This window comes from Paraburkholderia aspalathi, assembly GCF_905220735.1.
Lineage (GTDB): Bacteria > Pseudomonadota > Gammaproteobacteria > Burkholderiales > Burkholderiaceae > Paraburkholderia > Paraburkholderia aspalathi.
Genome location: NZ_CAJNBA010000011.1, coordinates 1 through 114,486 on the forward strand (window position 1 = coordinate 1; position 114,486 = coordinate 114,486).

The window sequence follows — 114,486 nt, forward strand, 5'->3', positions numbered from 1 at the left end:
CGCGTACTGATAGGGCTGCTCGGGCAACGGCCTGAGTGCCGGGCGATCGATTTCGTCGAAGACGCTACGGCGTGAGCCAGGCAGCTTCTTGAAGGGCCGGTTGTTCAGATCGCTCAGCAACGCGGCGATCGCCCGGTTAGCCTCGCCCAGGCTGAAGAAGCGCTGGTTGCGCAGGCGGGCGAGGACCCATCTCTGCACCAGGAGGACTGACAGCTCCGCTTTCGGCTTGTCCCTCGGTTTTTTACTACGAGCCGGGATGACGGCCACGGAGTAATGCCTAGCCATTTCCTGGTAGGTTGGATTGATGTCCGGATCGTAAAACCCCGACTTGTGCACGCCCGATTTTAGATTGTCAGGGACCAGTATCTCGACCAGACCGTTATAGAACGCGAAGGCGCGCACGTGCGAGCCGATCCAGTCTGGCAACTGCTGGGTCCACGTGAGTTCCGCGAAGGTGAAGCCGGACACGCCGAGCGCAGCGACAAACAACTCGGCCTCGCGGATTTCACCGGTGTCCGGGTTGATGATGCCCAGCTTCTTGCCCGAGTAGTCGACGAACAGCTTCTGGCCCGGCACGTGCGTTTGCCGCATCGTGACCGGAAGCCGCTGTGCCCATTCCTGGTAAGCCTTGCAGAACCAACTGTAGCCGCAGCCGTCTGGATGTTGCGCCTTGTATTCCTGCCACAGCAGATCGAGCGTGACGCCTTTCCTGCCGATCTCGCGATGCACCGCCGGCCAGTCCGGCATGCCGCGCGCTGGCTCGCGCCGCGCCGGCGGCGGATACAGCCTTGCCTCGAGCGCCGCGTCGTCTGTCAGCAGTTCCGGTGGCAGCGGCCAGCTCAACCCTGCCAGCCGCGTGCGGCGCAGGTAATGCCACACCGTCGTCGTCGAGGCACCGACCGCGTCGGCGATTTCCCTCTGATTGCGGTCACACTCGAAATGCAACCGCAGCACTTCCCTGATTTTGCGCATGGTCAACCTGACATTTGCCATTCGGCACTCCCGACAAAACTGTCGATCGTGCCACCGTTGACCCGCGTCGCTACCACCCGAAATTCTTGTTCGCGATGGCGTGGAAACCCTGTTCTTTTTGCCGTGGAATCGGCGTTAACTTTGCCGTGGAATTCGTGTTCTTTTTGCCGTGGAATCCCTGTTCACTTTGGCGTGGAATATTCAAGTAAGCCGGAGAACTCGACATGGGAGCGCAGCAGAAAACGCAACGCGTCCTTGGCGACGGAAGTCTGGGTGAAGCCCGGAGGACTGCCGCCCGAGGGGCTGAACCTATGGCGGCGAACCCCGAACCTGAAAGCCCGTCGGCTTGTGACCGACTGATGGAGGAAGTCTGCGAGCGGGGAAACCTGCGACAGGCGTTGAAACGTGTGAAGGCGAACAAGGGCGCGCCGGGCGTGGACGGCATGACGGTTCAGGCACTACCGGCGTACCTGCGTGAGCATTGGCCGTCGATAAGGGACACGCTGCTCAACAGCACGTACAAGCCCCAACCGGTGAGACGGGTCGAGATACCCAAGCCTGATGGCGGTGGCGTGCGCAAGCTCGGCATTCCTTCTGCGCTTGATCGATTCGTCCAGCAGGCGGTCTTGCAGGTGTTGCAAAGGCAGTGGGACCCGACGTTCTCGGATGCCAGTTACGGCTTCCGCCCGGGACGCTCGGCACATCAGGCAGTGGAGCGCGCGCAAGGCTACATTCAGGCGGGACATCGCTGGGTTGTAGACCTGGACCTCGAACAATTCTTCGATCGCGTGAGCCACGACATCCTGATGAGCCGGGTGGCAAAACGGGTCAGCGACAAACGGATGTTGAAGCTGATCCGTTCCTTCCTGACGGCGGGCGTGCTGGAGAACGGGATGGTTGGCGCAACGGACGAGGGTACGCCCCAGGGCGGCCCCCTCACGCCATGGACGCAAAAGATAACTTTGGTCGGCATGAGGGCTTTGCGAGGATCCGAGGGGCCGGGACGGTCCACCGCTTCCGCCGGCTGATCGTGCGGCGGTGGGAATCGAATGGCGAATGGTGATGCTGTCGTCGGCCACCACAACCTCCTTGACGAGCAGTCTCGTGATGCGCTGACGGTCCTGAACGTCGAGGGTCTCGGCATGGCTGCGCAAACGCTCCAGGAATGCCGTCAGCGTTTCCGCCAGCCGCAGATAGGCGGCCTGGTCGACCAACTGGGCGCTGAGCGAGCGAAGCTCGTCCTGCAGACGCTGCTCACGTTGTCGCATCGCAGGCATGCGCCGCCGTAACTCGTTCAGAGAAATCAAGTCCTCCTGGTACGCGGTGAGCACCCGGTCCATACGTTTTTGGACTTGTGCCAGATCCTGCGTGACGCTGTCCTGCTGACGCTTGGTCGGACTCGAATTGCGTGCCGTCTCAAGGCGCCGGTTCAATTCGGTCTGGATGAGGGCGGGATCTTCCAACAGGCGCACAATTTCTGACCATACGATGTGCTCCAGCAGATCCAGTCGGATGGGGCGTTGCTCACACTTAGCGTGGCCGTCGTAGCGCCAGGCGTCAGCACCCAGGCAGCGGTAGTAGAAGATCTTGCGTGCACTACTGCGTGTCGAGGTCCGGTATAGGGCGTAGCCGCACTCGCGGCAGTGCACAAGACCTTGGAGAATACTGGGTTCGATCGTCCGACGCGAGGCGTGCTTCTTGTTGCTTTCCAGGCGCTCCTGCGCCAGGGCGAACGTATCTGGATCGATCAAGGCGGGAACCGGAATCTCTATCCATTGATCACGCGGCAGTTCGTGATTAGCACTGTTGCGCGCGGGCAGGCCACCGCGCTGGCGCAACGTCCGGTTGTTGGTGCGTTCTCGCGCGGCCTGTTGTGTCTTGCCGAAGCAGGCCATTCCGTGATAGGCAGGATTGCGAAGGATTGCCCAAACCGTAGAACGCTCCCAGCGTACTGCGCCCTTCCTGGTCGGAATTCCCAGCTCGTTCAATCGGCGCGTGACAGCACCGATGCTCAGCCCCGCCACCGTGTACAGCTCGTAGATCTGGCGAACTACTTGCGCCTCGGCGTCGATCACCGCGTAACCCGCTGCCTGCTCGTCGCTCTTGCGTTCGTAGCGGTAACCGTAGGGTGCGCCACTTAACACGCTGATCTCGCCTTGCCTTGCACGGTGCAGCTTTCCTCGCCGCGAGCGTTCGAGGATCTGAGCACGTTCGTACTCAGCGTTTTGCAGAGAACCGCAAAACGCTGATGATGCGGAGCGCGGAATTATGCAGAGCCGCACCGCCAAAGTGGCGGCGCAGCTTGCATCTCTGCAGCACAGCGCTGTGCATTATCCCGGCTCGAACAATGAGGCGATCAGCGCGTCCGGCGCCTTGAATCGACTTAACGCGATCACTTCCGCAGAGGCCCGGTTTCATCGGCTGGGCCAACGGTGTTAAATCCGCATGCTGCAATACGGCCGGTTGTGCCGCCATCCCTCGATCGGCCTCACTTCTGAAGACTCAATGCGTTAATCAGTTATACGAAGGAAATGGTCTTGCACACAGGCGGCGCATACTTGTTCTGCCTTTTAACCAAGTGAGGCCATCATGCTGGAAACACACTTGAAGTCACCTGTAACGCGCGAGCGGCTCCGCGCGGGTCCCGCCGCAGATCACGTCGACGAGTTTGCCGACTGGCTCGAGCGCTGTGGGTATGCCCCCAGTAGCATCGACTGGATGCTGCGCTGCCTCGCCGGCTGGACAGATTGGATGCTCGCCAGCGGGTTTGGCGCGCAAGAACTGCTGCCCGGGTTCGAGGCGTGCAAGGTGGAACTCGACAAGAAGCGGCATGTTCCCTACAGTCGCGGAGCCAATCGCCAGTCGTTGACGGCAGCCTCGGTGTTCATTCGATTCCTTCGACACGAGGGCAAGCTTGCGCCCGCCGTGGCTCCGCCAGCTGCCTGTGACCTTTGGCCTGTGCTCGGAGAATTCCGGTTATGGATGTACAAGCACCGAGGGTTGACTGAAACGACGCTCGACATCTATCAGCGGACCCTGAAGGGGCTGTGCACCGCGCTCGGTGATGACGCGCACGCCTATTCCGTCGAAGCGCTACGGGCCTTTGTCCTTGACCGTGCGCGTCCTCACGGAATTGAAAGTGCCAAGAGCATCACTGTCGCCGTACGCTCTTTCCTTCGCTTTCTCGGTGCCACTGGACAGTGCCCTGAGGGCCTCGAGCAAGCCATCCCTGGTTTCGCATGCAGGCAACTCGCGGCAGTCCCCCGGTTTCTCCTTCCAGAGGATGTCGAGCGACTGATCTGCTCTTGTCCCGAGGATCCCAACGGGTTGCGCGATAAGGCAGTCCTCCTGCTCCTGGCCCGGCTCGGGCTACGTGCCAGTGAGGTCGCTCAGCTCAAATTCGCCGACATCGACTGGCGACGAGGGGTTGTTACCGTCTGCGGGAAGGGACGTCGCCAGGAATTGCTGCCTCTAGCGCAGGAGGTCGGCGACGCGATTTTGCTTTATCTGAACCAGGGCAGGCCACCGTTGCAAGTACCTGAGGTATTTACGACCGTTTTGGCTCCGCTTCGTGCGTTGACGCGCGCCGCTGTCACACACATCGTGCGCAGCGCATTGCGTAGGGCGGGGGTCAAATCGCCAATCAACGGCGCCCATGTTCTGAGGCACTCAGTCGCCACTGCAATGCTGCGTCAGGGGGCGTCCCTGGCGGATGTCGGTGCGGTCCTACGACATCGCTCTCCTATGACGACAGCTCATTACGCCAAGGTGGACTTCGGCCTGCTGTCGGAAATTGCTCAGCCGTGGCCGGGGGTACCATCATGTTGATCGCCGATGCTGAACATTACGTTGCGCTTCGTCAGACCCTCGGCTTCAAGCTTCGTGAGGTATCGATGAACATCCGGGCGTTCGCGAGGTTCGCGACTGCCCGTGGCGACACTCACATCCGCGTTTCCACTGCGGTGGACTGGGCAACCCAGGGTTCCTCTCCGAATGTTCGGTACATCCGGTTGCGAGACGTTGTGCAGTTTGGCCGCTTCCTGCACGCCGAGAATCCGGCCCATGAGGTCCCAGTCAACCTGTTCCATTTCACCAAGCGGCGGCGCTTGCCCTACATCTACGCACCCGAGGAACTGGCGAAACTGGTCGAGGCAGCTAACCACCTGCGTCTGACGTACCCGCTTCGACGCGAGGTCTACGCGACGATGTTCGGACTTATCGCTGCGACCGGGCTCCGTGTTTCGGAAGCACTCAACCTCAGGCTGGGTGACATGATGCCCGATGGCATCCTGCGGATCCAAAATGCCAAGAATGGAAAAAGTCGCCTCGTCCCGTTGCACCCCACGGCGGTGACCGCCCTCAACCGATACCTCGAAGCGCGCCGCCAGCTGGCGGTGACGGACGACCACGTATTCCTGTCGGCGGGAGGCCTACGGATTGCCTCCAGCACCGTGGGGAGTACCTTCCACCGGGTAACGCGACTTGCCGGGATTGCTCCAGCACGAAGCCGCAAGCCGCGCATCGTTGATCTGAGGCACAGCTTCGCAACACGAGCGCTGGAGCAGTGCTCGACGCGACGCGAGGCGGTCGCCCGTCACTTCGTTGCACTGGCGACGTACATGGGCCACACGGACATCGCTAGTACCTACTGGTACCTGGAGGCCACCCCGGAGCTGTTGACCGACATCGCCGCCGCAGCCGAAGCACTGATCGCCACGACGGAGGGCATATGATACCCATCGCACCGTTGATTACCAGTTTCCTGCGCGAGCACATGCCGGTCGAGCGCGGCTACAGTCTTCACACATGTGAGACCTACGCCCACGCCTTTCGCCTTCTGTTCATCTTTGCCAGCAAGCGCCTTGGGATTCGGCCCTCACAGCTGTGCATCGAGCAGATCGACGTCGCATTGATTCTTGCCTTCCTTGCCTATATCGAGGAACAGCGCGGCAACTCGCCGGCGACGCGCAATGGACGACTCGCCGCAATCAAAGCCTTCTTCCACTACGTTGAATTCCGTGTGCCCTCCGCTCTGGAACAGGCGAGGCAGATTCACGCCATCCCTGTAAAGCGGTACGACAAAGCGCTCATCCAGCATCTCACGAACAACGAAGTTCGTGCCATCATCGACGCTCCAGACATCACAACACGCCTCGGGATTCGGGACCGTGCAATGTTGCACCTCTGCTTTGCCGGCGGGCTACGTGTTTCCGAATTGGTAGGGCTACCGTTAGAGAACTTGTCCCTGCAGCGAACGCCGAGCATCCGCGTTCTCGGGAAGGGTCGGAGGGAAAGATGCCTTCCACTCTGGAAAGCGACCGCCGCAGATCTCCGAGCCTGGCTTGCAGTGCGAGGCCAGGTTCCGGTCCCGGAGCTATTCGTGAATGCGCAAGGAGAGGCAATGACGCGAGCTGGCTTCGAGTATGTCCTCGACAAACACTCCCGCACCGCCGCGAAGAAGTGCGCCTCTTTGAAGGGGCGCTCGGTCTCTCCTCATCAGCTCCGACATGGCTGCGCTATCACCATGCTTCAGGCCACTCGGGACATCCGCAAGGTAGCCTTGTGGCTTGGCCATGCTGACATTCGCACGACCGAGATTTACCTGCGAGTGGATCCGTCGGAGAAGCTCGAGGCTATGGAAAGGGTATTGCCGCTTGGTTTGCGCCGTGGGCGATTCAAGGCGCCGGACGCGCTGATCGCCTCATTGTTCGAGCCGGGATAATGCACAGCGCTGTGCTGCAGAGATGCAAGCTGCGCCGCCACTTTGGCGGTGCGGCTCTGCATAATTCCGCGCTCCGCATCATCAGCGATCATGCCTTGGAATTGCAACAGCAACTGATCTTCCGGCGTTCCCGAGTGCGGCGCCTTGATGAATATCACCGCCACGTGATGGCGTGCCAACTCCTCAATGAGCAGAACCTGATAGGCATATTTGCGACTCAGACGATCGGGCGCGAGCGCCAACACCGCTTGAATCTCGCCACCAGCCGCCAGATCGCGCACCCGCTCCAGTCCTGGCCTCACCAGGCTTGCGCCGCTGTAGCCCTCGTCCTGGAAGACCCACTCATCCGGCACGCTGTAGCCTTCGCTTCGGGCAAACTCCACCAATGCCGCCGTCTGACTGGCGATGGTCTTCTCCTCCTTCTGTTGATCGGACGATACCCGGGCGTAGATCGCGGCAACCTTCATCAGTCTCTCCACTCAGTCCAGTTTGCTCGCCTGTGCGGCGCACACGATCCGGCACCAGGATGTCATAGACCTGCTCGAGCTTCTTTGCCAGCAGGCGATCAAACGCATATTCCAAGTCAACGTGACGGCTGCGTGAGCGGCGATCAGCCACGCCCGCCTGCCGTCGCTAGCAAAGCACAGACCGCACGCGTGAGCGTTTCGCCCATCGTTAAGTCATTGGCCTGCGCGTACGCCCGCAATGTGACAGCAACGGCTGCAGGAACCTTCAGCGTGATGGGAATGGTGGGCTCGGCCACGACTACCGGAGACGACAGGTGCTGCGCCTCTTGCAGGTAACGGTAGGCTTGGCGCCGCGAAATCCCGTGTTGTTCGGCCATGGCTTCGACGGCCTCGTTGAGGCTGCGACCGTCGGCAAGCAGATGAAAGGCGGCATTCAAACGCTGAGCCCTTTCGGAGAGAGTTGAGCGCGACATATGACATTTTTATATTACTTCTTGTGACGCAAATCAAGGACTGAATCGGAACGGCACAACGAAATCTGCCGCTCGAACTCAAAGTTATCTTTTGCGTCCATGGCGTGCCAACTCCTCAATGAGCAGAACCTGATAGGCATATTTGCGACTCAGACGATCGGGCGCGAGCGCCAACACCGCTTGAATCTCGCCACCAGCCGCCAGATCGCGCACCCGCTCCAGTCCTGGCCTCACCAGGCTTGCGCCGCTGTAGCCCTCGTCCTGGAAGACCCACTCATCCGGCACGCTGTAGCCTTCGCTTCGGGCAAACTCCACCAATGCCGCCGTCTGACTGGCGATGGTCTTCTCCTCCTTCTGTTGATCGGACGATACCCGGGCGTAGATCGCGGCAACCTTCATCAGTCTCTCCACTCAGTCCAGTTTGCTCGCCTGTGCGGCGCACACGATCCGGCACCAGGATGTCATAGACCTGCTCGAGCTTCTTTGCCAGCAGGCGATCAAACGCATATTCCAAGTCAACGTGACGGCTGCGTGAGCGGCGATCAGCCACGCCCGCCTGCCGTCGCTAGCAAAGCACAGACCGCACGCGTGAGCGTTTCGCCCATCGTTAAGTCATTGGCCTGCGCGTACGCCCGCAATGTGACAGCAACGGCTGCAGGAACCTTCAGCGTGATGGGAATGGTGGGCTCGGCCACGACTACCGGAGACGACAGGTGCTGCGCCTCTTGCAGGTAACGGTAGGCTTGGCGCCGCGAAATCCCGTGTTGTTCGGCCATGGCTTCGACGGCCTCGTTGAGGCTGCGACCGTCGGCAAGCAGATGAAAGGCGGCATTCAAACGCTGAGCCCTTTCGGAGAGAGTTGAGCGCGACATATGACATTTTTATATTACTTCTTGTGACGCAAATCAAGGACTGAATCGGAACGGCACAACGAAATCTGCCGCTCGAACTCAAAGTTATCTTTTGCGTCCATGGCGTGCTATCACCGTTGTTATCCAATCTGATGCTCGACGATCTCGACCGGGAACTTGAGCGACGCGGGCTGCGTTTCGTGAGGTACGCCGACGATTGTAACGTCTACGTACGCAGCGAACGCGCGGGTCAGCGGGTGATGGCGGGGCTGAAAGCCTTCCTCACCGGCAAGCTCAAGTTGAAGGTCAACGAGGCGAAGAGCGCGGTGGCCGAACCTCACACGCGGAAGTTTCTCGGATTCACCTTCCTTACCCGTGGACACGTCAAACGGCGCATCGCGCCCAAGGCACTTCTTCGGTTCAAGGAACGAATCCGGGAGCTAACGCAACGCACACGAGGGATCAGCATCGAACAGTTGATGGAGCGGCTGAAACGCTATCTTACAGGGTGGCGCGGTTACTTCGGCTTCTGCGAGACGCCCAGTACGCTACAGCGGCTGGATGAGTGGGTGCGACGCCGTATTCGCTGCGTGTTCTGGAAACAGTGGGGGACTAGCCCCAACCGCTTCAGGGAACTGACAGCACGCGGTGTCGACCGGAATCTGGCCGCCCAAACGGTCGGCTCCCCACACGATGCATGGCGGCTGAGCAACAGTCCCGCTCTGCAACGCGCGCTCACCAATCGCTATCTCGGCTCCCTCGGTCTTCCATCGTTACGCACATAGCCGGTCAACCGATCCGAACCGCCGTGTACGGACCCGTACGCACGAATTGGTAAGACCTCCCCCGATCACCGGACCGGCACCGTCTGGTGCCATCATGGCTGGTGCTACACAACCTTTCGGGAAGGGGGAAGTCATGGACAAGATTACTCGTGTTGGCGTGGATCTGGCGAAGAACGTCATGCAGGTTCATGCGGTCGACGGCGCCGGACGTGTCGTGGTACGCAAGGCGATTTCGCGCGAACGGTTCGTGAGCTGGTTTGCCAATCTGGAACCGTGCCTGGTCGCAATGGAGGCATGCGGCGCGGCGCACTACTGGGCACGCAAGCTGCGCGCGCTCGGACACGACGTGCGCCTGATTCCACCGCAGTTTGTCGCACCCTACCGCAAAGGCGGCACTCACGTAAAGAACGACGCAGTCGATGCCGAAGCGACCTGCGAAGCGGCGAGCCGCCCCCACATGCGGTTCGTGCCGGTCAAGTCACCCGCGCAGCAAAGCGTGCTGGTGCTTCACCGCATGCGCACAGGCTTTGTCGAGGAGCGCACCGCGCTGGTCAATCGATTGCGCGGGTTGCTGGCCGAGTTCGGCGTGTTCCTGCCGCAAGGTATCGACCAGTTGCGCAAGCATTTCGTCGACCGCGTTGAGGATGGCAACAATGAGCTGGCAGGGCCGGCGCGCCAGGCCTTGATGCATGGCTGGGCGCAATGGCAGGCGCTGGATGAGGAGATTGCCTGGTTTGACAGGCAGATTGCCGAGCACGCCAGCCACGACCCGCAGGCGCAGCGTTGCATGGACGTATGCGGCGTAGGCCGGCTGACGGCATCGGCCACAGTGGCGACGGTGGTGGATGCACGGCAGTTCAAAAACGGGCGGCAGATGGCCGCCTGGCTGGGCCTCGTGCCCAGGCAGAAGAGCAGCGGCGGCAAGCAGCGGCTCGGGCGCATCACCAGACAAGGCGACGACTATCTGCGCACCTTGCTGTTCCAGGGCGCGCGCTCCGCAGTCCTGACAGCGCACCGACGTGACGACCGGCTCTCACGCTGGATCGTTCAGTTACAAGCGCGCGTGGGCTACTACAAGACACTGGTCGCCGTGGCCAACAAGCACGCGCGTATCCTGTGGGCGGTGCTCGCCAAGGCCGAACGGTTCGATCCATCCCACGCGCCCGCTCGCTATAGCAGGGCGGCGGGCGCGTGAAACCGAAAACGGAAGATGCCAACTCACCATGAATTGACTTTGTAGTCGAAGACGCAACAGGTAAGGATAGCGACAGGTCAGACCGGCAGCAGGCGAACTCGACACACCACCAGGCGGGCGCGACACGCGCAACGCCGTCGCACGAAAGGAGTCCCGCTGCGCGGTTACTATCCGGGCTCGGGCGCGCAACGACAGCGCCCAGCAAGGCCGTTTATAGGTGCGCAGTCTGTCTCGCCGCCGTCCCGTGTCCCTGTGGGTCTCGACTGGCAATGCAGGAGCTCAATGAATGATCCACTAAACCCAGCTTGCAAAAACGGGGAGGTCTTTATAGGTGGTGTGGGAGGGGTCGGGCCGCGAGGCCTGCCCCTATCCCGATTCCGTGCGGCTGATTAACGGCGTATTGCCACAGTGAAGGGCGGTGTGTCCTTCAGCCAGTTCCGCACTTCCGCTCGCACGCTGAAGTGCGGTGCCGCGAGCCACCCGGCGAACTCAGGCCGCAATTCCAGCCATACGCAGTCGGACAGATCAAATTCCTCTTCGATCTGTGCGGGACAATCGTCACGCAAATAGGCATATACCACGTGGCGACCATCCCAATACGCGACCGCGAAATCCGTCAACTCAGCGACGCTGCCGCGCGGCAGGTCTCGCAGCAACATTCCAAGCTGGTTGGTGAATGTTTCAGGGGTTAGATCACCCATGATTTCCTCCGTTTGTGCCCGTCGACATGTAGCAGGATAGGTGCCGGATAGCGCCGGCGAGACGGAAAATTACGCGGCAAAGACAAACCGTCAACCGCTCATTTGAGCTATACTGAATGCTCATATGCGGAGAAGCGAAATCATGACAGTGACCATACATCGCAACAAGCGCCCGTCTGCTGGGAAGACCGCTGCTGCCGTCGTCGCGCAGGCAGTCCGGCCTGCTGTGGCCCGCTCGCCGCGAACGATCGGCGACTTCGTGCGGATCTACGAAGCAGGGCCAATGGAGCGGATAGAACTAATCAAGAGCGGAATCAGCGCCGATGGGCTGGTTGATCTCGCGACGTCGATGCATACGACGAAAGACCAACTACTCAAGCGGCTTGGACTTCCCCGCGCGACGGTCGATCGGAAAGCTCGTGCCAAACAGAACCTGTCCCAGGAGCAATCCGAGCGCGTTATTGGCCTAATGAAACTCGTTGGACAGGTTAAAACCATTGTCGAGCAATCAGGCGAGCCCGAAGGCTTTGACGCCGCTCAATGGGTTGGACAGTGGCTTGAGCAAGCGAACGGCGCGCTCGGCGGCATTCCTCCAGCAGAGCTGATGGACACCGTTCAGGGGCAGGAGGTTATTTCCGGCCTGCTTGCGAAGATGCAGAGTGGAGCATACGCGTGACAGTGGCGATATGGCGAATCGCAAGCGACACCCCTGATTACACTGCCGATGACCTGTCTGGCGAGGGTGCCAAGCGGACGGGCGGCCGATGGAACCGGGTTGGTATGCCGGTGTTGTACTGCGCGTCCAGCATTGCGTTGGCTTGTCTCGAAACGGTTGTGCATTGGAACGCCGCAGGCTTGCCACTGAACCGATATCTGGTCCGGATCGATGTGCCGGATGACGTATGGAGTGCGGCGACGATTGTGACGGCGGACGCGGGGCCGGTCGGGTGGGACGCGATACCAGAAGGCAAGGTCAGTCTGGACCTGGGCGATGGCTGGATCAGCGCGAAAAAGGCTGCGATCTTGCTCGTGCCGTCGGTCATCGTCCCGGAAGAACTCAACGCCCTCGTCAATCCGTTGCATCCAGACGCTGCCAAGCTCACCGCAACGAAACTGCGCAAATGGATCTACGACAGCCGGATCAAAAAGTAGGGACACACATGAATAATCTGAGAACGCGGCAAGAGAACGGGACCGAAAGACGGAGCGGACGAAGCATGAATCACCATGAAGCGAAGTCGACCCTCGAGACGCTCGCGCGCGGCGTCGATCCCGCTACGGGAGAGATCCTCTCGGAACAGAGCCCGTTCAACAACCCGCAGGTGATCCGCGCGTTGTTTTTTGCCGCGAAGGAACTCGAAAAGCTAGTCCAGCCAGAGCCGGCGGGGCGAGTCCAGCGTGAACGGCCAAAGAACGCCGGCCGAGCATGGCTGCCAAAGGAAGACAAAGCGCTGCTTGACGACTTCGATGCCGGTATGTCGCCCAAGGAACTCGCCGCGAAGCACGGTCGCACTAAGGGGGCCATCGATTCCCGCCTCGTGCGTCTCGGTCGTGTCGACGAATGAATGCCGGCGACCGCGACCGGCTTTTCTGGATGCTTGCGGCAGTTGGTCGAGCGAGGGCGCATCGCGCAGATAAGCTGAAAGCGCGGATAGTTAGTTGCGTTTACGATTGAACCATTGAGAACATCTCTCGCCGAACAGGAGACCCTATGACGCAGGTATGCCAGCGATACAGCGCGGGACCTGAATACGATCGGAGCGCTCGATGGCAAGATCTTCGCCGCGGCTGGCGCACCTCGGACCGGACGTATATGGATTCGGCCTGACGATCGGCCGCATGCGTGTCCCGTTGATGGTCCGTATGAGCGAAGGTGAACAGGTGCAGGACCGGATATCCTGCCGTCCCGGCAGCGTCGCTCTTCTAGTAAAACTGCCGTTGCCGGAGGTTCTTCATGTGTGGACGTTATTCCCGCGGCCAGAAAGATCTGTTTTACGTCGAGCCACTGATGTCTGATGTTGGAGATCGGCGATTTGCCGACCATGCAGAGATCTTCCGGCCAAGCTGGAACGTCTCGCCGGGCACCAAGCAGCCGATCATCGGGCCTGCCGGCCCGCGCCTCGAAATGTGGGGATTCCGGCCGGCGTGGGCGGTAGCCAGAAAGACCCCGATGATGATCAACGCTCGACTCGACAAAGCCGCGTCGAGCACGTGGAAATGGATGTTCACTTCGGGGCGAGTGCTTGTTCCGGCCGATGGCTGGTATGAGTGGTTGCCGGTCGAAGGCAAGAAACAGCCCTATTTCATTGAGTCAAACGACGGGCCTCCTGTCTATTTCGCCGGCTTGAGCAGCGTGCGAACAGATGCAGCTCCGTCAGAGACGCCGGGTGCTGTGTTCGGCTTTGTGGTTGTGACTGCGGCGGCTGACAGCGGCATGCTTGACGTGCACGATCGGCGGCCTCTTGTGCTGACGCTCGAAGAAGCCAAGATATGGCTTGACCCGGCGACGACGTTTGATGAGGCGGTGCATCTGGCGAACAGCGCAGGAAAGTCCTCGGACGACTTTCATTGGCACAAGGTCACGCCAGGCGTGAACCGGACCGGCACCGATAGTCCGACGTTCAACGAGCCGATAGACGACCAGTGAACATGAACAAAGGTACAAACATGAAGCACGAATACTGTGTCCAGACAGATATCCTCGAGACCGTCGTCGCGTCAGCGCCGGTCGAGCTGCGGCACACCGCGCTGATTGCTAAGCTCGCGACGCGCACCGAATTCCGCTCGGCGGCCTACGTGACATCACGCGACACCTACGGGGCATCTCCCGGGCGGGTATTCGACGAATCAGGTACGCTGGTCGCGGACAACTATCGCGATTGGATCGGATCCGAGATTGCCGCTCACAACGGCGACGTTGGCGCTGTGTGGGAACGGTACAAAGATAAGGGCTACCTGCTTTCCGAGGTCCAGCCGGTACTGCATTTCTTCGCCCATGACCGCGGCGGTGCACAGGACAACTTCACCCAGTTGCGCATCTTCACGGAGACCGAGGCTATCAGCCGTAACCTCTTCACAACTGAGAGCTGGAGGCAACCGGAGCACCCGAACGAACTTCTCGTCTCTCACAATTATCTCGGTGAAGAGATCGAGCCGCGGCCGCTGGGCAGCGCGCGGTACAGGCTCTACGACGCGATCGACATGCCGACTTTCCTTCGTGTGGCCGACGCCTGTACCGACGTGGAACGGCGCACTGCCGCCGACCGTCGGCTTAGATTCACTGACTTGCAGACCGGCGAGTCCAGCTCTCAATCGTTCGCAGAGATCCACCCGACATTCGACAAATACCCGCACAAATCCCGGCGTTTTTTTGATGACTGGTCTGAATCGAGTGCGGGTGCAAGCGGCGAACGGATCTGCCGGCGATGGGTGTTCGAGCCGCAGGATACGGAGGGGCACCGATCCGACAAGACCCAACCGCGTCATCTCTACTTCATTCCGCAGTGGGGGCACAACCGCAAGGTGGCGGCCGTCGAAAAGACGCGCAACATGGACGACTACGCGCTGTATGGCCGATTGAACAAATTCGGCGAGCGAATCGGCGTGCCGTTCAGCTGGTATTTCTACGGTCTGCACGGCAACCTGGTGAAGTCGGTCGTGATGGATCGCATCGTCGCTGCTGCAGAAGGCGGACTTATCGTGTTGCCGGAACACGATTACCGCGTATTGAAGCGCTGGCAGGACCAACCATACGGATTCTGAGAATGCCAACACAAACGCTGCCGCCTGTACCTGACGGCGTGTCGATGTACTTCTATATGAAATTCGCCGCAGGCAATGAAACTTTCGGCGACGAGTGGTACAGGTTCAGGACGATGAATGATATGCCGCCGTGCCTCAAGCATGACTATCCGACGCGGGATATCGAGTTCCGTGTGCCCCCGATCTGCAAGGGCTTCCAGCTCATCACGATAGACCTGCAGAGCGCCCTGGACACGATGCCACCGAATGAACGTCTGCACTTGAATCCCGCGCGCTGGAGCCGGGTTCGTCGCGATCTGAGCGAAGGATGGTGCTACACGCCATGGATGGGAGTGGAGCAGGGGAAGGCTTCGTTGACTGATGGCCGTCACCGGATCGTCGCGATGATGAAGTTCCTGCAACTCGAGTACGCGCCATTCGCGGTGCCACTTCAACACGTTGAAGCGGTGCGGGCGCAACTGAAGACCGGATAGATTTCAGCTTTAAAGACTGCCTGCGCCGTAGGGAATTTTCACCATTAAACGCTGACCGTCATCCGCATTGCCCGCGCGACACTATACCTATCACACCCTGGCGTGACTGCGCCCCGAAAGCTGGCCGGATGCCGGTTGTCCACGAGTACCCAAACACCATGACTGTTATCAGAGCTGTTACCCATAATACGGGCGCCGTCGCGCAAGCCATCCTGACCTACGCGAATCACCCGGGACTGAAGGAACTGCGTCTTGCGGTGACGCGTGCCTACAGGTACGACGAAGACGTGCCGGAAGGTAACTCCAACAATCTGCTGCAGAACAGCCCAATTCTGCAGGCTGTCGCCGTCTTTGACTTGCCGTACACCGTCAACAACTCGATTGCTGTTGTTATCGACTCGCCGGGATTGTCCATGCAACGTGACGCGCGTGCCGGCGAGGTGAAACATCTGACGAGCGACCTGTTGAAGTTGAATCTCGCCCCCGGCAAGCTGACTTAGGAACTGTCAAAAAATAACTTTTACAAGTTGACGTGTCCGGATAGTATGAAGGGATGGATGAGAACGAAGCTGGAATCGCAGAGAAGTTCAGGTCATTGAGTGAGCTGTTAGATGAACAGCAGCGGCGGCTGTGGGCGGCCACGGAGGCTCGCGCGTTGGGCTATGGCGGGGTAAGCATCGTTGCGCGAGCGACCGGACTCACGCGCCCGACGATCGCTGCAGGACTCAAGGAACTCGACGATGCGAAGCGGCCTGCATCGACAAAGACGCAGCGGCGTGTGAGACGAGCTGGAGCGGGGCGTCCGCGAGTGACGCACGGCAATGCAGAGCTGCGTCCGGCGTTGGAGGAACTGGTCGAACCGACAACGCGAGGAGATCCGATGTCGCCGCTGCGCTGGACGTGCAAGAGCGTGCGGGTTCTGGCGTCGGAGTTGACCCGCCAGGGCCACCCGGTCAGCCATCAGAGCGTGAGTGCGTTGTTGCAAGAAGCTGGCTACAGCCTGCAGGCCAATCGCAAGACACGCGAGGGTGCCTCGCATCCGGATCGCAATGCGCAGTTCGAGCACATCGCCAAGCGTGCCCGGCAATTTCAGCGACGCGGCCAGCCCGTGATCTCGGTGGATACCAAGAAGAAGGAACTGGTCGGAGACTTCAAGAATGCCGGGCAAGAGTGGCATCCCAAGGGGCAAGCGCCCCAGGTGCGTGTGCACGACTTCCAGGACAAGGAGCTGGGCAAGGCCATTCCCTATGGCGTCTACGACCTGAGCGCCAACGCCGGATGGGTCAGCGTCGGTGTCGACCACGACACGCCGGAGTTTGCGGTCGAATCGATCTGCTGTTGGTGGCGACGCATGGGGCGCAAAACCTATCCCGGCGCAACCGAGTTGCTGATCACCGCCGATGGAGGCGGCAGCAACAGTTCGCGCGCACGGCTGTGGAAGGTGGCGCTGCAGCGCATGGCCGATGCCACAGGGCTGAAGATATCGGTGTGCCACTTCCCGCCGGGTACCAGCAAGTGGAACAAGATCGAACACCGGCTGTTCTGCCATATCACCGAGAACTGGCGCGGCCGCCCTCTCGTGAGCCACGAGGTGATCGTCAACCTGATCGCCGGCACAACCACCACGAAGGGGTTGCGCGTGAAGGCCGCGTTGGACAAAAGACCCTATCCGACAGGCGTACAGGTTGACGACTCGACGATGGCGTCGCTGCATTTGAAGACCGACAAGTTCCACGGCGACTGGAACTACACGCTGTCTCCTGCTGCGTCGGTTCCATCTGCAAAATCATCCATCAAGTCGCGCGCAAAGCTGTAAAAGTTATTTTTTGACAGTTCCTTACGCTGTCGTGCCCGTCGACGCGACGGACCATCTTCCTGCCGAAAAGGCGTGGCAAATCATTGCCGCGGCCGACTACGCCAATTTTACGCGCACCGACGATGAAACCGAGCTGCACCGGCGTATGCAGTAAGCGGTCTGGAGAGATAGGACCATGAAAGATTTTCCAGCTCCCAAGCATCCGCTGATGACGCTGCTCGACAGGCAAATGGTTGAGGCCTGTGACGTGACTGCCATGGCCGAATTTCTCCTGCCAATGACTGAGACCCCGGAGTCGATCCGCGAATACGCGGGCAGGATCGGGTTCGCATTTGAAGGCTATGACGACGACTCCCGGGAGTTGTACGTCATTCCCGAAGTGCGCCGCTTTGTACGCACACTCACGCGAGTCTTTCCGTACTGGTTCCACTTCTGCAACAAGGTCGACGAGTCGCTATTCGTCGTGATGGCCTGCCTGTTGCCGATCGCCAGTTCCTCGAAGAGTGCCGGCGAAGTAACGTCGCACTTTGAGGCCGGCAATCTCTCCTCCGTGATTCACAAATTGTTCACGGCCGTCAACGGCCTGTACGCGCACCACGGCTTGACGAATGAAGAAAACGACCTGATGACAAGTCAGGTCAGCAGCTACATGAATACCTACATGAACGGGTGATTTGCGTCGCGTGGTTCGCGAGCGGCGGCCGCCGCCGTTTCGCGGGTGAAGGTCGACGCCCAGCCGCTCGATCGCGCAAGACGCATCAGGCGTGCGCGTTGGCCAACTGCGTCACTGTACGCGGCGCCCCGCGCATGGCCCGCCCATGCGGGCTGACGAGAACCGGCGACGGACGCAACTCGACTGAAACGCTGCCGTTCATTGACGGGCCTTTTCGTTTGACAACCTCCACGCTGACACCGCCCTCGCACGGCCGAACGGTTAGACGCAACTCGGCGGGTGACGAATCGAGCGCTCTGGCCAATGGCCTCACCACAAAGAAAAGCATCTCGCTGGACCTGGCTGCAAGCTGAAGACGTCTGAGCGACTCCTGACGCAGGTGTTCCTGCCAGAACACGAGCGCGCCACAGGTGCCAGCCTTCAGAATCTGCTCTGCTGCCCACAGTGCATCGGCGGTGAGCTTCGGACGTACCAGAAGCATTTTGTCGACCGGCAACCCGATGTACTGCAGCGCGGTCGCGTTGAGGACGCGCGGCGGCTGCAGGACTGCGACCGAACGCTTACTGACGGTGGCCAGCGCTGGCGCAAGTAGCCTTATTTCCCCCGAACCGGCCTGCTGAACACACAGCTCAACGAGCGCGCCTTGAGGCCAACCACCGCCCGGCAGTTCCGCCGACAGCGTTGAATAGCCAGTATCGACTGTACGCCCGCTGGCTCGGCCAAGCTGCGAAGCCCGCCACAAGGACGGGTGTATCTCATCGAGGGAAGCTGGAAGCGCACCCATAAGTCACCCTGTATATATATACAGTATTATGCGCTTTTCGGTGGACAGGGCAACCCCGCCCTTGGAAGGGCCAAAAACCGTATTCCGCGTGTCAGGGCGCGCGTGCACCGGCATTGCGGGCGCTCGACGTAATTCTCCAGATCGTTGAGAATAGATGTGCACCAGCGGACAAAATGCGCGGACAACCACAGGAAACGCCAGCCCACACAACACCACGTGAGATCTGTCACCATGGCGAAGAAAAAGAAGAGCGCGAGAGAAAAGGCGAATGTAGGCATCTTGAGTTGGCGTGCTTCGGGCGAGCCTCATGCGACGAAAAGTTTAACAAAACCATTCCGCAAGCCCTCAACTGAGCAAGAGAGCAGGCAACCGGTCGAGACGCAGGCACCACTCGTCGAGTCGATTTTTCGATGTGACCTAAGACCCTCCCCCGCTCAGAAGACGGTCCTGGACTCCCTGTTTTCTGGTCCGCTCCTTCTCAAGGCGCTGCTTTCGAAAGCAGCCCAGAAGCCGCAAACGTCTCAAGAGGCCTCGATGTTCCTGTTGGAGCATCACGAGGAACTTCAGCCTTACCTTTTTTCGGGCAACCGCAGCGAGTCGGTCGACTTGCTAAAGAAGCTGATTATTCAGTGGGCTGCCCGCGTTCCTTCGCTGATCGAGCTTCAATTTTCCGGTGACTGCTCCGTCTCAGCGTCCAATCAGGTATTTCTGCCGATCCCCCGACTCGGGACGGTGGCAATTCAGAATGAAAGTAGGATGATCGACGCACGGCATCGCTCACACTACAAACCCGCCTTCGCCCTCGTCCATTCGACACTCGGCTACCTCATAGAGATCGTTTTCGTTCGTCGGGATAGCCGGCCACCCCCCACGGCAAGCGTTTTTGAACCTCAGAAGCTGGCTCAAAAGGCAGCGCCACGCGCACAGCTGGCCAGCGAGCGGGTCGGATTCGACAATTTCCTCATGCTTTTCGACAACGCGGTGAACCAGAGCTTGATGAACGAGCTGCGGATCTCGCGGCGGTTCGCGACACCGGATTTCGCAGCCCTTGAGGGGAAAGAGGTACCGGGCGGTCTCCCGTCGCTAGGGAAACGGCGATAGCAGCTGTGTCAGTCTTGGTGTAATCCGATACTCCCCGGAACCGTCACCTGCCTTGCGAGGCAACATGAATTACAACGACCGTCAGCACTTCTTCAAGTACACGACTGCCGAGACAGCCAAGTTGATCGTTAGCTCACGCAAGCTGCGTTGGAGTTCACCGTTACTCTTCAACGATCCCTTCGATCACCAAACTGGATTCGATTTTCCGTTTACCGGCAAGGAGTTCTCCGAGGCATTCCTGGAAGCCAGTCTGCGGGCTATTTTTGGGGATGCACCATTTAATCCGCCGCATCAAACCAAGTACGGCGACATATTGCGCATCGCACGAGCGAATAGGGATCGGTGGCCGCGTGCCAAGTTTGAGACAGATTTACAGGCGGCGACAGCAGAGATGGCAAGCATTTTCCCCGGCTTATCGGAAGAGCTAAATGCGAATCTCGCCGAGCAATTGACGCGGTCCAGGGTACTCTGCTTGACCGAGCGAGGCGACAATCTGGTCATGTGGTCGCACTACGCGAATTCCCATCGTGGTGTCGCGTTCAAGTTCAGGCGTCTTGAGCACGCCGATCATCGGTTTCTGGTGGCGCAACCTGTTCAGTACAGCGACGAGTCTGTCGGCTTTCTTGGCTTACAGGAATATATAGAAATGCTTTTGGGACTGGCGAAACATGACCTCCTTCCCCGCGTCTGGGACTTGGCTTTCCGCAAACATGCTGACTGGGGGTATGAGCATGAATGGCGTGTTCACGTCGCCCTGTTAGCAGGTGATGAGACCGGCTTCGGATATTCCGATGATGAGGAACCTACCGAGCTATTCGAAGCAATTTACTTGGGATGTCGTATGGAGCAACCGAGCGCCGGCGAGCTTGTTCAGTTGATCCGAGAAAAGCTGCCACAAACAAAGATCTTCCAAGCGAAGAAGCGAACTGCAGGGATCGGTTTAGACTTTGTGTCCGTGGAGCCATGAAACGATTGAGGAGCGACTGTAGTGCACTCTGAGCTGAAATAGCTGGACCGGCCGGATTTGTGACTCAAATTCATTAGATTCGCTCGATCGCCCTCGCGGCCTCGACGCGGGGTCCAGCCTAGCTCTTCTGACGGAGGGCAAGCGTAGGAGCATGGTCTCGGAGGGATTCCTGACACGCCCCCAAAAAGCTTGGTCTACCAAACCGATCCGCCGTCCAATGCAATGCGGCGCTTTCTCGTCTTTCATCCCTAGCTTTGTGGGTCATACGCGACCGGCCTACGCCGCATAATCCACGCTGTCGGGCGAGTCTCAGCAATTCGACATTCGCGATTTTCCCTGCTGCCCAATCAATTCCGTGCTTTCAGGTCTAGCTAACTGCGCGCTAGTCCAACGAATTCCGTCCCCCGACAGTTATGTGGTGCGCGACAATTAGGAAGTCCGCTTTTGCGACAACTATGATGGCCGGTGGTGAGGAGTCGAAGGCGGCGTAGCCGCCGTAGACGACGAGCCATCGGCAGCGTCGATTCGGCGGGGACTTAGGATGATTGGCTGCAGCTAAATAGCGGTCAGTCAATGCCTGGAATCCACATCACCGATCGACAGGTTCATCTCTACATGACCAAGCGTAAAGATCACACACAGGAAGTTGCCGCCGCGAAAGCAGGTATGAGCGTGCGCACGGCGCGTCGCGTATCCAAAGCGGCGGAGCTACCCTCGCAGAAGCCAGAGCGTGAATGGCGGACCCGGACAAACCCATTTGCCGATGTTTGGGATAGCGAAATCGTGCCGTTACTGCGCTGTTCGCCGAAACTCAAAGCCATCACCCTTCTGCGCAAGTTGCAAGAAGACCATGCCGATCGGTTCCCCGACGGAATGCGGCGCACGCTTGAGCGGCATGTCAGCCAGTGGCGTGCGCTCGAAGGGCCCAGCAAGGAAGTGTTCTTCCCCCAGACGTACCAGCCCGGCGTTCGAGGCCTGTCGGACTTCACACATATGGAGAAACTAGATGTGACGATCGCCGGTGTGGCGTTCGGACACATGCTTTATCACTTTGTGCTGGCGTTCTCACGCTGGGAATACGCCAGCGTCGTTGACGGCGGAGAGAGTTTCCAGGCGTTGGCAGCAGGATTGCAGAACGCTTTATGGCAGGCCGGCGGCTGCCCCAGCGAGCACCGCTCCGACAGTCTGTCGGCAGCTTTTAAGAACCTTCAGGAGAAGGACGACTTTACGGTTCGCTACGCGGCGTTGCTTGAGCACTATGGCATGGAAGGCACGCGCAACAATCGTGGCTTGGGGCACGAGAATGGCAGCGTGGAATCCTCGCATCGCTACTTGAAGGACGCAGTTGATCAGGCGTTGGAGTTATTCCATTTCTAATTCAATAGTGAATCAATGATCCACGGCCACGCGACGATGGAATGAACCCGTTGGTGATCCAGTTCAAGGTGGCGAAGCGAGTCGCACAGATGGTGTTCGAGCGCATCGATACTCTCGAATACGCGGTTGTGAAAGGACTTTTCGCGCAGATCGTCCCAGAGATGTTCAACGGGATTGAGCTCGGGCGAGTACGGCGGAAGTGTGAGCAGGCGCAGGTTGTGCGCCAGTCTGAGTGCAGCACTCTGATGCCACCCGGCGCCGTCGAGAACCATCACGATGCGCTCGTCGGGATGGCGCGCGCAGACCTCATCGAGAAACAGCTGCATGCAGGCGGCGTTGACGTGCGGCAGGATCAGCGAGTCGAGCACGCCATCGGTCACCGAGACAGCCGCATAAGCGTAGGTGTACTCCTGCGTCACCATGGCCTGACACAACGGACGAACTGGTTTGGGGCACCAGCAACGCCGCGTATCGGAGATGCGACCGAAGCGCGCTTCGTCCTGAAACATCAGCCGGATCGGCCCTTGTCCCGGCCACGCGCGGTCGATTTCGAGGAGGACGTCGGGAAGTTTTTTTTCCAGGCCTCCTGGGCGGCCACATCGGCTTTGGGGTGTCGCTTGTCAGGCGCGAGCTTGCGCCAGCCATGACGGTGTAGCAGGTTGTAGGCGGAGGCCAGGGCAACCTTGCGTCCGAGCCGTTCATCCAGCGCCCGCTTGATCTCTCCGACCACGAGGATGCCGCCCACCTTGGCCTTCTCGAAGAAGGGCGCAAGAAAGGTCGCTTCTTCTTCCTGCGTCATATTCTCGCGGCGTCGACCGCCCGGCCTGGGGCGGTCGACTTCGGGCATCCCGCCAGCCAGAATGAAGCGCCGGCGCAACTGACAGGCCCAGCCGACCGATATGCCGATCGCTTGCGCAGTCTGCGCGAGAGTCAGACCGAATTCGAGCGGCAACAGTACCGCTTGAGCCTGCCGCAACTCATCCACCGTTCTGGCCTCGACAATGAGTTTCTTTGCACGTTCAAGAACCTCACCGCCTGTCGCTTGACGAACCATCGCGCGCACCTCTACATGGAAGGTGTGCTTATTATTGCACTATTGAATTAGAAATGGAATTACGTGGTCATCGCGATTTCGATGATCGGCCGGCCTACGAGGAGTTTGTGCGCGGCGTGGTGATGCGCCGCAACCGGCGCAATGCTGCCGCATTTCAAGTGGAGCGTGGATACCTGAAGGAGTTGCCTGAGCATCGTACTACCGACTTCGTTGAGGACGAAGGGCGCGTGACGCGCAGCGGCACTTTTACGGTGGATGGCAGCCTCTACAGCGCGCCCTCACGCCTGATCGGGCATCGCTTGAAAGTACGCCTCTACAGCGATCGGCTTGACTGCTATCTGTCCGGAGCGCTCGTGCACAGCACGGCGCGAGTCAGGCGTACAAGCGCAGGTCGCGGGCGTGCGATTAACTATCGACATTTTATCGAGTCACTCAAACGCAAACCGCAAGCCTTCAGGGGCCTCGTGTTTCGTGACGATCTGTTTCCGCGTGAGGCGTACCGCCGGACCTGGGAGCGCCTGGATCAAGCACTGAGCCCGCGCAGCGCGTGCAAGGTCATCGTGGGCCTGCTGGAGCTTGCCGGCAATTACGGCGTAGAGGCAGAACTGGCCCTGCAGCTTGAAGTGCTGCTGGAACTCGGCGAGCTGCCCCGATCTGGAAGCGCTCTTCGCACAATTTGCTCCGCGCCAGGCCGAATGTCCCATTGTGTTAGTCGAGATGCCCGACGCCTCGATCTACGACGCGTTGCTTGACGAAGAGGTGCCAGCATGAGCGCACCAACTTACGACACCGGCAGCATGGGACTGATGCTCAACGAATTGCGTCTGCCGACAATCGGTCGACTGTGGTCTGACTTTGCCCAACGTTCAGATAAGGAAGGCTGGCAAGCCTCGCAACTGCTGGGCGCATTGTTCGAGCATGAATTGGCTGAACGGGCGAAACGCAGACTGGAACGTCATCGAGTCGAATCACAATTGGATCCGACCAAGACTCTCGCCACGTTCGACTTCAGCGTCGTGCCCATGGTATCGAAGGCACACGTCATGGCGCTGGCCACCGGCGATGCGTGGCTCGAAAAAGGTGCCACGATTCTCCTGTTTGGGCCGCCCGGCGGAGGGAAAAGTCATCTTGGAAGCGCCATCGGACACGCCCTGATCGACGCGGGATATCGGGTCCTGTGCACCCGCACCAGCGAATTGGTGCAGAAGCTTCAGGTGGCACGAAAGAGCCTGCAATTGCCGTCGGCACTCGCCAAACTCGATCGTTTCGATCTGATTATCCTGGACGACCTGTCCTACGTCAGAAAGGACCAGGCTGAAACCAGCGTGCTATTCGAGCTGATCGCCGAGAGGTATGAAAGAAAAAGTCTTCTCATATAAGTTATTTGGAATTGGAGTCGTGCTACGTTAGAGCAACGTTTTTGTTGAGGTGGCACGCAGGACGTATTGAAACGAGATTACGCAGGGTTATCCACGGGGCCGCCGCCCGCTTTTCCATAGCAAGAGGCGAGCGGCCCGGTGGATAACCCGTACCGAAAGCGCTGCCGCATTTCATGTTTGTGCTGAATCGTCGTGTGTAACGAGGCAGCATCCCTCGCGAGAGGAGCAAATCATGGTTGCAAGCAACGCCGTCGTCGAACCAGTCTGGGAACGATACCCGCTCATCGCCTCAAACTCTTATGCTCGACGTTGGATACAGAGTTGCGTGATGCTCGGCCTGGCAAGGAATACGGTTGCGGCGTACATGTACGCCGCAGAAGGCTTCCTTCGCTTTGCACAGGACCGCTCCGTTGATCTGCGCAGCATATCGCGCGAAACCATCGCGCAGTATGTCGGCGACCTGCGGACCCAGCCAAGACGAGCGAATGCGAATGTGATTCGCATCGACTCAGGCGGTTTCCTGTCGAACGCAACGCTGCAACAGCGTCTTACCGCAGTCCGGCTACTGTTCGAGTTTCTGGTTGACGAGGGGCTCATCAGGACCAACCCCGTCAGCCGTGGCTGCTATACGGCGGCCAGCCACTTTGGCGCGCGCGGCGAACGAAGCCTCATCCAGAGGTTTCACAAGCTGCCGTGGATTCCAACGGAGGCGCAGTGGACGGCCCTGCTGGCTGTGGTCCGCGACGAACCGAAGCGTAATAGATGCATGCTTGCGTTTGCCTATGATGCGGCGCTTCGTCGGGAGGAACTGTGCCAGCTTCGGGGCAGCGATCTCGATCCGGCCCACCGGCTGCTACGTATCCGGGCAGAGACGACAAAGGGGCACCGCGAGCGTGTCGTGCCGTATTCCGATACTTCCGGCGAACTGCTGCGCGACTACCTTCGACACAGGCATGGCCTTGCCGGCGATCGGCACGCCTTGTTCCTGTCCGAATCACCTCGCAACCATGGGGCGCCGATCACGCTATGGACGTGGTCCAAGGTAGTCCGATCCATTGCGCTTCGTGCCGACGTTCCGGCGTTCTCGACCCATACGCTGCGCCATCTTTGTTTGACCGATCTGGCCCGCTCGGGCTGGCAACTGCATGAGATAGCCCGGTTTGCAGGTCACCAGAATCTGGAGACGACCAGGCAATACGTGCACCTGTCCGGACACGATCTGGCCGACCGGTTCGCAAAGACCATGCATCAGATCCATGCGTGGCGTATCGACGCCCTGGTTTCTGTCGCCGATACGGAGTAACGATGATGAACTCTTCCCGGGCTGCACGCACCCCGAAGCCGGACGCCTGTTTTTGGACGTGGCCGATCCAGGTTACCGACTATGATCGCAGAAACCAACTGACGGCTGCGGAGCGCAAGGTGTTGACGCGCGAGCTTCCTCTTGCTATGGCCAGTGAGCGGACGGTGAAGGCGGTCCTCGGCAAGCTGTCCGGTCTTAGACGTCTACTCGCTCCAATCGACGACGCGCTCGCCGTTGTCGACAGCAAGCGTCTATACAACGATCGTGTGAGGCTGATGCTCCTTCAGTGCTGTGCAATGCGAAGGACTACTTTCTGGGCATGGGACGCGACGGTGTGGCGAACTGTCCTGGGGACCACGCAACAGGCGTTCTTCGCAGCGCACCACCCGACTCCCCGCGCGGGCGGTGAGCGCCAAGCGTTGATGGCGGTTGCCTACCTGCTGCACTGTTTCCACGACATTCCCAGCCTGGGCGAAGTGAAACGGGTTACGCTGGCGGAGAAGGTCTTCGGCAAGCAGCGAATCGCGGATACGCTGCTGCGCGTTACCGAGATCTCGGCAGCGTGGGGATATCACGGTCCCTGTAAACCGTTGATGAGTCTGGTCGCAGAACTCCTGCTCATCAACCAGCGCCCCGAGCTTGAGTTACTGACGGCCGAGTTCATCGAATCGATCCGCAAGCGCTGGCAGGACTCGAACTATCGCAGCTCACTGTACTTCCAACTCTTACGCATACTCGCAGCGCTCGGGGTCATCTCTGCCGAACCAAAGATCCGCAACCGGGTCGACTGCGAACGTATTCATCGAGCCAGAACCGCCGGCCTGTCCAGGGATTGGGTTCTCTCAGTAGAGCGGTGGGAGGCAACCAGCACGTTGACAGCGTCCAGTCGCAGGCATCTTCGCGACACGGTCCTCAAGGCCGGCCGTTGGCTGCAGGATACCCATCCAAACATCACCCGCGCGGACCAGTGGACCCGAGAATTGGCGGCGGAGTACGTGGGCGCTGTGGCGCGTATGAGTGTTGGCGATTACGTCTGGAGGACCGCTGGCCTGGAACCGAAGCTTGGCAAACCGGCATCTGCCCGATCGAAGAACTTCTTCCTGGGTTCGATGCGGCGGTTCTTCGCCGACCTGCAGGAGTGGGAGTGGATCCCGCGACGGTTCGATCCGTTTCGGGCCTTTGCGACGCCGCGCTCGATCATGGCATTGATCGGACCGGCACCGCGCACCATCGCCGATGACCTCTGGGCGAAACTCCTCTGGGCTGGCCTGAATCTAACGATCGCCGATCTTCCTGGTCACGGCAGTGCCCCGAAGGGACGTAGCAATGCCACAGGCGCCATGCTTCGCAACGGAGGCTACTATCCGCTCGAAATGCTACAGGCGTTGAGCATCGTATGGCTCTTTGCAGGACTGCGTAGCGACGAGATTGTCCGATTACGCGTCGGCTGCGTGCGCAAGGAACCATCGATAGGACAACAAGGAACGCAGTGCTGGATGCTTGACGTTCCGGTTCACAAGACCGGGACGGCATTCATCAAACCAATCGACGCCATCGTCGGTGAGGCGCTAACCGCCTGGGAGCACCTACGCCCCACACAACCAGCCGCGCTCGACATCAAGACTGGCGAGCGAGTTGATTTCCTGTTCTCGTACCGCGCACGAGCAATTCCACGCGCGTACCTGAACAAACGGCTGATTCCTATGCTTTGCCGCAAAGCCGGCATTCCGCAGGCGGATGCACGCGGTCAGATCAGCAGCCACCGCGCGCGCTCCACCATTGCGAGTCAATTGTTCAACGCCCGCGAACCGATGACGTTGTTCGAACTACAGGCGTGGCTCGGCCATCGTTCACCCGTGACCACACAACACTACGTGACCTTCACACCAACCCGGCTCGCCCGAGCCTATTCGGAAGCCCAGTACTTCCAGCGAAACCTGAGGATGATGAACGTCCTCATCGATCGTCAAGCAATCGAGCATGGCCATGTGGACGAGCCGTGGCGATATTACGATCTCGGCCATGGCCTCTGCTCTTATGAGTTCTTCGATCAGTGTCCGCACCGCATGGCTTGCGCACGTTGTGACTTCTACGTTCCGAAGGAATCGTCGCGCGCCGACCTAATCCAATCGAAGACCGGCATGATACGAATGCTGCAGGAAATACCGCTGACCGACGACGAACGTGCAGCAGTAGAGGGCGATCAGGAAGCGGTAGACCGCCTGCTCCGGCGCCTTGAGACCACACCGACACCGGATCGGGCTGACTCGCCAAGACGAAAGAGACATTGATTTGAAAAATCGCTCAATTCCACATAATAACGGCCAATCAGCCATTCTCAGGCTGGAACGACGTGTTTCCTGACCCTGGCATGACCGTCGCCGCCATCGACCGCCTCGTTCACCACTCAACGATCTTCGAACTGAATGTCGAAAGCTATCGGCGGCGCAGCGCCAACGACAAGCAGAAAGAGCGGCGGCGCCAATTACCCCCCGACGAACAAAATGGAGCGACAACTATAGCCAACTGACAGCGACAATTACCCCCGTCGACCGGACATCATAGTTGTCGCGCAGGCGGTCATCGTAGTTGACGCTATCCAGTTATGTCCTCTATGTTCGCCGGAAGCGCGCTCATTTCCATCCCCACTGTATGTACAGTATGGGTATGCAACAGATTCCCCGTAGCGTCCAAGCGCATGCCAGTCACTAAAAAACACGGGCACATGTGCCTTCATATGTAAGCGGTGTTTTCTCCACACTACGAAGGAAGCGTGAGGATCAGCGGTCCGCTAAAACGGCATATCGTTGTAACGCGGCGCGGCCAATGACCGCTTCACAATCTTTAGCCATTCCTTCAGTTGCTTCATGTCTTCGAATACGAGCAGGTCATGTTCAAGGGCGTGGAGGCTCTCCTGCAGCGAGAAGATATCAGCGGCAAGATTGCGCATGATGGTGGCGGGCGACACCTCAATGAAGGGTGGAATTCCGTAGCTGTGCTTGAATCCGTTCTCGACATGCAGGATTTCGTGGTCGAGTTCACCGACCTGTTCCTTTAGTATCTTGTTGTAGTGTTTCAACCGGTCTTCGCCGATGTTGTTGATGGCGCTTTGGTCGATATGTTCCAGCTCCAACTGCAACTCAAGTAATTGCAACAGGCTGTTTTTGCTATACGCCTGATTGGCCCTTTGCATGAGAGCGGTCTTGCGCTCACGTTCCTGCGGATCAGTTTCTCGATCAGGATGCAGAGCGCTGGCTAGTTTTCGGTAGACCTCGCGAATCGATAAACTGAGCTCTGCCTGCTCCGCTTGTTCTCGTGCCTCTGCGGCGAGTTGTTTAGGGGTCTTTTTTCGTTTCACGCGGCGTTCTTCACGAGCTTGGTTTTCGACGGCATCTTGTTTTCGGAGCTGCTCCATTTGCGCCTGCGCGCGCTGCAGCACATCCTCGGGCGAACTCATGTCAACGTCGTCGCCTAACTCAACGCCGAGCATGGCCTCGAGCGCCAATTTCATATCGTCAAACTCGGCGGCAGCTTCACTGTCAAAGTCAGATTCGCTGTAACGGTTGTAAATCGTTTTAAGCTCCGGATCATCGCTCTCGGCGACCAACTCCCCCGCCAAGTCGCTGATCAGGTCGGCAATCGTGCGCCGCTCGGATTTGGTCAGCCCCTTCATATCGTATGTTTGGTCCAGGCGATAAACGAGCTTGGTACGCAAGTCGATGGAAGTTTGCTCAAGGGGCGCGAACTCGCTAAGGTATTTCCGATGGAAGGCAGGCATTGCAGCCTCCCAGGCACTCAGCCGGGCACGCCGCTTTTCGATCTGCTTGATCAGCGTGTTGAATGCCTTTTGCCCCTTCGACAGATGAGCCTTATTGTGGTCGGGAGCAATGCTGATGGCCCTGAGATTTGTCCTGGTCATAGGATGATTTCCGCTGGTCGTTGCGAGAGAGCGAGCATCCCGCTATTTTAACGGAGGTCGCTATAGCCGCGTTGGTTCCGCACGCGGCTATAGCGGAGCACGTGCACGTCGCGATCAATGATCGACTCATGCCGGCAGCGTGTCGAACGCCGATTGGACCCCAGAGCGTAGTCTCTTCAGACGTGGGTTGTCACAAGCTGCGTGCGTTTGGCGAAGTTAAACGGCAATAAGTCGCCGATGTCAGCCCCCGGCGCTCGTTGCGGCAGCTCGTTGAGCACATGATGCAGATAGGCATAGGGCTCGACCTTGCATGCCCGGCAGGTCAGCACGAGACTGTAGACCATGGCGCTCGCCTTTGCGCCCGCGACTGTGTCAGCGAAGAGCCATGAATTTCTCGCTGTTGCAAACGGCCTGATATCTCTTTCGAGAATGTTATGCCGACTCCCGGATTATGCCGCGTCGTAGTCGCCCATGGTGCAGGGCACGCCCTCGAATAACGATTGAGTCGGCATAATCCTATGATCTCTCTAGGCTGGCTATTGCGCTGGCCAGGAGAAATCACATGAAGGCGAGAAACTCAGTCGGCTCATCCGACGGACTGCCGGCCCGTCACGTTGATGCATTCCTTGACCGTCTAAGGGCGGCGCGATATTCCGAGGTCACGCTTGGCAAGAAGCGAAGGGTCTTGGCAGCCTTCTCTCTCTGGATGAAGAGCCAGAACATCGACCTGGCCCATCTCGACGAGTCCGACGCCGCCTTGTTCATGAAACGCCTGAGCAATGCACCGGCTCCCCGAGTTCAGTTTGAGCTTGCGGTATTACGGCTGTTTCTTGTCTATTTGCGTAACGAAGGAATCGTGCATTTACCGTCGGTAAACTGTCAGTCGGCGGTCGCCGATATACATGACCGTTACGTGGATTACCTGAGGCAGGAACGTGGGCTGGCAAAGAACTCAGTGCTCGTCTACGGACCATTCATTCGCGACTTCCTCGATTGCCAGGATGTCGGTAACGGCACTGTTTTGCCCGATGCATTCGACGCCGTAACGATTCGAAATCACTTGCTTGCTCGCAGTAGAGGTCGGTCCGGCGAGTACATGCGACTCATGACGGTGTCCCTCCGCTCGTTTTGCCATTTCTTGTTTCTGCGTGGCTATACGCCACATGACCTGTATGAATCGGTACCGACGGTCCGCAAGTGCCGGCAATCGTCCGTGCCAACATTCCTCACGCCTGAGCAAGAAGAAGTCATCATTGCTTCTACTGACCGATCAACTCCGCGCGGGCGCCGCGACTATGCCATCTTGCTGTTGTTGGCTCGGCTCGGGTTACGTGCCGGAGAAATTGTCGCGCTTGAGCTTGGCGACATCCGCTGGCGGTCAGGAGAACTCGTTATACATGGCAAAGGACGAATGGTTGAACACGTACCGCTTCTATCCGATGTTGGGGAGGCGCTCGCCAGTTACCTTCAAACAGATCGCGGTACAAGTGCATCCCGACGGGTCTTCTTGCGCATGTGGGCGCCCCGCGTTGGCCTAACGGGTCCAGCCCCCTGTGTCAGGCTACTTGTCGTGTGTCTTTCTTGAAATAAGAATGTCTGATCTGGTTTCCAAAGTTGGGTTGGGTTCGGTTTTTTTGCTTCATTTTTCGAACATCCTTTCCGGAATTAGGGGGTGGGTGTTACGGGTGGAGCGCAGCGGAACCCGCCCCCTCAGGATGCCAGGTTTGGGATTTCTGTTCGCATCGCAAAGGCGCACACGGCGTTCATCGTCCTGCGGCGGGACTGGTTGTCGTCTCTAAATATCGATCTCATATATAGAGGCAGCAATGACAGCAAAGCATTCTGAAGCGTTTATCGAGCAGGCCCTGGTCAAGGTATTTTCACGCGGCGACCGATCGGTTAAGTCGGTCGCAGAAGACCTGAATGTCGGCTACTACACGTTAAAATATTGGATGAAAAGGAAATCTGTGACCAAGAGCGGTGTGCCGGCGACGCGAGAGAAACGCCCCCAGGACTGGACTGCTGCAGAGCAGTTGGTCGCTTTGCAGGAAACCCATGGCTTGTCCGGGGAAGCCTTGCAGGCGTGGTGCCGCGAAAGAGGCATATTCGCCCATCATCTGACAAGCTGGCAGACCGCCTTTTGTGCAGGCGGACAAGAGTCATCGGGCACCCGCGAAGTACGGACGTTGAAAGACGAGAACGTGAAGCTTAAGCGCGAATTGATACGCAAGGACAAGGCACTGGCGGAGGCGGCTGCGTTGCTGATTCTGCAAAAAAAGTTCCGCGCGCTGTGGGAGGACGAGGCGCAATGACCTGCCTTCCAGAGCGCGAGCAGGTGATGGCCATGGTGGCCGAGGCGATCGTTGCAGGTGCACGCCAGGCGCGTGCCTGCAAGGTCATTTCGCTGAGCGAACGCACCTTGCAACGCTGGCAAAACGATCAGGCTGCCGGTGCCGGTGCCGGCGATCGCCGGCCGGCACGGGTACAGTCGCCCAAAAATCAGCTGAGCATGCTCGAACGCCAGCGCCTGCTGGCGATTGCCAACTCGCCCGAATTCGGCCATCTTCCGCCAAGCCAGATCGTGCCCCGGCTGGCCGACCGCGGGCAATACGTTGCCTCTGAATCGACCTTCTACCGCGTGCTGAAGGCCGAGAATCAGCTCAAGCACCGTGGTGCTGAAAGGCCGGCAAAACCGCGCAGCAAGCCGCGTGCGCTGTGTGCGACTGCGCCGGCCGAGTTGTTCAGTTGGGACATCACCTATTTGCCGACACAGGTCAAGGGGATCTATTTTTACCTGTATTTGTTCATGGACATTTTTAGCCGAAAAATCGTTGGCTGGCAGGTCTATGAAGGAGAAAGCAGTGAGCTGGCAAGCGAAGTGATGCGTGACATTTGCGCACGCGAAAACATCGCGCGCGATCAGGTGGTGCTGCACTCCGACAACGGCAGTCCGATGAAAGGCGCCACCATGCTGGCCACGCTGCAGGCGCTGGGGGTGATGCCCTCGTTTAGTCGCCCGGCGGTGAGCAATGACAATCCATTATATGTTGCGGCCAAAAGGATGTTGCGCGAGGCTATCGGTTGTCGTAAGTAGGCAGGATTTGGCGCTCTTGACGCAACATATCAATTGGAGTGTTCTGGTGATCCATCCATCAACTGGAGGTTCGCCATGTTTGAGAAACTATTGTTATCCGCGACGGCCCTGCGGCGCCATCAAGACGGGCCGCTCGCCGCCGAGCGTGAGCGCTATCTCCAACACTGCTCCGATACGGGTGCCACGTACTGGTCGATGCGGATCAAATGCAATGAGTTGCTATGGGCCGCCCGGCTGCTTGATGGGGATCTTAAAGACGGCTTCGACATGGAAGGGCTGGAGGCGCTTGCTGACCGGAGGATGGCGTTCCAGAGTGCACGTACGACAAGGCGAAGGTTTATCGACGTCACTCGTCCATGGCTTCGGTTTCTCGGGTGGTGGAACGAATCTGTCGATAATTACGAATTTCAGGAGAAGCTCGATCAGTACTGCTTGTGGATGCGTGACGAACGTGGCTTTACCGACTCAACCATTGTCGGTTGGCGATGCCGTGTTCGGGATTTCCTGATCTGGTGCGACGTAGGCAATCGTGAATTGCAACTTCTTTGGCCTAGCGACATCGATGCCTACTTCATCGATGACGTCGCTCATCACTGGAGCCGACGGACGGTCGCGACGGTCGCAGCCTTATTGAGGAATTTCCTGCGCTATGCTGCGTCGCAGGGATGGTGTCGTTCTCAACTGGCCGATGCAATACGTGGTCCGCGCATATACGCACAAGAGTCGTTGCCTTATGCTCCAGATTGGAGTGACGTGCAAAGGCTATTGGCCTGTACCTTGATCGATGCGCCCCAATATATACGCGACCGCGCAATCCTCATGTTGTTGTCCATCTATGGCATGCGTGCCACCGAGATTGCGACTCTGCGGCTTGATCAGGTGGACTGGCAACAACGTGTCATTCGGATATTCCGGCTCAAGCGAAGGCAACCCCAGGTGTATCCGTTGTTGCCGTCAATGGCAGAAGCATTGGCCCGCTACATCGACATCGTGCGTCCGTCGACACGGTACCCTGAGGTATTTATCGGACTGCACTCGCCTCAGCGACCACTGACGCGGGCAGCCATCTACAAGATCGTCAGTCGGAAGTTTCTAAACCTCGGCATCGAGGTCGTCCATCGGGGCCCGCACGCGCTTCGACATGCGTGCGCGACGCGACTTGTTGCCGACGGCCTGACGCTCAAGGAGATCGGCGATCACCTCGGTCATCGCAGTACAGAGGCAACCCACACGTATGCCAAGGTGAACCTCGCGGCGCTTCGCGAGGTGGGTGACTTCGACCTGGGAGAACTGCTATGAAACTCGCCACTGTCATCGAGGCCTATATCGCTTTACAACAGTCACTCGGCTTGCGCTCAAAGACTGCCTGGCGGTCACTGCGTCGATTCGGACGTCAGATGGGTGATGTGCATATCACCGACCTTCAATCAGAACGTGTCCTGAGTTACCTGCAAGGCACGGGTCCACTTAGCTCAAATTGGCGGACCAAGTACCGATTGCTGATCGGTTTTTATCGGTTCGCTATCAGCCGAGGGCATGTCGCAGTATCGCCACTGCCAACGACTCTGCCCAAGTTCCCGCCGCAACAAACTCCTTATGTCTATTCGACGTCAGAACTGCAGCGACTGCTCGACGCTACGTCCGTGCTGGAGAGCGCCCAGAGTCCGCTACAAGCACCGATGTTCCGGACCCTGATCCTGCTGTTGTATGGAAGCGGACTACGCGTCAGCGAGGCGCTGGGGCTGACCCTGCACGATGTCGATCTTGAACGGAGAATCATTACTGTCCGCAACAGCAAATTCCACAAGACGAGGCTGGTGCCGATTGGTCCGAAACTGACTGTAGAATTGACGACGTTTGCCGATCGTCGCCGCCGACTTCATATGCCAGACGGCGAAGATTCGCGTTTCTTTGCGTCTCGTACCGGAGCGCTTTGGAACTATCCGCGTGTCATCACGCTGTTTCAGCGCGTACGACGCGTCGCAGGCATTGAATGTCCACCGGGCGAGCTGCGTCCGCCACGAATGCATGATCTCCGTCATACGGCAGCCGTCCACAGAGTGATTGCCTGGTACCGATCCGGCCAGGATGTGCAACGTCTGTTGCCGCAACTGGCAACGTACCTCGGGCACGTTGAGATAAGCTCGACCCAGCGCTATCTGCAAATGACTCCGGAGTTGCTTCAAGAAGCCAGCCGGCGCTTCGCCAGGTACGCAGACTGCGGAGGCAATCATGATTGACAGGAATCTACTCGGCACATGGATTCGCCGTTTCCTCCTCGAATATCTGGTCGGTGAACGCAATCTGTCTCGCAACACGCAGGCGAGCTACCGCGACACGCTGACACTGCTCCTGCCATTTGCAAGCAAGCGTACTGGCGTCGCGATCGACAAGATGGCTGTCACCGATCTATCCCCTTCGGTCGTGCGGCAATTCCTGGACTATCTGGAGCGGGAACGGCATTGCACTGGCGTGACGCGCAACCAGCGCCTTGGGACCATCCATTCGCTGGCCCGCTTCATCGGCATGCGCTCACCTGTGCATCTGTCCTGGTGCACCGACGTTCGCCTGGTGCCATTCAAGAAGACGGACAAGACCCTGATCACCTACCTTGAAAAGGCCGAGATGGATGCACTGCTGCGCCAACCAGACCGGCATACCGTGCTTGGCTTACGCGACTATTGCTTGCTGCTGTTTCTGTACAATAGCGGTGCCCGGGCTGACGAAGCCGCACGCCTGACCATTGACCATCTTCATCTCGACGATCCACCGTCGGTGCGGATCCACGGAAAAGGCAACAAAATACGGATGTGTCCACTCTGGCCGATGATGATGCCTTTGTTAGAAAAGCTAATTAACGGACGCGGCACCGACCAGGTCGTCTTCCTCGGTCGCGCGAACAAGCCGATGACGCGATTCGGTATCCACCGTCTCGTCACCCACTACGCTGAGATGGCAAGCGATGAGATGCCATCCATACAGGCCAAGCGGGTCAGCCCGCACAACATCCGCCACACGACTGCCGTCCATATGCTGCGCAGCGGCGTCGACATCAATACGATCCGGGCGTGGCTGGGACATGTCTCGCTGGACACGACGAATATCTACGCTGAGGTTGACTTGGAAATGAAGGCGAAAGCGCTGGCAAGCGTCGATGTTTCCGGGCAACCGGCGGAACCCCTGCGACAACGCCACTTGCCGTCATTGATGACGTTTCTCAGGGGGATATAGCCAACATCTTCCAAAAAATATGTGCCGCCTGCACGCCAGGATCTCCCCCGGATACTGGCGTTCTGCGCCGCAGGTAACATATCTTTGGCCGCAACATATAAAGGGATATGTGATCGATCACATATCCCTTTTAGCGAATCCATCTTCAAAACGATGAAGTATCGGCCGAGCTATCCGCAGCGCCCGTTTGAGCACCTCCTGGGCGCAAGGCAATGGGTCGGCACGTTCGTTCATTGGTATAACGAAGAACACCGTCACAGCGCCATCGGCTTCGTGACACCTGCACAGCGCCACGCGGGCCTGGACACTGTGCTGCTCAGCAAACGGGTCGAGCTCTACGAAGCAGCCAGGCAAAGGCACCCCGAGCGCTGGAGTGGCGCCACGCGAAACTGGCAGCCGGTCATGATTGTGCACTTGAATCCGGAAAAACCGGCAACCCAAAAAGCTGACCGGAAGGAGCAACGTCTGGAACTCAAAACGGCCGCATAAATGCAACATTCAGGCGACAACTAGATTGAAAATTTCCGAGGGAAGGGTGCGATCCCGGTCAGATAAAAATTCTCGCGCCGAGTGTGCTTGCGAAATAGGTAGAAGCCGGCTTGCGCAAGCCTCATCTGTTCGTCGCTCACTGCCTGTCTTCGAGATAATTGCTCGATGAATAAGCCCCATAGCATTACACGGGCAACCTTTGCGTAATGTCCTTAGCATCAACTGGATAACGTTAGCAGTCTTACGTATTAATTGTCCTATGTTTTTATCTCGCAGCAATTTCTAAGTAATCTTCCCCGTTTCTCTATCGCCTTTTCAGAAATATACCGAGATGGGAGCTAGTGCAGCATCCGCATCAATTATGTCTACCCGTTTCCATCGCATTTTGTAGGATTCGGCGCTCGGTCTGAGTAAGTGCCAACACGTTCCAGTGAAAAATCGTCGGTTACCCTCGTCGGGAACCACGTTGGGGCGAAATTCGCCCATTAGTAACTTCGAACGAACAAGGACATCGCCGTCTAGCTGCTCCTCACCTTTCCTAGGAGTTTCTAGCGATATGTTGGCGACCAAGCGGGACGTTCTGCTCGGGGGTAACTGCGCGTGAACCCGGGGATGTCTCAACCGAGCGATCCGCTCCTGCATCAGCAACCGGTCGTCAAAGAAGATTGAAATTTCCGAATACGGATTGCTCCGATCCGTAGACGCAGGCATCCAATAGTAGCCGTCCTCGGTAAACAACGTAGCCCATTCTTCGAACTTTCCTTCATCAAGCAGACGCGCCTCTTGCGCCAGAAACTGTGAGACTTTTCCAAGCACGCTCATCCACGTTCTCCCACCCATTAAATGACAGAACTGCCGCTCTGCTAAGCTAACTTACCATGTACTTCTTCCAAGCTCGGTAATGCGCCCTGATGGCCGCTTCACTGGTACCGAAATCTTGGATAGCTCCTTCAAGGTTTTCGCCCGGCCTGTACCCTCTACCCAGAATGACCCATTCCGGCGACGTCCTCTGAAGACCCAACTGAACTCGGCGGAAGCACTCTAGATCGTCGGTCTGAATCAACGAGGCCGGCGAATGCGTCACATTCATATATCGGATCACTGCTCTGTTCATTTCTTCTGGAGCACCGACAAGCTCGATTGGATATACGCGCACCTCTGTTTTATCCACAGCTATAGGATGTACTACCCGAACATGCTGGCTGAGCATATGCAATATAAGGTTAGGCCAAAAAAAACCAGCGTGAAACTTCTCCTTCACAATTTCTGTTGCTCGGGCTTTGCCATGCGTGAGGACGAGTGACTCCATATACTTCGCCCATACAGGTCCAGTTCGTTCTTTCTCTGCCCCCGGTATCGGACCAATACAGTTGTTGCCGCTTGGAAGAACGTGCAGGCGAAGCTGGTCCCATGGTGACAGGGCCGCCGTGCCTTCAGCCAAGCTGACGCCATCTTGACCCTCCCTGCGCTGAAATTGCCGCTCACCTTGAGTCATTGTCGATTCATGACCATAAGGTGGATGGTACACGTCTCCCGCATTATCCGTCTGTTCCTTCCAGTTACCATAGTAAACATACCGGTGCGCTTTGCGTGAGACCCGCACCTGCCCCTCAGGAGCACGATCAACGATATCGTCAATCGTTGGTTTCATGAGGTTGATGTAATCCTCGAACGACATCAAAGGCACGTTCGCCGCGCAAGCGAAAATAAATCCGCGATAACTTTCCGTTTGGATAGCATTCATGCTGAACTCAGGCCCTCGGAGATCGTAGCATTCCGGGTATCCGTTTTTAAGTGGCGCCGCTAATAGCCTACCGTCGGTTCTAAAAGTCCAGCCGTGATATGCACAGCGGAAGCTCTTTCCCGTATTGCCAAAGTGCTCATTACAAACTAGCGCGCCTCGATGGCCACATCGGTTATACAACACGTAGACTTGTCCGTCACTGTGGCGGGATAGCAAAACCGGACGCGTACCGATCGTGGTGGTCAGAAAATCGCCCGCGTTCGGCACCTGGCTTTCGTGTCCGATGAATACCCAAGCACGACCAAAGATTTTGTCCATCTCCAATTCGAAGATGGCTGGATCTGTATAAAGGGTACGGTGGATCCTATCGTCTTGCACCAAGTCGGCCAACTCGTGGATCGGAGCAGCTGCGCTCATTGAATCCTCTCTTTCACAAATGCGACTCGACACCGTACAGCGACCCGATTTTGTTCATAGTATCGAGGAATACAGCGCCTCATCTCGCAGCACCGTCCCGCGATGGTATCGATCGGCTCGCCCAGCATGGTGCAGTCGCTCGGTCAACACTCCGGAATCAAGGGTGTCTTGACGCATCATCAGCGACGCGCAATACCCGCAATACCTCTTCGGCCTTTGCTCCCGGTCCCAAGGGAACCACACGCAAAGGGAAGCGGCTCGAATAAGGGCGCTCGTGCACCTATTGCTCTGCTTTGCTGCAGAACTCAAATCCGCGCCGTACGTACACAGGCCCTGTGCAGCAATTTGAACTGCGCTGGCCAACCAACTTCACCCTCAGTCACTGTCCGCGGCGACTCGCCATGGTATATTGAGGCAAAAAATCTGAAGCTCAGCCTTCTTTAAAGACCTGAAAATTGACTTGTCCTGCCTTCTTCTTTTCCAAATCAGTTCGGGTGTTTTTGACGCCTTTTGCAAACGCCTCCACTTGCAGGAGTTCGAGCAATTCATCACTTCCACTCTCAAACCAATAGCTTACTTCGCGCGGGATAAAAATCCCTTGGAAAGGGTTAAGTTCTGCGAGCAAGACATTCTGCTCTCCATAAAATCGCGCTTTCCCTTTTAGAACGAACCAGAACCCGTCCATCCCGGCATGAGAGTGGAGGTTGTTTTCACCCCCTTTCTTAATTACTTGTACAGCGGCAGTAAGTATGTCGCTCCTACACAAAGGAAAGATGCCTTTGGGTCGCTCCAATTGCGGCGTAATATAACTAAAAATTTTCGCCGATTTCTCTTGTAGAGAAGGTGTCTCAAAATCTTCTAGACTCAGTTCGTTCGCCATAGCTACGTCCTTCCTCAACAGTTCGGGGGATACCCAATGCGACTACATCGGTTACATCGTATTTCAAAAGACAACTGGCAAAGCCGGGCCGACGATGCGATTGCCGTCAAGTAAAGTCGATGTCCGTTCGCACAAATTTTGCCGACTGGCACATCGGGGTGTCCTTGTCCGATCCAATGCGCGGGCGCTTGACGGGGCAGGTCACAGGAGCCCAGCGGGTCTGTTTTAACTGGCGTCTTGTCGAGTTTCAACGCCTTGGCAACCGGCCGACCCCTTGGCCGCGTATCAGGCCAAGTTGCTATATGTACGTCGACGCGCCCCTTCAGGCCAAACTACCACTGGTTCCCTTCCGGACTTGGCATATCTCTGGGTTGCGTGCTCCTGTTCTTTGCTCCTGTTCTTGGTCGGACTCGCCCTGCTATCAATCTGGCACCGACTACCGTGCCCTATTCAAGCACGCAGCAGCAGAAAGCGAGTGCTCGCTGAAGATGCTGAGAAATCAGTCATTGGCACGTCACTCCGGCCTAACCATTGCTGCACATTGCTGCAAGAAGTCAATAAGCAGAACAGCGTCGATAGCAGACGGAAACCAGCCAATAGGATTGGGAAGCGCACGAGGCGCAACCAGCGCCAGGAATTCGACCCATGGCCCGTGCGCTCTGTCTCTGTCTATTCGATTTCGCTCCTGTCGTTCGCGTCCTCAAGGACGCTCAACTAGAACGGAGACCATCCCAAATCGCTGCGAACTGCTTACTACGTACAAAGCTTATGCGTCGATCTGGCAGATGAGAAATTGAATTGCTCAATACATCTATCGGATTGACCAATGCGGCGATTGGTTAGCGGCTGGTGTTACGGCAACTGGTGCGCGACAATTAGGAAGTCCGCCGATACGCCGGTTGAAGCTTAAGTTGGGGAAAAACTGAAAGCCGAAGAGGCCGGGCGCTTCGTGCCCGGCAAACCATCAAAGAGATGAAAAAGGCAAAACGACAACAATCGGTCGGGTAACATTCCTTCTTGAGGCAACACGCGCCGGCATCATAGTTGTCGCGCGGGCACCAGGCACCTCGACCGTCACCAAAGCTGAAGGCGGTCAGGGCAGCATTACCACGACTGGCAACAGTTATGCAAGAAAGCTGCTGACCGACGCGGCTTGGCGCAACGCCACCCAGCACGGGTGAGTTCGGACATTCAGCGTCGGCACGACCCCAAACTCAATTTCGCAACAGCTTCTTATTGGTACGACGATTGCCCATCAAATGGATACGTGCCCGTTGCACGGCGGATGGCGAGAACGGTAAGGAGTACGGTCAACAAACACATGTCTGAGCTTGCCCCCAAAAAACGAATCCCTTGCTGAGTAGGTAAACTCAAGCAAGGAGAGAACGATGACAAGCAAGGCAAAGCGAGCGCAATACACACTCGAGTTCAAGTTGGAAGCGGTGCGGCTGGTCAAGGCCGGGCAAAGCATGGCGGCGGTGGCGGCGACATTGGGTGTGGTGGAACAGACGCTGTACAACTGGGTGAAGGCTGACCGGGAAGGCAAGCTGACAGGAGCAGGCACGAAGCCTGTGAGCCCGGAACAGATGGAACTGGCACGGCTGCGTGCCGAAGTGGCACGCCTGAAGATGGAGCGAGATATTTTAAAAGCGCCGCGTACTTCGCCAAGGAGTCGACGTGAAGTACGCGTTCATCGAGCGCAATCGACGCCTCTGGCCGGTCTCGGTCCTATGCGAAGTGCTGGAAGTCAGTCCCAGCGGATATCATCAACGCCGGCAACGCACCGCGCAGGTCAAGCCGCACCGAGGCCGCGTGAGTAACGACGCACTGCTTGCGCACATCAAGGGGATTCACACGCAGGTCAAGGGCGAATACGGCTGGCCTCGCATGTGGAAGGAGCTGCTCACGCATGGCGTGCGCGTGGGCAAGGAGCGGGTTCGCAAGCTGATGGCGCAGCATGGCATTCGGGCTCGCCACAAGCGCAAGTACATTGCGACGACAAACTCGAACCACGATTTGCCGGTTGCTCCAAATCTGCTGGAGCGCAACTTCACTGCAACTGCGCCGAACCAGGTCTGGACGAGCGATATCACCTATCTGGCGACAGCCGAAGGGTGGGTGTACCTCGCGGTCATCATCGACCTGTTCAGCCGGCAGGTGGTGGGCTGGTCGATGCAGCCGCACATGAAGGCTGAACTGGTCACGGACGCATTGCGCATGGCGAGGTTCCGGCGCCGCCCTGAAGCCGGCGCAATCGTGCATAGCGACCGGGGCAGCCAGTATTGCAGCGGCCTGTTTCAGGACACGTTGAAGGCCTATGGCATGCGTTCGTCAATGAGCCGACGCGGCGATTGTTGGGATACGCCGACCGAAAGTCTGTGGGGTTCGTTGAAGGTAGCACGCATGCATGGACGGCACTTCGCCACGCGGCGTGCCGCAATGGATGAGGTGATTGACTGGCTGAACTTTTACAAGTGTGTTTCATACTGCCCAACCTCGCTATGTGCTTGATAAATCTAGAGAGCCCTGTTGTGCCATTGGTTTTGTGGGGTATCCGCGCCGTGCACGTGCCCTAGCCACGAGTTCGGAGACGGCATCCCCGCCCAGCGAATTGCGATTGAAGATCCACGGACCATTGGGCAACGGATGTTCGGCTACGATCTCGTTGCGCTCGACCGCAAGCCTGAGCGTTCCGGGGCTCACGCCGACGAACGCCGCAGCCTCGGTCAACGTCATCCATCCTTCAGCGGCACGTCGCTCGCTCGAATAGACAGGGATCTGATGGTGGCTACGCAACGCGGTGACTCGCTCCTGGGTCCAGAAGTTACCCCGGCCGGTTCGCAGGTCATTGCGATTGAGCACGCCAGCAATCACCAGATCCGGACAGATACGGACGAGCTGGCGCACGGCATCAATCGCTTCGCGTGACGTATGCGTGGTGTTCTCACCGCGACGCCGCCGTGGCACACGAATCTCGGTATGTACTCCGCCTTTCCAGTGGATGACGAGCACGATTTCGCTCGTTGCGTTGTCGACGTCGACCACGACTTCGTGGATCAGGGTGCGCACAATACGCTTCTTCAGTCGGGCGTCGGCCTGCGGCCAGATCGATTCCAACGCTGCAGCAAGATCGGCAAACTCATCGGGCTGGGCAGGCGGTGTCTGACCGGATGTGCGCGACTGTTGCTCGATATGCGATTCCACTTCCTCCACGCGCAGCAGCGCATCATTCCAGCGCCGCTCCAGTTCGTCGGCGACAAGCCGGTTTTGAGGATCAGCAGCGTCGTACTGTTTCTGCGCGCGTTGGGCGGTATAACGTGCCGCCTGCAGATCCCGCTGTAGCGCGGCCAGCACTTCATCCTGCTTCAGGGTCTCTTCTTCGCGCGCCAAGATTGCCGCCTCAATTGCCGCCGGTTGAACGACCTGCAAGACCGCCTCGGCGATGGCCGCGTCCGCGCGCGTGCCACCGAACGCAATGCAACGCGGTTGTCCCTTGTCCAGCCAGCCGCGATGACAGCTATAGCGCAAGGCGTCGTGCCTGTTACCCGTGTAGTGTAGCGTCAGCTTGCTCGCGCAGCGCCGACAGCGCAACAGCCCCGCCAGTAGGGCCTCGCCGTTCTTTGGGGCGCCAGCGTGTCCGGCCAGACGCAGGTTGCCATTGATCGCGCACTGGACCCGCTCGAATTCGTCCCACTGAACGTACCCGTCGTGGGCATTGGGAATGAGCGCAAGCCACTCATCCCGAGGTTTGCGGCGATCACGTTTGCGCGGTTCCCCGCCTTCGTAATTGATCGTGCATTCGGTCTTGCCATAGGCATACGCGCCACCGTAGATCGGGTTGGTCAGAATCCGGTACACCGTGCCGTAGCTGGGCCGTTTCCATTGGATTTCGCCGCGCGGCGTGCATGCCGGCAACCGCAGGCCGTGCTCCAGGAACCATAACAATGTCTGACGCACCGATCCAATCGCGCCGAACTGGCGGAACACCGAGCGAATGGCGCCCTGCACGCGCAAATCCGGATCCTTCTCCAGGCGCTGGTCTTCAGTCTTGCAGTAACCCACCGGCGCCGCGACGACGAGTTCGCCGCGTTTGGCCTTCTCCCGCCGAGCTTCGAGCGAACGCTGACGCAGCAGATCCAGCTCGTATTCGTTCAGGCTGCCCTTTAAGCCGAGCAGCAAACGATCGTTGCTCTGCCGTGGCGCGTACACGGTCTCCTGATCAACGAGCACCGTGTCGACGATGCGGCACACCTCAACCAGCTGCTGCCACTCGCGACTGTTGCGCGCAAATCGCGAAACCTCACGAGCGGCAACTGCGCCGACGTGCCCAAGACAGACCTCTGCCACCATCCGTTCGAAGCCCGTGCGCGTTTGTGTTCCGGCCGCAGAGCGCCCCAGATCCTCGTCGATCACTTCGATCTCGTTCCAGCCCAACTGATGCAGACGATCCTGCATCGCATACTGCAGCTTCTGGCTCTCCAGATTGTGGCTGACCTGGTAGGCCGACGACTGGCGGACGTACAGCATGGCCTTGCGTGTCAGATGCTGTGCCCGAATCTTGTCACTCATCGCCCACCTCCGGCTCGTGTACGACGGCGAACAGCCCGCGACGGTGTTGCCGCAGCAGTTGCGCCAGCAAGCGCACTGCCTCCTGCCGGACCTCCTGCGGCAGGTGCGTCCACTGTGGCGTCTTCGAAAAAGGATGAAACAAGTCGAGTTGAGCGCCCGGTTGCGGGCTGGTCTGGCGTCGCATCAGCACCTCCTGTACGGAGCAAAGGATGGTGCTCAGCTTGTACCATACCGCGCTGCGTGGCAGCAGGCGCCTGCGCCAGCAGGTGCTTCAGTTCCCTCAATGCTTCACAGCTGACGGTGGGAGACGTTGCCGAGGTGATGCGACAGCAGGCAACGGGATCGAACATCCATTGCGGTACCTCCAGCAAACCCGCCGTGTCTAACGGCTCTCGTCCACAGCGCAGCACTGACTCGGCGTTCTTCCTCTCTATCGTGGTGAAAATCCATACCGTATGCCCGTACCACGGGTGCCAACGATAGAGAACTTCCCTTGACTCGGTGATATGGGCGTTGTGTTGACGGCTTGTACAATGCACGCCGGTTACACTCGACACTCGACTACGTCAGTCCCATGACATTCGAGAAGAACTGGTTCGCGGCTCAGCAGGGCGAAGCCGCATAATTCCGCCAGCTATGGGATTCGTCGAACGGGGGCAAGGTCAGTCATCGGAGACACCGATAGGTCCATCGAAACAAACAATTTCTGAAAAGACGAGGAGCGGATTACAATTTTTCCAAAGGCCAATTCATCTGAAATTGCCGTCGCAGATCTTAACTTTGGTTGCAGATCTTTTTAAGGCGCCTCTAATAAATTGGTTTAGCGCATTTTCGAAATCGCATCGAGCATGTCTAAGCATCCCTGCTGGATGCAATTTGATTCCTACAATTGATGCTGGTCAACTTATTTTATGTTTGCGAAGATCAAATCAATCACCGAAGATACGCCGAAAACGAAATTGTATGAGCTTGTTGGCATTGATGACATGGCTCTCCCCGCTCACACTGCGGGAGCTCATATCACTATTCATATCCGACCAGATAGCGGCCCAGAGATCCTACGATCTTACTCAATCATCAATCCGCCCTCCGAAGTGGGATTTTACAGAATAGGTGTTCAGCGCGAACCGCAAAGCCGGGGTGGCTCTGCATACATGCACGACATTGCAGGGGTGGGTGACGTCGTGGAGTTTGACGGACCGAAGAATTATTTTCCACTGGCTACCGGCGCCCAGGAACACCTATTAGTTGCCGGAGGAATTGGCATCACCCCGATATTATCTATGGCAAGTCATCTAGAAACGGGTGGAGCTACATACGCCTTGCATTACGCCGCCAGAAGCAAGGAGAGCATGCCACTTAGAAGACAAGTGATGGAAGTTTGTGGGGAACACGCGAGACTGTGGTTCGATGACGGGGATTCAACGAATGGCATGAACCTCCAGGAAATCCTAAGCGCCTGGCAACCCGGGCGTCACGTGTATGTGTGCGGGCCGGTTGGGCTAATCGAGTCCGTGCTAGACATTTGCCGAAAGAACGGATGGCCCGAGTCAGACTTACACTTCGAACTATTTAAAAACCCCCAACCGGCGGAAGGAGTGATCGATCCACTTTACATCGAGCTGCGGCGTTCAGGCCTTACGCTTGAAGTTCGGACAGGTGAGAGCATTCTTGAGGCTATTGTCGCAGCCGGCGTCACGGCCGACTACGACTGTCAGATTGGCGAATGCGGTACCTGTGTGACAAAAGTTCTGGAAGGCAAACCTCTGCATCGAGATTACTACTTGAGCGAAAAAGAACGTAACGCGGGGAGATGCATCTGCACATGCGTGTCCTGGGCGGAAACATCTCGTTTGGTACTTGATCTTTAGACAAAGGATGCAACGATACCGTATCGATCGATAGTGTATCTGTCAGGCTTAAAGAGGCTATCGGATGCCCGCCTATTGTTAACGAGCAGGAGCATCAAAATAAATGTACACGTCTGGAGCAGAAATGAACGAAATCGAGACTTTAGTCAAAGACGATCGCGTCCACCGCGACGTTTACACGGATCCAAAGATCTTCGCATTGGAAATGGAACAGATTTTTGGTCGCACCTGGGTTTATGTCGGTCACGAAAGCGAAGTCGTCAACGTCGGAGACTTCGTAACCTCATTCATCGGCCTACAGCCGGTTATTGTGTCCAGGCATACGGACGGAACTATTCACGTCCTGCATAACCGGTGTGGCCATCGAGGTGCCATTGTATGCAATCAAGATAAGGGAAACACTGGAAAGAGCTTCCGGTGTGGGTATCATGGCTGGACATTTCGCACGAACGGCGAACTGTTGGCCGCCCCACTGAAGAACGGATACCCCGACTGCTACGACTTGGCAAAGAATGAGTTTGGTCTCGTGCCAATTAAGGTGGCTAATTACCGCGGTTTTCTGTTTGCCAACGCAGGCGACGACAGCCACGGGGATTGTGATATCAGTACTCATCTCGGCCCGATGAAGGCATGCATCGACGCGATTTGCGACCGTGCTCCGGACGGTGAATTAGATCTTTCCGGCGGGGTTCAAAAATACTATCTGCTTGGCAACTGGAAGACGCAGATCGAGAATTTAAATGATCTCTATCATCCACCGTACTCGCACGAGTCGACGGTCAATGAAAAAGATGGTCGGCAGTTCGTGCGTAGACCGGGTGACGGGCAGGGACCGCAAATCATCGATAGCAACCTGAAGAGATCAATCTGGGACATGATTGACATCTTCGCATTTGATGGCGGGCATAGCTATTGTGGGCCGCTCAACATGGGAGAAAGCGTGCAGACTGGTGATCCTGTTTTTGATGATTATAAGTCTGCCTTGCTCGCGAAGCACTCGCCGGAGCGGGTCGCCGAAATTCTCGTTGAGAAGTTCCATAATGCAATTTTTTATCCAAACCTTAACATCCAGCTACTGTCGAACCACATCAGGGTTATCCGCCCGATCGCGGTGGACCGGACCGAGGTACGCGTGTATCCGGTTAGACTAAAGGGCGCCCCGGAGGAGATGTTTCACGCCGTAGTACGTTACCTAAATATCACTCATTCGCCAGCGTCTCTTATACAAACCGATGATTTAGAGATGTTCCGACGAATTCAAGTAGGTATGAAATCGCACGGCACCGATTGGGTTGTCTTTGGTCGTGGATTCGGTCAGGACGTGACCGAGGGCAATGCAGCGAGAGGATTTGGAACCAGCGAACTAGCCATGCGTAATCAGTATAAGGCTTGGCGTAAATACATGTGCGGAGCAAACTAGAAATGGCAGACAGACCTCCGATTCTTGCGTCTTCCGAAGCACCTGACATTCGGGAAGTTGAATCGTTTCTTCGGCATGAAGTTGATTTGCTGGATAAGCGACAGTTCGATGATTGGGTGGGATTATTTGATTTGGATGGCTACTATTGGGCGCCGGCAACGCCGGATCAAGAAAGCCCGCTAACACAAGTATCTATTTTTTACGATGACCGCGCGCTGATGACCCAGCGAATATCGCGACTGAAGCATGAGCGAATCCACTCGCAGATCCCTCATGCGCGGACCGTACACTCGGTGACGAACGCCGTAGTTTCTCGGTTTGATTCGCACGCCGGCCTAGTCACAGTGTGCTCGAAATTCTTGATGGCCGAATACCGGCCGAGCGTTCCGGAAGGGATCGAGCGACTTTTTGCTGGCGATTACGTGCACGAGCTCGTCAGGTCAGAGATGGGCTTCATTATCAAAAGCAAGAAGGCGACGTTAATAAACTGCGACAGCACGTTTAGCCCACTCGCACTGTATTTTTAACGACGTTGACAATAAGGGACTATGAGGAGTGTTCTGCGGTCGTGGCGTTCGCAAGGCGAATTTAGGAGGTCGCCTTGCTTACGCAAACGGCGCGATCGGCGTACAAGGATTTGATGAGACCAATAATTTCATTATCGCCTTCTCCTTGGAGAACTTTGGCGTAATTGTTCACCGCTTTCTTAGGAACTTTTTGACGGCGCTGCTAAGCGCGGACGACTAGAGATACCTTCCCGTTCGGAGGATTCGACGCGCCCACAGAAATACTATGTCTGCTTATATTGATAAGTTTGGAGACAAGAAATGCGTAAGTCCGTCGATTATGAAAGAAGCCGGCTATTGAGTTTGCGATTTAATCAAATTCCGATAGGCAAATGGCGCTATATGATAATCCTGGCCCTCGGCTTGTGCATGACTGTGGAGGGTTTGGACATCGTTTCAATGTCGATTGTCCTTCCACACCTCAAAGCGGTTATGCACCTTGCACCGCATGAGGTTGGGATTTTGGCGGCAGCTTCGACACTGGGCATAGCCATATGCGCAATACCAGTGGGTATCCTGGCGGATCGTTTCGGGCGGAAAACGGTTTTGGTTTGGGGATTTGTCATATGCTCGTTATTTACATTAATGTCCGGGCTTGCGCCGACTTATCAAGTATTAGTTCTCTTCCGGTTTCTCTCCGGAGCGGGGATGTCCGCAATTTTCATAATGCCATATACTATCGTGTCAGAGTTGTTGCCCCCCGAAAAGCGAGGTTCTGCGATAGGTATGACCGACAGCTTGCTTGGCATCGGCTATCTGTCGGCGCCACTTGTGGGGATTATCTTATTCAGAAATTTCGAGCCGGATTTCGCTTGGAGATTGGATCTTGTTCTCTCAGGATTACCAATCGTCTTTATCTATTTTCTAATCAAATACGTTCCGGAGTCGCCGAGGTGGCTGATTTCTGCCGACAAACTCGACGATGCGGAAAAAATAATTAAACATCTTGAATACAGAGCGGGCGTCGTGCCGGGGGACGCTACTAAGGGCCTCGAAGACGAAGGCTTTGCCGTTTTCACGCCGATTCCAGCAAAAAGGTCGCTGGCGAGTGTATTCAAGATTATATTTAGTCGGCCGCTGATTTTTCAATGGTTGTCACTCGGTTGTGGCGCGTTTGGTGCTTTTGCACTGTTTTATGTTGCGATTGGGTATCTGCCAATTTTGTTTATTAATCGTGGGCTTACCTTCTCTAATTCGCTCGTGTATACCTTGGTAGCGACCGCATTTCAAATACCTGGAAAATTGCTCGGAGGGTTTGCCTCCAATCGTATTGGGAGGCGACTGACATTTATATATGGCGTGGTCTTGGCCACATTGTGTCTCGCAATGTTCATTAAATTTGTCGATCCAGTTTCAACACTTGTTTTCGCTACACTGTTTCTATTTTTTATTGCAGGATATGTTCCACCTTACAAACTTTGGTATGCAGAAACTTTTCCTACCACCGTTCGGACTACAGGGCAGACGATGGTGGAGGGGTTTTTTGGGCGGTTTCTGGGCGGTGTTGTTTGGATTTCCATCTTTCCGATGATCAGCAATTACTTCGATCAGCAGAACACCTTGATTTTTATGATGATCATGCTCGCTGGCACTGCGATCCCTGCAATGCTATTCGTCCCGGAAACAAATGTCCGTAAGGCGAGGGATGGCGCGCAAGCCATGCGTCGTTCGTCCAAGATTGAAGTTCCCTGATTGAATGGAGTCACGTACCGATTGTTATTGCTTATGGCTTTGCTGTGTGATCCATATGACTGACAGACTGGGAAACGATGATGAAAACGGTGGTGCCGCGCTCGCACTGGATCACAATTTTGCCGTCAGGGGTCGGTTTTGCATGTTATGAGGGTGAGGCAATTCTTGACGGTATCTCAAGGGCGGGCAAAAAAAACATACCTGTCGGTTGTGCCAATGGCGGGTGTGGGATCTGCAAAGTAGTGGTCAGAAGGGGAATATATTTCAAGTTAGGGGCAATGAGCCGTGCACATGTTAGCGAAGACGATGAAACACGCGGCGTCGTGTTGGCTTGCAAGGTATCCCCGCAGTCACCTCTTGATCTGACCTGTATTGGGAAGCTTGAGAATCGAATTTATCGTCACGGGATGCTAAATCGGGAAGGTGAATGAGGTGTTTCTGCTTGTAAGACGATTTGCCTGGTTGTTGCGAAATTAGTTTAAGAACGGCTGTAATGGGTGTATGGGCATATACGTCATAGCGAACCTTCGGACGACGAAGCGAATGCAGCCTGGCAATAAGGTGCTCGACGGAAGCCGCAAATGGTGCGGAAAGGTGTGGTTGCTAATTGATCGACTAGGGAGACTGACATGGGCGTCATGAGGATCGGGCATATCAGTATCAGGGTGATGGACATCGAGGCGGCGGTCAAACACTATGAGAACGTGATTGGCATGAAGACCACGCACCGGGATGAGCAAGGGAATGTGTATCTGAAATGCTGGGACGAGTGGGATAGATATTCGGTGATTCTCGCGCCGTCGGATCATGCGGGCATGAATCACGTAGCGTACAAGGTTGAAAGGGATGCGGATCTTGACGAGCTGAAGGCTCGCATTGAGGGGTACGGCATTGGAACCGCGATGCTGGCAGCAGAGGCGCTGCCGTTTGTCGGCCGCGTGTTGCAATTCTACTTGCCCAGCGGCCATGAGATGCGTCTTTATGCTGAGAAGGAGTGCGTAGGAACGGAGGTGGGATCGACCAACCCCGATCCATGGCCGGACGGGCTTCGCGGGGCGGGAGCCCACTGGCTGGATCATTGCCTGCTCATGTGCGAAATGAATCCCGAGAAGGGCGTCAACACTGTCGCCGAAAACACCCGGTTCTTCATCGAGGCACTGGATTTTTTCCAGACCGAGCAGGTGACGGTTGGTCCGGGTGGGGCGATCCAGCTTGCCTCGTTCCTGTCGCGCTCGAGCAAGCCCCACGACATTGCCTTTGTGGGTGGTGAACGCCCGGGGCTGCATCACCTGTCGTTCTTCCTCGATTCGTGGCACGACATCCTGAAAGCCGGCGACATCATGGCAAAGAATAGAGTGCGCATCGATGTGTCGCCGACGCGCCACGGCATCACGCGAGGCGAGACGATTTATTTTTTCGACCCGTCAGGCAATCGTAACGAAACATTTGCCGGACTAGGTTACCAGGCGCAGCGCGACAAGCCGGTCATCACGTGGACGGAGGACCAGGTGGGACGAGGCATTTTTTATCACACAGGGGAGATGTCCGAATCCTTCACAACGGTCTATACGTGATGAAACGGCGCAGCTCAAGATGTCGAGGCGTGCCGTATATGGCGCAGTCGCTGTTGGGCATGTGAAAGGCCTTGTGTTCCGAGGAGCGGTGGCGCCTCAGTCTGAGCGATGCAATAGAACGAACCGAGGTGACAGGCATGAGTGACGAAAGCTGCGCGCGAGACGACTGGGCTGGGAGGCGGGGCATCGGGCGGTCGTGAGAGCGGTAAGGAAGGCGCTTGAGTTGGACGTCAGGATCAATGTGGCGGGGTGGTGGACGCAGGGGGAATCAGCTGGCGTTTCTGCGCATGTCCGGCTCACTGCTGCATTCCGTCAGCATCAGCGATGACAAAGCGTATACGGCCGTGATTTGGGATGGCGACCAGCGTGGCATGACGAGCTTCACGCTCACTCTGAAGCCGTCCGGCAGGACTTCCGGTGCTGTCACGGCTTGTCGCGCTCGGCGGTGGACTTCCGATTTATGTGGCGAATGAGGTGGTCGGTGGCATTGGCGTTTCAGGCGCCTCGGAAGAAGCGAGGCGTATGCTCAGGCGGCCCGAGCAGCGGCGGGACTGCTTCGAAAGTTAGATTTTGAGGAAATTGTGAAAGCGCGAAATATCAGGAATTTCATCAACGGCGAGTACATCGAGACGGGACGCTGGTTCGAGAAGCGCGCGCCGTATGATGGTCACGTGGTCGCGCGTGTCGCGGAGGCAGGGAAGGCCGAAGTGGATGCCGCCGTGCGTGCGGCGCGCGAAGCGCTCCATGGCCCATGGAGCAAACTGGTGGTAACCGAGCGCGTCGAGATGCTGTACGCAGTTGCTAACGAGATCGATCGACGCTTCGAAGATTTCGTCGAAGCCGAGATGACCGACATGGGTCAACCCGCCCACTTTATCCGCCATGTAGACGTGCCGCGCGGGGCGGCCAACTTCAAGCTGTTCGCTGACATCATCAAAAACGTGCCGACCGAATTCTTTGAGATGGCGACCCCTGACGGCCGTGGCGCGTTGAATTACTCGGTGCGCAAACCCGTCGGCGTCGTGGCGGTCATTTGTCCGTGGAACTTGCCTTTCCTGCTGATGACCTGGAAGGTTGGGCCGGCGATGGCATGCGGCAACACGGTGGTCGTCAAGCCTTCGGAAGAAACCCCGCAGGCAGCGGCCTTGCTGGCCGAAGTGATGACCACCGTCGGAATCCCCAAGGGCGTATTCAATGTGGTCCATGGATTTGGCCCCGACGCGGCGGGCGAGTTTTTGACGACCCATCCGCAGGTCAGCGCGATCACCTTCACTGGAGAAACGCGCACGGGGGCCGCCATCATGAAGGCGGCAGCCGACGGAGTCCGGCCGGTGTCGCTCGAGTTGGGCGGGAAAAATGCCGCCATTGTGTTCGCCGACTGCGACAGGGACGCGGCCATCGAAGGCACGCTGCGTTCCGCCTTCGCGAATTGCGGCCAGGTGTGCCTAGGCACAGAGCGCGTGTATGTCGAGCGGCCGATTTTCGATGAATTCGTCAGTCGCCTGAAGCGCGGAGTCGAAGCGATGAAGCCTGGCCTGCCGACTGACCCCGCCAGCGGTATGGGCCCGCTGATTTCGCAGGAACATCGCGACAAGGTGCTGTCGTACTACAAAAAAGCGGTTGAAGAGGGCGCGACGGTGGTTACGGGCGGGGGCATACCCGAGATGCCAGAGGCGCTCAAAGCTGGCGCATGGGTGCAGCCCACCATCTGGACCGGCCTCGGCGACGACTCGGTCATCGCCCGCGAGGAGATCTTCGGCCCGTGCGCGCTAGTCATGCCATTCGACAATGAGGCAGAGGTGATCCGCCGCGCCAACGACAACGACTATGGGCTGGCCACGGCCATTTGGACCACCAATCTGTCGCGCGCGCACCGCGTGGCCGCAGCCATTGAGGTCGGCATCGCATGGGTGAACTCGTGGTTCCTGCGTGATTTGCGCACCCCGTTCGGCGGGGTCAAGCAGTCGGGTATCGGTCGCGAGGGTGGCGTCCACTCGCTGGAGTTCTACACCGAACTCAAAAACGTTTGCATCAAACTGTGATCATGGACAAAACTCAAATCACCCAGCTTGGCGACGCCCTGTATCAGGCACTCACCACGCGATCCGCGCTTGACCCGCTGACCGACCGCCACCCCGATATGACGATTGAGGACGCCTATCACATTCAGCAGCGCATGATCGAGCGTCGTGTGCAGGCCGGTGAAACAATCATCGGCAAGAAGATCGGCGTGACGTCGGCGGCCGTGATGAACATGCTCGGCGTCTATCAGCCGGACTTCGGATACATGCTCGATGGCATGATCTACAACGAAGGGCAGTCGATAGAGATCGGCACGCTGATTCAGCCCAAGGCCGAAGGCGAAATCGCATTCATCCTCAAGAAAGACCTGATGGGGCCGGGGGTTACCAATGCGGACGTGCTGGCGGCGACCGAATGCGTCATGCCGTGCTTTGAAATCGTCGACTCGCGAATTCGCGACTGGAAGATCAAGATTCAGGACACCGTAGCGGATAACGCGTCCTGTGGCGTATTCGTACTGGGTGATCAAGCTGTCGACCCACGAAAGCTAGACCTGACGCTGTGCGGCATGGTGCTGGAGCGCAATGGCGAGATTATCGCCACTGGCTGCGGCGCGGCGGCCCTGGGCTCGCCTGTCAATGCCGTAGCGTGGCTGGCCAACACCCTGGGGCGCCTGGGCATTGCGCTCAAGGCGGGCGAAGTGATCTTGTCGGGCGCGCTTGCAGCGATGTTTCCGGCGAAGGCGGGGGACAGTTTCCGCGTCAGCATCGGCCGCCTGGGCAGTTGTTCGGTCCGCTTTCACTGAGCGCGCTTAGGAACCCGCCGCGCTGGCATGATCGGGCGCTGCGTGTAACAGTCATGTTGATATGAAGGACAAGATTATGAAAAAGATTAAATGTGCGTTGATTGGTCCGGGCAATATTGGTACCGATTTGCTGGCTAAGCTAAAGCGCAGCGCGCTGCTTGAGCCGGTGTGGATGGTGGGCATCGACCCGGAATCAGAGGGTCTGAAGCGAGCTCGTGAGCTGGGCATCAAGATCACAGCGCAAGGTGTCGACGGGCTACTGCCGCATGTGCTGGCCGATGGTGTACAGATCGCGTTTGACGCCACCAGTGCATATGTTCACGCGGAGAACTCTCGCAAGCTCAACGCGCTAGGCGTGATGATGATTGATTTGACGCCGGCGGCCATTGGCCCGTACTGCGTACCGCCGGTCAATCTGAAAGAGCATCTGGGCAAGCGCGAAATGAACGTGAACATGGTGACCTGTGGCGGGCAAGCCACCATTCCAATGGTCGCTGCAGTCTCTCGCGTGCAGCCGGTGGCTTACGGAGAGATTATCGCAACCGTGTCAAGTCATTCGGTCGGTCCCGGCACACGCAAGAACATTGACGAATTCACGCGGACCACCGCCGGCGCGGTGGAAAAAGTCGGGGGCGCAAGGGAGGGCAAAGCCATCATCATCATCAATCCGGCGGAGCCGCCGCTGATGATGCGCGACACGATTCATTGCCTGACCGAAACCGAGCCGGATGAGCAGAGGATTATCGAGTCGATCCACGCCATGATCGAAGAAGTCCAGAAGTACGTGCCCGGTTACAGGCTAGTCAACGGTCCGGTGTTTGACGGCAGGCGCGTGACGGTCTTCATGGAGGTAGCGGGCTTGGGAGACTATCTGCCGACTTATGCCGGCAACCTCGACATCATGACCGCCGCGGCGGCGCGCACGGCAGAGATGTTTGCCGAAGAGATGATCGCCGGTAGGCTCGAGCTCGAACCCGTTGTTACCTGAACCATCCAGGAGAATGAAGATGAACTTGCATGGAAAAAAGATTACCGTCCACGACATGACGTTGCGTGACGGGATGCATCCCAAGCGGCATCAAATAACGCTGGATCAGATGAAAGCCATCGCCCTTGGCCTGGACGCTGCTGGAATTCCATTGATTGAAGTCACACACGGCGATGGGCTCGGTGGCTCGTCGGTGAATTATGGCTTCCCAGCGCACGGCGATGAAGAGTATCTGGGTGCCGTGATCCCGCTCATGAAGCAGGCCAAGGTCTCCGCTTTGCTAATACCGGGCATCGGCACCGTTGAACATCTGAAGATGGCGAGGGACCTAGGCGTGCACACCATCCGCGTTGCCACGCACTGCACCGAAGCGGACGTGTCGGAGCAGCACATCGCCTTGGCGCGCAAGCTTGAGATGGACACGGTGGGCTTCCTGATGATGGCGCATATGAACAGTTCCGAAGGGCTGGTCAGGCAGGCCAAACTGATGGAATCTTACGGTGCCAACTGTGTGTACATTACCGATTCGGCCGGCTACATGCTGCCCGATGATGTCAGGGGCCGCCTTGGGGCGGTGCGCGAGGCGCTTAAGCCGGAGACGGAACTGGGCTTTCACGGTCACCACAATATGGCGATGGGAATTGCCAACTCCATTGCGGCTGTTGAGTGTGGGGCTACCCGCATTGATGCCGCCTCGGCCGGTCTCGGCGCGGGGGCTGGCAACACGCCGATGGAGGTGCTGGTTGCCGTGTGCGACCGCATGGGAATTCAGACCGGAGTGGATGTGTGGGCGATCCAGGATGTAGCCGAAGACTTGGTTGTGCCGATCATGGACTTCCCGATCCGGATTGACCGCGACGCGCTGACCTTAGGCTACGCGGGAGTGTACGGTTCGTTTCTTCTGTTCGCCAAGCGTGCCGCACAAAAATATGGAATCCCGGCGCGCGAAATTCTCGTCGAGTTGGGACGTCGAGGCATGGTCGGCGGTCAGGAGGACATGATCGAGGACACGGCCATGACGCTGGTTAAAGCGCGCGTGGCGCAGGCGCAAAAGGCGGCGGCATGAAGCTCGATACGCCCACCATCGCGCGTCTCGCCGAGCATCTCGAAGACTGTGAGCTGCGCGCGGAGGATACGCTCAAGATTACCGGCGAGTATCCCGAGATGGACTGGGAAGACGCTTATGCCATCCAGGACGAGATCCGCCGCCGCAAGATCGCCCGCGGCGGGAAAATCGTTGGAATGAAAGCAGGCTTGACCTCGCATGCCAAGATGAAGCAGATGGGGGTGGCGAGCCCGTGTTTCGGATTCCTCGCTGATTACTTCTCTGTACCAGATGGCGGTACGTGCAAGACCGCAGAGCTGATCCATCCGAAGGTGGAGCCGGAAATCGCTTTCGTGACCAAAGCGCCACTCAGAGGTCCGGGCTGTCATATCGGGGCGGTGCTGGCGGCGACCGATTTCGTGATGCCGGGGATCGAAGTGATTGACTCGCGTTACCGCGACTTCAAGTTTGATCTCAAAAGCGTGGTGGCGGACAACACGTCGGCCGTGCGCTTTGTGGTGGGGGGGCACGCGCTACCCGCATCCGGGGTAGATCTGCGCACCGTAGGGATCGTGCTGGAGAAAAACGGTGAGGCGGTGGCGTTCGGAGCAGGTGCCGCAGTGCTTGGTCACCCGGCTGCGGCTGTTGCGATGCTTGCCAATCACCTCGGCGCGCGTGGGGGGGAAATTCCGGCAGGCAGTCTGGTCTTTTCCGGGGGGATTACAGAGGCCATTTCTGTTCAGGCAGGCGATGCCATCACCCTTCGGGTGCAGGGTATGGGCAGCACGGGTTTGAGGTTCATCTAAAGGAGGTAGCTATGCCGATCGCGCAGTTGTACATCGTTGAAGGCAGGGATGCGGAGAAGAAGGAGCGGCTGATCGCCGAGGTCACCGATGCGATTCACCGCGCGATCGACGCGCCAATGGAATCTATCCGCGTAATCATCACCGAAATGCCGAAGCAGCACTTTGGAATCGCGGGTCAAAGCGCCACGAAACGCGGTCGCTAGACTTTCGCCGTCGGAGAACCTCGAACGGCGCCCATGCGAGCGCGTCAAGCAACATGTTGATCTGACCTTGCAACTAGACCCTTCAAAACTGCGGAGTAATTCCGATGAACAATCCAGCAAATCCAGAAATTGGCGACTCAGTGGTTGCTGCCGGTATCCGCACTAATGTGCTCGATAGAGGAGACGGCTTTCCGGTTGTACTCGTTCACGGTTCCGGTCCGGGAGTAAGCGCCTGGGCCAACTGGCGTACCGTTATGCCGGTACTTGCGGCGAGCCGCCGCGTTATCGCGCCTGACATGCTTGGCTTCGGTTTTACCGACCGGCCGGCGGCTGCGAACTACACCATGGATGCGTGGTTGAGTCAATTACTGGGGTTGCTAGATACACTTGACGTCCCGCAAGCTGACCTGGTGGGTAACTCATTCGGGGGCGCACTGTCACTCGCGCTCGCGATTCGCCATCCGGAGCGCGTGCGACGTCTTGTGTTAATGGGTTCTGCTGGCGTCGAGTTCGAGCTTACGCCCGCGCTGGATGCGATCTGGGGCTATGAACCGTCGTTCGAGAGCATGCGTCGCATCATGGACTATTTTGCATATGACCGGACCCTGGTTACCGACGAGCTAGCCAGACTCCGTTACGAAGCGAGCATCCAGCCTGGTTTCCAAGAGTCGTTTTCTTCAATGTTTCCGGCGCCCCGTCAACGCTGGATTGCCGCTTTGGCAAGTCGCGAGGAGGACATCCGGGCACTTCCGCACCACACGCTAATCGTTCACGGACTCGACGATAACGTGATCCCGTTGAGTAACTCATTGAAGTTGGCCCAGTGGATTTCACGCTCCCAGTTGCACGTATTCGGACGCTGCGGTCATTGGACACAGATCGAACACGCAGCGCGTTTTGCGCAGTTGGTCGGCAATTTTCTTGCCGAGGCCGATTCCGAAATGGAAAAGTGAAGTGCGTGGAATGACTTCAGCGGTTTTGGAGCCGCAGAGCGGATTTGATGGCAAAGCGGCTTGTGACTGCAAACCCGTGCGGTAACTTGGCTCGACCACAGAAAAGGTCTGCGTCATGGTCTGCTGGCAGCGCCCTCAAACATTAAAACTGGAGACAAATGTGATGGATCCCGCAATATCTCATCAAAGAACGCGTGTGTTACTCGCTCGGCTCGATCGACTTCCTATCGGGAGAGCGACCTACCTCATGTTTTCCGCAATCGGTCTCGCGACGATGACTGAAGGTTTAGACATCGTATCACTCTCGATCATTTTGCCGCATCTGAAGACTCTGATGAGTCTTGCGCCGCATCAAGTTGGAATGCTTGCGGCCGCTTCGACATTTGGCATTACCATCTGCTCGTTGCCGATCGGTTACCTTGCGGACCGACTTGGTCGGAAACGAATGCTGATGATTGGGTTTGCGGTGTGCTCGGTCTTCACCTTGCTTTCCGGCCTATGCCCTAATTACACGACACTGTTGGTATGCAGGTTCCTGTCAGGGGCAGGAATGGCCGCCGTGTTCGTGATGCCTTATACGCTCGTCGCGGAAATGGTCCCGGGTAACCGTCGCGGAAGCGTCATCATCCTGGCGGAATGCTTCCTTGGCTTGGGCTATCTGCTTGCTCCGCTTATGGGAATCATCCTGTTCGGCGCGTTCCAGCCCGCGCTTGCGTGGCGGCTTGATTTGTTGGCATCTGGTATGCCGGTAATCTTCATTCTCTTTCTGGGACGCAACGTTCCAGAGTCTCCTCGATGGCTGATCCGGGCAGGGCGCCTCGATGAAGCCGAATTGATTATCGGGAAATTCGAGCACGGACATCCGATTGACGTACCAGTGCGCAGAAGCGGAGATTTTGCGGACGCCGACCGCCCGCTGCCTGTATCGAAGCGACTATCGTTGCGTGCAACGCTCTCGATTATGACGTCTCGCCGCTTGCTGGCGCATTGGGTGTCCCTAGGTTCCGGCACATTCGGTATCTTTGCCGTATTCTTTGTTGCGATCAGTTATCTTCCAACTCTCTTTATTAATCGCGGAATTTCATTTTCGCATTCTCTTGTCTACACGCTCATCGCGACGAGTTTTCAGATTCCCGGGAAAATCGTTCTGAGTCTGCTCAGCGATCGTATTGGTAGGAAGTTGCAATTTCTTGTTTGCGTGATCTGTGCGTCCGCTTCCTTGGTCCTGTTTATAACCCTCACAGACCGTGTTTCGACCATAGTGTTCTCAACGCTTTTCCTGTTCTTTATTGCCGGCTCGGCTCCATCCTACAAGATCTGGTACGCAGAAATTTTTCCGACAGAAATCCGCACGACCGGACAAAGTTTTGTGGAAGCGTTTTTTGGCAGGTTTTTGGGCGGAGTGGTTTGGATCTCGGCTTTTCCGCTCATCAGTCAACAGTTCGGGCAGACGAATACCCTGATTTTTCTAACTGTTGTACTTATCCTTACTTCCCTTCCTCCGATTTTCTTTGTTCCGGAGACCTGTGCTCGCCCCAGTAAGCCGGTGGTCCCCGATTTTTTGACTCAGGAGGGGGGCGTCGAATTCAAACAGTAAAGGAGATCCGCATCACGGTTTTTTGGCTGGTTGGTTTGACATTGCCTGCCTGAGATTGCGAGGCCAAGGCTGATCGGGTGCTTGAGAATATTGAGCATTAACGGATATCGCCAAATGCGCCCGCATCTCAGCGAGACAGAGCATCGTGTCGACGTCAGCGTATCCGTCAGATCGGATCTTCAAGCCGCGAAACCAGCGTGGGTGATCGCAACGCCGAGACAGTTGACCGGGAGAACATGCAATGTGGGGACTTGACCAATAGAGCGACTTCCGCGACTGGCCGAACAGAAGTACACAAATTAGGTATTGGAGACAAGTCATGAAAAAGAAAGCTACGCTGTTCCTGGCAGTATGCGCATTGACGAATGTAGTGCATGCGCAGACCAGCGTTACGTTATATGGTGTGTTTGACGAAGGTCTTGATTTTGGCACGAATGTCAGAGGGGGGACTAACGCGAAGACGCTTCGCCCCATTGCCGGAGGCAATCGTTACGCACTCACTTCTGGCGCCCTGCAAGGGAGTCGGTGGGGGCTCAAGGGGCAAGAAGACCTGGGTAGCGGCTTAAGTGCCATCTTTCGCTTGGAAAGCGGCTTCGATGGTTCAACTGGCAAGTTGGCTCAGGGAGGTGCCGAATTTGGGCGTCAGGCTTATGTCGGCATCGCAAGCCGGCATATCGGGACCCTCACTCTAGGTCGCCAGTACGAGACCACGGGGGATTATTCTTCTCTTAACTTCGGCCAGCAACTAGGGGGTGTGTACGCCACGCGTCCTGGCGATCTTGACAACGGTTCTCATTCCGTGCGAGTCAACAATGCGATCAAGTACACGAGCGTAGATTACAACGGATTGAATTTTACCGGCCTATACTCTCTGGGGGGGGTAGCGGGCGCTGCCGGTCGAAACCAGATATATTCTATGGGTGCCGAGTATAAAGGCTCCTCGTTCACAACTTTTGTCGCGTTTTTAAGGGTCTCCAATCCGAATAATGCTTTTTTTGGTGATAATCCGTCTGGCACTGGTGTAGCTGGCAACAATATGATCGGCGCCAGTCCGGTGTATGGAGGATACTCATCTGCAAATGCTTACGAAGTTTTGTCCACCGGTGCCGGATATGTTTTTTCGTCCGCGCGGGTAAACCTCATTTATTCACATACCGATTTCAAAAGTCTGGGTGATGTTACGAAGTCGGGGCCAAATCTACTCGGTTATACAGGTAATGCTTCGTTCAATAGTTTTGAAATTAACGGTACCTATCAGATTACTCCGGCGGTCGCGATTGCAGCTGCGTACGATTACACGTCCGGAGCGCCAGTCAGCAGTCGTATCGCTGGCATAAATGCATCGGGGGCGACTTACAACCAAATAGCAGGTGTTGTTCAGTATCGCCTATCCAAGCGTACGGATGTTTACCTTCAGAGCATTTATCAGCGGGCATCCGGGAATGATTCTACGGGCGGCCCCGCGACGGCCCAAGTGGGCACGTTCACGGCATCTTCCAATGACAGGCAATTCGTCACCCGTATAGGCTTACGTCACCTGTTTTGACTTGTTGCAGCGTGAAACTTGAGCGTAATGAACTCAAGAAAAATTACGAGATGAGCGTGAATGGAAAAGTCCGATATGGCTTGGGTTGCCGCAATCGAAGTCAAGGCGGGTGAGCGTAACGTCTTATGCCTTCCTTCGTTCGGCATTTCGGTCTAGAAGGTTAGACGGCGGCGGCCGTCTCTTGCGATGGCTGGAGCTGTGCAGTCTGGCACGGCGTCGAGGCGGGCCGTGATGTCGTTTGACGGTTGTCGCGCGCTGCAGAGAGCCGTCAAATTAAAAGTAGACCCGTCCCGAAGCAGACCCGTCGGTGTCGGGTCTGCCGTTCAGAACAGATGGGCGATCCAGGAAGCGCCGTTGCCGCTCGAGCGTTGCATCGCCGCCGAATCCCGCGGTGGAAGAAATGCGCTGGCGGGAGTAACTCGCAATCCTTGGTTCAACGTGGGTGGTTAGCCCACGTCTGGGTAAGCAAGTCGTGAAGGGCGCTTTAGGTCGCGGGCACAGGGTGCTCAGGACCAGGCAGGAAGAGAGGATAAGTATGAGCTTATGCGCCCCGTTGTGAACTTTGTGCTCCTTGGGCTGTGGGGCCGAGCCAATCGAGACGCTGGCGGGTTTGTGTATGCGCTCGGGACGGGCTTCCGTTCGTCCGCTTCCGTTTATTGAAGTCGGACATGAGAAGCGGACCATGCGGGGTTGAAGGAGGTGCCTTTTGTTTACCGCGACCGTGCCCGATGCACCCGCCGTGGCTGTCGGCCCTTACACGACGACCATCGAAGACTTAGATAGGACCTTACGCAAAGCGCATTGGGACCGACGGATTTTTGAGTTCTCGGCGGAGGAAATCATCGAGCATCTCATGTTTGACGCAATAGAGTGTGCGCCCGGTCTGTCGAGCAACGTCGGCCAGACGAACCCACACCAGCGCGGCACTGGTGATATGGTTGCGCTGGATGCGCGCCTTTCGGCATTGGTAGCGCTCGATGCCAGTCAGCTGCTTGGCTTCACGGTGAAGCTGCTCGATCTTTCCAGCGCAGAGTGTCGCCTCAGACGAGTCCTGAGTCAGGTCGTTAGTGACGACCCAGTCGGTGCGGTGTGTGGACACCTCAACCCGGAACAGCTTCACCTTGTGAGGTTTCGGAAAACTCTCAACCTTGACCGTCTTGCCATGAGCAAGATCGAATTCATTCCACTGCAGCGAATCGAGGTGCCGGTACGGCGACTCGCCGCCAGAGTCGTCGGCCAGCCGGTTGTTGCGCAGCGGGCAGTAGTATGTTTTGCCCATCGACTCAATGAGCCGCATCAGATCGCGCGGGGCGTACCAGGTATCCATCAGGACGCGCCGGAAGGGCAAACGCTTGTGATGAATCGCATTGCTCAGCATGTCGCGCACGTAGCCCAGGCGGCTCAGGTGTTTCGTCATGCCCTCTCGACATACATTACGGAACCTGGCTTCGCCTCGGGTCTACGTCGTTTCGTAACAATCCGTTTCCGCCTTCAGGCGCGGCTTTTTGCGTAAGTCCGATATGTAGAAAGTCAACAGAAAAACAGGGAGAAGAATAATGGCAGGTGAAAGAAAGAAGCCGCACTTTTCGCGTCGCGACGTTTTGAGGGGGGCGCTCGCAGGTGCAGTGAGCTCTCTGCATTATCGTAGTGTGTCAGCCCAAACCGAACCGTGGCGTATCCCAGGGCACGTCGCGCAATCATATGGCAGCCGTTCGAAGTTCGAGAGCGCAGTACGTTATGTCGTTGGCGCACGCTACCCAGTACCTTGGGCGTCCTATTCACCGATCGAAACATTCTGCGGCGCCATTACGCCATCGTCGCTTCACTTTGAGCGCCATCACAATGGTGTTCCGGACATTGCTCCAGACAGCTATCGCCTGCTAGTCGGTGGTCTCGTGGACAGGCCGAGAATATTTACGCTAGACGACCTTAAGCGTTTTCCGTCAGTATCTCGGATGCATTTCATAGAATGTGCTGGCAACAGCACTGAGTGCATCGGAGATCTCAAGCCTGACGCCACCGCCGGGCAGCTTCACGGTCTGTCATGCAGCAGTGAATGGACAGGTGTGCTGCTATCGACGCTCATGCGCGAGGTTGGCGTACGCACGACCGCAACTTGGATGATTGCCGAAGGTGCTGACGCTGCGCTTTTAGATCGGAGCATTCCGATAGAAAAGTGTTGGGATGACATCCTGGTCGCTTATGGACAAAATGGAGAGGCAGTTCGACCCGAACAAGGTTACCCCATTCGTCTAGTAGTCTCTGGCTGGGAGGGAAACATCAACATCAAGTGGCTACGACGACTTGAGTTTCTGGACAGACCGGCAATGACCCGTGAGGAAACCGTAAAGTACGTGGACCCTATGCCCGACGGTACTGTTCGACAGTTTTCCTTCGTTATGGAAGCGAAGTCTCTCATTACGTTTCCATCAGGCATGCAGAGACTGCCCGATCGGGGGTTCTATGAGATTCAAGGAATCGCCTGGTCAGGACGAGGCCGAATCAGTCGTGTGGAAGTAAGTACCGACGCCGGACGAACCTGGCAGCTTGCCGAGCTGCAAGGTCCGGTCCTGCCTAAGACGCATACTCGGTTCCGCTCTCCTTGGGTATGGAATGGTCAGGAAACGGTGATTCAAAGCCGGGCTACCGATGAGACTGGCTATCGTCAGCCGCCGCGAGCCGTCCTTCTCAAGGTCCGTCGGCAAGAGGTGACTGGCATGAGTCAGCATTTCAACGGGATTCAAAGTTGGCACATCGGAGCCGACGGACAGGTGAGGAACACATATGCGTAGGAAATTGATTATCTTCGCTTGCTCGGCAACAGTACTCAGTGTGAGTACCTTTTCTGCCACCGCATGGGACACGCCGGAAAGTTATGGATTCGGTCGACCGCCCCCCTCTAGTGAAGTCACGGCGTGGAACATTACCATAATGCCTGACGGGACTGGGCTACCGCCTGGACGTGGAACGGTAGCCAAGGGAGCGGCCACCTACAGCACGAAATGCGCCGCCTGCCACGGCCGTACTGGATCAGAGGGTCCCTTCGAGACTCTCGTCGGCACCAAAAGCCTCGCGGAAGAGATCAACGCACACGAAAAGCCAAAACGGACTATCGGGAACATGTGGTTCTCTGCGCCGGTCCTGTTCGACTACGTGAGACGCGCAATGCCTTTCAATGATCCTGGGTCATTGACAACGGACGAACTGTACAGCCTGACTGGTTGGTTGTTGTATCGCAATGGACTTCTCAAGGAAAACCAGACAGTGGATGCAAAGACCCTGAGTAATGTGAAAATGCCCGCCTCTCACATTTTTGTTGAGGACCCGCGGCGGCCGTGGCTTGTCCGCTAGTGACATCCTGATTCTGTGCATAAGCCTGCCCCCAAAAAAAAGCGAATCCGTTGTGGACCGTTTAAACTCAGCAAGGAGAGTCATGATGCGTGACAAGCTAGACGCGATAAACGCTCAGGTACTCGTTGGAGGGGAGCCGCTCCGGCTGGGGGAACTGGCGCGGCTGAATGTGGAAATGGCTGGCCTGAAGATTGGCGCTCTATATCCTGGAAAAGACAGCCTTGGCTAACTGGTGCGCAAGGTATCAACATAATTTTGGGCACGCTGGGGGCAATACCCACGCCGCCTCCCCCTCGCTTTTGAAATTTCACCTACGTAAAATGCCCGAAAACACTACTCTTGCTGCGACCGCTCGGCCGGCGATATCGGTGCGCTTCGTTATGACGGGGTTACTTTTAGTGATCTTGCTGGCCGCCGTCGAACAGACGATTGTTGCCGTCTCGTTGCCGGCCATTGCGGCCGAATTACATGGGATGAATCTGGTAGCATGGGTAGTAGCAGCCTATTTAATAGGGGCTACAGTGGCTACTCCTATTTACGGCAAATTGAGCGATATTTACGGTCGCAAAGCGACGATGACTTCCGCTATTTCGCTTTTTTTACTTGCATCAGTGGCCTGTGCGCTAGCGCAGACCATGCCGCAGTTGATTGCATTCCGCTTGTTGCAGGGTTTGGGGGGCGGGGGGCTCATTTCTGTCGCACAAGCCACTATTGCCGACGTCATCTCGCTGCGCGAGCGCGGCAAGTATCAAGCCTATATCAGCGCGGTTTGGCTGGTCGCAAGCGCGGGCGGGCCGATTGCCGGGGGCTATCTTACGCAGCATCTCTCATGGCATTGGATTTTCTGGGTCAATTTACCCATTGGTATAGTCGCGCTCATTGTAATGCGGAGTTCATTGCGCCACCTCTCAATCAATCCAGTTAAGCACAGCATAGATTATATCGGTGCAATATTGTTTGCCTCCGGGTTGTCGTCTGTGCTAATCGCTCTCACGCGCATTGGTCAGGGTGCGCCAGTGCGCGACCCCCGAATTATATTTTTACTGACCGGAGGTGTCTTAGCGGTCATGGTTTTTATATGGCATGCACGACGCATCTCAGAACCAATTATTCCGTTGCGAATGTTCCAGAATAGAACGGTTTTTATATGTTGTGTTGCCCAATTTTTAGGGTATTTTCAAATGTTATCAATGTTGGTGCTGATACCGCTGCGGCTGCAAATGGTCAGCGGCGTTGCACCCGAAATCGCGTCCTTGCGGTTGTTGCCATTGACGCTCGCCGTGCCGTGTGGTGCCTTCGTGGCCGGTCGCCTGATGAGTGTGACTGGCCGCTACAAACCGTCACAGTTCGGTGGTGCAGTTGCAGTAACCCTCGCCGCAGCTGGATTGGCCTTTGTCGATCCCGAGAGAATTGCGTACATGGCGGTCGCCATGGTCATACTGGGATTGGGGATTGGCCTGCAGTTTCCTACGTCAATGGTTGCCACGCAAAACGCCGTGCCTCGATCGCAGACAGGCGCCGCAACGGCATTAGCGTCTTTTTCGCGTATGCTTGGGGGCGCGATCGGGGTCTCCGTTCTTACCTCCGTGCTTATCGCGTTCCTACGCAACCTGATGCCGCCTGTTGCAACGGGGACGGTTGATGTGAACACAATGCTTAGTACGTTTCATTCCATTGACTTTGGCACCAATGGGGCTGTTTTGCGCGATGCTGCGGAAATTGCATTTAGAAAAGTATTTGTTATAGGCGCTGCGGTCTCCCTGATTTCGCCGCTTCTGATTTTGAGAGTGCCCGAACATCAACTGCGTGGTAATGCGGAAACGGCGGTTCCCGCTGAGTAATAAACTGTATTAGCCGGGGCTGGACATGACAGGTCGACGGAAGGCGAAGTAATAAATGACGCATTTGTCCTGCTCATAGACGGAAGAGTCTGCGCGACTGCAGGTGGCGGATTTTGAAGGATTCTGAAAATGCAAGCAGACATGGTAAAGTCATCTTCACAACGTCCTTAATAAATTGCAAAACCAGATCAAATCGGCTTTTTGCTTTCTTGCGCTTAATGTGACGATCGTGATATCAAGCGGCGGGAATTCGATCGGTAGTTCAAAAACGTTGATCGGAAAAAACCGCGCGTAATGTATCGCGAGAGAATGAGGAACCAGAGCAATGAGATTACTATTGATCACGAGCTCGGGCAGCAAACTAAAATATGGAACATAATATTTGATGTCCTCAGCGCTCCAACTCTCTTTTAGCACTTCTTCCATTACGGTCGCTCGACCATCGGTACGGAAATAAGTGGCGACCGGACGGGTAAAGAATTCTTCTGAGGTCATGCGTGGGCCAGCAAATGACCGGTTAGCGCACTGAATCCCTACAATATAGTCTTGGAATAAAATTTCTTTATTAAATTCCGGGCTGTATTTGTCTATACCGCTAGCCTTCCAGTTTGATGACCGATCCGGAAATATCAGAAAATCCAGTTCTCCGGAACGTAGGTGATCCGAGTTTCCGCGTGGCGTGCCGGATACTTTAATCGATATTCCCGGGGCGATGTCACATAGGACTTGTCTTAACTGCGGAAAAAGAACAGCTGCATAGTCGGCCACGTAGACGTGGAACGTCTTTCGTGAAAAGGCGGGATCGAATTTTTCGTTTTTGAATAGATCTACGGTTTGAGCCATAATCAGCTCTAATTCGGGAAGAATATTTTTTGACTTTTCCGTGAGGATCATTTTACGACCTTGACTGACCAATAATTCATCGTTTAGTAAAAAACGTAGCTGGCGCAGCGATCCACTGACGGTGGATTGGGTGAGGCACAGTCGACGTGCCGCCTGGGTTACACTCGCACACTTGAGTAGCTCCAGCAAAATTGGCAGCAGGTTCAGATTGAGTCGCCGAAGAGCGTTCGAGGAGTCTGACATTGGGCCTCTTTGAGAGACGATTTTATAAAGACGTCTGTGATCGCTGTAATGTATCCAGCAGATTATGTCGCGGGCAAGCTAGTGAAAGATTTTATGAACGGGAGTCAGTGGCATTGCGAAGCGAATGCGTAAATTTAACAGACTACGGAACTGATGTAACCCGGCATGCGTGCGGGGGATATCCCAATGGACTTTCCCAAGCCTGTAGACGCCGACTTAAAAGTGACCCGGGCAATCAGCCTAACCTGCCGCTTTTAGAGGCAGAGGTTTAGATTTAGAGGACGTTAATGGAATAAATAAAAAATTGAGCAAAGCACCCCGATGTTCGCTACTTTTTAGACTTTCACGGACGCCGGCATACCGAGATTTGTCATTCTGTTCAGTGCAGACACACTGATCCATACCTCGGTCTTTTGCTGTGGCAGCGCTCGGGCCTTCATGGTGTTACCGAAAATGCGCTTGTAGCGTTGCACGGCAAGCTCGGCATAGTTGCGCAGGTTGTAGCCCGTGATCTTCTGCCAGGCGAGGCGGCCCTGTTGCGCAATGACTTGGATATGGTGGTCTCGCTGCGTATCGCCAGCGGCTGAACAAACGGCTGTCTTGTGCGGTGGAACGACCACCTGAGCGTTGGATTGATGGTTCAGAACAGCTTGTGGGGGTTAAAAGCCGGAAGCCCAGATTTGCTGGAAAGTTTTTTAATTCAGCGTGTTAGGTGCTCTCGTCTCCCGGAACGAATGGAATAGCTCCTTGCCGGAAAGCCTCCTCCTGCAACGCGCGCGGAATCCGGCGCGCGTCGACGATCATGCCGCTGAGCTCGATGAGCCATGCGATTGGATTCATCGCGATCTGGCTGGGACGGGACCAACGTGGATCCATCTGGCTGATCTTGAGCAGGTTGAGGATAGTGCTTGAACGGGCCGAACCGGTCTGGACACTCAGTCCAAAATGCTGGCAAAGCGCATCGGCACGTATGTGGGGTTGCTGGGTTGTGTCGAACAGAAAATTGACCCGCCCGATGGCGTAGGCGACACCGCACGCCCATGACCGTGCCGGACCGTTCACGAGCGGAGACGGTCTTTTGCGGCACAAGGTGGCAACGAGGCGACGGCAGAGGTCCCGGTACTCGTCGGTCAGGTATTGCGAGCAGAATTCGTCGGTCAGCGTGGTAATTTCGTGATATCGGTCTCGCAGGGCCTTCGGCACGCGCTCGTCATGGTCAGGTGGCGTCATGGGTTCAAATGATTGTAAGCGCGAGTTTAAGCACACCGAATGGAGAATCGTTTGCAAATGTCGATCGAGCATAGGGGCATCGCGGCGGTCGATGTTGACCGGCGATGTCTGCGATGGAATGTCGTGAGCGCGTGTGGCCCCGGGAGCCGCACTTGGTTGCGAGTTCAGCTCGAGTTCGCTTCGGCCTGTCGCTTAGCATAGACGAAGGGCAGCAAGTCGCGGATGTCGGCATCAGGCGCGCGCTGTTGTTACGTCCCGGCCTAAATTAGGGTTGTCGTCGCGAGCTATGTGGCGTGAGATTGCGAGGGGCGTCGCGCACTAAATGAGGAATGGAATGGGCCTCGTTTAGTGCGCGACGGCGGCGCTAGATTGGAGGGTCGGTTTTACGGCGCCAGGGTTGATCGGGATCCATCGTCTCGCGATAGCGTTTGTCGGAGTCGCGACGCAGTTCGTGCTCGTATCGTTGTTCGCATACAAGGGCGAGGCGGTAGAGGAAGTCGGTCAGAGCACGAGCACAAGAATCAGGGATACCGTCGGGGAACAGCGTGTCAAACTCGGGCGTCATTTCAACTCCTCGATCGCCTGTTGTAGCAGTTCGTCGGGTAGATGGTTCAATCCTTTGGGCACGGCCATCTGCATAGCGGTGCGCAGAATCCGCCCCGCTTGCCGGGGCAAACCGCGAGAGGCCTGGCGAAGTAATTCCAGGCCAGATTCGGCCAGCAACGTATGACTGCAACCGGCGCTCTTCAATGCGTGTTGGATGAACAGGGCGAAGCGCTCGCGTTCGATCACGGGTTTGAGTTGAACGCGTGCCTGGATACGTCCATATAAAGCTGCGTACGGCGCACGCTCGAGCGTTTGGCCCAGACTCGGATGGCCTGCGAGCCAGACAGTGAGCAGGTCGCGCGAATCGAAGGCGAAGTTCAGGAAGGCCGGGAAGTCGCGGAAGAATTCGAGGGGCAGGTTCTGCGCTTCGTCGATAATCCAAACGGGCAACAACTGTTTGCTCTCGACGAGCTCCTGGATGCGCAGCTTCAGATCCCGCCACAGGTCGGCACGCCGATAGGCCGGCTCCAGACCCAGCGCGCGAGCTAGGCTGCGGTACAGATCGATGCGCCCGAACTCGGTTTCAGCCAGATAGATGACCTGATATCGATGGGGATTCAAGGCAAGTGCTGCGTGGCGTAACGCGGCAGTCTTGCCCACGCCGGGCTCGCCCGTGAGCAAGCCAATACCGGGACTGTGCAGTAGCCACTGGAAGCGTTCGTTAAATTGCGCCAAGGCGCCGTCATCCCACAACTCACTATGTTCTTTGGAGAGCGGCGCGCAACGTAGACCGAAGTGGGGGTCGAGCCAAGATAAGCGCAAAATCCTATCGCAAGCATTTTGGCCATGCAGTTCGACGAGATTATGCTGAGATGGAATGATGTCGTCGAGAGAGTCTATTGGTCCGAGAACGCCTCGCGGATCTGCCGGGCATGCTTCACTTCGTCGCCATGCAGATAGACGGACGTCATCGCGATCGACGAGTGGCGCAGGTTGTCCCGCACCGTGGTGAGTTCCGCGCCGCAGGCGAGAGCGTGAGATGCATGAGAGTGTCGTGTGCAGTGCGTACTGGCGCGTCGCAGCTTGTCCGCCATCGCCAGATTATCGCCCTGAATCACGTCGGCAGCCTGCGCGAAGAAACGCTTCATGATGCTCCAGAGACGCGATCCGGTAATGCCCGCCGCGCTATCCTGCTCAAGGCTGCCGATCAGCGGTGTCTGGGGATTCCAGCGCGCGGGCGTGACCGGTAACCGTCGGTGGATCAGATAGCGATCGAGCGCGTTACGCGCTAGAGGCGGCAACGCCACCTTGCCGGGCTTGCTGCCTTTACCGATCAGGTGCAGCCACTGATCGCCGTGCGCGTCAGTCTGGATGCCGCCGAGCGTGGCGCCCACGAGTTCACTCGCACGCAAACCCGTCGCATACGCAAAATCGAGTAAGAAACGTAGCCGTTGCGCCGCTGGCACCTCCCAGCCGTACGAATGCTCAAGGCCATCAGCGAGCGTGCGTATCAGCCGCCATTCGCCGTCTGCAAAGCCTCTTGAAGGGTCCATTGCTGTGGTACGGGTGTGGCCACGGACCTTGATGCCGGCAAACGGATTGGCGAGCACATAACGCTGCGCGATCAGCCATCGAAACAGTGCGCCGAGCACCGACAGCGCGTAGGCAGCCGAACGGGCGGACAGTGCGCGTACAAACGGCCGCCATTCTGGTGACGATCGCGACCGGGAGGGGCCAATCCAGCGCTCTCGCGGCGCAGGGCGCCTCAGGAAGCCACGATATGCGATCGCATCATCGGTCGTGAGCGACGAGAGTGCCCGCTCGCGCTCGACGATCGCCCACAGGATCAAGCGTTCCGCTTCCTTGCGATAGGCCCGTTGGGTGGCCGCCGATTCGTGCAGCGACAGCCACGCCTTATGCGCAAGTCGGTAACGATTCTCTGATACTCGCAGGCTGTGTTAAAGCGGACACCCGCACAAACACAGCAGAGGATCTGCACGATGACAGCAAGAAGAACGACCATCCGGCAACTGCCGTTGACCGAGGTCGTTGACCGCGACACACCCGGCGCGACGCCGGTCAGTATCACCACCCCCGAGGGCGGCACCATCTATCACACGGTCCCGCTCGCAGACCCCGACACCGGCAAGCGACGCGACACCCGCCCGAAGTGGATCGCTGGCACCTTTCCTCTCTTTCCCGTTGTCCGACTTGCTGACGGCGCGCCGTGGGCTGAGGCGAACCTCTGGCTCATCGATATGATCGAGTCGAAGTCGTCGCCGAGCATGCTGACGTTCGCCAGCATCGCTGACGACCTTGTAGCCTTCCGTCGTTATCTGGATGACGAGGGTATCGACTGGCTCGTCTTCCCTGTGAACAAGCGGCAACGTCCGACCTACCGATATAGCGGCTCGATCAAGCTGGCCGTGCAGGCCGGCGAGCTGTCTCCGGGCGTTGCCAGGCGTCGTATGGGCACCGTGGTGCGCTTTTATCGCTGGATGATGACCGAAGCAGGCTTTCGACCCACGAACGCGCCGTGGGTCGAATCTGATCGTTTCATTGAGTTCAAGGACCAGAAGGGCTTCAGCAGCGTGATCGAAGTCAAGACCACGGACCTGTCGATCAGTGGCCGGCGCGCAGAAGACCCGTGGGACGATCACATCCAGGACGGTGGTCGCCTGCGCCCGCTCCCCTCTGCCGAGCAGTCGGCGCTGCTTGAATCGTTAGCCACACTCGGCAACATCGAGATGACGCTCGTTCATCTGTTCGCGCTGTTGACAGGCGCCCGCATCCAGACGGTACTGACCGTGCGTGCGAAACACGTGATGCGCAAGCCTGACGGGTTTCACGGCGACGACATCCGTCTCGCCTGCGGGCCAGGTACCGGCATCGACACGAAGGGCGGTGTTAAGGGCGTGTTGCACGTTCCGCGCAGTTTCTATGAGCGGCTGTACATCTACGTGCACAGCGATCGTGCGCGCAAGCGCCGCCAGATGGCAGATGGCGGCGATCACTTCGACCAGGCGCTCTTTTTGAGCCATCGCGGTGCGCCGCTCTACGAGGATCGCGCGTCGCGCGACCCGCTTACCTCTGGCCCGCGCGTGCGCCGTCACTTCAAGACCGGGCAGGCCGTGCGCCAGTTCATCAGGGACAAACTGTTGCCCATGATGCGTGTGCGGCTCGACAACCCCAGGTATGAGTTCAGTTTCCACGACCTGCGCGCGACTTTCGGGCTGAACATGGTCGACGCGATGACGGCGAACGGGACGAAGTACACGCGGGCGCTCGACCAGTTGCGGCAGTTGATGTGGCACGTACACCCTTCAATGACTGAACGCTATCTCGCTTACCGCGATAATCGCAAGCTGTTCGACGCTATACAGGACGGCTGGGGAGCACACCTGTCGACGCTGGTCACGCGCACCCTCGACACTGTGGAGGCAGCATGAACCGCCAGTACGAGGAAGTGCGCATGCCGCTCGCCGAGGGCACGACGCTGCTGCATCCCGAACGCGCGCTGCTCCGGTGGGAAGGCATGAGCGGACGTTCCGATATCGGTCAGATCTGCTATCTGACGCGCGACACGTCGAGCCCGCAGCGCACGCGACGCACTTTCGACCCAACAAGCTTCTGCAGCGAACGCGCCAGGGTCGTGCGTCTGCTCGTGACCCAGCTTTCCAGGCGTATGGCCCTTGGCGCGAGGCGTCCGGCGACGATCTCCATGGATTTGCGCGTCGTGCTTGATTTCGTCAACTGGGCCGACAGCCAGGGCTTGCATCAGGTGCTCTGTGACGAGAAGGCTACCGCGGAGGCGGTTCATCGGTACTTCCGTGAGAGGCGCGAACAGGTCTCGCTGGGCAACCTGAACCGCAATTCCGTCGCCCACTATCAGCGCAGTCTGTTGTCGATGCTACGTGAGTTCTTCCGAAGCGACGACTTCTGCGCCGACGCGAGGGTGCTGCGCCACCAACAGGATGCCTGGGTGCCGACGGCTGTGCCTGACGCCGAGGCACAGGCTGCCCTGCTCGCGTGGGCCGACGCGCTCTTCAGCAGCATCAGCACGCTGGTGCTCGACTTCAAACCGTACCCCGTGCGCGTGACCACGGTGCGAGGTGAGAATCTTTGCCTCGTTCCGCACATCTACGGCCGTAGTGACGGCGACGACTCGCGCGGCCTGATCGGCTGGAATCTGGAGACAGGAGAGCCGCGCACACGGGAGGAACTCAGGACACGGATGGTTGAGGCAGGGGCTAACAATCCGCGTGAGCGTTCGTGGAACATCGCCAGGTTAGCGGCTAAACATCTTGCGGCGGCGAACGCGGACGCGCAGTCGTCAATCCGACGCTCGCATGCTTCGATAGCGGCCTCTTGCTTCGCCGCGCTGTTTCTTGCCGAAACGGGCATCAACCTCGCGCAACTGCTAGCCATGAAGTGGAGTCCGGAGCTTGCCACGAGCCTGCAGGATGCGTCGGTTGCGCGTCAGAAGTTTCGTCAGGTCAAGTACCGGGCAGGCGGGAAGGAGATTACGTTCACCGTCTCGCTGGGCTTCATGCCGAAGCTCAGGGCGTATCTGGCGTTGCGCGAGTATCTGGTGCAGGACGCAGAGTGGGACGCGTTGTTCGTCGTGGTCGGGCATCATGCACAGTTGCGGCGGCTAACGGGTCTCTCAACCAAATTCCTGGAGCAGCTTTACCGTCGACTCGACACGCTCGGGATCGTGCTGCCGCGCATTGGCGCGCGTCAGTGGCGTGCGGCGAAGCAGGATTGGGCGGTGAGCAACCACGGCCCCGTCATCGCAGCCAGGCTGATGGGGCACTCGATGGAGACGGCGCTGCGCTCGTACTCGAACGGCACGGATGCCGCGCACAAGGCTGAGATGGGGGCGTTCCTCGCTTCGGTCGAGAAGACCGTGCTGGGGCTAGGCAACAACCCGGCGGGCAGCATCGGGAGCGCAGTGGGCATCTGCATCGGATTCCACAAGCCTGCGCCGATCGCGGCTTCGGTCACGGTACAGCCTGACTGCCGCTCGACCGAAGGGTGTCTCTTCTGCGACCAGTACCGCGTGCACGCTGACGCGACCGACATCCGCAAGCTGCTGAGCTGCCGTCACTGCGTCAGACTCGTGTGCGGGCGTGCTGACTCGATCGAGCAGTACGACAGATCGTTCGGTGCGGTGCTGCGACGCGTTGACTTCCTGCTCGACGAACTGCGCAGGCGGGATGCCGCGCTGGTCGAACAGATCGAGCATGACGTTGATATTGAGGGGAATCTGGACGCTTTCTGGTCGGCCAAGCTCGACCAGCTTTACGAATTGGGAGTGGCATGAACAACACACTGATCGCGCCGACCGCTGAGCGGCCCGGCTGGTATCGGGTCGAGGACGATACGGTCGTCACGCGCGACACGTCCGGGAACACTGTTTCGCTGTTTGGTGACGATACCTGGGACATCCGTGCGTACGCGGTTGGGCCACGCAGCACGCATCTCTATTCCAGGAGCCACTTGCCTGACGGCGTGAGTCGCGCGCTTTCAGAAGCAACCACGCGTCAATGGAAGCAGGTCATGTACTTTCTGATGCACGAAGCGACCGATATGGTACCGGCGTCCGGCACGCTTCAGGCTCGTTCAATCAACCTGAGGGAGTTCACGTTCTTTGCCGCCGCACGTCAGCTTACGCTCTACGAGGGCCTGTCCAATGTCGCCGTTGTTCTGGACTATGCGGCGCAAGCCGGAATGGAGTCGAAGGCCCAACGCCTTCATTCGATTCTGGTGAAGCTTCACCGTCTGGGCGTCGAGACCACAGGGCTGCGCGTACCGCTGGTCCAATTACATAAGCCTCTGCTTAAACGCTGGGCGCAACACGCTGGATACTCGCAATACCCTGCCATCCCGACGCGGATCTACCAGCACTTCCTGTCGACCTGTCAGCATGACCTCGGCATCGCTGAAGACGTCGCTGATGTTCTGTCGGACTACCTCGCACGCGTATACGCTGGGGAGAGGCCTGGTGTCCCTGCAGAACTGGTAAGTACTGCCACGCACTTCCGGTGCGAGGACCCCCGTTACGTCGTGTCGTCGCTTGTGGCGTCGATCACCGCGCTATGTCAGCTTGTCATCCTGTCGTTCACCGGCATGCGCGCGGCAGAAGCAGAGACCCTGCCCTACAACTGCCTGAGCGAGTCCCGTCTGGATGGCGTGACGCACTACACCATCGAGGGCGTCACGACCAAACTGTCGGGCGGTCGTCCCAGGCGCGCGTGCTGGGTGACCAGCCCGCTCGCTGCCCGCGCTATCAGGCTCGCGCAACGCCTGTCGGGCGAGGCGCACCGTGCGCACGGCGCGCAAGGCTACGCCGAATCGACGGACGGTTCGCACCTGCTGTTCTGCCGGATGGGTCTGCCGATAGGTCCGCGTCATGGATACGTGGCAAACCGGGCGGCAAGTAAAGTAGCTAACTATATTGAAGCCTTTCGTGAGCGCGTCTTTCCGACGATCACATTCGAGGACATCGCCGAGTTGAAGCGTGTCGACATGCACCGCGCGTGGGAAGACGAGCCGAAGTACGCACTCGGGCAGCAGTGGCCGTTCACTCGCCACCAGCTTCGCCGGAGCCTAGCCCTCTACGCCCATCGGAGCGGCCTCGTGACGCTACCTACGCTCAAACGTCAGTTGCAGCACCTCACGCACGAGATGAGCACCTACTATGCGCGCGGCTCGGCGTTCGCGAAGGGTTTCATCGACACCGACAAGCGCCACTTCGCGAAGGAATGGGCCGAGACGCAGGGCCTGTCCGAGTATCTCGCGTACGCCGAGCAGGTGCTGTTCGCTGACGAGCGGCTGTTCGGCGGGCACGCAGCGTGGACGCAGAGCCGTGCCGTGCAGGCCTCGCCTGTGTCGGTCTACTCGCGCGAGCAAACGATCAGAAAGTTCGAGAAGGGTGAACTCGCATATCGCGAGACGGTGCTGGGCGGCTGCGCCAGCGTCGAGCCCTGCAGGTCGACACCGCTCGACTGGATGCGTCTGGATTGTCTTGAATCGAACTGCCGTAATCTCATCGTCGTGCCGTCGAAGCTTCAGCGAGTGATCAAGGCGCAGCAGGCTACGGTCGGGAAGCTGCGCGCAGTTGATGAGACAAGCGTCGAATACCGTATCGAGGCACAGACGCTGCAACGACTGCTTGACGCGCAGGAGAAACTGATCAAACCGGAGGCAACATGAGCGACGCCATGACCGACTACTACGCCGCCCTTGAGCGGCTGAAGAAACGAAAAGGAGTGCGTATCAACAATGACGCCGTGGCGATCGAGGCGGGCCGCAAGAAGGGCAGCATCAAGAAGTCACGCCCGCAGTTCACAGCACTGATTGACGCGATCGATGCAGCCAACGCGGTAGCCGGGCGCCCGAAGCTCGAACTGGCCGAGCGTCTGGACCGGGCGAAAGGCGACGCGAAGGATCTGCAGGCACAACTTGACGAGTCACTGGCTCGTGAGCTCGCACTGCTGCGTCAGGTGTTCAGCCTGCGCAAGGAACTGGCCGCGCTACGAGGCGGTAGCGTCCTGCCCCTGCACCCGCGCTAGATCGGGGCGGGCGTTTTCGCTCGAAACGGGCACTTGGGCTGCTTCACCTGCGTCGACCTGGTGCTAGCGAAGGTTCCCGCTACGGGTCACCCGGCGTAGTGACCCATCAAATTCGATCGTGGTTCTGTGACACCGCTGAACGGGTCAAGAAGGGCGGGCGAAGCGCGGCGAAGTGAACCCTTGAAGCGCGATGGTTTGACACGCTCTGGCATGGTCGGACACCCGGCTTTATCGGGCTTCCGACCATGCGAAACCTGGGGTGAAAGATGGACACACAGACGGTCGATCTGTCCACTTTTTCGGCTGATCCGATGGACACTCCGCAGACTGCTGATTCCAGCATTTTCAAGGCTCCGGCTGATGTCCATTGTTTTTCTCTTGCGCGTAACGCCTGCACCGCTTCGTAGTCGTTGGTTGCGTTGAGCGTGCAGGTGTGCGGCGGCGCCCTGAAACTGCCGTGTGAGCCATCGACTTCATTCGGCAAACTCAACCGCTCCCATGGCATGACCACGGCGACACGGGTCACCGCGATCAGTGCGTGCGCCCGCTCCGTGAGTAAGGGATGTGCGGCGAAGAAGGCTTCGATCTGCCTCGCACTGGCGGGTCCCAAACCGGGAATCGCACTCCACCAGCGACGCCGGCGTGGAACGCGTACGGTCAGCTCGGATAACGTATCGATGCCATGTGCGCGCAGCGTGGCAACGGCACGCGCAGACAGCCACAAACCGATGTCGTCGGTGATCCGAGGTGCCAGCGGCGGCGACGCACGGAGCACTTCGATCGCGTACGTTACCGCCTTGGCCCGTTCGAACCGTTCGGCAAGCGGGTGCTCAAACAGCGCTGCGAGGTCAGTGCGCTGACGGCTGCGAGCGAACGCGATTAGCTGTCGTCGGATGCGGCCCAGAATGCTGCGCGCCGACTGGCCGGACACCTTGTGATCCGGCAGATAGCGGGTAACCGCCGCACGGGTTGTAATCCCTGCGTACCAGGCACGCAGTGCCGCGAGGCAAGCCGCATCCGGGAACTCCGGTGGATGAGGGGTTCCGGACGATGGACGCATTTTCATGACGGGTCGTTCATCCCGGCAAGCGCAGTGTTCGATTCATGCCGCGTCAACTTCCGGCCAGCAGGAATACTGATGGGTCAACGTAGTCGGACATCAAGCGGTTGGCCTGCGCCAGATCAAAGTCCCGCGGATCGAATTCACTACCCAGCCATTCAATCAACTCGGCGCGTTCTGCGTCTCGCTTGCCAGCCAGCGTCTTCAACATGTCGGCATAGCCCCATGGCCCCCCACAGTCTTCTGGCGGGCAGGCATTGCGCCCGGCGGTGCAGCGCGGATAGCGGGTCCCCGGCTCAATCGCAACAGCCTTCTCGATGACCACCACGTGCTCCCAGCCATCACCAAAATCGTAGTTGTAAATGAATCTGTCGCCGGGCTGGCATACCGTGTCGAGCCGTACACCCGCCTCGTCCTGCATGTCATCCAGACCATCATCGAAACCATCAACATGGGTCATGCCGTAGCGTACGTCGCCCAGGTCGAATTCATGCAAGTGCGAATTCGTCCAGCCCATCGCCGTCTGGATGACCTGATGGAGATCGGCCAGTGTGATCGTCGACGCTACCTCAATCCGACGCCACACTTGAGGCTTGATCTCACGCAGGCTGAGTTTGATTGCCCAGATCTGCGCCTGTTTCTTAACCATTGCCACCTCCTTGTCGTGCCTTGCGTTGCCGCCCGGGCAACATATTAGATGAACGAAGGCCGCCGAACGTCCTGCGCAAGCATAGGCATCGACGCGTTTTCATGATCGACAGTTTGTGTCCTAGACGACCTACTGGAGATAAGAGAGGTTATCTCCATAGCATCGTGCATGCACACGATTGTAACGCGATACCAGGATGGGTTTGTCCTGCAGAGGACCTACCTGTCACTCCCCGGCATCCTCAGGTCGCAAGGCTTCCAGCGGCAACAGCGTCTCGCGGATCACATAAAGACCGGCGAGACAGGCATCCAGCTGGTCAATGACGTCACTGACCTGATCGACAAACGGTTCATGTTGACTCGATACCGTCAAGCTGGCTCCGTTCAGGATGGTGTGAGCCATACCGTGCAGTCGCAACAGGTCATCACGCAGCGACCCGGGATCAGACAGCCGCGCGCGCAGAACGTCCAGTGTGCCAACCGCCGCGAGCAGCCGCGTTGTATCGTATGTTCTTTCCAGGACGTTGAGCGCATCGGCGGCAACCGCGCCGTATGGCGTATCTATCGTGTCTGTGATGGACATGGTCAATGAGCTTTGCGTTATCCGGGCCGCGGCGCCGGTCCTTCCCGATCGGCAGCACGGGCTGCCTGACCAAACAGCGCATCACTCAGCCAGCTCTCCAGCGGCCGGTCCATGCGCAGCTTGTAATCGCCAAAGCGCTTCAGATTGTGCGTCGGATACGGGCTCAGAAATTCAAGGTCTTCAGGCCTGATCGATACGCCCTCACTGACCATCTCGCGTAACGCCTGCATCATGTCGACCGTGTTTTGCAGGATCACCGCCGAGGCAACCAAGTCATTGTAGCGAAGGCGCTTCTGCTGTTCCTCCGGCTCGTTCTCCGCGATCACGTCGCCACCGAACGACAACCACTTCGCGAAGCCGTTATACGACTCAACCTTGTTGGTGGTTGCTGTCACGTCCTGTCGCATTTCCCGGCTGCCGATCCATTCGAGCAGAAACACAGTGCGCACAACGTTGCCCAGCTCGCGCGCAGCAAGATACAGGCGGTTCCTGCGGCTCTCCGAACCGAGCCGGCGAAGCAGCAGAGGCGAGGAGATCGTGCCCGCCTGGATCGACAGCGCGACCTGCATCAGGTCCTGCCAGTGCCGTTCGATCAGTTCCCAGTCGATCGTCGTCGAGAATAACCGGTCAATGTGTTTGTACTTCGTGCCGTCGTCCGGACGAAAGAACTTGAGATCCTTCCAGTTGCGGATGCGCGGCATCAGATTGATCCCAAGCAGGTACGTGAACGCGAAGACCGCCGCCGACTGCCCTTGGGTATCCGAATGAACCGTGTCGGCCTGCACGGAAAGACCGGCCTTCAGCAATCCTTCGATGACGTAGATTGCCTCCCAGACGCCCGGCGGGATAAAGTGACGGAAGACCGCAATGTAATTGTCGGCGACGTGCCGGTATGCGACGGCGCCCATCTTACGGTAGCGATGGTGGTAACCGGTGAGCAGGTTGTTTTCGTAGAAGTCGTATTGCGTGCCGTCGGCGGCGACTGTCTTGCCGTCGCCCCAGTGTTTCGGCAAATCGAGACGCAGGTAGAGCTCGATAAGTTCGCGCTGTGCAGTTTCGAGTTTGTCCACGCTCATGTGCCGCCGGTTGACGAACGACATCATGTGCGCTGTCACATCAGCGTCGAAGTGTCGCGCAGCCTGCGTCGGCCCGAGGTTGCAGCCCATCGCGAAGATCGTCAGCAGATACCGTTCGGCCGCCTTGCGGATCTTCGGGTCACTCCCAGAGAGTGGCCCGAAGTGCCGGGTAAAATGCGTCCAGTGCTCGATGTTTGCGAGTACATCGAGCACGTTACGCGTCTTGAGCCGGTCGTTCAGCCGCTGCTGCAAGGTGATCGCACTGGCCGGAATGTCCTTCGCCACCGTGCGGCGCAGAACCGGCTCGTTGTCTGCGCCAATCGTGACGTGATCGCGTTTGGCCGGGAAATCGTCGTCGAGTTGCTTCGCCTTATCCGTGAGCCACTGGCGCAGGTGTGCGACGAAATCCTTCGCGTTCCCGGGCAAACCGACCTTCTCGCAGTAGTCCGGCAGGCGGCGTTCGCATTCACGCCACGGCAGCATGTGGACGCGATAGTCCTCGAACGCATCCGAGCCAGTCACGCATAGATCTCCGTTACGCAGTTCCTCGGCCATGAACGAGAACACACACAGTTCGAGATAGCGCCGGTTGGTTGGTGCGCCCTCACCATGTGAGCGCCTGACAAGCTTGTGCCAGCGTGGTGTCGCAAACCCGAGATCTACCTCCGTATCGATCCATTCCCGGTGTCGCGATTCGTTCTCCAGTACGATGCTCAGTGCGTCGAGCAACCCGCGCGCCTGACTGGTCGACTCCCATGTGAGTGCATGGGCGAGCCGCATCGTGACCGAACGGTGAGCGCGAAAATGTTTCCACAGCAGCGGCAGGTAATTGCCGCCGCTAAGGGCACGCACCGCCGCGCAGCTTTCACGCAGCGGCTGCAGGTCACCCGTGGGCGCCAGCCATTTGCGAATCGACTGCGCGATGATCCTTTCGTCGTAGTCTTCGTCGAGAATGTCGACCACACCATCGAGCAGCCCGACGAGCGTCTCCATCTGTGCCTGCTGGGCGTGCTGGATTTGTTCGAGTTCGTCGCGGGCGCGCTTGTGAATCGCACCCATGCGCCGGATGAACATGTCGGCAAGATCGTCGCGCGTACGTACGCGCATGTGGTTCCACAGCGAAACGATCAACGCGTAGCGTTTCTCGGGCAGCGTTTCCTTAAGATTCGCAGCGTCCAGGCTCATCGCCTGCAATGCCAGCGAGCGTCGTTTGGACGCCGGAATGCCGGAGAGCGCAGTCGTGAAATCGCCTAAAGTATCCATCCAAGCAAGATGATCGATCAGCCGATCAAGATGCTGGCGCGAGGGACGTTTCGCGTGTCGCTTGATTTTGTTGTACGTGGTTTTCTGGCTGGCAAATTCGCGCTCAAGCAGTCCATCGAGCACGCACTTCTGCTCGGCCGTAAGGCGTCGCGCCACGCGGCGAAACAGGCTGGTCTGGGTCTTCGCGTGAATCTGTTCAGCGATTCGGTCCAGCGTCGAGAACGCGGGCAGTTCGAGTTGCTGTGCGATGAGCTCGTCCATCGTCGCGTTAATGATGTCGACGGGCTGGTCCAGCGTGGCGGCAGCAGCATGGGCGGCACGGATGGCAATTTCGCTGCCGTCGGTACCGTAGTACGGTTTGATGCCCAGATAGTCGCGGATTGACGCATGGTGCCGGAACAGCGTCACCGAGGAGCGGGTGTCGTAGGCCAGCCCGATAGCAGCGTCAATGCCAGAAGTCGTGCGGATGTAATCGACCACGGCTGCAGGGATGCTATCGAGCGCCGGGAAGTAATGCAGTTGCTGAAAGACCTTGAGCAGTACCAGCAGACCCAGCCGGGAACGCTCACCGCGCGCGGATCGCCGGATCCAGTCCAGTTCTTCCGGCAACGGCGCGTAGATCGCCTGCAGTTCCTGGGTCGAGAAAGCCTTCGGAAAACGGGGATACGCAGTGCGCTCGATGGTAGCCATGCGAGTCATCCTGATCGCAGAGGGCCGCTCAGATTAGCGCAAGAAAAAAATTAATGACTGGGTGAAATTCGAATAACAGCGCCGGTCTATATAACTAGAAAGCTTATGATAGGAATTCACGTTCATCGTGGCTTGACCCCCGCTACAGCCGCGCTGAGGCGATCGCATGCCTACTCCTGAACATACCCGGCTAACCGCACTCGGAGCCCGCTGGATGAAGCGGCAGGGCTTCGATGTGGTGGGAACGGAGATCGTCGCTGCTGGAAGTCGAGAGCAGCCTGACGTGATCGGTTTTCGCACGGTGTGCTCGGCCCTCATCGAGGTCAAGATCAGCCGCGGTGACTTTCTCGCCGACGCACTGAAACCAGAACGGCAGATTCTGGGATCAGGTTTGGGGGTGTACCGCTTCTATCTCTGTCCGCAAGGATTGATCGAGGCTGACGAATTGCCTCCGAAATGGGGATTGCTGTACGCGGCAGGTCCGACCGTGCTGGAAGTCGTCCGGCCGCTCGGGAACATCTGGCCGGGACCGGGGGAAGCTATCGGAAATTGGGCCGATTTTCAGCACACGCCCGACGCAGCAAAAGAGCGGGCGATCCTGTTTTCTATCGCGAGGAGGCTAGCCAACAGACAGCCCATCTCCGTGACCTAGGCAAAGCCATGAAACTACTCAGAGACAAGCGTGCGTGGCGCCGATTCCTGCTGAACGATTTAAGCATGCCAAAGCGGGACGCGGACAACGAGCGGGAGCCGAAGGAATATCCCTGCTTTGCGTACGCTCTAATTCGCTCGTTTGGGTACGAAGAACTCGGGCCGCTCTACCTGTACGGCAGGGATGTGGAAAAGATGATGGCAAGGTTGAGCGCGGCTCGGCCTGCCGACGCTTGATGTGGAGCTGGACGTATATGCACGCCGAGAAGCCTTCTGCGGCCCGTGTGGCCCGGCAAATTAACGTGACTGACGTTGAAATCGCCGGCACATGGATGCCGTGTGAGTACATCGAGGATCGATCTGGTCGCGTGCGCGTTGTCATGCTTGCGGACGTCGACTTTGACGAACCTGCGCGCAGCGCCGTCTGGCATCTGACACTCGCTGCGTCTGTAGCGCACCGCTTAGAACAGATCGAGCCTAGCCGCAAGCTGACGGTCCGCATAGCCATGGCCGATCGGACAGTCGCTGATTGGTCTTTCCAGCAACGCCTGAAGCGTCACCTCCTTACACGCGACGAATAGCATCGGGGAAGCGCGATGGGACAGTGGACAATCGAGAGCGAGTATTGCATGTCTCATCCTAGCGGGTGGACGATCGCGAAGTACAACGTGAAAGACGCTCACGTCTACATGCTGTGGCAAGGCGACACGCCCCATGGCAGGTTCGACAGCCCTCAAGCCGCAATGAGAATACATACGACGCTTCTCGGTGCGGCGGTTGCACCGGATCAGCCTGGTGCGCAGCTTCTCACCAGCAGCGAGTAGCAGCAGATGGAGCAACCGCGCTTTTCGCCCGGTGCCTGGCCGTATAAACTGCGCAGCGGCGGCAGCAATCTCACCCGTTTTGCGCCGCTTATTCATGGCCTCTGCCGGCATTGAAAGGCGATGGACGGCCTAAACATCAAAACATCGATATTGATGTTTTGATGTTAGAATGTTGTACATGATGTGACGCGACGCAGTGCCGCTTGATTCTACGCGTGCATCAACGAATTAAACCAACAACTTAGACGGCTCGACCGTCACCAGACCAAACGAGGACACAGCCCGATGAAGTCGATCAATCAAACCAACACGAAGGTCGGTTCGCGCCGCGATACGCTCGCGCGCTTCGCTCAACTGGCGATTGCCAGTGCTGCCTTTGCGATGCTTGGAGCTTGTGGTGGCGGTGGCGGTGGCAGCAGTGACACCAGCTCGGCCAACACCAGCACGTCCGCCGGCGGCGTCAACCTTCAGGTCGTGTCATTTGGCGACAGCCTCTCGGATGTCGGTACTTATGCACCGGTAATTTCCGCGAGCTTTGGCGGTGGCCGCTTCACGACCAATCCCGGAGAGGTGTGGACGCAAAAGGTCGCTGAATACTATGGCGGTGCGCTGAGCGCTGCCTACCTCGGTGGCTTCGGCCAGCCTCTCGCTGCTTCGACGGGGCTTGGCTATGCACAGGGCGGTGCGCGCGTGCAGGATCCGGACGGCGAAGGGCATGCCCCCACGGGTACGGCCAATGCCGACTACTCGGCCGCGACAACCGTCCCGGTCACGCAGCAGGTACAGAACTACCTAGCCGCGCATGGCAGCTTCAACGCCAACCAACTCGTTCTGGTTAACGGTGGCGCCAACGACATTTTCGAACTGGAGCCGACGATTCAGGCTGCAGTTACAACGGACGTGGCTGGTGGCATGGACGCGGCCGCAGCGATCCAGAAGGAGGCAACGGCCAGCCTCGGCCCGGTCGCACAAACTTTCGCTGGCGTCATCCAGCAGATCGTAGCGGCGGGAGCGACGCACGTTGTCGTGTCGAACGTTCCGGACATCGGCCAGACCCCGCTCGGCGTCACGGGTGGTGCGTCCGCGCAGGAACTGTTGACCGCGCTCTCGACCGTTTACAACGCCGCGCTCGCGCAGTCGATCCAGAGTCTCGGCCTGTCGTCCAGCAAGGTCATCCAAATCGATGCCTTCAGCTGGCAGGACGGCATTAACACGACCTATCAGGCAAATGGCTTTACCGTGTCGAATACCGGCACGGCCTGTAACCTGCAATCGATGGCCGCCAATGCGACCGCTTACGGCACACAGAACCCGAGCGTGCTGAACGGATTGACCCCTGCGCAATATGGCGCGTCGTTCGCATCGGCGCTGTTCTGCTCGCCCCAAACCTACACGGTGGCAGGTGCCGACCAGACGTACATGTTCGCAGACAACGTTCATCCGACGACGCACCTGCACGCGTTGTTCGCACAATATGTCGAGCAACAGGTCGCCAAGAGCGGTCTGGGCAAGTGATCCACCGGGCATGAAACGAAGACGGTAGAGAGTCGGTTGTCGCAAAAGAGAGGGGCGCTCCAGGGCGCCCCTCTCTCATTCTGCTCGTCGGCTAACCGGCTGCAAAACCGTGCGTATAGTAAAACCAGAAAGCTCCCGGCCCAGCCAGGAATAGCGGCCACGACTTCAGGGAGAGACGCCAATCCACCGTCGACGGCCACGCCGCAAAGATCAGCTGCGCGAGCGCGCCCCATACGGCCAGATCCCACGGCCAGAATATATAGCCGTTGCGCAGACGGACTGCCGCAACCGCCACCGCTATGCCATACCCAAGCATCGGGGCAAGGCTCGCCGGCGCAGCGTTCCACCAACGCACATTCTCGAACAGCACGCTGCCAAACACATAAGAGCCGTCCTGCGCCCTCCGTGGCCACACTGACAGACTCACGGGCCGTGCGAAGGTCACGAAACCGAGACAGAAGTGCAGAAGCTCATGGGCGAGATTTCCTGGTAGGGAAACGAGGGCGAAAAACGCATTGCCCCGTGCGAAGCGAGCGAGCAGGACCGCACCGAGAATTGCCGGCGTGAGATAGGCCGCGATCGCGCGGATCGCAACATGATGAAAAGCTGGGAAGTGGATCACCGGAGCAGCGTGCCAACTAAAAAGGACTGAGGTAGGGCAGGACAGACTTTCGCATGCGAAAGCCTGTTGTCTTGACGGTCACGCTGCTCGGGACGAAACCGCTGCGGGCGGGATCGCGGGGATGATGTCGCCGGCGATCCACCGCACGTGTTCCAGATCGCTCTTATCCGTCAGATCGTTTAGAGCCATCATATAGTCCTCTGACGCGTTCGACGGCACCAGGTACATCGCTGTGTGCTTGTTCTGCGTATCGCTCAGGATGACGCTTGCCAGCGGCTTCGAGGCGGCCAAATTGTATCGCAGCCCCTTCACGAATCTGCGTTGCGAGCTGATCAGCGACTCGATGAGGTTCTTCTCATCGACGTTGGTGAAGGGGATCCAGTGCTCCGTCGTAACCATGAGCGCCATTTCCTCAATCTGCGCCACACCGCTACGATCAACACTGAACGTTGCGATGGTAACCAGGTGGATCTCCGGGAAGGCATTCCACAGGCTGACCTCGTCCTTGAAAACCTTCAGCTTCTTGTTCAGATCCTCGCTGATCATGAAAAAGAAGTCCGGAACCTGCTTCAGGACCATCTTCTTGCCGTAACGTGCCGCGGTGACTTCCTTGACTTCGCCGATAACGATGAAAAGCTTCTGACCTGGCCGGTCTGACTGTTCGACTGCAGCGATGAAAGCCTTACGTCGCTGCGTAATTTCATCCTTCTTGTCCACGTAGAAAGGCTCCGGCACATACAGGGTGCTGGGTAGATGCAGGCCCTTGGTGAACTTACCCTGCGCTGCGCGCGTGAGGTACTTGTGCACCGTCGCCCAACTGCGCTTTCCGTGCATGGCAGGGTTCCAGTGCGTCAGGTGCGACGCGTCCCACAGGAAATGCAGCAGTGACCGTATCGTCAGCTTGGAGCTATCCGCCTTGATGCTGCCCGGCTCCGAATCGGACGGTGCGGGCGGTGCCCGGCCCGCAATCTTGTTGAGGGCGAAATCGAGTTTGAGCATGGTCTTGCCCTCCTCGGTGTCTTCCTTGATTGCGTGCCCCATCACCTCGCCCAGGCCGCTCAACTCAGCAGGCGGCTCGTACGAGTCGCAGTCCGCCGAGTGTTCCGCACCGGACTCAGGCATCCGCTTTATCTGAAAATGCCCCGAGACCTTCGAGACATACATTGGCGCACCCGGCCTCACGCAAAGGCAAAGCGGGCGGATCTTCGTGTGGTGTACGCGCCCGAGCGCGGCCTGCAAGCCCGGATCATCCTCAGCGTATATCTTTCCGTCGATCGAGTATCGGTGCATCTCCAGCTCCCCGTAGTGTCACTGCTATGTGGGCCTCTGCTGACTCCGGCGGGCCCGCTTCACCGGATTCATAGCCCATCTATGGAGCGTTTCTGAGTGTTCTGTTGCGCGGGCTCCTGCTGACGGCCCTGATCGAGCTCCTTAGTGGAGTCCCGCGTACGGTTCGGGTCCGGCGTTAGCTTGCGCTCGTTCGCCCGGTATTCCAGCTCCACGCTATTGCCAACATGCACCTCGCCACTCAGCTGAGCCTTGGTAAAGCGCACAGCGTCCGCTCGGCCTGTCTGTACGAGGACGTGGGTGTCCGTGACTTCCACGACTTTGCCGGTCACGTCGGCACGGACTTGGCTCGCATCCGTAATCCGTAAACGCGTCTGCGTATGCTGCGGTTGGCCGGCTTCGGCGGAATGGTCGGCCGTTAGAACAGGCGCTTCGCGACCTCCTGCCGCGCTTCCTCGTTCTCGTGCATCTCCTTGATGCCTTGCATTGCGCTGTTGATCCACTTCGAGGTGGTCTCGCGGTGGGAGTCCAACGGCTTGTCGGTAGGCGTCCTCGTTGATTCGTCCGGTTTCCCGGTATTGCTCGACTCGGGCTTCGAGTCGTTGCTTGATGTGGTCATACGGACCCTCCGATTTCAGTACATTGATGTTGTCAAACCCCTGCAGATTGACCGGGTTCGCCCGATCGCGGACGTCGATGATGTCCAGCAGCAGATTATTCCCAAAGTATGCGCCAAGTTGCTCCAGTGACACCGGCAGGCCGCCCTGAATCTTGGCAATCGTCGCGATGCTCGAGCCGCGACCCTCCTCATAGAAGCGTCGTAGCGTGTTATCCAGCGCATTTTCTGAGCGCGCGTGAACCACGATGATGTGCGGGATGAACCCGGCATCGATCGCGTGCTGGATTTTGTCGACGCTTGTCGCGAACGTTGACATCTGCCCTTCGAAAACCATGTGCGCGGCGGGAGGCAGAGCATTCTCCTTGAGCACCATTGAAGTCTTGCCTGCACCGGGAGAACCGGTCAGGAAAAACACGACGTCGCGCCCCGACTCGCGGGGGACCCGCAGGTTCTCTGCGAATAGGGCCGAAGAGAGCACTGCGGCCGCATTGTGAACCGGATTGTTGAACCGGTTGCGTGATTCGCGCGACGCGCTGAACTCCGCAAACGTTTCCTTGAACAGATCGGCCGCGACATACCGACCATCAAACGACCGCGCGTCGTGCCGGTATGTCTCGATGTACTTCTCCGGATCGGCCTGCGCAGATTCGATCGCTCTTTCCTGCACAAGACGTCTATCCGGTTCATCGAAATTCACATACCGAATATTTTCAAGCTGCATAGGCACACTCCGGTCCTTAAAACCACTTAATGGCTGGACTTCGTCGAAAAACCACTGTTTGGGGAAAACCGCTTATTACCGCAATTCGAGCGCGCGTACGCAGAAACCATCTGAACCGACAGCCCTGTCGCAGCTGCCGCTTGAACTCGACGGCGCGTGGTGAGCGATTTTGTGGCGTCCTTGGGCAGAAATTGTAGTGCAACCGTGAGGCCACGCGAAGTCTTTGCACTGGTTCTGTCACCGCCGCATATCGTGCATCACGATCACCTAAATTTCGATGTGGTAACGCTACGTCAGATAATGCAAGTCATTGAAAATTAAATTATACTCACTACATCACATGATACAAGTTAAGAACGTGGCGCGGCCTATACGGGGGCACAATGACGCGAGACCATTCTCTAAAAAAGCTGTTCAGGAACCGCACACCGATTTTGATCGGTGCAGTCGCAGGTCTTCAGGTGCTGGACTGGCACAGCACACTCTCCGCCCCAAGGGGGCGCTTCGAGACGAACAAGCTTCTGAGCTGGCTCAGCCACTGGACGAGCTTCGTGTTCGTGATTTCCGCCGTCAAGCTGTTTTTCATCACGGTCCTTCTAGTGGGCTTCCTCTATTGGCGCAGGCACAAGGGCGTGTACGACTTCGAGTTCACGATCTGTCTCTGCGTGGCAGCCTTCGTCTACAGCGCGGTGGTAGTCAACAATTATTCGTCATAACATCAATATTGATATTTTGATGTTGCGATGTGTATGATTGATCCGGACTGACTCGGCAAGGTTCCCGCTCTCGCCGCTGCAAAAGGAGAAACGTCCGGCGTGCTCGCTCGCTTCGGTATCATTTCGGGATCTAGCAACCGGGAGCGAAAAATGACCGCCATTGTTGAACAAGATCTGAAGGACGCAGCTGGGGCCGGAACGATCAAGAATTTTGTCGTCGAGGAAGTTGAGGCAGGGTACGTCCTTCTCACTATTTTCAGTCGATCCAATGCCGAACACATCCTGTACACCCAGCGCAACCGCGCGCGTACGTGGGCAAATGTGAATTCGCTCATTGAGTTCATCCTGCATTACAAACCCGAGCTGCCAGAGGTGACGATTCGCCTCATGAGGCGCTCTCACCCTACTTAGAGGATTCATGCGCCGTCTCTTGAAAATTTCTGCAGCACTGATTTGCGCCGGTTACGCCCTGTTGGCTCATGCAGGGTTTTCCGAAGATCTGGTCAAACGATTCCCTGCCGCGCAAGGAGCAAAGATCGAAAAGGCGTTTCCGGGGTTCTGGTCCGTCGTCAAGGGCAGCGAGGTCTTCTTTGTCCGCGATGACATGTCCGTCCTGATTTCGGGCAACGTCATCGACCTGAAGACCAACCATTCGATTACGAACGACCTGGAAGAAGCGAACCGTCCCAAGATCGACGTTGCCCAGCTCGACACCAAAGATGCGATCAAGTTCGGCAGTGGTTCCCGACGCCTTTACGTCTTCTCCGATCCGGACTGCCCGTACTGCCGGATGCTTGAAGGCAGCTTGACAAAGCTGACCGACGTCACGGTCTATATTTTCCCCTTCCCACTTGCCCAGCTCCATCCGAACGCCCCCGGCGTCGCCGAAGCGATCTGGTGCCAGGCTGACCGCGTACAGGCGTGGCACGACTACCAGAACATGGCTCAGTTGGTGAAGGCCGACGCGCTGCTCCCCGCATGGCACGACTATCTGCATGCGCACAAGCAGCCGGAACAGCCGGTGTGCGACAACCCGATCGCCCGCAATCTCGCCTTCGGTGAAAAGTGGCACCTCAACGGCACGCCGGCCCTGGTCTTCGAAGATGGAACGCTGATTCCTGGCGCGATCCCCGCAGAGCGGATCACGGCCCAACTCGCCAAATCCCACGCCAACATAGCGACGGCCGCCAAATGAAAACCCTCATTACCGGATTGCTTTCCCGTCTGGCCGTGCGCGGCCAACACACGGTTCTCCACGCCGGCGTCGTCACGCTCATCGCGACAGCGGCTTTCATGATGTACACCGCTGGTGAAATGGGTGCGATGGGGCCACTCATCATTGCGTTGTCTTTCTACGTCGTATTCGCCGCCGTGACGATCGAAGTCGTCCTCGGCGTGTTCACTCTCGTCAGAAAATTCGCGCAGGGTGGCCTGCGTCGCTACTCGTAATGATTCGCTTTCTCGCGCCTCTCTTAGTATTACTAATCGCAAGCAACACAGCGCGGGCGGATGCCGATGCGTGCTTTGTTCACGCTGCGCAGCGCCGTCACCTGAACGTGAACCTGCTGCGTGCGATGGGACGGGTCGAGTCGAATTACAGGCCGTATGTGACGAACCCGAAGACGGGTGCGATCGGCGAGATGCAGATCATGCCGTTTCATCTGAACTGGCTGAAGAAATACGGCATCTACGAACGTGACCTCTACGACGAATGCACGAACATTAATGTCGCCGCGTTCCTTTTGTCCGACTTCATCCGGATGTACGGCAACACGTGGCGCGCGGTCGGTGCCTATGGAGCCGGTATTGCGAAAGATAAGGAACAGGCTCGGATCGGCTACGCGCAACAGGTGCAACAGGCGTACGAACGTATCACGTATCACGTGACTACCAATCCCGCACCGGCTCGCGAATCACGCACCGTTTCCCCGGTAGAACCAGCAAGACCAACGATGGTGGTACAGCAATGAAACAACCAATTTTGATTGCAGTCGTGCTCGCTGCATCGGCGCTGGCAAGCGTAACGCATGCCGAAGACCTTGGCATCAAGGCACAAACCTACGCCCTCGACCGCGACGCGGGGGAACAGATCAAGGACGTGATGCGCCAAAAACAGGCGAGTGGCGAAATGGCCCAGTTCTGGAAAACCTATCGCGACCGCACGATTGACTCGATCAAAAATCCGCCTCCTCTCGGCATCAAGAGCGACTACACCGCACGGACTGAGTTGCGCCCGCTGCAGTTCGTGATTCCGGAAGACTACAAGGACCAGAGCGGCCGCGTAATCGTCACGCGCGGAACCGTCGTCGAGCCGCTGAAGATTATGCCATTGACGTACGGTCTGCTGTTCATTGACGGCAACGACCCCAAACAGGTTGAGTACGCGATCAAACGCAGCGAGTCAGAGCCGCTAAAGATCGTTCTGACCGCTGGCTCGCCGTATCTCATGCGGATCAAGTACCGAAACGTTCCTTGGCACGGCGGCATGGGCGTGCCGTTCTACTTCGATCAGCGAAAGATGATCATCAGCACCCTTTCGAAACTCTACGGCGTTGAGATCAACAGCGTGCCGGCCGCGTTGTTCCAGCAGGGCGACAAGCTCGCGATCCAGTTCGGCATGGGAGCATCCAATTGAAATATCTGATCCGTCTTTGGTTTGCTCTCGTCGTTGGCTTCGGGCTTTCGGGTGGCGCTCAAGCCCAGCAGATCTGTAACGGCAGCTTTCCCAACCTGATTACCGATGTCTGCTATGACTGCATTTTCCCGATCTCGATCATGGGCGGGTTCATCAATCTCGGCGTGTCCGGCGACGACTACGACACGGGCGTAAGTGGGTCGCCGATCTGTATCTGCGCGAACAACCTTGCTATCGGTACTCCTGTGTCCTTTTGGGAGCCGCGCTACATGGTCGACACAACGACCAAGCCAGGGTGCATGCCTCTGCTCGGCGGGATCGACATTGACACGCCGTACAACTCGGCCGAATACGGAAGCGAGAACTTCACGACCGCGCCACTAGGTGGCAAGAGAAAAGCCGCCTTCATGCAGGTCAATGAGTACATCAACCCCGTTATGTCGGCGCTTGGCGTGGTTGTCAACAATCCATGTTTGGATAGCCGTTCTTTCGACGTGCCTTTCCTGAGCTGGGCCGACCCGACGTGGAACGATGACGCGCTGTCGCTCATGCTCACGCCCTACGCATATCCGTTCGCCGGTGTGGCAAGCGTAGCTGCAGAGCTACCTGACGCAATCTCCGCCACGTTCGGCTTCCCGATGGAAGTCCTGTTCTGGGTCGCCGGTGCGTGGGGCCCAATGTATCCGCTCGATGGCAACGTGGCAGTGGCCAATACACAGGAACAGGTGTCTCACCTGATGGTTGCCCGCATCTTTGCCAAGCTCCATGCGGCGGGCGCGCAGCAAACCTCCGCAGGGCAGGATGCGCTGGATTCTTGCGGCGCTCTCGGCGTCCCGGAACTCGTGATGGACAAGCGCCAATACAAGACCAATCGAACCTTCCCCTTCCCCGACAACATGTGCACGCCGATCGGCCGACCGTTGGCGTTTCAGGAGATCGGCGCGTCGCGTCCGCAGGACAAGGATTACGGCTATTTCATCTTCCAGCGCAAGGACTGCTGCGCAACCACGACCATCCAGTAAAGGCACAAGCATGAAAAAGCTGATCGCATTTCTCGCACTCGCTGCCGCCTCGATGGGCACGCATGCTGACCCTTCGCTTGTAGACGCGATGACGGCCCGCTGGAACACCTTTATCTTCGTTTCGACGCAGATGCCGCGAGAGTCCCTGCTCGAACTCGCCCGTGAGGCGAGCCAGGCGCACGCCGTCATTGTGTTGACCGGTTTTGGCGGTCCAGGCAATACCCTGACCTCGACGCAGAAGTTCGCGGCCGACGTCAATGCAATTTGCTGTGGCAAGCAGCCGGCGCGCTGGATCATCGATCCCAACCTCACCAAGCGCTATCACGTCACCGCGGCACCCACTTTTGTAGTCGGTCACGGCAGCAGCGATAACCCCGGCGAATATTCGAAAGTGTCGGGCGAAATGAGCCTCGCGCAGGCCCTAAAGTTCTTCGCACAGGACTCGAAGCTGGTTTCCGCAAGCGACTACGCGAAGCGTCTCTATTACGCTGCATATGGCAACAGATATTGATTGTGGTCAGTTCTTCCAGTGATTAAAATAAAGATATGAACAAACACAAATTACTCATCTGGATCTGTGCCGCAACGCCCGCGAGCGTGTTCGCGGCACTTCCGAATGACGGGGTCACCTTTGTTGCGCATGGACCTTACGCCGCGGGTGCGGCGACGGTCCAGCCTGCGAACGGTGGGGTGTACGTCTACTCATCCAAGCCCGTAGATGATGGCCGGCGCTCGATGCGCTTCATGGTGGGCAAGCCGTCCCGGCAGACCTATGATCTCTTCAGCGCTGAAGAGGAAACGGCGCTGTACCAGGTACGTGCGGACAAGCTTGCAGCAATTGCGGCCGCTCGCAACCGCGCCCGGCTGCGCCACGTGGGGTTTCATGCGCACCCGAAGCTGAACTGGCCCAAAGTCGTCTTGGTGCGGGACAAGACCTGCGTGCCGCAACTACCGTTCGCCAGCTCGGCCGACTGGAAGGAACACCTCGTCTGCTGGAGCGCTGGAGACGCCCGTGTCGAATAGGTCATTCCACATTCCCAAACACGGCGGGGCGGAAAGCGCGTTTCTCGGCGTGGAGTTCCAGGACACATACATCCTGATTGTTAGTGTGTTTGTAGCGCTGGTTGCCGGGCGATTTTATGGAACGGGTGCCTACCTCGGAATTCCCTTTGTCGGCTATCACGCCAACCGCAAGTATCTGGAATGGCGCAGCACGCGGCTCCCGGGTTTCGTGACGGTATTCCTGTTCAGGTTCGGTCTGGCGAAATACTCCAAAGGCTTCAACTCGCAGCGCACGGTGTACGTCGGAGACTCAAAGGTCATCAATCCCGGCTCTAAACGGCTGCTCAAAAGAATCCTGCCTGACGGGGAGTAAGAGGAAAGCTATATGGATCTTCCAAATCGCAACAAGTCTGTCGCCGAGCTGCGCAAGGACAACAACAAGCTGATCACGGCCGTGATGTGCGTCGCCGTCGCGGCGTTGCTGATCTCGGCAAAGTCCTTCTTTCAGTCCGATGTCGTGATCAATCAGGTTCCAGGCATGCCTGATGGCGCGAAGATCGAAAGGAACGGCATGGACGTAGGGGCGATGCAGGCATATGCCTACGCCGTCACCAACGCACTGGCGTCGATCAATCCGAGCAACGGCGATAGCGTCAAGAAATTCGTTCAGCCATTTCTTTCGCCCGCCTGTTACACCAAAGTCAGCCAAGCGATCGACAACAAGGTCGCGTTGCTCAGCTCACAGCACGAGCTCGGTAGCTACTACTTCGTACTTCGGGGCTTTGAGGCCGACGACAAGCTGGGCCGCGTTTTCGTGAGGGGAGATCTGCATACGGTCAACGCGGCGAAGGACACGTCCGAGTCCTACGTTTTCGAATATCCGGTGCATTTTGCCAAATACCAGATGATCTTCGACGACGTCACCTCTTACTCCGGTGACAAGGTGCACAACTCCAATTGGATCCAGGCGCAACAAAAGAAATGATGCAGACAACTAACCGCTATCTGGCCGCGCTGCTAACCGCGTCGATCGGCCTCTCAGTTGCCGGCGCCGCGCACGCAGACGGTGCCCCTGCCGCTGTCGATTTTGGACAACCGGCCCCAAGCGTCACGAAACCCGCCGAAGCAAAGCGCAAGGTCGTTCATACGGCCCATCTGAAGGCGCGGGACCCGCTCACCGTCGACCCCAACATTGCAGTTAAGGCGACCCTGCCAAAAGAAATCGATCTGCCGGGGGTGCTGAAGGTGCCGGGTGAGGGCATGGGCGTACTCGATCCGACCAAAGCTCGAAAGATTGCTTGGACCAACGGTGGCGTGCAGACCGTGTACATGAGCATCAACGAGCCGAACCGCATCCAGTTACCGTTCAAGAATCCTTATATCGTGCAGACGAGCGATGTGAAGGTGGATCACCGTGCCGTCAGCAACAACCTCTACGTGTATTGGTTGACAGTGCCAGCACAGGCGCGGCCGCTCTACATTGAACCGCCGGGCGGTGGTCCGTCTCTCGGGCTCGAACTTGTCCCCAAGGACATCCCGGGTCAGACCATCCTGGTGACGGACGATACGGGCATCGTGTCGGGTCACCAGAAGCCCGCGGGCAGCAGCAGCGATTACATCAGCCACGTGCAGGACGTCATGGCAACGATCGCGCTGGGCCATGCGCCGGACGGATATTCGCAGGTCGACGTGAATCTTCCGCCTATCGTGATGGACGGCCTCGCTCTCACCGTTGGCGAGCGCTACAGCAATCGCGACGGCGACATCTTCGTCTACACCGTTCGCAATCCGGGGCAATCCCGTGCGCTTCTGAGGGAGCAGGAGTTCGACGGTGCAAATGTCCTCGCCGTCTCGATCTTCCCCAAGCCGCTCCTGCAGCCCGGCGAGCAAACGAAGGTCATTGTGCTTGCCCGCAAGCGTGAGGAACAGTAAGCATGGAAATGCCATCATTCATTCAGCAGAAGCGGCAGGAATGGGAGGACATGGATCCCAAGTTTCGCTACCTGCTGATCGGCGTTACTGTCATCGGTACGGCCTTCATCATCTATCAGCGCATTGTCCATCAAGTGCCTACGCCGTCGACCACTGCCGCCTTGCCCGCGCAGGTAGTGCCCGCGACTGCAGGTTCCCCGAGCACCCCTGCACCGCAGCAGGCGGGGTTTAACCAGACCATCGGTGTCTTGCCCACGTCGCCGCGCAATCAGGGGCTTGAGGATCTGACAACGCAAATCGACTCCCTCAGACAGCAGGTGGCGGCTTTGCAGCGCGCGCCAGGCACTGGGACCCCGGGTGGCGGTTCGATGGGGTTCGTGCGTGTCGTCAACCAGCCCGCGAACGCCGCGGCGCCTGCTGCTGCAAGCGGCGCCGACGCGTCATTGAATAACGGTCTCGGCAAGGATCTGCCCGCATCTGTGAGCTTCGACCAGCCCGGGTCGCGCGCGGGCAAAGCGGGAGCAGGGTTGCCGGACGGAGCCGCCGCGCCCATGGATCCTCCCGCGCCCATGCCGCTGGCACGTCCGATGATGGTCTCAGATCCGGTCCTAAAGACGTCGTTGGAAGACGATGCCGACCATCGGCCCGACCTGGTTCTCCCAATGTACACAGGCGTCGAGGCGGTCATGCTCTCGGGTATCAATGCGCGTCCGAGCGGATCGAGTGGCGGGGCGGTCGGTAGCGTGACCTCGGCGATCGATGTCGGTGCACCGTTTGTGTCGCGCGTGAAGGGCGTCGCGATCATGCCTAACTCTTGGAAAGCATCCGATCTGGAAAACTGCTTCATCGGCGGTTCCGCGACTGCTGTTCTGAGCGCTGAGCGCGCATACGGCATTGCGGACCACGTTAGCTGCGTTTTCAAGAACGGCGACGTCTACGAGGCACCGATGAAAGCCTACGCGCTGGATGTTGACGGCACGCTAGGCCTCGCTGGCAAGGTGGTCAACAAACAGGGGGCCATGCTGATGCAGGCCGCGCTAACGGGTGTGGCCGCTGGGCTCGGTTCGGCGCTGGCCCCCACCGCAGTGCCTTCATATAACACCAATACGGGCAGCGGCTCGACCCAGGGCTTCACTTACCCGAGCCCGAGCTATCTGGCCGGCACAGCAGTGGGGCAAGGCATTAATCACGCCGCTACCGAACTTTCGCAGTTCTACCTTAATTTCGCCAAAGAGACCTTCCCCGTCGTCGAAGTTACCGCGGGCACGCGTGTGACATGGATCCTTAAGGAAGACATCGTACTGAAGAGGCGAATCGCCAAGAAGGACACTGACCAATGAACCAGACACGCTTTTCCAACATCTTGGCTGCGACGGCGACCGTTGGTCTACTCGTGGCTCTCTCCGGCTGCTCGACCGCCTTCAACCCGATTGGGTCCAATTCATACGACTGCAACCGCAAGCAGGACCCCAGCAGCAAATATTGTCACAGCTTCAAGGCCGTCGAGTCTTCCACAAACGGCGAGCTTCCCGATAGTCGATTCGACGCCGAGTTGAAGTTCAGCCAGTACGACAAGGATACTGAGATCGCACCCGTGGGCGACAAATCGCATACGGGCATGAAGTCCGGTGGTGGCGAGGCACTCGTCATCGGCGCGGGGTCGCTTCCGCTGCTCGGCGGCCTCGATCCCGCTCCGCAAGAAGGGGCGCCGGTTCGCCAGGGGCCCGTAGTACAGCGTACGTGGATCAAGCACTTCGTTGACGACAACGACATGTTGACTGGCGACACGACCGTCTACAAGGAGATCGTGCCGACCCATTGGGCCGGATTCGATGGTGGCGATCCCGCCGGCGGAACGCGAGGCAATTACCCCCACAAGACAGCAGAGACGAAGATCGTCGCCGATACCAAGGCCGCGTCCGATCCCTCTCCGCGTACCGATTTCATCCAGCCGGGCAGTCAAACGTCGGCGAGTGAAAGTAGCCCGGGCACCTCAATGCCGAATTCAATGCCACAGTAATAAGAGAGGAAACCAATGAAACAACAAGCCGCAGTAAGCCCGCTGACCACGTCTGACCGCTCGTTCCGCCCCGCTGCCATCATCGTGCTTGCCATGGGCGCAATGCTCATTTCGGTCGGTGCGCTGAACGGCGGTACGGCACTCGCAGCCAGCGCGTGGGACACACTCGTATCGACCATCCAGAGCATGCTGGGCAGCACGCTCGTGATGGCGCTGGTGCTTCTTTCGTTGATCGTCACGATCTGGCAACTGGCACACGGTCAAGGTTATCGAAACCTGACGGTTGTGCTGGGCATTCTGGCCGTTGCTCTTATCGGGCCGTCGCTTATGACCACGGTGGCAACGGCGACTGGCGTGCCTGCGACCACCGACCAGGTCCAAGTAAGTGCCCTCGATCTCGCGCATTAAATCCCCGCGGCCTTTCGCATACGAAAGGCTCTCAAGCGCGGCGTGACCCTTACCGGTCACGCCGCGTTCCGCTGACGCCGAGAGAGATTCACCTTGACTGCTACCACGCAAAAGCTGCAAAAAAGACGGGCCAGTGACATGGTCAATCTCGAGACCTACACTTCCGACACGAACCTGGTTATCAGCAAGGCGGAAGCTGAGAAGCCGTATGTAGGCGCGGTCTATCGGATGACCCCTCTCGCCGGTGGCGGGGGAGAGTTCAGCACGGTTGTGCAAAACATCTTCAAGGCCGTTCCGGATGACTCCGTCATTCAGGTCAGTCTCATCGTTCACCCCGATCATGAAGCCCCGGAGACCTTCGCCAAAGGCAAGCTCTATGGTGGCCACGTGGTCCAGGATCTGATCGGCCGTCATAAGAAGCTGCTGAAGTCGGCTTTGACAACCGGATCGCTCATCGACATGCCGATCCTGAACAAGCGCACAGTCGTTATCTCGCTCGCAATCCCGAGCCGGAAAGTCGACAGTGACGTGCTGGAAGATGCCGAACACCTGCACAACGAGTTCTACGCGAATCTGAAAGATTGCGGCTTCTACGATGCCGAGGTTCTGAGTGCGCCGAAGCTCGTCGGGGTGTATCGACTGTTCGCCGATATTTTTGAACCGCAGGGTGAAGTTGAACTCGACCAGCTCGTTGATCTGAAGTATCAGATCTACGGCCCCGACCAGAATTTTGACTTCCGTGATTCCCGTGTGGGGATCTTCAATGAGAAGACCTATTGCACGGTTGTGACCTGTAAGTCATACCCGGAAAACCCATTCCACGGGATCATGAATCTCGTCAGCGGCGCACCCTTCAACTCCGGTACGACCAAGGACGGCGGCGGCAAGCGTATCGATACACCGTACATCCTCACCACAACCGTGCGCGTCGCGAGCCAGCGCAAGGAATGGACGCGTATGGAAAGCGCGATCAAGTCGCGCACCGCAACGCAAAATTTCCCTGTGAAGCTAGGCGTCGAAGACGCGTCCGCCAAGCTGAACGATCTCCTTGAGCTGAAGAAGCAGGCGGCCGAAGACGGCAACAAATTCGTCTATGCGTCGACCAACGTTTTCCTGTTCGGGAGGAAGCGTGAAGACGCTGTTCGTGCTGCTGCGACGGTCAAGGGTACGTTGAACAAGCTTGGTTTTGACGCGCGGGAAGTAATAGGGAATGGGCTTGTGCGCTGGGCGCAGTCGCTGCCGTTGAACTTCTCATCGACTATCGCCAACAAGGTCGACGGCGAAGCTGTTATGGCGGCATCGGAAGTCGGGTGCCTCCTGCCGGTCTATGGCGACGCCCTTGGCAATGTCAACAAGCACTTTCCTACGACTGGCGCGTCCTACATCACACGGCGGGGAAGCGCCCACTATTTTGATCCCTTCATCAGCAACTCCAACTTTTGCGGTGTGATGGCAGCAGAATCGGGTGCCGGCAAGTCCTTCAATCTGCAATACATGATTGACTGTGACCTGGCCGAAGGCACGAACGTGGTTCTTTTCGACAATGGCCGAAGCTCCAAGAAGTATTGCTATTCGGTCGGCGGGGAGTTCAACGAGTTCGGCGGTGCGTCGGGTTTCCGGCCGTCTCTCAATCCGTTTACTGGCCTAACCGACGACGAGTTCGACGACCAGCAGGAAACGATTACCGCCCTGCTGACGATGATGGCGTACGACAACGAGGAACAGGACCGGGGCGCCCGTATTGCGGCCAACGAAGCCGTGAAGGCTGCGTGGGGCCAGCAGGGCAATAAGGCAGAAATCGCGACCGTCATCGACTGCCTTGAGCGGATCGTTGCATCAGCCATCGAAAATCCCATGAAAAGCGAGCCTGTGACGGCGGCCCTGAACCTGATACCCCGCCTCAAGGCCTTTATCGAATCGCCGACACGTGGAGTGTATTTCCGCGGGCCGAGCACACTGAATCCCAAAAAGCAGCTGACCGTGTTCGAACTGGCCAGCCTGGGCGACGACGACCACCTGAAGCGCTGCGTGCTGTTTTGCTGCCTGAACGTCTTGATGACCCGAATCCGGACGGTGCAAGGGCGCAAGCGTATCTACGTCGACGAAGCGCAGGACTTGCTCAAGGTCCCGTCTGCTGCTGACGCGCTGGAGGGGCTCTACCTGAAGGGTCGGAAGGAAAAGCTGGCTGTCTGGATCATTGTTCAGTCGCTCATGAAGGTCTCTTTGTTCCCCGCCGGCTCGGTCATTCTCCGGCAGTCGGCATGGAAGGTGATCATGGCTCAGAAGTCCGAAGAAATCGACGCCGTGATCGACCAGAAGGTGATGACCGCTTTCGCCGAGGACGCGTATTTCAACCGTCTGCTGAGGAGCGTCGAATCCAAAAAGGGATTCTGGAGCGAGATGCTCATCATGGGCGAGAAAACCTACGAGGTAGCGCGCCTGTACGTCGATAAGTTCACCGCGACCCTCTTTAGTTCCGAGGGCGATGACAAGGACGTCGTGTTCAAGCTGATGGAAGAGGGCATGGACGTGCTCGATGCCGTCGCGAAGGTCATGGGGGACACGAAGGCACGGCGCGCGGAGTGGATGAAGAAGGCCCTAAATCTGTGGACGGATCACGACGGTCTGACGCCCAAGGAAATCATTAACGAGATAACGGAGTTGCTCCAATGAAAAACTACTTCACCGCCGGAGACCTTCCGTATTCAGTCGCAATCATGCTGTGCCTCGCGACGTACCTGATGGGGCACCAGGCCGCTACGCCTGCAAGAAACGTGGCGATCGTGGAGAAGGGGGCCGTCATTCTGGAAGCCACACTCGACCGGCCAAACCTCTCTGAAGCGCAGATTAAGGCCCAGGTGAGTGGGCCGATCAAGGCAGTGCTTCGCCGATACCAGCAAAGCGGCTACGTGGTGATTGACACCAGCCGGAACGATCAGGGCGACATTACCGTGGCCGCCATGCCGTCGAACACGATCGACATCACGAATGAATTGCGTGTGGCCGTTCATCTTCCGCTTCAGAAGCCAGCTCCGGCAGCAGCACCGGCTACGGCATCCAACGCAGCTATCGCGAGCAACCATGAATAGCGCGGCACCTGTACCCGATGACAGCTCGACGCCCTGCAACGAGCGAGGGAAATTCGCCGCGTTTCTTCTCGGCGTGCTTCTACTGGTTGTCTTGTTCTGGAGTAAGCCGATCGTCACACTCGGGTTCGATCCTCAAAGCGAGCGCTGCCTGCCTGACCTGCATCTCGCATTGCTTGTTCACGAGGCTCCGCAAACAGTCCGCGACGGCGACCTCCTTTTCTGGAGGCCCAGCGGCGCGCTCGCTGGATTCAAGGAGCAGTTCATCCTCAAGCAAGTTGCTGGCGTACCAGGGGACCACGTGACGATCAGGGACGGCAAGGTCGAGATCAACGGAAAGGTTGTAGTTCAAGGCTTTCCACTGGCCCGCTTCTATCACCGAAGCGCGAACGATTTCAATCGTGATGAAACCATTCCACCCGGGGAATTCTTTATGGTCGGTGTGCATCCCCTGTCGAATGACTCTCGCTATTGGGGTTATTTGGACGCGCACCAGGTAGCAGGTTCCGCCTACGAACTTTTCTGACCACGACGATATGCCCGGCCGCCGAAATTCCGTTCTTGCCTTGCTGCTTGTCGTCAGTTCACTGGCGGCGTCTGCCGTTGCGCTCGCGCAGCAAGTTGCTCCGCGCGGCGATGACTATGGCGATGCCTTCTTGAACTACCAGCCTTACGTCACGCCTGGCCAGACGCCCGACGTCGAGTCCAAGACAGCGCCGCAGGCCGCAGCGCCCGCTCCGGCCTCTGCAACTAAGCCGCACGACAAGCAAACGGTCGACGTCGCTTTCCTGCGCCAGGTCTACCCGATGCTTGAAGAGCGTGCGATCAACAACCCGACGGACGACAACGTCTCCGCCTACATGTACACCAAGCGCATCGTGATGGACAAGGCGCAACGCTTCAGCGAGGCCGTTACGCGGGTGCTGCACGAGGATCCTGTTCTGGATGAAAACAATCGCGTCCCCTATGCGTCGACAGGCGCGCTTTCGGTACGAAACGCCGACTATCAAGCGCAGCAAAAAGCCGTACAGGAGCTTTCTCAAGTCGGCGGTTTGGTCATATTCGTAGACAGCTCCTGCAGGTTCTGCGCGATGGAGCTTCCGGTTTTAGGAATGCTTAAAAATGGCTACAATCTTGAGTACGTTGTGATCTCGCTTGACGGCACAAAGCCGAAGGGTTTCAAGGGAAGCGTAATGCAGGACAACGGGCTTTTTCACAAGCTCAATCTCAAGCTGACACCGTCTATCGTTTTCGTTCCTCACCCCAAGTCCTACGACGGCTCGGTTGATCCAAACCAGTATCTCGTCGTGTCGCAAGGCTTCTACGCGGAAGACGAGTTGATCAAGCAGATTGCGTATGCCGGTCACGACACGCGACTGTTGAGCGCTGACGTAATGCGCGATCTGAGTGTATGGGATCGGGGTGTCGCGACTAACACTGACCTGCAAAACCTGAAGCTGGACCCGAACAAGCCGGGTACGTTCAGAGACACTCTCCAACCTTACTTGCTCAAGCAGTATTAGGAGTCGGCCATGCGTGTAAAACATTTACTGGCGGCCATCGTGCTTATGGTCGCCCCGATTTTCGCCTTCGCGGGGATTTTCGCGGACCTCGGCTCGATGGTGATGAGCAATTCGACCGCTCCAAGCACGATGAGCACGAAGGACCGGGTAGGCGTGTTCATGGGCGGTTTCACCATGCGTACTCCAATCCAGTCGGTGAATCTGATTACCTTCGATCCACCACGCATTGACGCCGGGTGCGGCGGGATCGACCTCTATGGCGGGTCTTTCAGCTTCATTAACGGCCAGCAGTTGATACAGATCTTCCGTACGGTTGCCGCCGACGCGGCAGGCCTTGCGTTCAAGGCAGCGATCAAGGCTATCTCGCCATCGCTCGACGCATTGATCACTGAATTCCAGACGCTGCTGCAAAACATGAACAACCTGGCAAAGAATTCCTGCCAGATGGCGCACATGCTTGTCGATCCGGCCGCTTCGGCATTGTCCAATGCGGTCAACGGCGACGGCAATATTGCCGGTACGAACTCGAACATGTTCTCCGACGCATTCAGCGGTCTAACGAGCTATCTGTCTCAGGCAAACTCGTATCTGAAGCAACAGTCTGCCAACAACCCCAAGAGCGGCAATGCGCTGGTGAAAACCGTCGTTTCGTCCGGTGCGTCATCGATCATGGGGCTGGCCGGCCTGGGCAACGTCGACGGTAGCACCGATGATGCGACCAATCCGAACAGCCTGAACAACGAGATTCTCTACGCACTGCTTGGATACAACATTGATGCCGTGCCATGCAACAGCTACAACGGGTCCGGACAAGCGCCGTCAACCAGCACACCGTCGAATAACACGGTAGGACAGGTCACCTGTTCTGGACCGGCGCTCATTACGCTCGATGACATCATTAAAGGTGGCGGCACCGGGTCGCTGAACCCCAATACACCGTTGTCGCTGTATCAGTGCGTCAACCCTAGCGGAAGCATCACGGGCGGTGTCGACGATCAGATCTGTACGCAAATGCGGGTGATTTCGTTCAACTATCAGGGTATCCAGGGTTGGGTGAATACGATGTTGTTTGGTTCGCCGGACCCTGCATCGTCCATTACCGGAACCTCGATCGTCGGACAGGTGAACGGTGGGCAGTCGACACAATTTTCGGCGTCGCAAATCCAGTTCATGAATCAGGCTGGCGTGCCGCTGGCGGCTTTGCTCGCCAAGACGTCGAACCCCAATACGCGTATTGCGATCGCTGAACGACTTGCACCACACATTGTTGATTGCGTCGCATCACATGTAGGGGAAGTTTTGTACAAGGGCACAAACCTTATCCAGACGACGACCGGCTTTGACATCACCAAGGACGAGAAGGATCGTATTGCACAACTGCGTGGCGATTTTCTGGCCAAGGAGACCGCGTGCAATAACAGCGATGTGTTGTTCAAGATCGTCTCTGAAATTAACGAGGACACGCGGTTCACGGCCTCTAATATCAAGTAACCGAACGGGGCGTTTCAGTGGCTATACCTACCTTAACCTACTATTCGGTAAGCGCAGACCTCACGACGCTGAGCGCCGTCCTCAACGGCGTCGCGATGATCTGCCAGCAGAACGCCCTAATATGGGGTTTCGCGTTCGCCGTGGGGCTTTGGCGTCTGCTCTCGACCGCGACCAGCGCCGCGCTGAAAAGCGCGAACGGGCAGGGGGGTGCGGTGCTCGCGTCGGGGTCGATGAGTGCCTTCATGCCGTTCATTCTGGCGATGACACTTACCAACCCGATGCTGCAGGGAACTGTCCAGGTCGAGTCGACCATCAACGGGGCCGTGACTGAAGTTGATCACGTTCCGCTGGCGATCTCGGCTATACCGGCCTTCGGCAGCGTGCTGTCCCAGAACCTGAACCAGCTGTTCTCTACTGCCTTCCAGAACGTCGACGCCGAATATCCGGCGATTTCGGCCACGGCCAACGGCTTTCTTAATCCGCTGAAAGTGCTGCTGACCTCCCGCACAGCCATGGTCCGACTGGGTGGTGTCGATTCAGAAGTGAAGACTGTACTTGCCGCGTGTCTTGGCCCTGACTCGGGCGTGAACTACGCGAATATCCAGAATCTCGTCATGAACGCCGGCAACACCGGCGCGACCACTTCACAATCGATCCAAATCAACGGAACGAACCCGACAGCGCTCGGCGCGCTGCTCTATCAGGCGTCTCTCAATACAACAGGCATGGTCAACGATCCGGGCCTGAACGCCACGAACATGCTTTCGTGCTCGGCCGCTGCCAATCAGGTCGCAACCGACATCACGAACGCGCTCAACACCGTCGAATTTACGCGCGTGATCCAAGGCGCGGTCAACGGTATGGACACACCTGTTCCAGGAGCGGATTACAGCTTTAACACCGTCGCCTCGCAATACAACGCGGTCACTACCGCGAACACGCTGGGCGGTGTGTTTGCCGGCGGCACGGGGCAGTCGAACGCCGAGTTCATGAATCTGATTTTCTCGGAAATGGTGCAGAACAACCTCAACTGTTTGCGAGCGACCAGCGACACCCTGACCGAGTGTGAAGCAACTGCGCTGCAGGCTTCAGAAGTGGAGCGTAACAACCTGCAGCAGGCCGCGAGTGAAGTTCCTATGCTCCGCTATGCCGGCAGCTTCGGGAACTACCTGATCGCCCTGATCATCGGGCTCGGACCCGTCATCGTTATGTTCATGATGTTCGCCGGGGTTGACGCTGGCAAATGCGTCAAGACCGCTGCTCACATCATGGTCTGGCCGCTTCTCGTCGTGAACGTTGGTGCGGAGCTAGTCAACGGCATGCTGTGCATCGATGTCGCAAATTACCTTCAGTCGATCCGGCAGGGTGGGTGGCTTTCCCAAGCGACGACGCTTGCTGCCTACAAGGAACTCAGCCTGCAGATTGGCGTAGGTTCGCACATCATGGCCAGTCTGCCGGTCCTGATGAGCCTGATTTTCGGCCTTGGTGAATCCTCCGCAATGACCAGCGTAGCCACCACGATCGCGCCCAAGAGTAAGGACGTCGAGGAAAACCTCGCGCCGACTCCGGCATCAACTCGACCTATGTTTGAGAACAGCTCGGTCGGCACGATCAGTCAGCTGGGTAACGGTTCCGGCAAGCTGGCGATGCAGGGTAGTCTGGACGCCGTTTCCACAAGTTCGACATTTGGTAATTCAGTGCGGGACGCAGGGCGTGTTCTAACGCAATCCGACACGCGTAGCCAGGCGATCAGTGAGGGACAGACGAACCTTTCTGAGTGGCGTGAGGCAATGAGTTCCGGGAACTACAGCAAGCTCGGTATCGACCAGTCAATTGGCCAGTCAGTCGCGACGAACTACAACAAGGAACTGCAGGCAGCGAACCAGATGCACTCCGGTAGCGGTCTTACCGGTCTGCGGAGTAACACCAATGCAACGGACGCCGGCATGGGCGGCAGCATCGGCGCAAGCACCGGAAAGATGGGGGGGATTAGCCTGTCCGCCGGCGCTCATGGCGATACCAGCACGTCCGCGCAAGACTCGCTTCAGGCCAATCAGGATCGGGCACGCTCGGAGAACTTTAACAGCTCGGTCGCTCTCTCTAAGGCGCTTTCTGACACGATGTCGGAGCATCAGAACACTAGCGCGGGCAAACAATCGTCAAGCGATCTTTCGAGAAGCATGAGTACGCAGCAGTCCTATCAGAAGACACTCAGTGAGGTTCAATCGACCAGCGACGCCGCATCGCAAGGCGTACACGAAAGCTCCAGCTTCGTGGACCTCAGCTCTAAAATCGGTTCTGAAGAGATCGCGTGGCAACAGAAAGCCAATCCGGAATACGCGTCCTTCCAGGCCATCGAAGGCCGCAAATTCAACGATAACGGGGCAGCCGGTAAGTATCTGGCCACCGCATCGGCCGACGCGCAATCCGGTTCGACGAGCCGACTTGTGGGTGACTCGGCGGGGCAGGAAGCGATCAGCCGCCATCGTGCGGCCGTCATGCTCGCGCAGGACCCGACAGCCAAACCAGAGGACAGGCTTGCAGCGGCCCGTTATCTGACGGAGGAAGGCCGGGCCATGCAGCACATGCGATTCGACCCGACGAACACGGCTCCGATGAACATGGGCATCGCAGCACCCGCTGACCACAGCCGCGTAAATGCCGGGGGATTGCAGGGCGCGGCCAATTCGCGCACTCCTGGAGCGATCGTGCCCGCCGTGCCGGCGAATCAACGCAGCGCGTTCAATACGCCGGCCGCAAACGATCCGGCAGCGGCGCCGCAGCGACATGCGCCTGGGGTTGCGCATCATGCATCGCCGCCTGCCGCACCGCCTATTGCCGGAGTGCCTAGCCTGCCCACAGCGCCTCCACCCAATTTCAATCTAGCGCCCGATCTGAGGAAAGAAGTCGAGACAGGTGTGCCAGCCGCTCAAGGCAGAATCGATAAGCAAGTCACTGCCGCCGAGCATCAGGCTTCCGACTCGGGCCTTGATTCGAACGGGCACGGCACGGTGGCTCGAACGGCAGCAAACGTGGCAGACAACGTGGTCGACGCAGGCAGGTCAGCGGGTAGTGCGTCGCGTACACGTCTTGGCAACGGCAATCCTCCGGCGAAGGCTGCGCCCGAAGCTCCCGCCGCTAAACCAAAGTCACGTTTCGTCAGACGCGGCCCAGGTTAGGCTAATCCTTGATGCGTGGGCCGCGATGTTGCAGTAATTTTCTTGACCGACTTTCCGGTTTTTACGATCGAGAGCTATTTCAAAACAGCCGGGACGGGTTCGCCTCCCGACAATCACCAACGGGAAGGTTTCCTATGAATCAACAAGCTATGTTGACCCAGCTTTACGCTGCTTGGACTGTTGTCCGCCATCTTGCATTCTGGGCGAAATGGGCGTTCTACACACTGTTCGCCGCGCCGAGCGTGATGCTCTGCGCCGCGCTGGCCCTCTACAGCGGCTTTTCGTTCTCGACGATTCCGCGCGAGTTCTATCAATACGCGGCAGACATAGCCAAGTATCCGGCGGCCCAAGACGGGTACTTGACTGTTCAAACATGCAATGACCTTCAAGCCAACCAGTTGGCGAGCGCGAAGGAGTCCGGGGCCACGCTGCCACCAGCAGCGATATGCAAAACCTTCGGATTCTCGGAACGGCCGATTGAAAAACTGACCCTTGAAGCCAGCAAATACTTGTGGTTCGGCTACGTGATCGCCGTGTTCATAACAGCCTTTTTAGCTTCCATGCTCGGCCTCTTCGAATCAAGTCGTCGCGCCTTCCTGGCGTCGGCCGGCGGTACTCGTCCGCGATCGGCTAAACCTGCGGCTTAGCGGAGGCACCGTTTCCGTTGCGCGGGAATCCAGCTGCAGTTCTTGGTTGACTGTCACTTAATACCAGAAAACAGCAACGCTCGCGCACATACCATTGAGACAGGCTCTTGGTAGGCCGGTTAATGAAAAGGGCATCCCATGATGAAGTTGGAAATCACGATCACGGCAACAAGAGCCGCACCGGATCCGGGTCTCCCGAGCCATTTGTTCCCCGGTTCTGGCACAGACGGCGCAGCGTTCCGCGTCACTTCAGGCGCTATTCCCGCAAGGCAGGAGATCGCCGAATTGCTTGGCGAGGCGATAGTCGATGCTCACTTGACCGACTACAACGTAGAGACCGGTGAAGGATACTTTGTTGTGGTCGATGGCGACGCGCCTGAAGTGGGAGCGGTTATCGATCTTCGCGGCGAAAGCGACGGTTCACATGTCGAGGATCAAGACCGCACCCCCTCCGAGGTCGTTGTCTACCCGGCGATCGGCATTGAGCAGTTTTACGACGAACTGGATCGCCACGACTGGTACTGCGGCTTCTCCGATGACTGGTCTGTGGAGAAACGAGGCGACGAAAACAGGAAGCGGCTGTTGGGCATCGCGAACCAACATGGACAAAACTATTTGGCACTCTACGAAGCGTTCTCACAGCATTACTTCTCGGGCGAGCCTTGGAGCAGTCCTAAATGGGACAAGCCCGGCCGGCCGGTCGATGGCGTCCTAATACTCCCATCTGAACCGGTTGCATTAGATGCAGCGCATGTTGTGGACCAGCAAAGCGAGGTAACAGTAAGCGGCGAACACGACTCTGACCACGACGGCTACTTTGGCTATCGCTCCGCGGTTGCGGAGACTGGCGAACGCCCATTGCTCTTCGAGGACGTCGCAGATTCGGATTTAAGTGTTGCGTTGTTCGATGGGCGTGTCTTTTCTATGGAGAAAGTTGTGAGCGAGGAAGACGAGAAGAAACGGCTACGTGTCAATAAACGGGTGGAAACTGGTGTAGTAGTAGCGATAGTCGCGGTCGTTGTTTGTATAGTGACTAATCCGGTCATGTCACTGCTGGCCCGCCATACCGCTCTGGGTTATGCAGGCGTTGCCGTCCTGTTGGTAGCCGCGGCTCTTGTCGTGCGTGAAGCCCGAGCCGTTGCGCGGTCTATGGTGCCATCAACACCACTGCGGAAAATCGACTTGTAGCCAGTCGTTCGTGCGTTAATGGAAGATTTGGTGTTGCGTCGCTCAGCGGCCCGGATCTGTTGCGCGAAATCGGCTCACGGGCCTTGATCGACCTTCGGCTGACGCCATTAAAAAGCAACGCTCCAAAACATACCAGTTTGGTTGATAATTAGGGTTATGTAAACTTGTTTAGGAGTCCGAGTAAATTGACTCGAACCAACACGCACTGCTGACGCAACTTTAGACCGCGTGAGGCGACGTGCAGCGTGAAACATTGCGCTATGTTTTTTTAAACTGAACGAGGCTGTGTATGGGATACAAAGTTCTAGATAGCTACTCCTGGAAAACTTCCACGCTTGCGGTGGAAGCTCTTGAAGCCCTCGTGAGCCAAGCGCTTAAGAAAGGCGCTACGTTGGTTGGTGGCGTCACGGTGTTGCACGGTGAGCTTCCGGCCGACACTGGACTTAACCGCGATGCGCCGAAGTCGCGCCAAGGGTTTCAGGCTTTTCAAGCCGTAGTGCTTCCAGACCAAGGTAGCGATTGAGCGTTACGTTGCTCGATGGCCGGTTTCTGTTGGGCGACATCCGGCCGCGAGCTTTGAGCCACCGTTACCGGATGCTCGAAGAATGCGACACCTGGAAAGATGCCAAAAATGCCGCCATTAATCGTTATATCAAATGCGAAAACGGACGGGTTTTGAAAGAGCCCGTTTTGTGATAATGTGAAAGCAAATCGACGTTAATAAGAGGTGAAACATGGCGAGCTTTAAAAAGGTGGCGCTGAAAGTCCTCGACCTGATCAAACGCATTCCGATCGCAGAGGGTCCGGCCGCGTACAACGGCGGTAATTCCTATGGCAGCCGGTCAAAGCGCGTGAATCACAACGGGGTCGGGCTTGGCGCTCCGGGTCCCAAAAACAAGTTCGGCATGAACGGCCGCTCGGGATACTGAACGGGGGCTGATCGGGTGCGGCCCGGCTGTCGCCGCCGAACAGAAGTCAAAATAGCAAAGGGCTGGTTTTCGCATGCGAAAACCAGCCCTTTTTCTATCATGCTGCCGTCTACCAGTCGAACGCAGCTTCCTCCAACACGGACTGCACGGCTCCGGCCGTTCGCTTTTTCAACGCACTGCGCACCGTCGAAGGCTTGACTTTGTAGAGGTCCGCGATCGAATCGATTGCCATGCCTGAATCGAACAGCTTCAACCAGGTCTCCAGTCGCTGCTCCTTGACGTCCTGTATGGTCAAGCCCATTGCCTTTCGAAAGCCCGCCTCGATCGCCTTCTGGCCGCGTTTCTTCGCTTCCGTGTACGAGAACTTTCGCTTGCGGTAGAGCGTGTTCAAAACAGACTCAGGCTTGACCTTGTACAGCGACGCGACGAGGTCGACACTCATGCCGGATTCGAGCAGGCGGATCCACGTGTCGTAGCGGATTTCCAAGACCTGACTCGCCGTCATGCCCAGCTGCTTGCGATAGGAGAAGACCTGCATGTGCTTCGCGCCGATGGATTCCGCGATTTGAGTGTCGGCGACGCCCTTGCTCAGACCTTTTTTAATAAGTGATTTTTGTTCGTCAGTCAGCATAGCGGTCCATCGGGAGCATTTTTGATGCCACGTACGGAATGAGACTTTGCCATGTCACGGCACACCGGAACAGACACAAGCATGGCAGAAACCGACAGATCAGATCCGCGGGAAAGCAACTTACAAGACGTTTGGACCATGTGCGGAGCACCGCTACCCGGATTAACCCAGACATTACAAATTAATAACAAGGAATCGGACCCCAAAAAAGGTGCCGGAACAGCCTTGTCACTCTACAGCGTCATTTAAACTTCGAAAATAATCTCGCTGTGACGCCCGTCGCACAAGGCGTTCACTGAAGTTCACTAAACTTCAGACGCCAGACCGGCGGGCGCAATAGTATAGGATTGGGCATGAGAATACTGTTAATAATTGTAATGTAAGGAAAGTGCAAACGCGGCGCAATGGAGCACACTGCGACGAGATGGCCACTGCCCTTCGTGACCTCTGGCCCGACACGCCGATGGGGCTTGTCACCGCGCCATGGAGATGATTCCGTTCACCAACTGGCTGAACATCGCGGCGTCCCCGCCTGTAAATTCCGGTGTCACGATGTAAGTCCCCGCAACGGAAACCGCAGGTGTGTTTGTGATTTCCAGCGACTTCTGTAGCACCAGCAGCGATTGCAGACTGTTCTTGAGCGTATCGGAGTGCGACTGGACCAGATCCGGAACCGAGACGGGCACATGCGCCGCGCGCCCTATTCTGTCGATGCCCGCCCAATTGAGCGTGGACAGCCCTTTGTCCTGCACGCCTATAAATGACGCTTCAATAAAGTTATGTATGTACGCTGGGTAATACTTTTGAACCGCGAGATAACTCAGCGCGAATTGGACTCCATCGGCTTTATTTACGAGCGGGGTAAAAGAAAAAGTCTTTTCGCGCGGCAGGGTCGCCTCCAGATTCTTAAAGAACTGGAAATACATACGGGAGAACGGGCAGCTTGGTGAAAAGAATACCCGCACGGTTTCCTCATCCCCCGCGACGGGCTTGACCTGCAGATACGGCTTGAGCTGCTCCATGCCGGCCGGAACCTGGGCGTGGGCAGCGACCGACAGCAGTACGGCGACTGCAAGAATCAGCGGCGCAAATTGCTTCATATCAGACCTCTTCCGCTTCGATAACTTCGGTGATGGCGTCGACCTTTGTCCGTTCGAGATATGCCGCGAGCGGTTCATTGCTGCCAGCATCCGCGGCCCGGTGGTAGGCGTCGATGGCATCATCAACCTGGAGGAAGTTCAACCCGTGTGTTTTGGACAGTCGGATGCGCAGGCTCGGATGTGCCTCTGCATCAATGTTCCCTTCCAGTTTGGTGACGATTTCCGCCATGGTTGACCCGTAGGCCTGCACGGCACGAACGCCAGCCACCGCGAGCGGTTCGAACTGGTCCTGCTCGCAAGCGGCGCGATAGATCGCAGAAGTGTCAACCCGGTCGGCCTGCAGCAACCCCTTTATTTCAGGGGTCGTCGTGATGACCTCAAGGAGCGCAACCTTCCCCTTCTTGACGCCATCAGTGACCTCCGTGATGGTGTCTCCGAGATACATCCCGTTGGACTTCAGCCAGAACTGCTCATCCCGGCTCAGCCTGCGGGTCGTGGTTACGCCCTCGTAGCGGTCGATGAGCCGCTGCGCGACCACCAGTTTCAGCACCTGCGCAACCCGATACGCGTCCCGCACCTTGTCCTCGGTCAGATCAATAGCACGGGAATACGTCTCGAAGCTGCTGTTGGTGTGAAGCGTTGCCAGCACCAAATGGCCCGTTTGCGAAGCCTGCAGTGCGATCTCCATAGTCTCCGAGTCGCGGATCTCGGACACCATGATGATGTCCGGATCCTGACGCAGCGAAGACCGTAACGCACGTTTGAACGTAATGTTCCCGCCGACCTGCACTTGCGTGATTGGCCCGTCGCCTCGAATGGCGATTTCGACGGGGTCTTCGATCGTGTGAATCGCCTTCAGCGCATCGTTCAACCAGTCGAGCATCGCGTTGAGGAGCGTCGTCTTGCCCGATCCGGTCGGGCCTGTCACAAGGATCAACCCGCTCGGTTCCGAGAGCGCGCGTAGGATTGTCCGCATCAGCGCATACGAGAGACCCAGCTCGTGCAGTTTTGGCGCTCGCTGCGGATCAAGCAGCCGACACTTGAACGAGAAGCCGTTATACGTCTTTGTGTATTCGACACGGACGTCAACCATGTAGAGCGATTCGCCCTCGAACGGTCGCAGCCCATGAGCGCGAGCAAAATCGGCGGGTAGCTCTAGCTCGAAACGGGTAGACGCAATTTCGGGGGTCGTGGCGCCCTGCGACGTACCGCTCAGCTGGAACATCTTGGTTTCCCAATGCCGGCCAATCGTCCCGCCGTTATATTTGAACTTGAAGTTCTTGAACCCGCCCGGGGTACGGATATTGACGAAGATGTCAGGCGATTCCCGGTGACCACGCCCGCTTATGTGGACGTCCGACGACTGCGTGACGATGGCCCAGACGAATAGTTGGCGTATGGACTGCTCAACCGGCGCCTGCTCACTTGAACCCTCCTTCACCATCATGATTGCCCTGCGCTGCTCAGGCGTCAGAGCGTCCAGCCCCTTTACTACAGGTATGCTTGTATCGGCCATCCTAGACCCCGGTAACTGTTCAGACTCGTTAGATTGTTGCGCTTTCGTCAAGCACTCGAATATTGATTTGAGTCGGCAATGGAACTGATTATAATTTAACTACACTTCCCTCTCAACAGAACGATGCAGACCAATGACCCGGGTGTTCTCCGTCCAGTCGCCAGGTGCTCAAGCGCCATCGTGGCAGCGCTTTTCTGTAGCACGGCATTTGCCCAGGGCATGCCGACGACACCAGAGAGCGTGAAGGGGTTCGCCGATTCGACCTTCAATTCGGAAGTTTTCAAGGGACTGGTGCAAAACTATCAGCATCAGAATTCGGCGGTCGTCAACAGCGTGAACGATATCGCTATGGCGCAGGCTAAGGCTGCTTTGCCGAAAGCCTCGGAATACGGCAACAGGATCCGCTTTGGGACCCATAACGTTGTGACCAATGACGGTGAAACCATCGTTTCATGGATGATCCAGTTGACAGGAGCGAACGACGCGCAACGCAAGGATTTTCTGACAAAGCTTGCCAATCTGGCGTCGCAGCGCAATCCCGAGGCGATGACCTTCGAGGGTTTCGTGTCCGAATACGGCCTTTTCGGAGAACCGCAAAGCGTCCCGAAAGCCATGGACCTGTACCGGAACGCTGCCGCCTTCAACTACCAGCCAGCGATTTACGATCTCGCCGTCGCAACCGCATATGGCAAGGGCCAGCGTGCAGACCCCGGCGGGGCTTCGGCACTGATAAGTCAGGCTGCGACCATCGCACCAGACGCGTCGTACCGGGTTTGCGGATTCGGGGCTTTCCTGAGCTACCGCCAAGGCGATCAGCAACAGGCACTGACGTATTCGCACTCGTGCTGGTCCGATCTCGCGGGCATTCCGAAAGCGCTCTACAACGATCAGGTCACGCCAAACCAGCGCGTCATGCTGCTACGCGCGTCGATTGCCACGGGCGTTGACGATGGGTACGGATTGCTTGAGCGAGTCACTCACGACG

109 protein-coding genes and 12 pseudogenes (1 of these 121 only partly in view) are annotated in these 114,486 nt (G+C 57.7%); 86 read left to right on the top strand and 35 right to left on the bottom strand.

The window, feature by feature from the left end:
• Positions 1-993: IS21 family transposase (istA, locus tag KHO30_RS34945; protein WP_244864200.1), on the bottom strand; the 993-nt coding region annotated here is incomplete at its 3' end.
• Positions 994-1,415: 422 nt separating this feature from the next.
• Here istA (KHO30_RS34945) and KHO30_RS39405 point away from each other — a divergent pair.
• A complete protein-coding gene (locus KHO30_RS39405; RefSeq protein WP_244864219.1) occupies positions 1,416-2,000 on the top strand; it encodes a reverse transcriptase domain-containing protein in 585 nt (194 codons plus the stop codon).
• A gap of 456 nt (positions 2,001-2,456) precedes the next feature.
• Here the strand turns inward: KHO30_RS39405 and KHO30_RS39410 are convergent.
• Positions 2,457-3,254 (bottom strand): annotated as a pseudogene (locus KHO30_RS39410) (recombinase family protein); the annotation flags it as partial.
• Positions 3,255-3,561: 307 nt separating this feature from the next.
• Between KHO30_RS39410 and KHO30_RS34955 the strand changes: the two are divergent.
• Genes KHO30_RS34955 through KHO30_RS34965 form a run of 3 tightly spaced genes read left to right on the top strand, consistent with a single transcriptional unit; the run spans position 3,562 to position 6,694 of the window.
• The gene (locus KHO30_RS34955; RefSeq protein ID WP_211703591.1) at positions 3,562-4,800 is read left to right on the top strand and encodes a tyrosine-type recombinase/integrase; all 1,239 of its coding nucleotides are present in this window, start codon (positions 3,562-3,564) and stop codon (positions 4,798-4,800) included.
• The gene (locus tag KHO30_RS34960) at positions 4,794-5,705 is read left to right on the top strand and encodes a tyrosine-type recombinase/integrase (RefSeq protein ID WP_211703592.1); all 912 of its coding nucleotides are present in this window, start codon (positions 4,794-4,796) and stop codon (positions 5,703-5,705) included. Before KHO30_RS34955 ends, KHO30_RS34960 begins: the two co-directional genes overlap by 7 nt.
• Complete coding sequence (locus tag KHO30_RS34965; protein WP_211703593.1) at positions 5,702-6,694, top strand: tyrosine-type recombinase/integrase; 993 nt, start codon at positions 5,702-5,704, stop codon at positions 6,692-6,694. Before KHO30_RS34960 ends, KHO30_RS34965 begins: the two co-directional genes overlap by 4 nt.
• 44 nt (positions 6,695-6,738) lie before the next feature.
• Here KHO30_RS34965 and KHO30_RS39415 read toward each other — a convergent pair.
• The 4 genes and pseudogenes from KHO30_RS39415 to KHO30_RS34980 all read right to left on the bottom strand — a co-directional run.
• A pseudogene (locus KHO30_RS39415) lies at positions 6,739-7,161 on the bottom strand (recombinase family protein); the annotation flags it as partial.
• A gap of 143 nt (positions 7,162-7,304) precedes the next feature.
• Positions 7,305-7,598: a hypothetical protein gene (locus KHO30_RS34970; RefSeq protein ID WP_211703594.1), complete on the bottom strand. Its 294-nt coding sequence runs from the start codon at positions 7,596-7,598 to the stop codon at positions 7,305-7,307.
• A gap of 120 nt (positions 7,599-7,718) precedes the next feature.
• A complete protein-coding gene (locus tag KHO30_RS34975; protein ID WP_211703595.1) occupies positions 7,719-8,033 on the bottom strand; it encodes a recombinase family protein in 315 nt (104 codons plus the stop codon).
• A 143-nt stretch (positions 8,034-8,176) separates the two neighbouring features.
• Entirely contained in the window at positions 8,177-8,470 is a 294-nt protein-coding gene (locus tag KHO30_RS34980; protein ID WP_211703594.1) for a hypothetical protein, read from the bottom strand.
• Between the two features lie 140 nt (positions 8,471-8,610).
• On the opposite strand from KHO30_RS34980, the gene KHO30_RS34985 reads away from it, so the two are divergent.
• Together KHO30_RS34985 and KHO30_RS34990 are read left to right on the top strand one after the other, a co-directional pair.
• Complete coding sequence (locus KHO30_RS34985; protein WP_280531458.1) at positions 8,611-9,270, top strand: group II intron maturase-specific domain-containing protein; 660 nt, start codon at positions 8,611-8,613, stop codon at positions 9,268-9,270.
• Between the two features lie 133 nt (positions 9,271-9,403).
• Entirely contained in the window at positions 9,404-10,465 is a 1,062-nt protein-coding gene (locus KHO30_RS34990) for an IS110 family RNA-guided transposase (protein ID WP_211703596.1), read from the top strand.
• A gap of 389 nt (positions 10,466-10,854) precedes the next feature.
• Here KHO30_RS34990 and KHO30_RS34995 read toward each other — a convergent pair whose 3' ends face one another.
• The gene (locus tag KHO30_RS34995; RefSeq protein ID WP_211703597.1) at positions 10,855-11,166 is read right to left on the bottom strand and encodes a hypothetical protein; all 312 of its coding nucleotides are present in this window, start codon (positions 11,164-11,166) and stop codon (positions 10,855-10,857) included.
• A gap of 142 nt (positions 11,167-11,308) precedes the next feature.
• Here KHO30_RS34995 and KHO30_RS35000 point away from each other — a divergent pair, with 142 nt between their 5' ends.
• The 9 genes from KHO30_RS35000 to KHO30_RS35040 all read left to right on the top strand — a co-directional run bounded on the left by KHO30_RS35000 (position 11,309) and on the right by KHO30_RS35040 (position 17,890).
• On the top strand, positions 11,309-11,842 hold the full coding sequence (locus KHO30_RS35000) for an antitoxin Xre-like helix-turn-helix domain-containing protein (protein ID WP_183085562.1): 534 nt from the start codon (positions 11,309-11,311) through the stop codon (positions 11,840-11,842).
• On the top strand, positions 11,839-12,318 hold the full coding sequence (locus KHO30_RS35005; protein ID WP_120311319.1) for an RES family NAD+ phosphorylase: 480 nt from the start codon (positions 11,839-11,841) through the stop codon (positions 12,316-12,318). Before KHO30_RS35000 ends, KHO30_RS35005 begins: the two co-directional genes overlap by 4 nt.
• 65 nt (positions 12,319-12,383) lie before the next feature.
• Complete coding sequence (locus KHO30_RS35010) at positions 12,384-12,731, top strand: hypothetical protein (protein ID WP_211703598.1); 348 nt, start codon at positions 12,384-12,386, stop codon at positions 12,729-12,731.
• 389 nt (positions 12,732-13,120) lie between these two features.
• Positions 13,121-13,813 carry an SOS response-associated peptidase gene (locus KHO30_RS35015; protein WP_211703599.1) on the top strand — a complete coding sequence of 231 codons (693 nt, stop codon included), beginning with the start codon at positions 13,121-13,123 and terminating at the stop codon, positions 13,811-13,813.
• A 2-nt stretch (positions 13,814-13,815) separates the two neighbouring features.
• Positions 13,816-14,928 (top strand): hypothetical protein, encoded by a 1,113-nt coding sequence (locus tag KHO30_RS35020; RefSeq protein ID WP_244864203.1) that lies wholly within the window; start codon positions 13,816-13,818, stop codon positions 14,926-14,928.
• 2 nt (positions 14,929-14,930) lie between these two features.
• Positions 14,931-15,401, top strand: a complete 471-nt coding sequence (locus KHO30_RS35025; protein WP_244864204.1) for a hypothetical protein — start codon at positions 14,931-14,933, stop codon at positions 15,399-15,401.
• A 158-nt stretch (positions 15,402-15,559) separates the two neighbouring features.
• Positions 15,560-15,901, top strand: coding sequence for a hypothetical protein (locus KHO30_RS35030; protein WP_211703600.1), 342 nt, complete (start codon positions 15,560-15,562; stop codon positions 15,899-15,901).
• Positions 15,902-15,954: 53 nt separating this feature from the next.
• Positions 15,955-17,217 (top strand): ISAzo13 family transposase, encoded by a 1,263-nt coding sequence (locus KHO30_RS35035; protein WP_211703601.1) that lies wholly within the window; start codon positions 15,955-15,957, stop codon positions 17,215-17,217.
• A 175-nt stretch (positions 17,218-17,392) separates the two neighbouring features.
• Complete coding sequence (locus tag KHO30_RS35040) at positions 17,393-17,890, top strand: hypothetical protein (protein ID WP_211703602.1); 498 nt, start codon at positions 17,393-17,395, stop codon at positions 17,888-17,890.
• Positions 17,891-17,975: 85 nt separating this feature from the next.
• Here KHO30_RS35040 and imuA read toward each other — a convergent pair whose 3' ends face one another.
• Entirely contained in the window at positions 17,976-18,674 is a 699-nt protein-coding gene (gene imuA / locus KHO30_RS35045) for a translesion DNA synthesis-associated protein ImuA (RefSeq protein WP_211703603.1), read from the bottom strand.
• Positions 18,675-18,905: 231 nt separating this feature from the next.
• Between imuA and KHO30_RS35050 the strand changes: the two genes are divergently transcribed.
• The 3 genes and pseudogenes from KHO30_RS35050 to istA (KHO30_RS35060) form a co-directional block, all read left to right on the top strand.
• Positions 18,906-19,775 (top strand): hypothetical protein, encoded by an 870-nt coding sequence (locus tag KHO30_RS35050; protein ID WP_211703604.1) that lies wholly within the window; start codon positions 18,906-18,908, stop codon positions 19,773-19,775.
• 64 nt (positions 19,776-19,839) lie between these two features.
• On the top strand, positions 19,840-20,742 hold the full coding sequence (locus KHO30_RS35055; protein ID WP_211703605.1) for a DUF2971 domain-containing protein: 903 nt from the start codon (positions 19,840-19,842) through the stop codon (positions 20,740-20,742).
• Between the two features lie 573 nt (positions 20,743-21,315).
• Positions 21,316-22,107, top strand: a pseudogene (gene istA, locus KHO30_RS35060) (IS21 family transposase); the annotation flags it as partial.
• Positions 22,108-22,115: 8 nt separating this feature from the next.
• Here the strand turns inward: istA (KHO30_RS35060) and KHO30_RS39420 are convergent.
• Complete coding sequence (locus KHO30_RS39420; RefSeq protein WP_342345990.1) at positions 22,116-22,700, bottom strand: IS630 family transposase; 585 nt, start codon at positions 22,698-22,700, stop codon at positions 22,116-22,118.
• Entirely contained in the window at positions 22,628-23,173 is a 546-nt protein-coding gene (locus KHO30_RS35070; protein ID WP_211703606.1) for a winged helix-turn-helix domain-containing protein, read from the bottom strand. The genes KHO30_RS39420 and KHO30_RS35070 overlap by 73 nt, the downstream gene beginning before the upstream one ends.
• Positions 23,174-23,214: 41 nt before the next feature.
• Between KHO30_RS35070 and KHO30_RS35075 the strand changes: the two are divergent.
• The 5 genes and pseudogenes from KHO30_RS35075 to KHO30_RS35095 all read left to right on the top strand — a co-directional run.
• A pseudogene (locus KHO30_RS35075) lies at positions 23,215-23,944 on the top strand (Mu transposase domain-containing protein); the annotation flags it as partial.
• Positions 23,941-24,549: pseudogene (locus tag KHO30_RS35080) on the top strand (ATP-binding protein); the annotation flags it as partial. The pseudogenes KHO30_RS35075 and KHO30_RS35080, both read left to right, overlap by 4 nt.
• Positions 24,550-24,784: 235 nt before the next feature.
• On the top strand, positions 24,785-25,855 hold the full coding sequence (locus tag KHO30_RS35085; protein ID WP_211703607.1) for a tyrosine-type recombinase/integrase: 1,071 nt from the start codon (positions 24,785-24,787) through the stop codon (positions 25,853-25,855).
• A 2-nt stretch (positions 25,856-25,857) separates the two neighbouring features.
• Positions 25,858-28,146, top strand: coding sequence for a tyrosine-type recombinase/integrase (locus KHO30_RS35090; protein WP_211703608.1), 2,289 nt, complete (start codon positions 25,858-25,860; stop codon positions 28,144-28,146).
• 23 nt (positions 28,147-28,169) lie between these two features.
• Positions 28,170-28,385: pseudogene (locus KHO30_RS35095) on the top strand (ATP-binding protein); the annotation flags it as partial.
• Between the two features lie 261 nt (positions 28,386-28,646).
• Here KHO30_RS35095 and KHO30_RS35100 read toward each other — a convergent pair.
• Positions 28,647-29,774, bottom strand: a complete 1,128-nt coding sequence (locus KHO30_RS35100) for a J domain-containing protein (protein ID WP_211703609.1) — start codon at positions 29,772-29,774, stop codon at positions 28,647-28,649.
• Between the two features lie 176 nt (positions 29,775-29,950).
• Positions 29,951-30,211: pseudogene (locus KHO30_RS35105) on the bottom strand (transposase domain-containing protein); the annotation flags it as partial.
• Between the two features lie 125 nt (positions 30,212-30,336).
• On the opposite strand from KHO30_RS35105, the gene KHO30_RS35110 reads away from it, so the two are divergent.
• The 7 genes and pseudogenes from KHO30_RS35110 to KHO30_RS35140 form a co-directional block, all read left to right on the top strand.
• Positions 30,337-31,359: a tyrosine-type recombinase/integrase gene (locus tag KHO30_RS35110; RefSeq protein ID WP_211703610.1), complete on the top strand. Its 1,023-nt coding sequence runs from the start codon at positions 30,337-30,339 to the stop codon at positions 31,357-31,359.
• 241 nt (positions 31,360-31,600) lie between these two features.
• Positions 31,601-32,086 carry a transposase gene (locus KHO30_RS35115; RefSeq protein WP_211703611.1) on the top strand — a complete coding sequence of 162 codons (486 nt, stop codon included), beginning with the start codon at positions 31,601-31,603 and terminating at the stop codon, positions 32,084-32,086.
• Positions 32,083-32,868 carry a DDE-type integrase/transposase/recombinase gene (locus KHO30_RS35120; RefSeq protein ID WP_211703612.1) on the top strand — a complete coding sequence of 262 codons (786 nt, stop codon included), beginning with the start codon at positions 32,083-32,085 and terminating at the stop codon, positions 32,866-32,868. Before KHO30_RS35115 ends, KHO30_RS35120 begins: the two co-directional genes overlap by 4 nt.
• A 75-nt stretch (positions 32,869-32,943) precedes the next feature.
• The gene (locus tag KHO30_RS35125) at positions 32,944-34,167 is read left to right on the top strand and encodes a tyrosine-type recombinase/integrase (protein ID WP_211703613.1); all 1,224 of its coding nucleotides are present in this window, start codon (positions 32,944-32,946) and stop codon (positions 34,165-34,167) included.
• The gene (locus tag KHO30_RS35130) at positions 34,164-35,108 is read left to right on the top strand and encodes a tyrosine-type recombinase/integrase (protein WP_211703614.1); all 945 of its coding nucleotides are present in this window, start codon (positions 34,164-34,166) and stop codon (positions 35,106-35,108) included. The genes KHO30_RS35125 and KHO30_RS35130 overlap by 4 nt, the downstream gene beginning before the upstream one ends.
• Positions 35,101-36,099, top strand: a complete 999-nt coding sequence (locus tag KHO30_RS35135; RefSeq protein ID WP_211703615.1) for a tyrosine-type recombinase/integrase — start codon at positions 35,101-35,103, stop codon at positions 36,097-36,099. The genes KHO30_RS35130 and KHO30_RS35135 overlap by 8 nt, the downstream gene beginning before the upstream one ends.
• A gap of 126 nt (positions 36,100-36,225) precedes the next feature.
• Positions 36,226-36,588: pseudogene (locus tag KHO30_RS35140) on the top strand (integrase core domain-containing protein); the annotation flags it as partial.
• A 315-nt stretch (positions 36,589-36,903) separates the two neighbouring features.
• Here KHO30_RS35140 and KHO30_RS35145 read toward each other — a convergent pair.
• The 3 genes from KHO30_RS35145 to KHO30_RS35155 all read right to left on the bottom strand — a co-directional run bounded on the left by KHO30_RS35145 (position 36,904) and on the right by KHO30_RS35155 (position 39,629).
• On the bottom strand, positions 36,904-37,410 hold the full coding sequence (locus KHO30_RS35145; RefSeq protein ID WP_211703617.1) for an aromatic-ring-hydroxylating dioxygenase subunit beta: 507 nt from the start codon (positions 37,408-37,410) through the stop codon (positions 36,904-36,906).
• Between the two features lie 46 nt (positions 37,411-37,456).
• Positions 37,457-38,749 carry an aromatic ring-hydroxylating oxygenase subunit alpha gene (locus tag KHO30_RS35150; RefSeq protein ID WP_211703618.1) on the bottom strand — a complete coding sequence of 431 codons (1,293 nt, stop codon included), beginning with the start codon at positions 38,747-38,749 and terminating at the stop codon, positions 37,457-37,459.
• Between the two features lie 430 nt (positions 38,750-39,179).
• Entirely contained in the window at positions 39,180-39,629 is a 450-nt protein-coding gene (locus KHO30_RS35155; RefSeq protein ID WP_211703619.1) for a cupin domain-containing protein, read from the bottom strand.
• A gap of 1,094 nt (positions 39,630-40,723) precedes the next feature.
• Here KHO30_RS35155 and KHO30_RS39425 point away from each other — a divergent pair.
• Together KHO30_RS39425 and KHO30_RS35160 are read left to right on the top strand one after the other, a co-directional pair.
• Positions 40,724-40,836: pseudogene (locus KHO30_RS39425) on the top strand (IS110 family transposase); the annotation flags it as partial.
• A 181-nt stretch (positions 40,837-41,017) separates the two neighbouring features.
• Positions 41,018-42,101: pseudogene (locus tag KHO30_RS35160) on the top strand (IS3 family transposase); the annotation flags it as partial.
• A gap of 27 nt (positions 42,102-42,128) precedes the next feature.
• On the opposite strand, the gene KHO30_RS35165 reads toward KHO30_RS35160, so the two are convergent.
• Together KHO30_RS35165 and KHO30_RS35170 are read right to left on the bottom strand one after the other, a co-directional pair.
• Entirely contained in the window at positions 42,129-44,198 is a 2,070-nt protein-coding gene (locus KHO30_RS35165) for a recombinase family protein (protein WP_211703620.1), read from the bottom strand.
• Positions 44,191-44,382 carry a hypothetical protein gene (locus KHO30_RS35170; protein WP_211703621.1) on the bottom strand — a complete coding sequence of 64 codons (192 nt, stop codon included), beginning with the start codon at positions 44,380-44,382 and terminating at the stop codon, positions 44,191-44,193. The genes KHO30_RS35165 and KHO30_RS35170 overlap by 8 nt, the downstream gene beginning before the upstream one ends.
• A 727-nt stretch (positions 44,383-45,109) precedes the next feature.
• On the opposite strand from KHO30_RS35170, the gene KHO30_RS35175 reads away from it, so the two are divergent.
• The 17 genes from KHO30_RS35175 to KHO30_RS35250 all read left to right on the top strand — a co-directional run bounded on the left by KHO30_RS35175 (position 45,110) and on the right by KHO30_RS35250 (position 61,286).
• Entirely contained in the window at positions 45,110-46,069 is a 960-nt protein-coding gene (locus KHO30_RS35175) for a PDR/VanB family oxidoreductase (protein ID WP_211703622.1), read from the top strand.
• 124 nt (positions 46,070-46,193) lie between these two features.
• Entirely contained in the window at positions 46,194-47,489 is a 1,296-nt protein-coding gene (locus tag KHO30_RS35180) for an aromatic ring-hydroxylating oxygenase subunit alpha (RefSeq protein ID WP_211703623.1), read from the top strand.
• A gap of 2 nt (positions 47,490-47,491) precedes the next feature.
• The gene (locus KHO30_RS35185) at positions 47,492-48,016 is read left to right on the top strand and encodes an aromatic-ring-hydroxylating dioxygenase subunit beta (protein WP_211703624.1); all 525 of its coding nucleotides are present in this window, start codon (positions 47,492-47,494) and stop codon (positions 48,014-48,016) included.
• 300 nt (positions 48,017-48,316) lie between these two features.
• Complete coding sequence (locus KHO30_RS35190; RefSeq protein WP_211703625.1) at positions 48,317-49,747, top strand: MFS transporter; 1,431 nt, start codon at positions 48,317-48,319, stop codon at positions 49,745-49,747.
• Between the two features lie 80 nt (positions 49,748-49,827).
• Positions 49,828-50,178 (top strand): 2Fe-2S iron-sulfur cluster-binding protein, encoded by a 351-nt coding sequence (locus tag KHO30_RS35195; RefSeq protein WP_211703738.1) that lies wholly within the window; start codon positions 49,828-49,830, stop codon positions 50,176-50,178.
• A gap of 198 nt (positions 50,179-50,376) precedes the next feature.
• Complete coding sequence (locus KHO30_RS35200) at positions 50,377-51,321, top strand: catechol 2,3-dioxygenase (RefSeq protein WP_211703626.1); 945 nt, start codon at positions 50,377-50,379, stop codon at positions 51,319-51,321.
• Positions 51,322-51,608: 287 nt separating this feature from the next.
• Positions 51,609-51,794, top strand: coding sequence for a hypothetical protein (locus KHO30_RS39625; protein ID WP_280531459.1), 186 nt, complete (start codon positions 51,609-51,611; stop codon positions 51,792-51,794).
• Positions 51,784-51,888 (top strand): hypothetical protein, encoded by a 105-nt coding sequence (locus KHO30_RS39630; protein ID WP_280531460.1) that lies wholly within the window; start codon positions 51,784-51,786, stop codon positions 51,886-51,888. The genes KHO30_RS39625 and KHO30_RS39630 overlap by 11 nt, the downstream gene beginning before the upstream one ends.
• Positions 51,873-53,363, top strand: a complete 1,491-nt coding sequence (locus KHO30_RS35210; RefSeq protein WP_211703739.1) for a 2-hydroxymuconic semialdehyde dehydrogenase — start codon at positions 51,873-51,875, stop codon at positions 53,361-53,363. Before KHO30_RS39630 ends, KHO30_RS35210 begins: the two co-directional genes overlap by 16 nt.
• Positions 53,364-53,365: 2 nt before the next feature.
• Complete coding sequence (dmpE, locus tag KHO30_RS35215; protein ID WP_211703740.1) at positions 53,366-54,148, top strand: 2-oxopent-4-enoate hydratase; 783 nt, start codon at positions 53,366-53,368, stop codon at positions 54,146-54,148.
• 73 nt (positions 54,149-54,221) lie between these two features.
• Positions 54,222-55,136, top strand: coding sequence for an acetaldehyde dehydrogenase (acetylating) (locus KHO30_RS35220; protein WP_211703741.1), 915 nt, complete (start codon positions 54,222-54,224; stop codon positions 55,134-55,136).
• A gap of 19 nt (positions 55,137-55,155) precedes the next feature.
• Positions 55,156-56,202, top strand: coding sequence for a 4-hydroxy-2-oxovalerate aldolase (gene dmpG, locus KHO30_RS35225; protein WP_211703627.1), 1,047 nt, complete (start codon positions 55,156-55,158; stop codon positions 56,200-56,202).
• Positions 56,199-56,987 (top strand): 2-oxo-3-hexenedioate decarboxylase, encoded by a 789-nt coding sequence (gene dmpH, locus KHO30_RS35230; RefSeq protein WP_211703628.1) that lies wholly within the window; start codon positions 56,199-56,201, stop codon positions 56,985-56,987. The genes dmpG and dmpH overlap by 4 nt, the downstream gene beginning before the upstream one ends.
• A gap of 11 nt (positions 56,988-56,998) precedes the next feature.
• Entirely contained in the window at positions 56,999-57,190 is a 192-nt protein-coding gene (locus tag KHO30_RS35235) for a 2-hydroxymuconate tautomerase (RefSeq protein WP_211703629.1), read from the top strand.
• Between the two features lie 104 nt (positions 57,191-57,294).
• The gene (locus KHO30_RS35240) at positions 57,295-58,143 is read left to right on the top strand and encodes an alpha/beta fold hydrolase (RefSeq protein ID WP_211703630.1); all 849 of its coding nucleotides are present in this window, start codon (positions 57,295-57,297) and stop codon (positions 58,141-58,143) included.
• Between the two features lie 247 nt (positions 58,144-58,390).
• Positions 58,391-59,740 carry an MFS transporter gene (locus KHO30_RS35245; RefSeq protein ID WP_211703631.1) on the top strand — a complete coding sequence of 450 codons (1,350 nt, stop codon included), beginning with the start codon at positions 58,391-58,393 and terminating at the stop codon, positions 59,738-59,740.
• A 319-nt stretch (positions 59,741-60,059) separates the two neighbouring features.
• Positions 60,060-61,286, top strand: coding sequence for a porin (locus KHO30_RS35250; RefSeq protein ID WP_211703632.1), 1,227 nt, complete (start codon positions 60,060-60,062; stop codon positions 61,284-61,286).
• Positions 61,287-62,073: 787 nt separating this feature from the next.
• On the opposite strand, the pseudogene KHO30_RS35255 reads toward KHO30_RS35250, so the two are convergent.
• Positions 62,074-62,688, bottom strand: a pseudogene (locus KHO30_RS35255) (transposase); the annotation flags it as partial.
• A 154-nt stretch (positions 62,689-62,842) separates the two neighbouring features.
• On the opposite strand from KHO30_RS35255, the gene soxC reads away from it, so the two are divergent.
• The 3 genes from soxC to KHO30_RS35270 all read left to right on the top strand — a co-directional run bounded on the left by soxC (position 62,843) and on the right by KHO30_RS35270 (position 66,478).
• Positions 62,843-64,078: a sulfite dehydrogenase gene (gene soxC, locus KHO30_RS35260; protein ID WP_244864205.1), complete on the top strand. Its 1,236-nt coding sequence runs from the start codon at positions 62,843-62,845 to the stop codon at positions 64,076-64,078.
• Positions 64,079-64,217: 139 nt separating this feature from the next.
• A complete protein-coding gene (locus KHO30_RS39805) occupies positions 64,218-64,637 on the top strand; it encodes a c-type cytochrome (RefSeq protein ID WP_425312938.1) in 420 nt (139 codons plus the stop codon).
• 191 nt (positions 64,638-64,828) lie between these two features.
• A complete protein-coding gene (locus KHO30_RS35270) occupies positions 64,829-66,478 on the top strand; it encodes an MDR family MFS transporter (RefSeq protein WP_342345988.1) in 1,650 nt (549 codons plus the stop codon).
• Positions 66,479-66,634: 156 nt separating this feature from the next.
• Here the strand turns inward: KHO30_RS35270 and KHO30_RS35275 are convergent, their stop codons facing one another.
• The 6 genes and pseudogenes from KHO30_RS35275 to KHO30_RS35300 all read right to left on the bottom strand — a co-directional run.
• Positions 66,635-67,564, bottom strand: coding sequence for a LysR family transcriptional regulator (locus KHO30_RS35275; RefSeq protein WP_211703635.1), 930 nt, complete (start codon positions 67,562-67,564; stop codon positions 66,635-66,637).
• A 335-nt stretch (positions 67,565-67,899) separates the two neighbouring features.
• Positions 67,900-68,184 carry a hypothetical protein gene (locus KHO30_RS35280; RefSeq protein WP_211703636.1) on the bottom strand — a complete coding sequence of 95 codons (285 nt, stop codon included), beginning with the start codon at positions 68,182-68,184 and terminating at the stop codon, positions 67,900-67,902.
• An 88-nt stretch (positions 68,185-68,272) separates the two neighbouring features.
• Positions 68,273-68,866: a DUF6398 domain-containing protein gene (locus KHO30_RS35285; RefSeq protein ID WP_244864206.1), complete on the bottom strand. Its 594-nt coding sequence runs from the start codon at positions 68,864-68,866 to the stop codon at positions 68,273-68,275.
• A 292-nt stretch (positions 68,867-69,158) separates the two neighbouring features.
• The gene (locus KHO30_RS35290) at positions 69,159-69,359 is read right to left on the bottom strand and encodes a hypothetical protein (RefSeq protein ID WP_097266721.1); all 201 of its coding nucleotides are present in this window, start codon (positions 69,357-69,359) and stop codon (positions 69,159-69,161) included.
• Positions 69,356-70,075 carry an ExeA family protein gene (locus KHO30_RS35295; protein WP_244864207.1) on the bottom strand — a complete coding sequence of 240 codons (720 nt, stop codon included), beginning with the start codon at positions 70,073-70,075 and terminating at the stop codon, positions 69,356-69,358. Before KHO30_RS35295 ends, KHO30_RS35290 begins: the two co-directional genes overlap by 4 nt.
• 161 nt (positions 70,076-70,236) lie before the next feature.
• A pseudogene (locus tag KHO30_RS35300) lies at positions 70,237-71,262 on the bottom strand (tyrosine-type recombinase/integrase); the annotation flags it as partial.
• 78 nt (positions 71,263-71,340) lie between these two features.
• Between KHO30_RS35300 and KHO30_RS35305 the strand changes: the two are divergent.
• The 4 genes from KHO30_RS35305 to KHO30_RS35320 are packed head-to-tail and all read left to right on the top strand — an operon-like array spanning position 71,341 to position 76,917.
• The gene (locus KHO30_RS35305; protein WP_211703638.1) at positions 71,341-72,789 is read left to right on the top strand and encodes a site-specific integrase; all 1,449 of its coding nucleotides are present in this window, start codon (positions 71,341-71,343) and stop codon (positions 72,787-72,789) included.
• Positions 72,786-74,666: an integrase gene (locus KHO30_RS35310; RefSeq protein WP_175848671.1), complete on the top strand. Its 1,881-nt coding sequence runs from the start codon at positions 72,786-72,788 to the stop codon at positions 74,664-74,666. The genes KHO30_RS35305 and KHO30_RS35310 overlap by 4 nt, the downstream gene beginning before the upstream one ends.
• Positions 74,663-76,558: an integrase gene (locus KHO30_RS35315; protein WP_211703639.1), complete on the top strand. Its 1,896-nt coding sequence runs from the start codon at positions 74,663-74,665 to the stop codon at positions 76,556-76,558. The genes KHO30_RS35310 and KHO30_RS35315 overlap by 4 nt, the downstream gene beginning before the upstream one ends.
• Positions 76,555-76,917 (top strand): hypothetical protein, encoded by a 363-nt coding sequence (locus KHO30_RS35320; protein ID WP_012406686.1) that lies wholly within the window; start codon positions 76,555-76,557, stop codon positions 76,915-76,917. Before KHO30_RS35315 ends, KHO30_RS35320 begins: the two co-directional genes overlap by 4 nt.
• Before the next feature lie 106 nt (positions 76,918-77,023).
• Here the strand turns inward: KHO30_RS35320 and KHO30_RS35325 are convergent, their stop codons facing one another.
• From KHO30_RS35325 to KHO30_RS35340, 4 genes are all read right to left on the bottom strand, one after another.
• Positions 77,024-77,983: a phage integrase family protein gene (locus KHO30_RS35325; protein ID WP_211703640.1), complete on the bottom strand. Its 960-nt coding sequence runs from the start codon at positions 77,981-77,983 to the stop codon at positions 77,024-77,026.
• A 46-nt stretch (positions 77,984-78,029) separates the two neighbouring features.
• Positions 78,030-78,626: a plasmid pRiA4b ORF-3 family protein gene (locus KHO30_RS35330; RefSeq protein ID WP_211703641.1), complete on the bottom strand. Its 597-nt coding sequence runs from the start codon at positions 78,624-78,626 to the stop codon at positions 78,030-78,032.
• A 225-nt stretch (positions 78,627-78,851) separates the two neighbouring features.
• Entirely contained in the window at positions 78,852-79,208 is a 357-nt protein-coding gene (tnpC, locus tag KHO30_RS35335) for a Tn3 family transposase post-transcriptional regulator TnpC (RefSeq protein ID WP_211703642.1), read from the bottom strand.
• A 17-nt stretch (positions 79,209-79,225) separates the two neighbouring features.
• Positions 79,226-82,237, bottom strand: a complete 3,012-nt coding sequence (locus tag KHO30_RS35340) for a Tn3 family transposase (protein WP_211703643.1) — start codon at positions 82,235-82,237, stop codon at positions 79,226-79,228.
• Positions 82,238-82,451: 214 nt separating this feature from the next.
• Between KHO30_RS35340 and KHO30_RS35345 the strand changes: the two genes are divergently transcribed.
• The 4 genes from KHO30_RS35345 to KHO30_RS35360 all read left to right on the top strand — a co-directional run bounded on the left by KHO30_RS35345 (position 82,452) and on the right by KHO30_RS35360 (position 85,227).
• The gene (locus tag KHO30_RS35345; RefSeq protein WP_244864208.1) at positions 82,452-82,889 is read left to right on the top strand and encodes a hypothetical protein; all 438 of its coding nucleotides are present in this window, start codon (positions 82,452-82,454) and stop codon (positions 82,887-82,889) included.
• 253 nt (positions 82,890-83,142) lie between these two features.
• Positions 83,143-83,469 (top strand): hypothetical protein, encoded by a 327-nt coding sequence (locus tag KHO30_RS35350; protein WP_211703645.1) that lies wholly within the window; start codon positions 83,143-83,145, stop codon positions 83,467-83,469.
• A gap of 48 nt (positions 83,470-83,517) precedes the next feature.
• Positions 83,518-83,712 (top strand): hypothetical protein, encoded by a 195-nt coding sequence (locus tag KHO30_RS35355; protein ID WP_211703646.1) that lies wholly within the window; start codon positions 83,518-83,520, stop codon positions 83,710-83,712.
• A gap of 285 nt (positions 83,713-83,997) precedes the next feature.
• On the top strand, positions 83,998-85,227 hold the full coding sequence (locus KHO30_RS35360) for an SGNH/GDSL hydrolase family protein (protein ID WP_211703647.1): 1,230 nt from the start codon (positions 83,998-84,000) through the stop codon (positions 85,225-85,227).
• Between the two features lie 91 nt (positions 85,228-85,318).
• On the opposite strand, the gene KHO30_RS39430 is transcribed toward KHO30_RS35360, so the two are convergent.
• From KHO30_RS39430 to KHO30_RS35375, 3 genes are all read right to left on the bottom strand, one after another.
• Positions 85,319-85,849, bottom strand: coding sequence for a hypothetical protein (locus KHO30_RS39430; RefSeq protein ID WP_244864209.1), 531 nt, complete (start codon positions 85,847-85,849; stop codon positions 85,319-85,321).
• A 78-nt stretch (positions 85,850-85,927) separates the two neighbouring features.
• Positions 85,928-87,139 carry a DUF1173 domain-containing protein gene (locus KHO30_RS35370; RefSeq protein WP_211703648.1) on the bottom strand — a complete coding sequence of 404 codons (1,212 nt, stop codon included), beginning with the start codon at positions 87,137-87,139 and terminating at the stop codon, positions 85,928-85,930.
• A gap of 68 nt (positions 87,140-87,207) precedes the next feature.
• Positions 87,208-88,476 (bottom strand): KfrB domain-containing protein, encoded by a 1,269-nt coding sequence (locus tag KHO30_RS35375; protein WP_211703649.1) that lies wholly within the window; start codon positions 88,474-88,476, stop codon positions 87,208-87,210.
• A gap of 383 nt (positions 88,477-88,859) precedes the next feature.
• Between KHO30_RS35375 and KHO30_RS35380 the strand changes: the two genes are divergently transcribed.
• The 19 genes from KHO30_RS35380 (at position 88,860) to traF (ending at position 102,820) form a co-directional block, all read left to right on the top strand.
• Positions 88,860-89,192, top strand: a complete 333-nt coding sequence (locus tag KHO30_RS35380; RefSeq protein WP_211703650.1) for a DUF5658 family protein — start codon at positions 88,860-88,862, stop codon at positions 89,190-89,192.
• 150 nt (positions 89,193-89,342) lie between these two features.
• Entirely contained in the window at positions 89,343-89,603 is a 261-nt protein-coding gene (locus tag KHO30_RS35385; RefSeq protein ID WP_211703651.1) for a hypothetical protein, read from the top strand.
• 7 nt (positions 89,604-89,610) lie between these two features.
• A complete protein-coding gene (locus tag KHO30_RS35390; protein WP_211703652.1) occupies positions 89,611-90,387 on the top strand; it encodes a DsbC family protein in 777 nt (258 codons plus the stop codon).
• Positions 90,384-90,641 (top strand): hypothetical protein, encoded by a 258-nt coding sequence (locus KHO30_RS35395; protein ID WP_211703653.1) that lies wholly within the window; start codon positions 90,384-90,386, stop codon positions 90,639-90,641. Before KHO30_RS35390 ends, KHO30_RS35395 begins: the two co-directional genes overlap by 4 nt.
• The gene (locus KHO30_RS35400; protein ID WP_211703654.1) at positions 90,641-91,162 is read left to right on the top strand and encodes a lytic transglycosylase domain-containing protein; all 522 of its coding nucleotides are present in this window, start codon (positions 90,641-90,643) and stop codon (positions 91,160-91,162) included. Before KHO30_RS35395 ends, KHO30_RS35400 begins: the two co-directional genes overlap by 1 nt.
• Positions 91,159-91,827 carry a conjugal transfer protein gene (locus KHO30_RS35405; RefSeq protein WP_211703655.1) on the top strand — a complete coding sequence of 223 codons (669 nt, stop codon included), beginning with the start codon at positions 91,159-91,161 and terminating at the stop codon, positions 91,825-91,827. Before KHO30_RS35400 ends, KHO30_RS35405 begins: the two co-directional genes overlap by 4 nt.
• Positions 91,824-92,849: a TraU family protein gene (locus tag KHO30_RS35410; RefSeq protein WP_244864211.1), complete on the top strand. Its 1,026-nt coding sequence runs from the start codon at positions 91,824-91,826 to the stop codon at positions 92,847-92,849. Before KHO30_RS35405 ends, KHO30_RS35410 begins: the two co-directional genes overlap by 4 nt.
• Before the next feature lie 10 nt (positions 92,850-92,859).
• On the top strand, positions 92,860-93,360 hold the full coding sequence (locus KHO30_RS35415; protein ID WP_211703656.1) for a TrbC family F-type conjugative pilus assembly protein: 501 nt from the start codon (positions 92,860-92,862) through the stop codon (positions 93,358-93,360).
• A gap of 35 nt (positions 93,361-93,395) precedes the next feature.
• Positions 93,396-93,872 carry a hypothetical protein gene (locus KHO30_RS35420; RefSeq protein WP_211703657.1) on the top strand — a complete coding sequence of 159 codons (477 nt, stop codon included), beginning with the start codon at positions 93,396-93,398 and terminating at the stop codon, positions 93,870-93,872.
• Positions 93,862-94,224 (top strand): hypothetical protein, encoded by a 363-nt coding sequence (locus KHO30_RS35425; RefSeq protein WP_211703658.1) that lies wholly within the window; start codon positions 93,862-93,864, stop codon positions 94,222-94,224. Before KHO30_RS35420 ends, KHO30_RS35425 begins: the two co-directional genes overlap by 11 nt.
• A 12-nt stretch (positions 94,225-94,236) precedes the next feature.
• Positions 94,237-94,836, top strand: coding sequence for a TraE/TraK family type IV conjugative transfer system protein (locus KHO30_RS35430; protein ID WP_211703659.1), 600 nt, complete (start codon positions 94,237-94,239; stop codon positions 94,834-94,836).
• On the top strand, positions 94,833-95,783 hold the full coding sequence (locus KHO30_RS35435; protein ID WP_244864212.1) for a TraK domain-containing protein: 951 nt from the start codon (positions 94,833-94,835) through the stop codon (positions 95,781-95,783). The genes KHO30_RS35430 and KHO30_RS35435 overlap by 4 nt, the downstream gene beginning before the upstream one ends.
• A gap of 2 nt (positions 95,784-95,785) precedes the next feature.
• Positions 95,786-97,123, top strand: coding sequence for a TraB/VirB10 family protein (locus tag KHO30_RS35440; protein WP_211703660.1), 1,338 nt, complete (start codon positions 95,786-95,788; stop codon positions 97,121-97,123).
• Complete coding sequence (locus tag KHO30_RS35445; protein ID WP_211703661.1) at positions 97,120-97,803, top strand: TraV family lipoprotein; 684 nt, start codon at positions 97,120-97,122, stop codon at positions 97,801-97,803. Before KHO30_RS35440 ends, KHO30_RS35445 begins: the two co-directional genes overlap by 4 nt.
• A 15-nt stretch (positions 97,804-97,818) precedes the next feature.
• Positions 97,819-98,211, top strand: a complete 393-nt coding sequence (locus KHO30_RS35450; RefSeq protein ID WP_211703662.1) for a hypothetical protein — start codon at positions 97,819-97,821, stop codon at positions 98,209-98,211.
• Between the two features lie 93 nt (positions 98,212-98,304).
• Positions 98,305-100,884, top strand: a complete 2,580-nt coding sequence (locus KHO30_RS35455; RefSeq protein WP_211703663.1) for a TraC family protein — start codon at positions 98,305-98,307, stop codon at positions 100,882-100,884.
• Complete coding sequence (locus KHO30_RS35460; RefSeq protein ID WP_211703664.1) at positions 100,881-101,300, top strand: hypothetical protein; 420 nt, start codon at positions 100,881-100,883, stop codon at positions 101,298-101,300. Before KHO30_RS35455 ends, KHO30_RS35460 begins: the two co-directional genes overlap by 4 nt.
• Entirely contained in the window at positions 101,293-101,823 is a 531-nt protein-coding gene (gene lepB / locus KHO30_RS35465; RefSeq protein WP_211703665.1) for a signal peptidase I, read from the top strand. The genes KHO30_RS35460 and lepB overlap by 8 nt, the downstream gene beginning before the upstream one ends.
• 10 nt (positions 101,824-101,833) lie before the next feature.
• Positions 101,834-102,820, top strand: coding sequence for a conjugal transfer protein TraF (traF, locus tag KHO30_RS35470; RefSeq protein WP_211703666.1), 987 nt, complete (start codon positions 101,834-101,836; stop codon positions 102,818-102,820).
• On the opposite strand, the gene KHO30_RS39810 is transcribed toward traF, so the two are convergent.
• Positions 102,817-102,981 carry a hypothetical protein gene (locus tag KHO30_RS39810; RefSeq protein WP_244864213.1) on the bottom strand — a complete coding sequence of 55 codons (165 nt, stop codon included), beginning with the start codon at positions 102,979-102,981 and terminating at the stop codon, positions 102,817-102,819. The two genes, traF and KHO30_RS39810, sit on opposite strands and share 4 nt — an antisense overlap.
• Here KHO30_RS39810 and KHO30_RS35475 point away from each other — a divergent pair.
• The 6 genes from KHO30_RS35475 to KHO30_RS35500 all read left to right on the top strand — a co-directional run bounded on the left by KHO30_RS35475 (position 102,980) and on the right by KHO30_RS35500 (position 110,254).
• Positions 102,980-104,311 (top strand): conjugal transfer protein TraH, encoded by a 1,332-nt coding sequence (locus tag KHO30_RS35475; protein WP_244864214.1) that lies wholly within the window; start codon positions 102,980-102,982, stop codon positions 104,309-104,311. The two genes, KHO30_RS39810 and KHO30_RS35475, sit on opposite strands and share 2 nt — an antisense overlap.
• 17 nt (positions 104,312-104,328) lie before the next feature.
• On the top strand, positions 104,329-107,490 hold the full coding sequence (locus KHO30_RS35480) for a conjugal transfer protein TraG N-terminal domain-containing protein (protein ID WP_211703668.1): 3,162 nt from the start codon (positions 104,329-104,331) through the stop codon (positions 107,488-107,490).
• A 134-nt stretch (positions 107,491-107,624) separates the two neighbouring features.
• The gene (locus KHO30_RS35485) at positions 107,625-108,137 is read left to right on the top strand and encodes a hypothetical protein (protein ID WP_211703669.1); all 513 of its coding nucleotides are present in this window, start codon (positions 107,625-107,627) and stop codon (positions 108,135-108,137) included.
• 138 nt (positions 108,138-108,275) lie between these two features.
• Positions 108,276-109,325 (top strand): hypothetical protein, encoded by a 1,050-nt coding sequence (locus KHO30_RS35490; RefSeq protein ID WP_211703670.1) that lies wholly within the window; start codon positions 108,276-108,278, stop codon positions 109,323-109,325.
• 289 nt (positions 109,326-109,614) lie between these two features.
• Positions 109,615-109,848 carry a hypothetical protein gene (locus tag KHO30_RS35495; RefSeq protein ID WP_211703671.1) on the top strand — a complete coding sequence of 78 codons (234 nt, stop codon included), beginning with the start codon at positions 109,615-109,617 and terminating at the stop codon, positions 109,846-109,848.
• Positions 109,849-110,059: 211 nt separating this feature from the next.
• Complete coding sequence (locus KHO30_RS35500) at positions 110,060-110,254, top strand: hypothetical protein (RefSeq protein ID WP_211703672.1); 195 nt, start codon at positions 110,060-110,062, stop codon at positions 110,252-110,254.
• A 109-nt stretch (positions 110,255-110,363) separates the two neighbouring features.
• Here the strand turns inward: KHO30_RS35500 and KHO30_RS35505 are convergent, their stop codons facing one another.
• The 3 genes from KHO30_RS35505 to KHO30_RS35515 all read right to left on the bottom strand — a co-directional run bounded on the left by KHO30_RS35505 (position 110,364) and on the right by KHO30_RS35515 (position 113,501).
• Complete coding sequence (locus KHO30_RS35505) at positions 110,364-110,885, bottom strand: hypothetical protein (RefSeq protein WP_211703673.1); 522 nt, start codon at positions 110,883-110,885, stop codon at positions 110,364-110,366.
• Between the two features lie 473 nt (positions 110,886-111,358).
• Positions 111,359-111,985 (bottom strand): thioredoxin domain-containing protein, encoded by a 627-nt coding sequence (locus KHO30_RS39440; RefSeq protein ID WP_244864215.1) that lies wholly within the window; start codon positions 111,983-111,985, stop codon positions 111,359-111,361.
• A 1-nt stretch (position 111,986) separates the two neighbouring features.
• Positions 111,987-113,501 (bottom strand): GspE/PulE family protein, encoded by a 1,515-nt coding sequence (locus KHO30_RS35515; RefSeq protein WP_211703674.1) that lies wholly within the window; start codon positions 113,499-113,501, stop codon positions 111,987-111,989.
• A 219-nt stretch (positions 113,502-113,720) separates the two neighbouring features.
• On the opposite strand from KHO30_RS35515, the gene KHO30_RS35520 reads away from it, so the two are divergent.
• Positions 113,721-114,486 carry the 5' portion of an SEL1-like repeat protein gene (locus KHO30_RS35520; protein WP_211703675.1) on the top strand. It continues 323 nt past the right edge of the window, so only the first 766 of its 1,089 coding nucleotides appear in the window; it begins with the start codon at positions 113,721-113,723; its stop codon lies beyond the right edge, outside the window.

Bases quoted from the DNA above. Each gene is read 5' to 3' on its own strand.
- KHO30_RS39405 (WP_244864219.1), top strand. From the start codon at position 1,416: ATGACGGTTCAGGCACTACCGGCGTACCTGCGTGAGCATTGGCCGTCG.
- KHO30_RS34955 (WP_211703591.1), top strand. From the start codon at position 3,562: ATGCTGGAAACACACTTGAAGTCACCTGTAACGCGCGAGCGGCTCCGC.
- KHO30_RS34960 (WP_211703592.1), top strand. From the start codon at position 4,794: ATGTTGATCGCCGATGCTGAACATTACGTTGCGCTTCGTCAGACCCTC.
- KHO30_RS34965 (WP_211703593.1), top strand. From the start codon at position 5,702: ATGATACCCATCGCACCGTTGATTACCAGTTTCCTGCGCGAGCACATG.
- KHO30_RS34975 (WP_211703595.1), bottom strand. From the start codon at position 8,033: ATGAAGGTTGCCGCGATCTACGCCCGGGTATCGTCCGATCAACAGAAG.
- KHO30_RS34990 (WP_211703596.1), top strand. From the start codon at position 9,404: ATGGACAAGATTACTCGTGTTGGCGTGGATCTGGCGAAGAACGTCATG.
- KHO30_RS34995 (WP_211703597.1), bottom strand. From the start codon at position 11,166: ATGGGTGATCTAACCCCTGAAACATTCACCAACCAGCTTGGAATGTTG.
- KHO30_RS35000 (WP_183085562.1), top strand. From the start codon at position 11,309: ATGACAGTGACCATACATCGCAACAAGCGCCCGTCTGCTGGGAAGACC.
- KHO30_RS35010 (WP_211703598.1), top strand. From the start codon at position 12,384: ATGAATCACCATGAAGCGAAGTCGACCCTCGAGACGCTCGCGCGCGGC.
- KHO30_RS35015 (WP_211703599.1), top strand. From the start codon at position 13,121: ATGTGTGGACGTTATTCCCGCGGCCAGAAAGATCTGTTTTACGTCGAG.
- KHO30_RS35020 (WP_244864203.1), top strand. From the start codon at position 13,816: ATGAACAAAGGTACAAACATGAAGCACGAATACTGTGTCCAGACAGAT.
- KHO30_RS35025 (WP_244864204.1), top strand. From the start codon at position 14,931: ATGCCAACACAAACGCTGCCGCCTGTACCTGACGGCGTGTCGATGTAC.
- KHO30_RS35030 (WP_211703600.1), top strand. From the start codon at position 15,560: ATGACTGTTATCAGAGCTGTTACCCATAATACGGGCGCCGTCGCGCAA.
- KHO30_RS35035 (WP_211703601.1), top strand. From the start codon at position 15,955: ATGGATGAGAACGAAGCTGGAATCGCAGAGAAGTTCAGGTCATTGAGT.
- KHO30_RS35040 (WP_211703602.1), top strand. From the start codon at position 17,393: ATGAAAGATTTTCCAGCTCCCAAGCATCCGCTGATGACGCTGCTCGAC.
- imuA (WP_211703603.1), bottom strand. From the start codon at position 18,674: ATGGGTGCGCTTCCAGCTTCCCTCGATGAGATACACCCGTCCTTGTGG.
- KHO30_RS35050 (WP_211703604.1), top strand. From the start codon at position 18,906: ATGGCGAAGAAAAAGAAGAGCGCGAGAGAAAAGGCGAATGTAGGCATC.
- KHO30_RS35055 (WP_211703605.1), top strand. From the start codon at position 19,840: ATGAATTACAACGACCGTCAGCACTTCTTCAAGTACACGACTGCCGAG.
- KHO30_RS35070 (WP_211703606.1), bottom strand. From the start codon at position 23,173: ATGGTTCGTCAAGCGACAGGCGGTGAGGTTCTTGAACGTGCAAAGAAA.
- KHO30_RS35085 (WP_211703607.1), top strand. From the start codon at position 24,785: ATGGTTGCAAGCAACGCCGTCGTCGAACCAGTCTGGGAACGATACCCG.
- KHO30_RS35090 (WP_211703608.1), top strand. From the start codon at position 25,858: ATGATGAACTCTTCCCGGGCTGCACGCACCCCGAAGCCGGACGCCTGT.
- KHO30_RS35100 (WP_211703609.1), bottom strand. From the start codon at position 29,774: ATGACCAGGACAAATCTCAGGGCCATCAGCATTGCTCCCGACCACAAT.
- KHO30_RS35110 (WP_211703610.1), top strand. From the start codon at position 30,337: ATGAAGGCGAGAAACTCAGTCGGCTCATCCGACGGACTGCCGGCCCGT.
- KHO30_RS35115 (WP_211703611.1), top strand. From the start codon at position 31,601: ATGACAGCAAAGCATTCTGAAGCGTTTATCGAGCAGGCCCTGGTCAAG.
- KHO30_RS35120 (WP_211703612.1), top strand. From the start codon at position 32,083: ATGACCTGCCTTCCAGAGCGCGAGCAGGTGATGGCCATGGTGGCCGAG.
- KHO30_RS35125 (WP_211703613.1), top strand. From the start codon at position 32,944: ATGTTTGAGAAACTATTGTTATCCGCGACGGCCCTGCGGCGCCATCAA.
- KHO30_RS35130 (WP_211703614.1), top strand. From the start codon at position 34,164: ATGAAACTCGCCACTGTCATCGAGGCCTATATCGCTTTACAACAGTCA.
- KHO30_RS35135 (WP_211703615.1), top strand. From the start codon at position 35,101: ATGATTGACAGGAATCTACTCGGCACATGGATTCGCCGTTTCCTCCTC.
- KHO30_RS35145 (WP_211703617.1), bottom strand. From the start codon at position 37,410: ATGAGCGTGCTTGGAAAAGTCTCACAGTTTCTGGCGCAAGAGGCGCGT.
- KHO30_RS35150 (WP_211703618.1), bottom strand. From the start codon at position 38,749: ATGAGCGCAGCTGCTCCGATCCACGAGTTGGCCGACTTGGTGCAAGAC.
- KHO30_RS35155 (WP_211703619.1), bottom strand. From the start codon at position 39,629: ATGGCGAACGAACTGAGTCTAGAAGATTTTGAGACACCTTCTCTACAA.
- KHO30_RS35165 (WP_211703620.1), bottom strand. From the start codon at position 44,198: ATGAGTGACAAGATTCGGGCACAGCATCTGACACGCAAGGCCATGCTG.
- KHO30_RS35170 (WP_211703621.1), bottom strand. From the start codon at position 44,382: ATGCGACGCCAGACCAGCCCGCAACCGGGCGCTCAACTCGACTTGTTT.
- KHO30_RS35175 (WP_211703622.1), top strand. From the start codon at position 45,110: ATGTTTGCGAAGATCAAATCAATCACCGAAGATACGCCGAAAACGAAA.
- KHO30_RS35180 (WP_211703623.1), top strand. From the start codon at position 46,194: ATGAACGAAATCGAGACTTTAGTCAAAGACGATCGCGTCCACCGCGAC.
- KHO30_RS35185 (WP_211703624.1), top strand. From the start codon at position 47,492: ATGGCAGACAGACCTCCGATTCTTGCGTCTTCCGAAGCACCTGACATT.
- KHO30_RS35190 (WP_211703625.1), top strand. From the start codon at position 48,317: ATGCGTAAGTCCGTCGATTATGAAAGAAGCCGGCTATTGAGTTTGCGA.
- KHO30_RS35195 (WP_211703738.1), top strand. From the start codon at position 49,828: ATGAAAACGGTGGTGCCGCGCTCGCACTGGATCACAATTTTGCCGTCA.
- KHO30_RS35200 (WP_211703626.1), top strand. From the start codon at position 50,377: ATGGGCGTCATGAGGATCGGGCATATCAGTATCAGGGTGATGGACATC.
- KHO30_RS39625 (WP_280531459.1), top strand. From the start codon at position 51,609: ATGTCCGGCTCACTGCTGCATTCCGTCAGCATCAGCGATGACAAAGCG.
- dmpE (WP_211703740.1), top strand. From the start codon at position 53,366: ATGGACAAAACTCAAATCACCCAGCTTGGCGACGCCCTGTATCAGGCA.
- dmpG (WP_211703627.1), top strand. From the start codon at position 55,156: ATGAACTTGCATGGAAAAAAGATTACCGTCCACGACATGACGTTGCGT.
- dmpH (WP_211703628.1), top strand. From the start codon at position 56,199: ATGAAGCTCGATACGCCCACCATCGCGCGTCTCGCCGAGCATCTCGAA.
- KHO30_RS35235 (WP_211703629.1), top strand. From the start codon at position 56,999: ATGCCGATCGCGCAGTTGTACATCGTTGAAGGCAGGGATGCGGAGAAG.
- KHO30_RS35240 (WP_211703630.1), top strand. From the start codon at position 57,295: ATGAACAATCCAGCAAATCCAGAAATTGGCGACTCAGTGGTTGCTGCC.
- KHO30_RS35245 (WP_211703631.1), top strand. From the start codon at position 58,391: ATGTTTTCCGCAATCGGTCTCGCGACGATGACTGAAGGTTTAGACATC.
- KHO30_RS35250 (WP_211703632.1), top strand. From the start codon at position 60,060: ATGAAAAAGAAAGCTACGCTGTTCCTGGCAGTATGCGCATTGACGAAT.
- soxC (WP_244864205.1), top strand. From the start codon at position 62,843: ATGGCAGGTGAAAGAAAGAAGCCGCACTTTTCGCGTCGCGACGTTTTG.
- KHO30_RS39805 (WP_425312938.1), top strand. From the start codon at position 64,218: ATGCCTGACGGGACTGGGCTACCGCCTGGACGTGGAACGGTAGCCAAG.
- KHO30_RS35275 (WP_211703635.1), bottom strand. From the start codon at position 67,564: ATGTCAGACTCCTCGAACGCTCTTCGGCGACTCAATCTGAACCTGCTG.
- KHO30_RS35285 (WP_244864206.1), bottom strand. From the start codon at position 68,866: ATGCTCGATCGACATTTGCAAACGATTCTCCATTCGGTGTGCTTAAAC.
- KHO30_RS35290 (WP_097266721.1), bottom strand. From the start codon at position 69,359: ATGACGCCCGAGTTTGACACGCTGTTCCCCGACGGTATCCCTGATTCT.
- KHO30_RS35305 (WP_211703638.1), top strand. From the start codon at position 71,341: ATGACAGCAAGAAGAACGACCATCCGGCAACTGCCGTTGACCGAGGTC.
- KHO30_RS35310 (WP_175848671.1), top strand. From the start codon at position 72,786: ATGAACCGCCAGTACGAGGAAGTGCGCATGCCGCTCGCCGAGGGCACG.
- KHO30_RS35315 (WP_211703639.1), top strand. From the start codon at position 74,663: ATGAACAACACACTGATCGCGCCGACCGCTGAGCGGCCCGGCTGGTAT.
- KHO30_RS35320 (WP_012406686.1), top strand. From the start codon at position 76,555: ATGAGCGACGCCATGACCGACTACTACGCCGCCCTTGAGCGGCTGAAG.
- KHO30_RS35325 (WP_211703640.1), bottom strand. From the start codon at position 77,983: ATGAAAATGCGTCCATCGTCCGGAACCCCTCATCCACCGGAGTTCCCG.
- KHO30_RS35330 (WP_211703641.1), bottom strand. From the start codon at position 78,626: ATGGTTAAGAAACAGGCGCAGATCTGGGCAATCAAACTCAGCCTGCGT.
- tnpC (WP_211703642.1), bottom strand. From the start codon at position 79,208: ATGTCCATCACAGACACGATAGATACGCCATACGGCGCGGTTGCCGCC.
- KHO30_RS35340 (WP_211703643.1), bottom strand. From the start codon at position 82,237: ATGGCTACCATCGAGCGCACTGCGTATCCCCGTTTTCCGAAGGCTTTC.
- KHO30_RS35345 (WP_244864208.1), top strand. From the start codon at position 82,452: ATGAAGCGGCAGGGCTTCGATGTGGTGGGAACGGAGATCGTCGCTGCT.
- KHO30_RS35350 (WP_211703645.1), top strand. From the start codon at position 83,143: ATGCACGCCGAGAAGCCTTCTGCGGCCCGTGTGGCCCGGCAAATTAAC.
- KHO30_RS35355 (WP_211703646.1), top strand. From the start codon at position 83,518: ATGTCTCATCCTAGCGGGTGGACGATCGCGAAGTACAACGTGAAAGAC.
- KHO30_RS35360 (WP_211703647.1), top strand. From the start codon at position 83,998: ATGAAGTCGATCAATCAAACCAACACGAAGGTCGGTTCGCGCCGCGAT.
- KHO30_RS35370 (WP_211703648.1), bottom strand. From the start codon at position 87,139: ATGCACCGATACTCGATCGACGGAAAGATATACGCTGAGGATGATCCG.
- KHO30_RS35375 (WP_211703649.1), bottom strand. From the start codon at position 88,476: ATGCAGCTTGAAAATATTCGGTATGTGAATTTCGATGAACCGGATAGA.
- KHO30_RS35380 (WP_211703650.1), top strand. From the start codon at position 88,860: ATGACGCGAGACCATTCTCTAAAAAAGCTGTTCAGGAACCGCACACCG.
- KHO30_RS35385 (WP_211703651.1), top strand. From the start codon at position 89,343: ATGACCGCCATTGTTGAACAAGATCTGAAGGACGCAGCTGGGGCCGGA.
- KHO30_RS35390 (WP_211703652.1), top strand. From the start codon at position 89,611: ATGCGCCGTCTCTTGAAAATTTCTGCAGCACTGATTTGCGCCGGTTAC.
- KHO30_RS35395 (WP_211703653.1), top strand. From the start codon at position 90,384: ATGAAAACCCTCATTACCGGATTGCTTTCCCGTCTGGCCGTGCGCGGC.
- KHO30_RS35400 (WP_211703654.1), top strand. From the start codon at position 90,641: ATGATTCGCTTTCTCGCGCCTCTCTTAGTATTACTAATCGCAAGCAAC.
- KHO30_RS35405 (WP_211703655.1), top strand. From the start codon at position 91,159: ATGAAACAACCAATTTTGATTGCAGTCGTGCTCGCTGCATCGGCGCTG.
- KHO30_RS35415 (WP_211703656.1), top strand. From the start codon at position 92,860: ATGAAAAAGCTGATCGCATTTCTCGCACTCGCTGCCGCCTCGATGGGC.
- KHO30_RS35420 (WP_211703657.1), top strand. From the start codon at position 93,396: ATGAACAAACACAAATTACTCATCTGGATCTGTGCCGCAACGCCCGCG.
- KHO30_RS35430 (WP_211703659.1), top strand. From the start codon at position 94,237: ATGGATCTTCCAAATCGCAACAAGTCTGTCGCCGAGCTGCGCAAGGAC.
- KHO30_RS35435 (WP_244864212.1), top strand. From the start codon at position 94,833: ATGATGCAGACAACTAACCGCTATCTGGCCGCGCTGCTAACCGCGTCG.
- KHO30_RS35440 (WP_211703660.1), top strand. From the start codon at position 95,786: ATGGAAATGCCATCATTCATTCAGCAGAAGCGGCAGGAATGGGAGGAC.
- KHO30_RS35445 (WP_211703661.1), top strand. From the start codon at position 97,120: ATGAACCAGACACGCTTTTCCAACATCTTGGCTGCGACGGCGACCGTT.
- KHO30_RS35450 (WP_211703662.1), top strand. From the start codon at position 97,819: ATGAAACAACAAGCCGCAGTAAGCCCGCTGACCACGTCTGACCGCTCG.
- KHO30_RS35460 (WP_211703664.1), top strand. From the start codon at position 100,881: ATGAAAAACTACTTCACCGCCGGAGACCTTCCGTATTCAGTCGCAATC.
- lepB (WP_211703665.1), top strand. From the start codon at position 101,293: ATGAATAGCGCGGCACCTGTACCCGATGACAGCTCGACGCCCTGCAAC.
- traF (WP_211703666.1), top strand. From the start codon at position 101,834: ATGCCCGGCCGCCGAAATTCCGTTCTTGCCTTGCTGCTTGTCGTCAGT.
- KHO30_RS35475 (WP_244864214.1), top strand. From the start codon at position 102,980: ATGGGCGGTTTCACCATGCGTACTCCAATCCAGTCGGTGAATCTGATT.
- KHO30_RS39810 (WP_244864213.1), bottom strand. From the start codon at position 102,981: ATGAACACGCCTACCCGGTCCTTCGTGCTCATCGTGCTTGGAGCGGTC.
- KHO30_RS35485 (WP_211703669.1), top strand. From the start codon at position 107,625: ATGAATCAACAAGCTATGTTGACCCAGCTTTACGCTGCTTGGACTGTT.
- KHO30_RS35490 (WP_211703670.1), top strand. From the start codon at position 108,276: ATGATGAAGTTGGAAATCACGATCACGGCAACAAGAGCCGCACCGGAT.
- KHO30_RS35495 (WP_211703671.1), top strand. From the start codon at position 109,615: ATGGGATACAAAGTTCTAGATAGCTACTCCTGGAAAACTTCCACGCTT.
- KHO30_RS35500 (WP_211703672.1), top strand. From the start codon at position 110,060: ATGGCGAGCTTTAAAAAGGTGGCGCTGAAAGTCCTCGACCTGATCAAA.
- KHO30_RS35505 (WP_211703673.1), bottom strand. From the start codon at position 110,885: ATGCTGACTGACGAACAAAAATCACTTATTAAAAAAGGTCTGAGCAAG.
- KHO30_RS39440 (WP_244864215.1), bottom strand. From the start codon at position 111,985: ATGAAGCAATTTGCGCCGCTGATTCTTGCAGTCGCCGTACTGCTGTCG.
- KHO30_RS35515 (WP_211703674.1), bottom strand. From the start codon at position 113,501: ATGGCCGATACAAGCATACCTGTAGTAAAGGGGCTGGACGCTCTGACG.